Source organism: Arthrobacter sp. Y81, assembly GCF_002929335.1.
Taxonomy (GTDB): domain Bacteria; phylum Actinomycetota; class Actinomycetes; order Actinomycetales; family Micrococcaceae; genus Arthrobacter.
Map to the genome: position 1 here is coordinate 1 of NZ_PJIL01000005.1, position 111,095 is coordinate 111,095.

Genomic DNA, 111,095 nt, shown 5'->3' on the forward strand with positions numbered 1-111,095 from the left:
CGGCCACTGGCCCCCACCGGCAATATCAATGGCCCCGAAAGGCAATATCGGGTGGCTTCCAAACCTTCAAATACTCAGTCAGCCGGCCCAGCTCGGGCGGCTGCCCAGACTCCGGCGTCCGGCTCAGGCGGCCGCTTCAACCGTCGCCTTTTCCGTGGCCGTCATCTCCGGCGGTGCCGCCTTGAAACCGCGGGTGATCAGGGCCAGGACCACGATGCCGAGCACCAGCCAGGACACTCCCAGCGTAATCGCGTTGCTGTCCAGCTGGGAGAGCAGGTAGGCGCAGATAATGGCTCCGACTACGGGGACCACCACGTAGGACACAGGGTTCAGCTGGTGCCCGGCACGGCGCTGGCGCACGTAGTGGAACACCACCGAGGCGTTGACCAGGGTGAAGGCGGTGAAAGCGCCGAAGTTGATGAACGAGGTGGAGGTGGCCACGTCCAGGAAGACCGCGATCAGTCCCACCATGCCGGTGACGATCAGGTTCACCACCGGGGTGTGGAACTTCGCGCTGAGCCGGCCGAACACCGCCTTGGGCAGGACCGAGTCCCGGCCCATCGCGTACAGCAGGCGGGAGGCGCTGGCCTGCGCGGCGAGGCCGGAGGCGAACTGCGCCACCACCAGGCCGGCCAGGAACACGGCGCCGAAGAACTGCCCGCCGATCTGGAGTGCGATGGAGCTGGCCGCGGAGGCCGAGTCCTCGAACACCCCGCCGGGGTGGACCAGCTGGGTCACGTAGGAAACAGTCACGAAGATACCGCCGCCGATCAGGGCGATGAGCATGATGGCGCGGGGCATGTTCTTCCGCGGTTCTATGGTCTCCTCGGTGAGGGTGGTGACGGCGTCGAACCCGAGGAACGAGTATGCGGCGATGGCGGCGCCGGCGGAGATGGTGGCGATGCTGGAGGTGTCGTTGAAGAACGGCTGGGTGCTGGCCAGGCCGCCGCCGCCGGAGGTGGACACCACGTTGCCGATGGACAGCGCCACAAAGAACACGATGACCAGCAGCTGGAACGCCATCAGCACGTAGTTGGCCTTGTCCGCCACCTTGATGCCCAGGATGTTCAGCACAGTGGTGATGAGGATGAAGCCCACGATCCAGACTCCAATGGGGATCCCGGGGAACTGCGCGGTCAAGTAGGAGCCGCCGATGAGCCAGATGACCATGGGCAGGAAGAGGTAGTCCAGCAGGATGGCCCAGCCCACCAGGAACCCCACCCTGGGATCGATGGACCGGCGGACGTAGGTGTAGGCGGAGCCGGCCACGGGATACGCGATGGCCATCCGGCCGTAGCTGTGCGCCGTGAACAGCATGGCGACCATGGCCACCAGGTAGGCGGCCGGTGATGCGCCGCCGGTGGTTTCGGCGATGATGCCGAAGATCCCCAGGACGATCAGCGGGGTCAGGTACGCCAGTCCGAACAGGACCAGGCTGGGCAGTTTCAGCGTGCGGGTGAGCGTGGGTGAAATTGTCACGGGTTGTTCCTTAGGCGTTGAAGGTCTGGGGAGCCCAGGTGGCCGGGCTGATCCGGCCCTGGTAGACGGGCAGTTCGACGGCGTCCTCGCCGTCGCGGAACTGGGACCACGGGCGGTTGAGGTTCTCGGTGCCGTGCGTTCGGACGTGTTCCACGGCGGCAAGGTCCAGTTCCGCCGTGAGCAGCACGGGCGCGTCGTCGGGGGCCTCGGCCAGGGTGTTGCCCTCCGGGTCGACAATGATGCTCAGGCCCTTGCCGGTGGGACCGGCGCAGTTGACGCTGACCACAAAGACCTGGTTCACGATGGCGTTTGCCTTGGCGAGCACCAGCTCCTGCCGGCGGTCCGGCGTCGTGGTTTTCACGACATTGAGGATCACCTCGGCGCCCATCCAGGCGAGCTGGCGGGAGACCTCCGGGAACCATGCGTCGTAGCAGATGTTCAGGCCCACCCTGCCGATGCCGGCCAGGTCCACGGTGGTGAACCGGTCGCCGGGGTCGTAGGGCTCGAACGGGCGCCAGGGGAAGACCTTCCGGTAGTAGCCGGCGAGCTCTCCCTCCGGGGACAGGACCAGCTGGGTGTTGAACAGCTGTCCCTCCGGGCCGCGCTCGCACACGCTGCCCGGCACGAGCCAGATGCCAAGGTCCGCGGCGAGCTGCCGGAGCTCCTTGACCCGGGGACCGTCCAGAGGTTCCGCGGAAGCCTGCAGCATTTCGGTGCGCTGCTGGTCGGGTTCCGAGTCCGCGAACAGGTGCAGTTCCGGGAAGACGATGAGCTTGCTGTGCGGCTGGACGGCGAGGGCGGCTTTGACCTCGTCCGCGAAGGCCGAGACGGGTTCGCCGATGAGCCGGGGCCGGGCCTGGGCGGCGATGAGGGGAAGAGTGCGTTGCATGGTGTTCTCCGCGTTGGGGATGTGATCTGGACTATATTAGATCAGAATGATCTATTTATGGGAAGAGGGGCAGATGGGCCGTAAAGTAGCGGATATGACCCGTCAGCTGGAGGACAACGCCGACACCTCGCCCATCGGCGCCGGCAGGCTGGCCGGCATCGACCGGCGCAGCGCCATCGACGCCGTGCGGTTGCGGATCGGTATGGCGATTTCGCTGGGGCTGCTGAAACCGGGCGAGCGACTTCCCGATCAGGAGGACGTGGCCCTGGGCCTGTCGGTCAGCCCGATCACCGCGCGACGCGCACTGGCGAGCCTGGCGGAACAGGGTGTGGTGGTCCGCCGCCGCGGCCGGGCCGGCGGAACCTTCGTGGCGGATGAGCCTCCGCAGAGCGTGCTGGCCGAGCTCTCGGCTTCACCGGCCGAGTCCCAGGCTGTGAACCGGATGGTGGACCGAAGGCTGCTGTTCGAATGCGCGGTGACGCATTACGCGACGCTCAACGCCACGGCGGAGCAGCTCGATGAGCTCGACCGGCTGATCCGCGAGATGGCTGAGTCGTCGGACTGGTCGGACTACCACCAGGCTGACGAGCAGTTCCACCAACTGGTGGGCACGGCGTCAGGGCTGGGGACCGCCGTCGAGGCTTATCACGAGGCCCTGGCCGAGCTCTATGAGTACTTCATCCCGTACCCCATCGAACTGCTGCACAAATCGAACTGCGACCATGTGGCCTTGGTGGCGGCCCTGCGCGCCGGCGATGTCCAGGGGGCGGTGGAGGTCTCGCGCAAGCACGTCGACATCCTGCACCGGACGATGTTTATGGGGCTGGCGCCGGGCGGAGCCAAAGTCGACTTGTCTCACTGACTAACGTGTTGACTCCCGATGCTTGGCTCCTACCGTAGATCTACTGGCGGCGGTCGTATGGCCGATCACCTGATAGTGAGTTTGCTTTTCGCGTGAAGTGTGCTTATCCCGGCAGCCACCACACCTTTCACACACTGTGTGCGAAATGTGCTCATGTATCTGGAATATAGTCTTCGCTATGGACTGGAGAGCACTTTTGGGTGAGGTAGACAAATTTGGGAAGGATTACCCCGGTCTAGTTGCCGTGGCGGCCCTCGCGGCCTCCGTCGTCGTTCCCATCGGCTGGGACTTGCTTAAAGGGCAGATCGCCAAGGCGCAGAGTCGCCCTAGGCCAAAGACTGGCCGATTAGCAGGAGTTATTTATGCGATCGGTCGTTGGTTCAGGATGATGGGGAAACGTCTCATAACCGATTCCGAATCGCTGGCCGCAGACAATCTCGAACTCAGCAATCAGAACACGTCCCTGTCCAGCGGCCTTCGAGCTGTCCAAAAGGAACTCACCCAAGTAAGGGCGCAGGCGGTGGCACGTAAACAGAGCAACAATGCTTTGACAGACGATCTGGCAGCTGAAAAAGCGGAAACCGAGAGGCTAGGGAAAGAAATTCTTCGGGCTCGGGGAACCGATCATAAGGCGAATCAAGAGTCGTTTGCACTGCTCCGTCCAGTACCTGTTCCACAACCAGTGTGGCTTATCAAGAAGGCCATACGCGATGGCTACTTGGATTTTCAAAACGTTGGCGGCGGAAAAGCTACCGCAGTCAGCGTGGACACGAATTACCCCATAGACGCCACCCTTGTCGACGCTTACTTCGACGCCGTTGGTACCAAATTCACGAGTACCTTTGCTATCGAGCCTCCCAGGGTGCGAGAAGAGCCCGACCTCGAGTACACCGTGTCGTGGGTGGACGAATCCGGCAAGCACCAGACCACAACAAAGAAAGCAGCCGAACGCTGAGTTGAAGCGGGAGCTATCGGCTCTCGTCCGTACCATTGCCGGCTCGGCAAGGTGCAGGAAGACCCAACGAAGATGGACGAATGGCGGCAGCCAACGGGCTTCCGTACAACAATCCCGCGTGGGTACAGGAAGCGCTGACAACCTCCTGAAAAACAATTAGCCCGTATCCGAAAGGGGGAGCTAAGCAAAACAGGGAAACCTGTTCAATCGCTCCAGGGTAAACTCCCCGCCCTCTGTTGATGTCCTCGAGGAGCACTGGCGTGCCCCTAGATGGATCCTCCGCCGGACGTTTGGGTTGCGGCCGAGTCTTCAGTGATTAAGACGTCCCTGCCTGGTGCCACCTCGTCGTCGCAGGAGTCAGGCTGGAGGGGTCCAGTTGTGCCTCGCGTCATCCCACACTGTCACCGATTTCGGCTTGGCCTCCGGGGGCGAGACCGGTGAGCTTTGGAAGAAAGCTGTCACAGCCTGATTAAGTGACCCAATAGCGTGTTGTGCCACCGTTTCATCGTTCGTCGTAACGACGGCAGTGAGCGAACGATCACCGTCAACTATCGACATGTTGATAACAGTAGGTGCTTCTACGTTCCCACCGATGGGTGTTCTGCGCTGACTGAACAGCTTCTTTATGCCATCCCAAACAACGTTTGGCGCCATTGACTGCAGAAAGGGATACACGATCTCGATGAAGATCTGAGGGTCAGGCATAAAGCCGAACTGATAGGCACGCTCAACTTGAATCAGGTCCCGACCAACGCCTTGCATGATCAGTTGCTCCTCCGCCTCAATGAGAGCATCATCGGCGAACCAGGCATGGTCAGCGCTGAGCCGCATCATGGCACCATCGTTGGGCGTCCCGTTCTGGTCACGCGCGAGCGGAGTTGCGAGTGTTGTCGACATCCCGGGACGCGACTCAAGCCACTGAACGTCTTCCTCATGAAGCTCGGCACGAAACCTCAGTTCGTCAATGCCGTCACGGCGGCTCTCCACAAACGCTTCGAAACTTCGTATTCGGATCGGTTTGGACAGGTCGTGATCCATGTGCCAGGGAATCCCACCGGTATTTATTTGCTGCGCCAAGGACCTCAACATTTCGGTCGGGATAGAAACACCACTGTAAGCGTCGATTGGCTCGCTAGTCATGAGCGTCCCGTAGATTGTTTGCCATTCTGAATCTGTCATGGGCAAATCATCTCATTTGGGCCCCACGACGGAATTAGCTCCGTGACATCGCACAACTCCACGGCCCGTGCCGTTCATCAGCTAGAGGCAACGTGTAACTTGTCTCGCTTGAGCGTCTCGCAGGTGGCTGTGAATTTGGGTGTAGCAGGAGAACCGTACCGTGCCCGCCAAGGTGACTGGACTGGACGAATGCGAAGGGCGCGCCCGGCCAGACCGGACCGCGCCCTTCGTGTGCCGTGAACCCGAGGAGGGGTCGAAGCGGCTGGTTCAGTCGATAAGAACCGGCTGCTTGGCACTATCCGAAGACTCGACAACCGGTGCAACGTTCCCCGACCGGTGGTGGAGCCAGTTCGCCACCGCCAGAAGCGCCACGAGTGCGAACGTGCTCAGGAGCTGGGGACGGGAGTCCTCGCCGACGAAGCCCACCGTGAAGATCGCGGCGAGGATGACCAGACCAAACACCGTGAGCCACGGGAAGCCGGGCATCCGCAGGGGAAGCTCCGCCCCCTCGCGGTCGGCGCGGAGGCGCAGCGCGAGCTGGGCGAGGAGCCCGGACGTCCACACCAGCAGGCACGTCGAACCCACGATATTGAGCAGGACGGGAAGGACCTTCTCCGGGAAAGCCAACTCCAGCACAACCGTGACAACGCCGAAAGCGACGCTGGCCAGGACTGCGACAACCGGGACACGCGCCTTGGACACCGAGGCAAGCAGGCGTGGTGCTTCTCCCCGCTCCGCGAGGGAGTACGCCATCCGTGACGCACCGTAGAGGTTGGCGTTGAGGGCGGAGAGCAGCGCTGCGACGGCCACCAGGGTGATGGCGGTGGCTGCGCCGGGCATGCCGGCGGCCTCCAACACCGCGGCGAACGGGCTCTTCAGCCCCGCCGAACCTACGGGAACAACAGCCGCGATAACGAAGATTGCACCGATGTAGAAGACCAGGATGCGCCACAGCACCGTGCGGACCGCTTTCTTCACGCTGCGGGCAGGCTCGGCGGTCTCAGCTGCCGCCACGGAAACGATCTCGGTGCCGCCGAACGCGAAAGCCACCACGAAGAGTGCCGTGGCGATCCCGGCGAAACCGTCGGGCGCGAATCCGTCGCCGGTGAAGTTGGCCAGGCCCGGCGACTGCACGCCCGGCAGCCAGCCGAAGAGCAGGGCAGCACCCACCAGGAGGAACCCGACGATTGCCGCCACCTTGAGCAGGGCGAACCAGAACTCGAACTCACCGAAGTTCTTCACACTGGTGAGGTTCACAGCGGTGAGCACAACAATGAACACGAAGGCCATCAGCCACACCGGCAGGGCCGGGAAGATGGTGGCCAGCAGTCCTGCAGCACCGAGCGCTTCGGCCGCGATGACCACCACGAGCTGCAGCCACCAGAGCCAGCCCACCGTGGCACCGGCCACCGGCCCGTAGGCCTTGGCGGTATAGACGGAGAAGGCACCGCTGTCCGGGTTGGCGGCAGCCATCTCGCCGAGGGCCCACATCACCAGGATGATGAGGGTGCCAGCCACGAGGTAGGAGATCAGAACGGCCGGGCCGGCAGCCTGGATGCCGGCGCCGGAGCCGATGAAGAGGCCCGCGCCGATGGCGCTTCCGAGCCCCATCATGGTGAGCTGGCGGGGTTTGAGTGCGGCGCCCAGTGCGCGGCCAGACGTCATTGTCTGTTGTTCCATGGGGAGTCCTCTGGTTGTAGGTGGAACGGATTGAATTTCAGGTCAGTCGGTTTGTCAGGCTGGGTGGGCTTCCAGAAGCCGGAGCACGCGATCGTTCGAAGCGGGGGCGGCAACGGTGATCCGCACGCCGTCGCCCTGGTAGGCCCGGACCAGGATGCCGGCGCGGTCAAACGCGTCCACTAGCCTCGCCAGGAGGCGGTCATCCGCACGGATCCACAGGAAGTTGCCCTGGCTCGCCTGCAGTTTCCAGCCCTGGGCTTCCAGCTGCGCGGCCATCCGGGTGCGCTCCTGCCTGACGGCGGCGACGCGCGCTTCCATCTCCTCCCCGGCGTCCAGCGACGCGATGGCCGCCTTCTGGGCCAGCGCGCTCACCGAGAAGGGCAGAGCGGTCCGGCGCAGCCCCTCGGCGATGTCCGGCGCTGCCACGGCGTATCCCACGCGCAGGCCGGCGAGTCCGTAGGCCTTCGAGAAGGTGCGCAGGATGCAGACGTTCGGGTACTGGCGGTACAGCGCCAGGGAATCGGGACCGCTGCCCGCTTCGGCGTATTCCACGTAGGCCTCGTCGATCACCACGAGGATGTCGGAGCGGACGGATTGCAGGAAGGCCTCGATGCGTTCGTGGCTGATCGGCACGCCGGTCGGGTTGTTGGGGGTGCAGAGCAGGATGACCTTGGTGCGGGCAGTGACGGCCGCAGCCATGGCATCGAGGTCGTGGCCCTCAGCGCCGTCCAGCGGGATGCGGACCGGCCGGGCGCCTGCCAGCTCAACCAGGATGGGGTAGGCCTCAAACGAGCGCCACGCGAAGATCACTTCATCTCCGGCGTCGCAAAGTCCGGTGATGATCTGTTGGAGGACGCCCACGCTGCCGGGTCCCACCGCCACCTCTCCGGCCGTGACGCCGAGGTGGCGGGCAAGCCGTTCGCGGAGTTCGACGGCGGCACTGTCCGGGTAGCGGTTCATCGTACCGGCCGCTGCGGCCACCGCAGCGGCGGCAGCTGGCAGTGGCTCGTAGTGGCTTTCGTTGCTGGCGAGGGCTGCAATGTCCAGGCCGGCGCTGCGCCGGCCCGGGACGTAGGGCGGAAGTCCGGCCACGGCGCCACGAAGAGTGGGGAGCGCGGTGTCCGGTGCGGTCAGGAGCTGATCACGGGTCATGAGCACCGATCATGATTGTGACCCGTCCCACAATGCAAGATACCCTCAACCCATTGGGACTTCTGCTCAACTTCTACTGTCTGTGGTGAAAATATGACCATCCCGAACCCTCGCACCCTGGATTCCCTCGACGGCAGGATCATCCTGGCCCTCGACAACGATCCCGAAGCCAGCGCCCTGGCACTCTCGCGGACGCTCGGCGTCGCACGGAACACGGTCCACGCCCGGCTGTCACGGCTCGAGCGCAGCGGCGCCCTCCGCTCCTTCAGCCGGAGGCTGGATCCCGCCGCGCTTGGTTATGACCTGATGGCCTTCCTCTCGCTGTCCATCAGCCAGACGCGGACAGGTGCGGTGGAAGACGGGCTCGCCGCGATCCCGGAGGTCATCGAGGTGCACGCCACCACCGGGGACGCGGACCTCATGGCCAAGGTGGTGGCACGCAGCACGGCCGACCTCTACCGCATCACCAACCAGATCCTGGAAATCGAGGGGATCCAGCGGACCAGCACGGCCATTTCCGTACTGGAACTCATGCCGCCCCGCTACGACGGCCTCCTGAGCCGGCTCTCCGAGCAGGAAAACCGCCCTTCCAACTAAACGCGGGTGATGCACACCACAAGTGCGCATATTTTCAGTTGTGACAGACACATCCTGCCAAATATCCCAATCAAACTCGACTCTCTTGCCTATCTGTGAACCAGCCCACATGATTCCTGCATGACTTCACTTACCGTCTCCGGCCGCGTGGCGCAGGTTCTCAGCAGCTATCTCAGCGATGTATTCGGCGTGATGGGCAACGGCAACGTCTACTTCCTGGACGCCGCGGAAAAGCTGGGTCTCCGCTTCTCCCCCGTCCGCCATGAAGGCGCCGCCATCGCCGCGGCCGACGCCTACTACCGGACATCAGGACGTCTCGCAGCGGGCACCACTACCTACGGCCCCGGCTACACCAATGCACTCACCGCCCTCGCCGAGGCGGTCCAGGCCCAGATCCCCGTGGTGCTGGTGACCGGGGACGCGCCGAGCAGCGGCGCCCGGCCCCAGGACGTGGACCAGGCGGCAATCGCCGCGGGCCTCGGCGCGGCGACCTTCACCGTCACCCGCGAGGCCGCGGGCTCCATCACGCAGCAGGCGGTGGAGTACGCGCTCACCAAGCGGACCGCCGTCGTTATTGCCATTCCCTACGACCTCGCGGCGCTCGAAACTGCTGAAGAGGAACTTCCGGCGCCGCTGGCAGCGGCGGTGACTGACGACGTCGTCGGCGGCCTCGTGCAGGTAGCCCGGCTGCTCGCCGGGGCGAAGCGGCCGCTGATCCTCGCCGGCCGCGGTGCGCATCTCGCCGGCGCCGGCCCGGAGCTCCGGGAGTTCGCCGACCGCCTGGGCGCACTGACCGCCGGAACCGCCCTGGCGCTCAACCTCCTCCAGGGCGAGGGGTATCTCGGCGTCGCGGGCGGCTTCGGCACGGACACCGCGACCGGGCTTATGGGTGAGGCTGATGTGGTGCTCGTGGCCGGGGCGAGCCTGAGCCCCTTCACCATGCGGTTCGGGCACCTGCTCGGCCCGGACAGCACCGTCATCCAGATCGACGCCGCCCTGCAGCCGACGCACCCTCGCGTGGATACGTTCGTCAGCGCGGACGTGAAGTCTGCCGCGGGACGCCTACTCCGGATCCTGGATGGCACGGCCTCACCGGACGCAGGCCGCGCAGATGCCTGGCGCGCGGAAGCCCGCAAACGCCTGGCCGAAGGACCGGCCCATCACCCAGGCTCCGACGAGACCCCGGACGGCCGGCTGGACCCGCGCTCCCTTGCCGCGGCACTGGACGCGGTGCTGCCGGAGCGCCGCACGGTGGTCCAGGACGGCGGGCACTTCGTCGGCTGGGCACCCATGTACTGGCGCATCCCGCGGCCGCAGGACCTGGTGATGGTGGGGACCGCCTACCAGGCCATCGGTCTGGGCCTTGCCAGCGCCGTCGGGGCAGCCCGCGCGGTGGAGGACGGCCGCACCCTGGTGCTGGCCTCCGGCGACGGCGGTTTCCTCATGGGCCTGTCCGACCTCGAATCCCTCATTGGGGCGGCACGCAGCGCCGTCGTCGTGATCTACAACGATGCCGCCTACGGAGCCGAAATCCACCAGTACGGCTCCCAGGGCCTGACCGAAAAGCCCATGCTGATCCCCGAAGTGGACTTCAGCGGCATCGCCCGCGCGCTCGGTGCCGAGTCGGCAATCATCCGCTCACTTGCGGACCTTTCCGCGCTCCAGGACTGGATCGACGCCGGCGCCAAGGGAACCTTCGTGGCCGACTGCCGGATCACGTCGAGCGTGCGGGCCCCGTGGCTGAGCGAATGGATGCAGGCCAAGCAGGAGGCGAAAGCGGCGGTGGCGGGGTAGCTGGAATTCACAGGTCGACGACCTAACATGTCCCACATGAAGGCTGCCCGGGACGCCCGTTCTCCAACGAATCCTTCTCCGGCTGGACCAAAACCTTCACCGACCCGCGCCTCTGCGCCGCTATCGTCGACAGGCTCACCTTCAACGGCAACATCATTGAAACAGGTACGGACTCCTACCGTCTCGCCCATAGCCTCAGAACGTCATGACCAACGACCTTTGGCAGGGCCCTCGTTTCTTGGGGTAACCGATAAGTGGGGGGCGTTGGTCCTGGTGAAGATTTTCCCACTACCCCTTTTTGCTTCCGTTGATCGCGTCCCCGAGCCAATTCATGCCGCCTCTGATTTATGTGACCAGCGGTGAGCGAATGACTTCCGGTACCTTTAGGCCGGCAGGATTCCGGAACGGCTCAGCAGCGCCCGGGTCTTCGGGTGCTGCGGGGCAGTGAAGATCTGGCTTGGTGGGCCCTCCTCGACGATGATTCCCTGGTCCATGACAACAATTCGGTCGGCAATTTCCCGGGCGAACTGCATTTCGTGGGTGACGATGACCATGGTGGTTCCCTGCTGGGCGATTTTCTTGATGACGGAGAGGACTTCGCCCACCAGTTCCGGGTCCAGTGCCGATGTGGGTTCGTCGAAGAGCATGACGCTGGGTTCCATGGCGAGGGCACGGGCGATAGCAACGCGCTGCTTTTGGCCGCCGGAGAGCTTGCTGGGGTAGTTCTCCATCTTGTCGCCTAGTCCCACCATTTCGAGGTTGGGGACGGCTATATTGCGGGCCTCTGAGGCGGAGAGCTTTTTCACGTCCCGCAACGGTGCCATGACGTTGCCCAGGGCCGTCTTGTTGAGGAACAGGTTGAAGTGTTGAAAGACGAACCCGATGTCGGTGCGCTTTTGGGCGGTAATCGAGGCTTTTTCGGCGATCAGTCCGCCGTCGCGTTCTTCGTAGCCGATCAGGTGCCCGTTGACGTAGATCCGCCCGGCTTCGATGGTTTCCAGTTTGTTGATACAGCGCAGCAGGGTGCTCTTACCGGATCCGCTGGACCCCAGGATCGCGATGGTTTCGCCGCGGTGGACCACCAGGTCCACGCCCTTGAGCACTTCCACCCGTTTTTCCACGTGGGGGCGGCCCGTCAGTCGGCTCCATAGCGTCCGCTTTGTTTCCGAGACGAAAGTTTTGTGGACGTCGCGGACCTCGATGATGGTGTCGTCAGCCATTGGCCCGGGCCTTTCGTTCAAGCACTACCACGATGCGCGAAAGCGGCAGGCTGATAATCAGATAGAGAATGGCCGCGGCGGTATAGATGGCCGTGGTCTGGAAGGTCTGGCTGTTGAGGATGTTGGCTGTCTTCAGGATCTCGGTCACGGCGATCACCGAGGTCAGCGCGGTGTCCTTGACCATCGCGATGAAGTAGTTGCCGATTGGCCCCATGGAAACAACGAATGACTGCGGAATGACCACTTTCCAAAGGGTTTTGGTAGGTGTGTATCCGAGCGAGAGGGCGGCCTCGGTTTGGCCGTGTTCCACGGACAGGATGGCGGAGCGGAAAACTTCTGAGAGATAGGCGGCGTAGTTCAGGCCCAGGCCCAGGATGCCGGCCGGAACCGGTTCGATGGACACCCCGATGCTGGGAAGCACGAAGAAGATGTAGACCAACTGCACCAGCAGCGGGGTTCCACGGATCACTTCGAGGTAGAAGGTGGCTATTCCGCGGAGGATTTTGATGTTGGAGATCCGCGCCAAGGCAATCAGGAGGCCGAGGACTAGCGCCAGCGCCATGGCGCCGAGGGCAAGTTGGACGACAACGGGCACGGCAAAAAGGAGGGCAGGGAACACGGCGAGCGTGTTGGTGATGAAGTCCATGAAGGAATCCCTAAGTCAAGGGTCGGGCAGGGCCGGCGGAGCCGCGGCACTAGCGAATGCCCGCCGGCCCTGCGTGAGTTGAAATCTACTTGACCATGTTGGCTTCACCGAGGCCGTACTTCTTGAGGATCTCAAGGTACTTGGGCGAATTCTTGAGCTCAGTCAGTCCCGAGTTCAGGTCCTGCAGCAGCTGCGTATCGTCCTTGCGCACTCCGGCTCCGATGATGCCCGGGTAGAACGGCTCATAGGGGTCGACGAGCTTGAGCTTGGGGTTCGGTTTCTGGACGAGGCTGTAACCGATGACGGCGCTGTCCGTGAACACGGCGTCGACCTGTTTGTTTTCCACTGCTGCGAGCAGGGCCGCCTGCGAGTCGAAGAGCTTGACCTGGCTTCCGCCGAGGCTGTCCACGAGGTCCTTGAATACCGTGCCGGTCTGAGCGCCGAGCACCTTGCCCTTGACGTCGTCGCGCGAGGCCAAAGTGGAATCCGCGGGAACCACCATGGCCTCACCCTCGGTGTACCAGGGCTCGGTGAAGTTGATCTCCTTCTTGCGATCGTCGGTGATGTACATCGCATCCACGATGACGTCGGCCTTCTTCGCGTTCAGCGCCGCAATCAGCGTGGCGAACTCCGAGGTGAAGACTTTGACCTTCCATCCCTTCGCCGCGGCGATGGCGTTGATCATTTCCCCGTCGATGCCTTTGAGTTCACCGGTTGCCTGGTCGGTGTAGGAGAAGGGGGCGTCGTTGGAGGTGGCGATGGTAATGGTCTTCTGTTCGGCCCCGCCGGTGCTGGACCCGCCGCCGCTTCCTGAGCCGCAAGCGGTCATGGCCAGGGCGACAGCTACGCCCATAGGCACCAATGCAGCAAACCGCTTGCGGAGCATATTTTTGTTCATCGTGAAGTGCCTTCGTTAGTGATGGTTTTTATCGGTTGAAGCGGTCGAGCCGCAGGGTAGCAGTGGCCTTGTGAGCCTCCATGCCTTCGAATCCGGAGATCGTTGCCACGTAGTTAGCCAGGCGCGGAGTGGCGTCTTTTTCAACCCGCTGAAACGTCAGCGGTTTCAGGAAGCGGGACACCGAGAGCCCTGCCGAGTACCGGGCGCCGCCACCAGTGGGCAGGACATGGTTGGTGCCTGAGGTGCCCTTGTCTGAGTAGGCAACCGTGGACCACGGACCCAGGAAGATGGAGCCGTAGTTTTGCAGGTTCGCATGGTAGTAGGAATCGTCGGACGTTTGAATCTCGAGGTGTTCCGGCGCCAGCAGGTCCATGATCTGCACCGCCGTCGCGCGGTCCTCGGCGACGTAAACGGTGCCGTAGTCCCGCCACGCCGGGCCGGCGATGTCCCGGGTGTCCAGCGTCCGCAGCTGCTTGCTGATATGCCGCATGACCTCCTCGCCGAACTCCTGGGATGTGGTCACCAGGGATGCCGGTGATTGCGGTCCGTGTTCGGCTTGGCCGAGAAGGTCCGCAGCCACAAGCTCCGCATCCGCCGTTTCGTCAGCGATCACGGCGACTTCGGAGGGGCCCGCAAGGAGATCAATGCCGACGCGCCCGAACAGCTGGCGTTTGGCCTCAGTTACGTAGGCGTTGCCTGCGCCCACCAGAATATCCGCGGGCTGCTCACCCAGCAGGCCGAAGGCCATCGCCGCCATCGCCTGTACGCCGCCCACGGTAAACGCCCGGTCAACGCCAGCGAGGTAGGCGGCGTAGAGTACAGCCGGGTGCCCGCCGGGTCCCGTGGGCGGGGTACAGGCGACGACGCTGGGAACGCCGGCGGCTTTGGCAACCCCCACGGTCATGAAGGCACTGGCGAGGATGGGGAACCTGCCCGCCGGCAGGTAGGCCCCCACTCTGGCAACAGGAACGTTCTTTTGTCCTGTGAAAACCCCGGGGAGGAGTTCGGTTTCGAAATCCGTCAGGTGTTCGCGCTGCTCGACGGCGAACAGCCGGGTCCGCTCGGCACTGGCCATGAGGGCCTCACGCAACTCGGCGGACAGTGAGTCCCCGGTCTTGGCCAGGTCTTCCGGGCTGACCTCGAGGCTTTGACCGGACCAGGCGTCGAGTTGCCGTGAGTATTTGACGACGGCGTCGATCCCGTTTCTCTCTATGTCGCCGAGCATGACCGAAACGGTTTCAATGACTTCCGGCAGTCGCTGGGCGGGGACGCCCCCTACAGCTGGGCTCTTCAGCGTGGTGAAGTTTCCCCGAATGTATGCCCTGTCACGTTCAGCTAGTTGCATGGGTCACAACGTACGCGCCCCGGAGGCATAGCACAATGGGGCCTTTGCGTATGCCAGTCATAGGGTCGCCCTATAGGCTGGGGGCATGACACTGGCGCAGCTTCGGGCCTTTCTGGCCGCCTATGAGCTTGGTTCCTTTACCGCGGCAGCACGAAAGTTGGAAACAAGCCAAGCTTCCGTCTCAGAGCTCATCAACAGGCTCGAACAGGAGCTGGCCCACAGCCTTTTTACCCGCGGAGGGCGCCGTCTCATCCCCACTACGGCTGCCGTGGAATTGCAGCAGCACGCACAGCGATCTGTGACGTCGTTTGACAACGGGGTGGAAGCCTTGAAATCCATGTCCTCCCTGGAAGGAGGCGTATGCACCTTCGGAGTGCTGCGGTACGGAGCGCACTACGATCTCGCGGACCTCGTCCAGCGATTCCACCGGCGGTATCCCAAGGTAAAAGTGCGCCTGGTGGGCCTGAACTCGGTCGCTGTGGCTGAATCCGTGGCGTCCGGTGAGATCGAGGCAGGGCTCATCGTTCTTCCTGTGGTCGAAACGGGACTGCAGGTAAGGTCGCTCTTCCGGGACCAGGTTTTTTACGTCTCGGCCACGCGCGATCCGTCACAGGGTCCCATGACCATGCAGGAGCTCGCGGCGTCAAAGCTGGTGCTCTACGACGCATTTGCCGGTTGGCGGGACCCCACGCGCCGGCAGATTTTGGAGCGCGCCAGGCTCAAGGGCCTCAAAATCGATCCCGCAATTGAAGTGGAGCACGTCGATACCGCCCTTGGGCTCGTGGCCGCCGGAGCCGCGGACACCTTCGTTCCCCAAGCGATCGTCAATGGAGCCGGATTCCCGAAAAACATCAAAGCAGTTCCTTTTGCCGAACCCCTGTACGACACCATTGCCCTCATCCAGCGTGAAGCATCGTATCTCTCGCCAGCGACACGAAAAATGGCGCAGATGGCCGAGCGCACCCTGCTGGCCAAGGTTGACCCGGAACAGAACGTCCGCCGGCAGATTCGGAATTGACAAAGGGCGGCGATTTGGTCCGAAGAATGGGGAGGAACAAAGAGCGTCAGCCTCAACGACTCGATCACTCGCTGGCGCTGGTCAGCGAAGTCGTGGGTGGTCATGCATCGGGTCGTCACACCGGCTTTGAATCAAGTTGACCTACTCAGGTGGGCCCCGATCAGACTGCACTTTCACCCCAAGGCGGGCTCAAGTCAGATTGACATTCTCTGTCCGGCCGCGGACGCGAGGTAGAACGAGGTGATCACCCAGGTGACGGTGGCGACGTCGAGCGCGAAATCCTCCCGCAGGACCACCAGCGCGACGGCGATCATCGACGAGTTCAACGGGTTCAGGGAGGTGCCGAGGCTGAGCGCAGCGATCGCGAGGCCGGGACGGGGTTTGTTCGTCACGCACCTAAGTCTGGTGCATGGTTGCCATGCCTGCTCGGGTCCACCCCCCACTCGAGGCCTCGCCAACCAGAAACCCGTTCAGAAACCGGCTGTTCAGAAGACGGCATCTCCCGCTCCCTGACAGGACCAGATCCATAGCCTACTTCTGTCCGGTGGCTGGCGCGCGCTGCGGGGAAGTTTATGATTACCGGCGAACAAGCCGCCACAGCGACGTGACCTCGGCCGAGCGCGCCTCGAACAGGGGATCGTCGCGGTCCGATGCCTTCGGATGCGTTGGCTTGGTGTCCAGCCGTTCCACCACCTTCAGCCCGGCCGCCGTGATGGCGGTCAGCAGATCGTCACGCGTCCGCAGGCCAAGGTGCTCGGCCAGGTCGGAGAGGACAAGCCAGGCCTCACCGCCCGGTTCCAGATGGTCGGAGAGTCCGTTCAGGAAGCGGAACAGCATCCTGCTCCCGGGGTCGTAGACGGCGTTATCCAGGGTGGAATGCGGCGTGGCCGGAATCCAGGGCGGGTTGCACACGATGAGGGGTGCCCGCCCGGGCGGGAACATGTCGGTCAGGACGGCCTCAGCGCGGTCCTGGACACCGAGGTTCCGGAAATTTTCAGCGGCGCAGGCGATTGCACGCGGTTCATTGTCCGTCGCCACCACGCGCTGGACGCCGCGGCGGGCGAGGACGGCAGCGAGCACCCCGGTGCCGGTTCCGACGTCGAACGCCAGCGTGTCAGAGGGAAGCGGCGCGGCGGCCACGAGATCCACATACTCGCTCCGGGTGGGGAAGAACGTGCCGTAGTGCGGGTGGATGCGGCCCTGCAGGGCATCGACGTGGACGCCGTTCCGTCGCCACTCGTGGGCGCCAATGGCCCCGACAAGCTCATGCAGGGACACGATGGAAGGTTCGCCGATATCGCCGTACGCTTCAGCGGCGGCCTGCCGGATGTCCGGTGCACGGCGCAGCGGTACCACCGGGCCCGGATCAAGCGGAATCAGCAGCAGGCCGAGAACGCGTGCACGATGCGAGCGGGACTGGCGGTGCCGATAGAACTTATCGGCCGGAGTTGCTGCGGTCTCTTTCTTTCCGGCGCTCATCCGCCGGTCCATGGCGTTGAGGATCTGCCGTGCGTTGTGGAAGTCACCGTGCCAGAGCATCGCGATCCCCTGTGACGCCATCCGGTTCGCATCATCGGCCGTGAGAGAGTCGGAGACCACTTCGACGCGCGTCGGCGCCGGTCTGCCGTTCGCCGAACGCCATCGCGCGGTCATGCTCTCACCAGCCTCGGCCCAGGTCACGACGGCGGGATCATCCACCGCAACTCCGCGTGAGGGCTTGAGGACCGGCGTCGGGATTCCCACGGGAGCTGGCGTGTCGGTACTGATAAGGATCCATTCCAAGAGTCCGGGGGGCCGATCGCAGACTGACGATTGCGGCGGTGATTCGACAACGTGGATGGCTACGGCCCTGGATTCCGGACCGTCATCCGGCCGCGAACCGAGCTTGGTTAATGGCCGCTGTAGCCATTCAACCTGCATTGTCAGGATACAGGTGTCCTAGATCCTACCCAGTCCCCTGCGGGAATTCACAGGTCCACCGCCTACCATGATCCGAATGAAGTCTGCCCGAGACGCCCGCTCTGCCGCCGTTGTGATCAACGCCGGATCACGCCGAGGGGCGGCACACGAACTTGCCGTGGACGCGATGCGCAAGGCAGGCGTGCCGATCTCCTCCGTGCACCACGTCCTGTCCGGGGGCGACCTGGCCGCGACGCTTGACCGGGTGGTTGCGGACGGGCACGACATGATTGTTGTCGGTGGCGGCGACGGGACAATGACCTGCGCCGCTGGTCGCGTTGCAGGCACCGACGTTATGTTAGGCGTTCTTCCCCTGGGCACCGCCAACGACTTCGCCCGCACGCTGGAGATACCAAATATTCTTGCCGAGGCGTGCGCCACCGTCGCAGAAGGGAAGGTGGTGGACATCGACCTCGGCCGGGCTAACGGTGAGCCATTCCTCAATGTCGCGTCCGTGGGCCTGTCGGTGGCTGTGACGGAGGCTCTGAGCCCCCGCTTGAAGCGGTACATCGGGCCATTGGCGTACAGCATCGCCACGCTTCGGGCTTATGCCCGGCACAAGCCGTTCCGGGCCCGCCTCGAGTTCCCCGAGGGCGACCACGAGCCGATGGAACTGGAAAACCTGCTGCAGGTGGCCGTCGGCAATGGCCGGCATTACGGCGGCGGCAACACGGTCTCTCCCACTGCAGGGATCGACGATCACACCCTCGACATCTACGCCATCCTGGCCGGCCCGCTCCGGGAGCACGTGAGTATCGCACGGCTGCTCAAGGACGGCAGCTTCATCGAACACGACCGGGTGTACCACCTGACCAGCCGGCGTGTCCGGCTGGTCACTGAGCCGCCGCTGCCGGTAAACCTCGACGGCGAGATCGCGACCACCACGCCCACCGACTTCACCGTCCAGCGCAACGCCGTCCACGTCGTGGTACCCCAGAGCAGCACCAGCGCGTTGTTCGACGGACCGGGCGCCGCGAACTGGCCGTCCAGTTGAAAGCAGCACGCGAACGACAGCCACGCGCCGCCGTCGTAATTCTCGACAGGGATATACGCTCTCGGACCGCTGTCTCTTCACCGTGAGGACTGCGGGCCGCCATCTGGCGCGGATGCTTTAGCTGGAAATGCAGCAAGCCCCTCTGACTCAAAGCGCGCCAAGTCGATCCAGTACCGCCGAAAATAGCGCCCGTTCCCGCCCATCCTCACGTCCTCGAGGAGGCCTCCACAACGCTCGATAGCCCTGGCTGACGCTGCATTCGCATCATCGCAGGTCAGGAGAACACGGTCAGGCTCCCCCTGCGCCGCCAGCCGAGCACACATTTCCTGCAGGGCCCACGATGCCGCCCCTCGCCCGCGATCGGAAGGCCGCACGCCGTATCCAATATGCCCGCCCGAGTGCAGCAGCGCCGGAGTGAGGTGGTGGCGGAAGGCAATCGCTCCCACATACCGCGAGCCCTCTGTGATCCAGCGATAGGTGCAAGGAACAATGCCGCCAGACTCGACGACGTGCGCCGCACCCAACAGCCTTCGGACCCAGGCATCGAACCCTTCCGGGCTGATGATGTTGTCGTCTGGCGAGAGCCCAGCACCGTCTTGATGGGCGCCGTCCCACTCGCGGTGGGACTCGGCAAACGATGGGTAGAAGGACGCATCCGGGACAACCAGTTCGAACATGCACACGACTCTATACCGCGTCCAACCAACTTTTGTAACACGAATCAGCGTTCAAAGAATTTTTGTCAACAAGCTTGTCAAGTGCATGACAGGTGCTATAGATTCAATCCGTCCAACGAATTGATAAACCAAAAGGAGTGATTCAAAGTGCTTAAGCTCAAGCGACTGGCCAAGCGCCGTTCCAAGCTGAACTTCGTGTTCAACTGAACAAAGACGAAATAGTGGGGACCACGCACAGCGTGGTCCCCACTCCTAATTGGAGGCAAAATTGGTAGCCACGACCTACTCCCTTAAGCAGTCGCTCCCCGTTGTAACAACAGATACGGCCGTACAAATCGGCCTGGCGCCCCCCAATGCCATCGAAATTGAAGACGCGCCCCCCGGGCTGGCAGAACTACTCGGATTCGCTTCACAACCACGAACACTCGATGAACTGGGCAACGAGGCCCAACTACTGCTTGGTGAAAGCTACGACGAGCAAATCATCGAGGAGCTCATCGAAGCCGAAATTCTGGTGCCCTACAGGATCGACCTTTCAGGCCAATACAGCCGGCATGATCTGTACTTCGCGCTTGCTCACGGCACAGGTCCGGGAGCAAGCGACTTGTTCCGCGCCCGAACGGTTGCCCTCATCGGCATCGGCGGCATCGGGACCAACGTGGCCATGCAGCTCGCGACCGCCGGGGTCGGTTCCATCGTGCTCGTGGACGGAGATACCGTCGAGAAAAGCAACCTCACCCGGCAGTATCTCTTCACCGCCCAGGACATCGGCAAATCGAAGATCAAAGCGGCTGCAGAGAATCTTTCGCTTCGAGCTCCCGAAGTCAACGCCATTGAAATCACGTCAATGATCTCCGGCGTGGAAGACCTCCTGCCAATCTTTCACGACTCAGACTTCGTGGTTGTTTCCGCCGATACTCCGCAGGAAGTGCTCGAGTGGTCCAACGAAGCATCCATTATCTCCGGAACCCCCTTTACCTGCGCCGGCTACCAAGACACACGAGGAGTGGTGGGGCCGGTCGTCAGGCCGGGCGATACCCCATGCCTGCTGTGCGCGGCAACAGACAACGACGGGCGGACGAACTCCAAAGCCTCCCTCACTACGACAAATCTCAACTCGGCCTACCAGGCACCCAGCTTTGGACCCCTCAACTCCATCGTGGCGTCCATTGCTGCCATGGAAGTGTTCCGCTATCTACTCACCGGCTCGACGCAACTGGATGGGCGAAGGCTGGTCTTTGACTCGCTGGAACTGTCTTCAGAATTTGAAGATTTCGCCAGGAATATTCACTGTGCTGCGTGCGCCTGACGTAACCAGCAGCAAGGCACTCGTCGTACTGGCCGGCGCCTTCACTGTCGCCTCGCTCGCTTCGACCGTTGCCAACAGAAACTTCTGGCCCATCGCATCAAACAACATGTTCAATGCGAAGTTCGACGACCGCCTCTCGCGTTTCGCTGTTGAATTCCACTTGTCAGACGGAACGGTCGTAGCGTGCGGGCCCGCGAACTGCATTCCGATCCAGTTCTTCCGGGCCGGGGCGGTTTTCGCGCACATTTTCATGGCTGATGATGACCAGCCGAAACAGGTCCTGTGCCAGAGGATACTCCGGCGGCTGCGCAGCGATCGGTGGAGGCCATTTGACGAGGTCCGAGCCCCTGCAAACCTACCCAACGTTCCACTGTCCAAAATGGAAATCTGGGTGGAGACGACGGTGAGGGGAAAGCCTCAGGAAAGGGAAGTCGTGTACGCCTATGTTCCAGCCAATGCGCTTTAAGCAAGTCAGTCCTCGCCAGGTCCGGGCTGCGGGAGTGTGGATCGTCGCCGCCCTGACTCTTACGCTGAGGCCCGGCCCGGCTGCCGTCCAGGACTTCAGAGCTGCCCTCGAGCCGGCGCCGTTGAGTTCGGATCACAATCCCGATTCCTGCACAGCGTGGAAGACGCAACGCATGGCAACCGGTCTGCTGCTGGGAGCAGCCGCTGTCAGCGAACTGTGCAAGGGCTCTAATGCAAAGCGATTTTCCTGGCTACGGCGGGGAGCGCTGGGAGTATTTCTTGGAACCCGTGCCGTGGCGGCCCAGTCGCTTCCAGGCAGGTGGCCCTACGACACGTTTATCGAAGCAGTCCTGGCTACAAGTCAGTGGCCCCGCTCAGGAACGACCGACACCGGGCTCGCCGACCTGCCGATTGCGGTGTCGCGGGTAGCTCTGTACTTGCCCTATACGCAGGCTGGCCTGTCCAAGCTTATCCACGGCTCAGACGCCTGGGTCCGGCGCGGCGATGCCAACCACATCTATCACTCGCATATGAGGGCATCCGATAGCCATCCGTTTGCACAAGAGAGGTTTGTCCGGCCGGTTCGAGTTCTAACCCGCGCCATTCCTTTCCTCGAGCTGATCGCGCTGCCCCTCGCACTTGTTCTTCCCGGAAAGTGGCGAGTCTTGATTCCCTGCTGTACGAGTCTCTTCCACATGGCCATTGCCCGCACATGGGACATCAGCTTTTGGCAGGCTCCCACCATGCAGTGGCTCCTGATCTCAGTCGAAAAACAGAGCGACCTTGCAACCATTCTCCGCGCAGCCCAAGGAAGATAAATTGTCTCCAGCAAAGCCATGGCAGCGACGCCTGCACCTGACAGGAATGTGGGTCAATTCGCTTGGCGGGGGTGCTTACAACATCGCCCTACCGCTCATCGTGCTTCAAACGAGCGGCAGCCTGGCCCAGATGTCCATCGTGGCCGTCGCGTCACAACTGCCAAAAGCCTTCCCCGGAGTGCTGATTGGTGGACTGGCCGATCGTATGTCGCCGCGTGCCATGACCCACATTGGATATTGGGGTCAAGCGCTGGTTGTGGCAGCCATGGCGGTGCTGATCGGCCCCTGGCATACTCCCTTTTGGGTTCTGGTGCTCGGCGCCTTCCTTCGTGGCAGCCTTGACATGTTCGCGCGAACTGCAACCTTCGTTGCCATCCCGAAAATGTACGGCGAGGGCACAGCCAAGTTCAATGCATCCGTCTCCACGGCATGGACTTCGGCTTCCATCGTGGGGCCAGCTATCGGTGGAGCTTTAAGTGCTGTCTGGGGCCCCTGGTGGTTGTTGGCCGTGGACGCTGTTTCATTCACCGTGATTGCGTTGATAATGAACTTCCTGCCGTGGCCGGACCGTCCAAGTAGTCCGCCCGACCGACCAGGCTTTATTCGCGAACTTTCTGCGGGGTACGGGAGACTCTCACAACTCAACGGTTGGTGGCGCTTTGCTGGGACAGTTGTTCTGATTGGCTTCCTGTCTGCGCCTCTGTCGACGCTGGCCATTTTCCAGGCGTCAGTCAATCTGGGTGGTTCAACTACCGAAGTGGGAATTGTCGGCGCGGCCGCGGCAGCAGGTCTGTTTTGCGGATCAATCCTGTCCGGCCTGTTTTCCAGTTGGCGTCCAAACATCCTCATGCAACGTTCCTCGTGGCTGATGGCCGGGGGGTCCCTGCTCTTCTTCGTCCCGTCCTGGATCGCTGTTGCCAGTGCCCTCTTTATCGTGTGCACCGGAGGCATTGCCTGGACTGTCGGACGCACGTCACTTATCCACCAACAGATTCCCTCCTCAGACCTGGGCAAGACCATGACGGCCGTCCAGTTTCTTGAAACAGTCTCCAGCCCCCTCAGCCTTACGGTTGCCACGTACCTCATGGGTGTTTCATCATCTATGGCATTTGCGTCAATCTTGTTCGCAGCACTACTTTCAGGACTGCTTGCCCTGGGTTCTGATTCGATACTGAGTCCCAAAGAACGCGAACCAGAGCCACGGCCACGGGAGACAGTGCACTAGCTTCACTATTCCGGCGTGCCCCTAGGTCCGTACAAACAAAGATGCCGTGAAGACCTTGCGAAAGGTCTCCACGGCATCTTTGCGACTAGTTCTCGCAGGCAACGCCGTCGCGATCTCGGTCAAGGCTGGTGCTGTAGCCAGGCTGCCCGGCGTACAGCGGCGCTGCTCCTGCGGCCTTTACTGCGGCACAGTTGGCGTAGGAGGCGGCGGGAGCAACCGGCGCCGGGGCAGCCTGTTGCACTGGAGTCTGCGGGACGGCCTGCTGCGCCGCCGCTTGTTCGGCGGCCGCCTTCGCGGCAGCAGCAGCCGCATCCGCTGCAGCCTTGTCCGAAGCAGCTTTATCTGCCGCCGCTTTGTCAGCCGCAGCCTTGTCCGCAGCAGCTTTTTCAGCCGCAGCTTTGTCCGCGGCGGCCTTTTCCGCCGCGATCTTGTCAAGGCTCTTGACGCCGAGTTTCACGGTGGAACCCTTTGCCACTCGGGCACCTTCGGCGGAGTCCTGGGACGTCACCTGCCAGTTCTTCTTCACCATGATCGACTTACCGTCCACGGTGTCCTCAGCCTCGACCTCAAGCCCGAGATCTTTCAGTTGATCCTCGGCTTTATCCAGCGTCAGGCTCATCACACCTGGAACCGTGACGGTATCAGTAACCTCTGCAACAGCCGTCGTTGATGCTGTCGGCGCGGCCTCCTGCTTGCCGCCACATCCGGTCAGCATGAGGCCGGCCAGCACAACTAATGTCAGAGTCTTTTTCATTTTTCCCCCTTGGAAAGTTTTTGAAAGTGTTGAGTGATGGAATCGGTCTAGCTTTCGCAGGCAACGCCGTCGTGGTCGCGGTCAAGCGCGGCACGGTAACCTGCTGACCCCGCGTATAGCGGCGCGGCACCTGCGGCCTTCGCCGCCGTGCAGTTGGCGTAGTAAGCAGCTGCCGGTGCCGGCGCAACGGGAACCTGCACTGCAGGTGCGGGAGCAACAGGGGCCGGCGCAACGACAGCCGGAGCGGGTGCTGCCGGGGCGGGCGCGGCCACCACAGGTGCGGGCTGAACGGCAGCGGGAGCTGGCGCCGGTGCCGCAGCGGCGGGCGCCTGCTCGTTTGTCGGTGCGAGCTGGCCGGAGCAGTCGGCCAGGATCCTGGCCATGGCGTCGTGCTCCGCCTGGATGACCCACAGGCTGTACGTCGCCTTCACCGAAATCTGCCGGGCGACATATTCGCACCGGAAGCCCTTGTTCGGCGGCAGCCAGGTGGCGGCGTCGCCGTCGCCCTTTTTCATGTTGGTCGGGCCGTCTGTCGACTGGAGGTTCAGGGGGTCATTGGCGAAGGCTGTCCGCTGTTCCGTGGTCAGCTGCTGCGCGCCCTTCTGCCAGGCGTCGCTGAGGGCAACCACATGGTCGATCTGGACGGCGCTGCTGGTCGCAGTCCCCCGCAGGAAGTTGATGCTAGTGCCCGTGTAGGGGTCAGCCAGCGTGCCGGACTGCACCTTGCAGGGCACACTGTTGGTGTATTTGATAGCCGCAAGGTCGCGTTTGAGGATGTCATTCCGGGTGTCGCAACCGTTACGGTCAACGTCCGCCCACGCCTGCCCGAACAGCGCGCGGTCATATCCCGTCTTCGGTGCCCGGCCCTTGATGGGAAGGGTGGCCAGCAGGTCCACGGCCTTGGTGGCGAAGGCCGGCTGCGTCTTCGGAGCCGTAGCACTGGCCCCCTGCGCCAAGAGGTAGGGGCTGTCCGGATCCAGCGGGGCGCCCGTCTCCTGCGCGGTTGGGGCGGACGACGGCGTCGGCGTGGCATTGGCAGTCGCGCTCGCTTGAGCGGAGGCAGGCGAAGTGCCCTCCGACGAGGCGGGTTCCAGATCCGCCGTCGCAGTGCGCGGTATCGTCAGGCCGCCCGCGATAAGCAGGGCAAAGGAGACGGCAAGGGCGACGGCGCCCGCCTTCCGCTTGGCCGGAAGCCAGGCCCACGAGCGGCGTCCGGTCGCCAGGACATAGACGCCGGTGAGGCCGGCCGAGATGACCAGGAAGACCAGCGCACCCCCAAGACCGCCACTCAACGCCCCCAGGATCACGAACAGCGCGGTTATGCCCCCGACAATGAAGGTGGAAGCGCGTGGCTTCTTAGGCGGCCTCTGGCCCGGTCCCGCGCCCGCGGGCTGTGACCCCCAAAGGGTCTCGTAGTTCGACATTCTTTCCCCCATTAAAAAAGACCCGGCAAATAGCCGGGCCTTTTGCTTAAGCCGAAATCTCGCTAATGAGAAGCGTATTTCTCCGGCGCTGGGGGAAACGCAAACTGCGTTGAACCTTGCACAACGTTGATTGAGTCTTGAGCCAGTCTTGAGGGTGCCTGTCACACAGTGAATTCAATGCATACCTGCCACGCATCGTGTGCGTAAGACGGACGCACCGGTGGCTCGTTTCGATCCCTCGACACTGGTGAGATCCGTGGGCCGGCTTCAGCAGCCTTCGCCAGTAACTGCCGCGGAATGCCCGGAAGCGACTGGGATAGGCTCGCTTGGGACCGGAATAAGCATTGACGCAAACTTTCAGGGCGGGGAATTCATTGGATCTACTGGGCGGCATGAGCCGCGACGAACTCCGCATCTTTTCTTGGGTTGCCGCCGCCGCCTTCGCGCTGGTGGCCGGCGTCTGGCGTCCGCGCCGGCTTCATTGGACTGCCCTTGGTTCCGTCCTGCTCTTCGCGGCCCTCAACGCGGGTGCCGGAATCTACGTCCTGAACCATTTCAATGACTCGCGCTGGTCCACCGGGGAAGAACCGCCGCTGAGCGTTCCGTCGTTTTCCGGGACGCCTGTTGTGGGGCAATTTCTGGAGCCCCTAGACTCCGCTCTGAACGGAGTGGTCGGCGGGGTGAACGAGTTCCTGGCATTCAAGCAGGCACTTCCCGTCGCGCTGGATTTCCTTGCCGCGTCCGGCTGGGCCCTGCTGGTGGCGTTCCCGATCGCCATTCTTGCCGCCAGCATCAGTTACGCCGCGGCTAGGCGCCGAACGGCGGACTTCGAAAAATACCGGGCCACCGTTGACCTGCTCCAAGATGAGCTTGAGCAGGTCAAGCGGCAGATCTCGTCAGGATGATTCCGGTGGGTGCTTGGCCAGCTTCAAACCAGCAGCTTGGCCACCAGCTCACCCCGGCTGCCCACGCCCACTTTTCCGTAAAGCGCCTTCAGATGGTCGTGCACCGTATGCGGGGAAATGAACAGCTTCCGGGCGATGTCCGCCGTCGGATTCCCGGACAGGACCTCCAGACAGACATCCCGCTCCCGGGCGGAGACCCCGTAGGCGGCAAGCAGGAGGCTGACCATGTCGTGCGACGTGGCAGGCTCCACGGTGACCACCATCTGCTCGGGGTCGTCGCCCGTAATAAGGCGGCTGGCCTGCAGCACCACCCAGTTGCCGCCGGCGTCGCGCATTCTGGCTCGGGCAGTGCCTGAAACAGAGGCGTGGGCCTGCGCCACCACGGAGTGCAGCGTCATGGTGAAACCGCCCGGCGCCGCATACTCCAACTCGGCCAACCACAGGACTGCGGCGGGGGTGGCTGCCCGCAGTTCACTGTGGATCCCGGCGATAACGATCACCGGGCCACCGGCAGCCGGGCGTGGCCCGCGCTGCACCCGCACTGCGATCCGGGTGGCAGCTGCCAGCGTGGCGGTGACGGCGTCCAGGAATTCCACCTCACGGTCCGAGAAGTCCTGGCCGCCCTCCCGGAAGATACTGCCCACACCCCAGCACGCCTCGTCCACCCGGAACGCCGCGCGCAGCTCATGATGCAACCCAAGGGGAACCAGCAGGTCGTTAATCCGGACGCTGTGGACCACGTCCCGGTGCGGGGCGTCAGAAATCCGCGCCACGGGCCGCGGCCGCCGCAGCAGCTCCCTGAACGTGTTGGGTTCGGCACCGGTGTACTCGGACTCGGCGAAGCGGGCGGCATATTCGTCCGTCACCGGCCACGGCCTCCAGTTGGTCACGGACGTCATCCCCAGCGTGTCCGGGTCCACCCCTGCCCAGCAGCCCTGATCGAACGGGACCGCATGCCGCACCACGGCCAGCGCCGCAGCATAGAGCTCAGCCAGGTCCAGGCCGCCCGCGGCAAGGTCGGCAATCTCGCGCCGGGCACGCTCAGCGCGCTCCTCCCACATACCTCCAGTATCCGGCCGGACGGCCGGACCGCAATCCCCCAAACCGGGGATTGAGTGGGTTTCCAGAAACCCCCGGTGAGGGGATCGCAGGGGCGCGCGCCGCCGTCGTACTCTTCCCTCATGAACGCCGTATCGCAGCTCTTCGCGGTGCTTGCCGCACTGATCTACATCGTGGTGTTCCCGCTGGAAAGCTTCTTCCTGCGGCACCCGGCAGCGCAGAAATTCCTCAGCACACCCGCGCAGAACGTTCCCGCCGTGATGATGTGGGCCATCCCCACCGGGTTCCGCAACCTCCTGATCGGGCTGGGGAACATCGCCGGGGTGGTGGCGGTGAACACGGGCTACGTGGTTGTGGGCTACACCCTGGTGGTCTACTGCTGCGCCAATATGGTGCTCAGCGGCGCCACCATGGGACTCGCGGACTGGCTGGGCCACTACCCACGGAAGGGCGACAGCATTCCCGGCACCCTCGGCGCGACCGTCCCTCCCCTGATTGCGCTGGTGGCGCTGCCTTTCTGAGCAAGCAGGCGCCGAGCAACCTGGCGTCGGCAGCCTGTCCCGTGATGTCCGTCGCCGGTTCCAACCAGTGCCGCCCGTAAGATGAGGCATGGACTTCGAGGACACGCTCTGGACGGTTTTGGGGGCCGGGCTGGTTCTGCTGATGCTTGTTGACGTCTTCCGTACGCTCCTATATCCGCACGGTTCCGGTCCTGTGGGCCGGGCCATCATGCGCGGATTCTGGCTGGTGTCGAGAAAACTGCGGGGCCGGGGCTCCTTCATCGCGGCACCGTTGGCCATGGCCGCCGTCATTGGCGCCTGGGCAGGATTGGCGGCCATCGGCTGGGCCCTGCTCTATCTGCCCCACCTGCCGGACGGTTTTGTTCACGGGCCCGGGATCCCGCAGCGGAGCGACTTCGCCGAAGCGCTCTACATCTCCCTTGTCACTCTTTCCACGGTGGGGTTCGGCGAAATCGTGCCGGCGCATCCGCTGCTCAGGCTGGTGGTGGCCCTCCAGGCCGTCACCGGTTTCGGCCTGCTGACAGCTACGGTCACCTGGATCCTGCAGACCTACCCGGCCCTGAACCGCCGCCGGGCCCTTGCCCACCAGCTGAACCTCTTCAGGGAGGCTGCCGGACCGGCGGGTGTCTTGTCCCTGGATCCCAGGCATGCTGCCGGGCTGCTGGAGTCAATGGCCGGAAACGTGGCTTCGGTGAGCATCGACCTGCTTGCGTTCCATGAAACGTATTACTTCCGTGAAGTCGAGCAGCGCGGCTCCTTGCCGGCCACGGTGGCCTACGCCCAGGAGCTGGCGTCCGAGGCCCAGCGCAGCGAGAGCCCTGAACTCCAGTTCGCCGGACGGATGCTCCACGCGGCGCTGGACGGACTCGCGGAAGTCCTTCGCGGCAAATTCGGCCACTCCGGAACAACCTCTTCCGATGTGTTCGACAGCTACGAGCTGCACCACAGACACCGGCGGCCGGGGCAACCGGACGCAAAGTAGCGTCACGGCTACTGTGTGCCATGAGGTCCGGAAGAATTACTGGCCCGACGGCGGCGGGCTGCGCCGCCGTCCCACGGGACCGCGATCCGGGCAGCCGCTGCGGCGTACCCTGAGGCTATGGAATCCGAAGTCCGGGACGTCAGGCTCCGCACCGGGATCACGGTGCCGTGCCTAGTCCAGGGCGACGCCAGTGCGAAGCCGGTATTGCTGCTGCATGCATGGGGTGAATCCCGCGGGAGCTTTGACCGCCTCCTCCCTCTGCTGACCGGCTACAGGATCTACGCCCCGGACCTTCGCGGGCAGGGTGAGGCAGACAAACCGGAGGACGGCTATTCGCTGCCGGAACAGGCCGAGGATGCCGCTGCGATCCTGGACACCCTCAACGTGCCGAACGTTTTTGTTGTTGGCTCCTCAAGTGGTGGCTACGTCGCCCAGCAGCTGGCCGTTTCCCACCCCGGGCGGGTTGCGGCGATGGTGCTGGTGGGCTCGCCCCTGAGCCTGCAGGGCCGGCCCGCCTTCGCCGACGAAGTGGACGGCCTGACCGACCCGCTCGACGCGGACTGGGTACGGGAGTCCCTGACCTGGTTTCCCATGCTGCACGAGGTTCCCGGATGGTTCATCGAGGACCGCGTGCGCGACGGCCTCAGGATGCCTGCCTACGCGTGGAAAGCCATCCTCAACGGCCTGATCACGGCTACGCCGCCCACGGAATCGGGAACCATCCACGCGCCCACGCTGATCCTCTGGGGCGCCCAAGACAACCTGCTGACACGCAGCGACCAGGAAACCCTGGCCGCCCGGATCCCCGGTGCAGTGCTGAAGGTGTACCCCGACGTGGCGCACGTGGTCCTGTGGGAGTGCCCGGAGCGGGTCGCCGAGGACTCGGTGGCGTTCCTCCGCTCTCTCGGATGAAACTCAGCTTCAGTCCACGGCAGCGAGGATTGAGTTCAGAGCGTCCAATATCCGCTTCATCAGGGGGATCTCATCGCTGCCGCCTGACCAGCCCATGACTCCGAGAGTGGCAGCCGGCGCCGAGAGGTCGCCAATGACTACCATGTACGCGCACATTCTGGCCGTCGGCGCCGTGGCCGTGGCTGCTCCCTTCGGGGGCTGCACTCGAGGTAGGCCAGAGAATTTCGCGAGATAGGTCTCCCCGGCTTCGCAGAATTGTGCGGACGGCAATCCGGTTGTTAGTACCCTCCGCGGGAGTTCGGAGGAGGGCTTGCTGTAGCCGAGGCCGACATGGATGTTCCTGTCGAGGGCACGGGAGCTGTTGATAGTGCCGCGAGGGCCGCGGTAAGGACCGTGGCAAAAGATAGCTGCATGCCGTCCCCCATTGGTCTGAGATGGTTCACAGTAACAGCCTCGGGTCGGGAGGCCGGCGTCGCCATTAACTCCGGCCGCAGCGATGGCCGTGACGGAGGGCAAAGCTGCTGACCCTCGCGAAGTAGGGCGCTGGCGTTCGGACGGACCGGCCCCGCTTCGCTTCTGGATGGCGCGGGTCCTAGGCTGGAAAGGTGCGGTTTACTCGGTCTGCGCTTGATTCGTTCCGCGGCGGGAGCCTGCCGGACCTGCTCGCGGACCACACGCGGCTTCTGTTCGTAGGCATTAATCCCGGCCCGCGCGCCGTTGCAGTGCAGGCACATTTCGGCGGCGGCGGGAGCAACCGCTTCTATCCTGCGCTCTACCGGGCGGGCATCGTCGATCGGCGGATAGATGCTTCCGCGGGCTTCCATCCCGAAGACCTCGAACATCTGCGTGAGCGTGGCCTCGGCATCACCTCACTCGCTGCCGGAGCGTCGGCACGCGCGGACGAACTCACCGCAGAACAACTTATCGCTGGAGCCGATGCCCTGTCAGAGCGCGTCGGACGCATCGCGCCGGCAGTGGTGGCAGTACTGGGAATCACCGCCTACCGGACTGCCTTCGCCCGGCCGCTGGCGAGGGTCGGGCGTCAGCCGGATCTTCTCGGCGGCGCCCCCGTCTGGGTGGTCCCCAACCCGAGCGGGTTGAACAAGCACGCGAACCTCGCTGACCTGGCAAACGCCTACCGAGAAGTCGCCATCGCAGCCGGCATCGACGTCTTCACAGCATCCGACTGACCGGCGCGCGCCTGCTCACGTCGGATCGTGGATTCTTTCCGACGTCACAATCCGTCGACGATGCCGCCGACGACGGCGCCGAACCTCTCCGCCGGCCCACCTCGCCAGCGCCCTGTTCTTCATGATCGCGGTCAGCTCCATGCCCCGCACCTGCGAGCGCATGGTCAGCGGATGAGGCGCCCGCCGACGCAGCCGTGTTCGCGTGAAAGTATTCATTCATGACTATCGACGGCGACACCGCCAAACTCCTGGCCTTCATGGATTCCCACGGCATCGACGCCTCGGCTCAGGTCAGCCGTGGTTGGGCTTCCATCGGAGCGATTATTGTCGATGCTTCCTTGCAGCGACGGCAGAATTACGCGGCCACCGTGAAGCCGCGCGTTGACGCTCTGGTTGTCGCATGGCCGGACGCGAAAACCACCAGTGGGTTCCGGAAACGTCTTGCGACGGGAACCCTCTCGGAGGTCATCGACTGGCCATCGCCGGGCCGTCTTGCCCAGATAGACGACTTAACATGTGTGTTTGAGGATCAGGGCATCGAAACCGTAGAGGAACTCCGGGCCACACTCACTGACCCGGCAACGAGGCCGGTTTTTCGTGAGGCCCTCGCTGGAGTACGTCACGTGAGCCCCAAGACACTGGACTACATCGACAGTCTCAGTGGACTCGCTACGGGGGATGCTATTGATGTGCGGATACGGAGAGTGGCGGAGGCCGCCGGTATCGAGGGCACCTCTTACGCCAACATGTCGGCCGTGATCCGCGCTGCTGCAGACTCACGAGGGTGGCGCGCCGGGGACCTGGACGCTGCACTGTGGCACTTCCGTGTTGAGGGCGCCCCGGAATCATCGACGTAAGGCCGAGGCGCCCGCAGCGGCGAGCGCCGGCGTCGTCCTACGCGCGCTGGGAGATGTTGAGGATGTTCCCTTCGCTGTCCAGGAACCAGGCGGCCTTCCCCCATTCGCTCGTGGCAATGCCGTTCTCCGTCTTCAGCCCGGGCATGTCGTACTCTTCAAAAACGACGCCGCGGCCCCGCAGCTCCTCCACTTCGCGTTCGAGGTCATCCGTGGCCCAGCCCATCTGGGTGTTCTTCGCCGTCCCTGCATTCTCCGTCTGATAAACGAGGAAGGTCGTTCCGTGGCCGCCCCGGTAGATCAGGCTGTCCTCCTCCGCGGACTCGGAAGGTTCCAGCCCCAGCTTGTCCCGGTAGAAATCCTTCGCCCTCTTGATGTCCTTCGCGGGAAGGACGGCCATGATGTCTGAATCCGTGAGCATGATGAGTTCCTTTGTGCCTTGGTCTCGCGTTGATGGCGGTGGTCTCCCCCGGTTGTGGCGGCTCCGAAACTGTCCCGTAGCCGCGTGGCCGCCCGTTCCGCCAAGCAACGGGGCCGCCAACTGGGACCCAGCCACGCCCAGCCAGCCATCACCGGCGCGAGGGTCCCCAAGCTTATGGGGACATTATGGAACCGATTCACGGCTACGGAAATAGTGCTGACGCCTCGGGTGCCGCTCAAAAACCGCAAGCGCGTATGCTGAACCCCTCGGCTGATGACACCCGGCCACCGGATCGCACCACCACGGAGCTGCCACATGACCGAGGCACCAGCCCCCGCAGTCCCCACGGATGCCGCCAGTACCCAGGACCCCGACGCCGGCCTCCGCCAGCTCGCGGCGGAAACGTTCGGACTACCCCAGCTTCGCGCCGGCCAGCTCGCCGGGATGCGCGCCCTCGTCGCCGGCCGGGATGTCCTTGCCGTGATGCCCACCGGCTACGGCAAGTCGGCCATCTACCAGATGGCCGCGCTGCACCTTCACCGAAACCAGGACCAAGCCGCCCCGGACTCCAGCGGGCCGGGCAGCGCAAGGCGCGGTCCCGCCGTCGTGGTCTCCCCGCTGATCGCTCTGCAGGAGGACCAGCTGGACGGCCTGCTGGAGACGCTCGGCGGGGAGGCCGCCGTCGCCATCAACTCCGGCCGCAGCGATTCCGAAGTGAACGGTGCTTGGGAAGCCGCCGAGCGAGGCGACGCCGTCTTCGTGTTCCTGGCCCCCGAGCAGCTGGCCAGGACCGAGACCGTGGAACGGCTCGCGGCCCTGGACGTCTCGCTGTTCGTGGTGGACGAGGCACACTGCGTCTCCTCCTGGGGCCACGACTTCCGGCCCGACTACCTGCGCCTCGGCGAGGTCCGCGCACAGCTGGGCAACCCGCCTGTCGTCGGACTTACCGCCACCGCCTCTCCCCCGGTGCGCGACGAAATCCAGCAGCGCCTGAACATGTTGGACCCGCTGGTCTTGGTGCACGGCTTCGACCGGCCCAACATCCGGCTGGAGGTGGTCCGCCACCACAAAGACAAGGACAAACGCCGCACCGTGACCAAGCAGGTGGCCGCATTCAGGGGTCCCGGGCTGCTGTACGCCGCCACCCGCAAGGACACCGAGGCCTACGCCGCCGAGCTCACCGCCCTGGGCCTGCGCGCCGAGGCGTACCACGCCGGCCGGAAGCAGGGCGAGCGGGACCGCGTCCACCAGCAGTTCCTCGACGACCACCTCGACGTGGTGGTGGCCACCACCGCCTTCGGCATGGGCATCAACAAACCCAACGTCCGCTTCGTCATCCACGCCGACATCCCCGATTCGCTGGACAGCTACTACCAGGAGATCGGCCGCTCCGGGCGCGACGGCGAACCTGCCGCCGCCGTCCTCCACTACCGGTCCGAGGACCTCGGGCTGCGCAAGTTCTTCGGCACCCACACCCCGGACGAGGAATCGCTCCTGGCCGTCCTCCAGGTGCTGCGCGCCGCCGTCGGGCCGGTCAAGCAGAAGGCGCTCGCCGAGCAGACCGGCTTCTCCCCGCGCAGGCTCACCGGACTGCTGAACCAGCTGCAGGAAACCCGAGCCGTCAAGGCCGGAAAGCGCGGCATCCGGCTCGAAGCGGGAGCCAAGCTGCCCGCGGTGGTGGAACGCGCCGTCGAACACGCAGAAGCACGCCAGCGGGTGGACCGCTCCCGCATCGAGATGATGCGCGGCTACGCCGAGACCGACGCCTGCCGGCGCCAGTTCCTGCTCGGCTACTTCGGCGAGGACCTCCCCGAGCCCTGCGGCAACTGCGATACCTGCACCGACGGCTCCGCCTACGAGGAGGATTACGACGACGACGCCGCGGCCGCCGCCGGCGGTGACCCTTTTCCGCTCCAGGCCGCCGTTACCCACAAGGAATGGGGGCCGGGCCTGGTGATGCGGCATGAGGAGGACACGATCACGGTGCTGTTCGAACAGGAAGGCTACAAAACGCTGTCCCGCCGGGCCGTGACGGATGGGAAACTGCTGACGCTCGCGACGTGACGGGTGCGATCCAGTTAATGGCGCCGATTCGGTAGTGTCAGGTCATGGACAGCGGCACGTTGGTCAACTTCGCTTTGGTTCTCTTCTTCGTGCTGCTGGGAGGCGTCTTTGGCGGCACCGAAATGGCGCTGGTGTCCCTCCGGGAAAGCCAGGTGCGCCGGATTGAAAAGGCGGGGAAACGCGGGGCCAGGGCTGCAGCCTTGGCCCGGAATCCCAACCGCTTCCTCTCCACCGTCCAGATCGGTGTGACACTGTCCGGCTTCTTCTCAGCCGCCTATGGCGCGTCCACCATATCCCCCGACATCGAACCCATCCTGGAAGGCATGGGGTTCGGTCCCGCGGCTCAACCGGTGGCGTTTATCGGCATGACGCTGCTGGTGGCCTACCTTTCCCTGGTGCTCGGTGAGCTGGTGCCCAAGAGGCTGGCCATGCAGAGCGCTGTGGGCTTCACGAAGGTCCTGGCCCCGCCGCTGGTCGTCCTCTCCGAAATCATGCGGCCCGTCATCTGGCTGCTGTCCGTTTCCACCGACGCCGTGGTCAAGCTCTTTGGCCGTGATCCGCACGCCAAACGGGAGGGCATCAGCTCCGAGGAACTCTGGGACATGGTGGCGGAAAGCGACCTCCTGGAAGAAAGCAGCCGGCGCATCCTGACCGACGTGTTTGGCGCCGGGGACCGCACCCTGCAGGAGGTCATGCGCCCGCGCACCGAGGTGACATTCATCGACGGCATCATGAGTATCGCCGACGCACGCGGCATGGTCCGGGACGGCCCGTATTCGCGTTTTCCCGTGATTGGCAGGACCCCGGACGACGTCCTGGGATTCGTCCATATCCGCGACCTGATGCCCCGGGATGAACATCAGGACCAGGGAATGGTGAAGGACATTGTCCGTGAGATCCTCCCGCTGCCGGGGACGAACAGGGTGCTGCCCTCGCTGTCCCGGATGCGCAGGCTGGGCCACCACATAGCGCTGGTGGTGGACGAATACGGCGGCACGGACGGCATCGTCACGCTGGAAGACCTCGTGGAGGAACTCGTCGGCGAAATTTACGACGAATACGACACCGGGGCCGACCACGAGGACCGCGTCACCGTGGCCAACGGATCCATCGACGTGGACGGCGGCCTGATCCTGCAGGAATTCGCGGCAGCCTCCGGCATCACGCTGCCGGAGGGCCGCTACGAGACAGTGGCCGGCTTCGTCATCTCCCGTCTGGGCCGCCTGCCCGTCATCGGTGACCGGGTGGAGGTGGGCGGCCATGTGCTGACGGTCCTCGCGATGGACCGGCTCCGCATTGCCCGGATCCGGGTGACGCCGGTGGCCGGGCAGCCGACGGCACTCTGAGCAGGCGTCAGAGGACCTTGGAAAGGAATGCCTTGGTCCGTTCGTGCTGCGGATCGCTGAGGACCTGCCGGGGAGGCCCGGCCTCCACCACCACGCCTTCATCCATGAAAACCAGGGTGTCCGCCACCTCACGTGCGAACCCCATCTCGTGGGTCACCACGATCATGGTCATGCCGCTCTTGGCCAGTTCCTTCATGACATCGAGCACCTCGCCCACGAGTTCCGGGTCCAGCGCGCTGGTGGGCTCGTCGAAGAGCATCAGCTTCGGGTCCATGGCCAGGGCGCGGGCGATGGCCACGCGCTGCTGCTGCCCGCCGGACAGGTGCGCCGGGTAGGCATCTCCCTTGTCCCCCAGGCCCACGCGCTCCAGCAGTTCCCTGGCCCGGGCGGTGGCTTTGGCCTTGGAAATTCCCTTCACCCGCATGGGGGCCAGGATGATGTTCTCCACCGCGGTCAGGTGCGGAAACAGGTTGAACCGCTGGAACACCATCCCGATTTCCTGGCGTTGGAACGCTGCTTCCTTCAGCTTCAGTTCGTAGAGCTTGTCCCCTTTTTGGCGGTAGCCAACCAGCTGGCCGTCCACCGAGAGCCGGCCGCCGTCAACCCGTTCCAGGTGGTTGATGCAGCGCAGGAACGTGGATTTGCCCGAACCACTGGGCCCCACCATGCAGAGAACCTCCCCAGGGTTGACCTTGAGGTTAATTCCGCGAAGGACCTTGTTGGTACCGAAATTCTTGGAGACCCGCTCCGCGAGCACCATCGGCGCGTCCGTCATCCTTTTCCTCCAAACTCATTGCCGAGCGGCCCACCGGGAACGCCCGGCCCACCGGGAACACCGGGGCCGCCGGAAACCGCCGTCGGTTCCGCCGTCGTGCCTTCCTTGCCTGCCTTGGCCCGTCCGGTCCCGCGCGAGAACCGCTTTTCAATGAAGTGCTGGCCCACCATCAGCACGGAGGTGAAGAGCAGGTACCAGAGGGACGCCACTATCAGCAGCGGCACCGGCGTGAACGTCACCGCGGAAATACCACGGGACACCCCGTAGAGGTCAACGCTCAACGGGATCGCCGCCACCAGCGAGGTGGTTTTGAGCATCGAGATCACCTCATTGCCGGTAGGCGGAATGATAATCTTCATCGCCTGCGGAACCACCACGTAACGCATGGTCTGCCCCCAGGACATCGCCAGCGCCGTCGACGCCTCCGCTTGCCCCTCGTCCACTGACAGCAGCCCGGCCCGAACGATCTCGGACATGTAGGCGGCCTCGTTGAGGGCCAACCCGATCACCGCGGTGATGAAGAGGTTGGTGAAGACCTCATTCGGGATTGTGACCCACGGGTCCATGAACGGGATGCCCAGCGTAAACACGGGATAGATGAGCGCCACGATGCCCCAGAAAACCAGCTGCACGTAGACCGGGGTTCCCCGGAAAATCCAGATATACAGCCAGGCGATGCTCTTCAGCACAGGGTTGGGCGAAAGGCGCATGATGGCCAGCAGCAGTCCGATCACGATCGCGCCGATCATCGCGTAGATGGTCAGCCACAGCGTCACCCACGCAGCCTGGCTGATCCGGCGGTCGAAGATGTACTTGCCCACGTCCGCCCAGCCGTAGTCCGGGCGCTGGGCGGCATCCAGCACAAAGACCGCCAAGCCGATGATGAGGAGAACCGCCACCACGTTCCGCCACGGGTGGCGCAACGGGATGGCCACGATCGCTTCCGGCGGCGGGCCGTCCGTGTCCGGACCTTGCCCGGCCCGCGGCCTCCTGCTGGGACCCGGTTTCCTGCCGGGTTCCGCCTCAATCATCCGGCCGGATTCCGGCTCGCTCATGGTGTATCACCCCTTGGCTGCGACGTTGAGGTCCGCCGTCTTCACTCCGCCGGCTTCCACTCCCCACTTGGACAGGATCTTGGTGTAGGTACCGTCGTCGATCAGCGACTGGAGGGCTTTCTGGAGGACCGGCGTAAATTCGCTGCCCTGGGCCACGGGGATCCCGTACGGCGCCACTTCGAAGGCGTCGCCGGCGGTCTGCAGCTTGTCCTTCGTCTTGGAGATCGCATAGAGGGTCACGGGCGAATCGGCGCTCATGGCGTCCACCTGGCCCACAACGAGGGCGTTGGTGGCCTGGTCCTGGGCGTCGTACTTGAAGATGGTGATGGCCGGCTTGCCGGCGTCGGTGCAGGCCTTCGACTTGGCGGGCACTTCGTGGGTGTCCTCATACGTGGTTGCCTGGACGGCCACCTTGAGCCCGCAGGCGTTGTTGGGGTCCACGGTCTTGCCCTTGGGGGCGGCCCACTGGATCCCGGCGGAGTAGTAGTTCACGAAGTCCACCTGCTTTTCGCGTTCCAGCGTGTCCGTGAAGGAGGACATGCCCATGTCATCCTTCCCCGCGCGCACGGCGGGAAGGATGTTGTCGAAAGTGCCGATGTCGAAATTGACCTTCAAGCCCATGACCTTGCCCAGGGCGTTGGTGAGGTCCACTGACCAGCCTGCGGGCGCACCGTTGTCGTCCTTGAACTCGTTGGGCGGGTAGTTGTTGGCCATGCCGACGTTGAGCACGCCGGAGTTCTTCATCTTCTCCGGAAGCATCGCGGCAATGGAGTCATTCTTTTTCACGTCGACGGCGTCTGCGGTGCCGGATGCGCCGCCGGTGGCTGCCGGTTGGCTGTTGTCGACGCAGCCGGAGAGCGCGAGCGCCGTGGCTATGGTGAGGACGGGAAGTAGGTATCGGGTGCGCATGGTTTCCTTAGCTGTTCAGAGATTCACAGGTTCCCGCAAGTCTGCGGGAGGAGGGCACTGTGTGCCTGCATGTTCAGAACTCGTTAGTGCGTGTTGCCTGACGCCGTTGTTTCGATGATTTCTCCGGAACGGCGGATGTCCCGGAGAATTTCCCCGCCTCGAGCCTTCAATTCGGAAATGCTGGAAACGCCTACTAACGTCATGGTACGCCGCAGTTCGTCCCCGAAGATCTCGATAATGCGCCCGACACCCGGTGACCCGGCAGCCACCAATCCGTACAGGTAGGCCCTGCCGATGGAGCAGGCGTCGGCACCCAGCGCCAGCGCCTTGAGGATGTCGCTGCCCCGCCGGATTCCCGAGTCCACATAGATCTCCATCGAATCGCCCACCCGCTCGCGGGATTCCTGCAGCACGTCCATCGGACTCAGCATGTGGTCCAGTTGGCGGCCGCCGTGGTTGCTGAGCTGGACGGCATCCAGGCCGATCCGGGCGGCCTTTTCGACGTCGGCCGGGTTGACGCAGCCCTTGAGCACGATCTTGCCCTGCCACGCCTGCCGCAAGGCTTCCAGTTCCTTCCATCCGCTGGTCGCATCCGAGTGGCCAAGGATGTGCTGCCACATCGACGGGGTGACCACGGAGGTGGCCGCCGCACTGTGCGGATCCAGGTTCGGAAAACTGATTCCGTCCGACTTCAGGAAGTTGATCCACCAGGAAGGCCGCCGGGCAATGTCCGCCATGGTGGAAAGCGTCAGCGCGGGAGGCGCGGTGAAGCCGTTGTGCAGGTCCCGTTCCCTGGCGCCGAGCGCCCGCGTATCGACGCCGACAATCAGTGTGCTGAATCCGGCGGCTTCGCAGCGCTCCAGTTTGTCCTTCAGCGCCTGGGCGTCGGAGGTGAGCCCGATGTTGAACCAGCGGTCAAGTGCCGGGTGGCCTTCCGCAATGGTTTCCATGGCCACGGTGCTCAGCCCGGCCAGCCCGTACGGGATGCGGGCCCGGTCGGCGGCGGCCGCGACGGCCAACTCGCCCTCGGGATGGAACAGGCGGGTTGCCCCGGTTGGCGTCAACGTCAGGGGCAGGGCACTGTCTTTTCCGAGCAACGTCGTGCGGGTGTCGGGTCCGGAGACCGGGCCCCAGCTGGGCATGAGCGCCCAGGAATCGAAGACGGCGCGGTTGCGGCGCAGCGTCACTTCGTCTTCAGAGCCGCCGTCGAGATAGTCAAAAATCCCGGCCGGCAGGACTCTCTGCGCCGACTTTCGGTATTCCTCCACATTGAAAGCGTTGGCCAGCACACGGCGCCGTCGGGATAGTACGGGGGCTTTGACCTGGATGAGCTGCCTGGCTTCGCTGATTTTCAATTGCGGCCTTCCAGTTCGTGCGTGCGTTACCGTTCAGCGTAGGAACGGGAAGCCCATGCCACTATGGAGATAACGACAAATTTAGGGGCATTCCATTAGGACCACCTACCAAACCGTGCAGGCGGCGGCACCGTGAGTCTCCCCGCGGCGGAGAATCACGGTCTGCCCACTCTGGCGGATGTCGCGCGCTCGGCGGGATCGGAAATTGTCAGCCTCGTCGAAATGCCGGCCGATGACCAGAAGCTTGTGGCGGGTTCCGTGCTGTACGACTCGACGGCCCGGCCCGCCACGTTCCCCGGCGCTGTTGCCCTGGCCATCGGCCTGTCGCTGTCCGGAAAGCGTCTACGCGTGAAGGTCCAGGAGCTCCACGACGCCGGCTACGTGGCAATAGTTTACAAGTCCAACGGCAACCCGGATGCCGCCCTCCGCGCAGCCGCCAGGGAGACGGGGATGGCCCTCTTCCGTGCCTCCGACTCGGTTCCGTGGAACCAGCTGGCGGAGATCATGGACGCGGCGGTGGTCCCGCACCGGCAGTCAGGCCGCACCCTGGTGGACATCCGCCCCGGGGACCTGTTCGACCTGGCCAACATCGTCGCGGCCCAGGCCGGGGGCGCCATTGCGATCGCCGATCCGGACCAGACGATCCTGGCTTATTCGACCCTCCCGGACCAGCCCATTGACGAGACGCGGCGGAGCTCGATCCTGCGTCTGCACGTGCCGCATTCCGTTCAGACCGACAAGGACTACCGGCGCGTCCATGCCGCCAGCGATGCGCTGAATGTGGCGACGGAGGACCCCCGGCTCCGTCGCACGGCCATCGCCATCCGGGCCGGCGGCGCCGTGCTGGGAACGCTCTGGCTGCTCGAACGCGCCGAACACCACAACGAGGACGCGCACCGGATCCTGCGTGAAGCTGCCAACGTTGCCGCGCTCCATATCCTGCACAAGCGCACAACGTACGTCTCGAATCTCACCCGCCAGATGGACCTGGTCCGGCCGCTGCTGTTCGAACCGGAGCGCGCCGAGCTGGCCGCCATGCGGCTGGGAATATCGGCATCTTCGATCCGTGTGGCCGCCCTCAGCGTCTGGCCGGCGGACGCCATAGCCGCCGAAACACTGCAATCACGCCTCAGGCTCTTCGACACCATCCGGACCGCCTGCGCCATCCGGCTGCCCTCCGCCGTCTGTGGGCTCTCGGACGGCATCGTGTACATCGTCCTGCCGCAGAGCACAGAAGCGTCCGTGCAGTTTCAGCGCGGCGCCATTCTCAAAATTGTCCAGAACGCGCGGCGGCTTCTTTCACGCCCGGTCCTGGCCGCCCTGGGCGTGGCGGCCGCGATCGACCGGCTTGCAGAGTCCCGGGTCAACGCGGAACTGGTCCTGTCCGAACTGGTTCGCAACGTCGTCGAGGGCCGCATACCCGCCGACTCCGATGACGTGGTGGCCGACGACGACTCCCTCGGCTCACGGCTGCAGCTGCGCCAGATCGTCTCGTCGCTGACGGCGTCCGGTCAACTGCCGGGAACCCACGCCCTCAGGATCGCCGAGTACGACGAACACCATAAGAAATCCTTTGAAGAGACCATCCACGCCTACCTGAGCTGCGGCGGCAACGCGATCGAGGCCGCCAAGTCCCTCGACGTGCACGTCAACACGGTCCGCTACCGCTTATCCCGGGTGGAGGCCCTCTTCGGCATCGACCTGGACGATCCCGAAACGCGCCTGCTCGTGTGGCTGCAGTTGTGGGCGAGACACAACCAGTAGGGCCGCTTCCGTCAACTGCCCGGCGTCGTCCCCGCGTGTCCCACGTGCGCCGCCCTCGCGGTTTCGTAGCTGCTGTCGAACGGCAGCGTGTCCATGTCCAGCAGCGGGTTCTCGTCCTGCGTCGCCACCAGTTCGCGGGCCGCTTCGTCCGAGTCCACGCTGGGCATCGACCCGGGCAGGTGCCGCCGGGCGGATTCGGGCAGGAAGTAAATGGTGACCGCGGCGATCGCCGAGGTGGCCATCAGGTAGTACGCGGGCATCATGTCGTTGCCTGTCGCCTGGATGAGGGAGGCAATGATGAAGGGGGTGGTGCCGCCGAAGATCGCCACGGCGAAGTTGTAGGCGATGCCCATGGCCCCGTAGCGGTGGGCCGTGGGGAACAGCGCCGGCAGCGCCGAGGCGAGATTCGCCACGTAGAACGTCACCGGGAAGGCGACCAGGGCAAGGCCCGTGAGGGTGGCCGGGACGGTTCCGACCGAGATCAGCAGGAAGGCGGGGATCGACAGCACTACGGTACTGACGGCACCGATCCAGAGCACGGGGCGCCGCCCGATCCGGTCCGAGAGATGACCGGTGAGCGGGATGCACAGTGACATGACCACCAGGACCGGGATGGTCAGCAGCGTCCCGTGGATCTCGTCGTATCCTTTGTTGCTGGTCAGGTATGTGGGCATGTAGGACGTGAGCGCGTAGCCCACCGTGTTGGCCGCCGCCACGAGGATCATGGCCAGAACGATCCTGCGCCAATAGGTCCTGAAGATCCCTGCCGGGCCGATGGCTCCGAGCAGCTCGCCGGTCTCGGGGTGCCGGGCTGATTCCTCTTCCGCTTCCAGGGTTGCCTGGAACACCGGTGATTCCTCGATCTTCATCCGGAAGTAGATGGCGATGATGCCTAACGGACCGGCAACCAGGAACGGGATGCGCCAGCCCCACGCCTCCATCTGCTCCTGGCCCAGGGTCAGCTGAAGCACGGAGACCAGGCCCGCGCCGATGGCAAATCCCAGGTAGCTGCCCATGTCGAGGAAGCTGGCGAAGAAGCCGCGGCGCCTGTCCGGCGAATGCTCGCAAACGAAGGTGGTTGCACCCGCGTACTCGCCGCCGGTGGAAAAGCCCTGGACCAGCTTGGTGACCACCAGCAGCACCGCGGCCCAGATGCCCAGCACGGAATAGCCCGGGAGCAGCCCGACGGCGAAGGTGGCCGCCGCCATGAGCATCAGGGTCATGGCCAGCACTTTCTGGCGGCCAATCTTGTCCCCCAGCCAGCCGAAGAAGATGCCACCCAAGGGGCGGGCGATAAACGTGGCGCCGAAGGTTCCCAGCAGGAACAGGTTCTGCACCGCTTTGTCGGCTTCGGGCAGGAACACCGGACCCATGGTGGTGATCAGATAACCGAACACACCGACGTCGTACCACTCCATGGTGTTGCCGACGATGGTGCCGCCCAGCGCTTTCCTCAGCGTGGGATGGTGGACGACATTGACGTCCGAGAAACGGAGGCGGCGCTTTTTCGGAGGCTGAACGGTCATGGCCGCGGCCCTCCCGCGTCGACGTTGATCTGGCCCCGGCACTGGCTCTGAAGCATTTTCATTCCTCCACGGGAGGTCACGCGTCATCCCCAAATGGCGCCATCTTGGGCGTTGGACTCACGGTGCTCCGATCATTTTCGCACTGCCGCCCCGGCACATCAATGAAATACCGTGCTTCTCCGGTTGACGGTGGAACTCAGCCGCCGGTTACGGCCAAGAAAACCCTCGACATGTGACCAATTGGTCACCTATTCTGGAGCTGTGGACGCCGTATTCAAGGCCCTCGCCGACCCCACCCGCCGTGACCTCCTTGATGAACTGTTCAGGGAAGACGGGCAGACCCTCCACGCGCTCGAGGCACGCTTCGACATGACCCGCTACGGCGTTATGAAGCACCTCAAGCTGCTGGAGGAAGCCGGCCTGGTGGTCACCCGCCGTCGGGGCCGCGAGAAACTCCACTTCCTGAATCCGGTGCCCATCCGGCTGGTCCACGACCGCTGGGTCAGCAAATATGCCGAACCATGGGCCGCTGCCCTCAGCGACCTCAAAACCCGATTGGAAAGTCCCATGGAAAAGATCTTCGAAATCTATATCAAGACCACCCCGGAACGGCTCTGGGAAGCCATCACGGGCAGCGAGATCCGCAGCAAGTACCAGTTCGGGATGAACATCAGCTCGGACTGGACGCCCGGATCCCGGTTCGAGATGGCACCCAACGGCGGGGACCCCCTGGGCGAAGGCGAAAACATCGAAGTGGACCCGCCCCGGAAGCTCGTCCAGACCATGCGGGCGCTGTGGGGCGAGGACGTCAAGGCCGAAGGCACGTCACGCATCACGTGGGAGATCGAGCCGGTGGGCGACGATTCCTGCCACCTCACCGTCACGCACGACCAGCTCCGCGAAGGCGCCAACGACCAGCTCTACGGCGGCTGGCCGATGATCCTCTCCGGCCTGAAGACCTGGCTGGAAACCGGCGAGCTCCTCACCACGCCCGGCTCCCTGATGTACACCTGAGGCGGCTGTACACCTGAGGCGGGCGGCGGGCGCAACCCGGGCGCCGCCGTCGTACTCCCCCGCCCGGCGGAACCACCGGGTGCCGGAGAGCCGTTGATACCGGTTGCTTCGTGTGGCAACCTCGAAGTGATCCGCCGCCGCGGCGACGACGGGCTGCAGAGAAGGAGCACGGCATGGGACTCATCCATATCGACCTGTTCACCACTCTCGACGGCGTCGCGCAGGCGCCCGGCGGGCCGGAGGAGGACGCCGAGGGCGGTTTCGCGTTTGGCGGCTGGCAGGCGCCTCTCATCGACGAAGTGGTGGGCGACCAGATTGACTCCGGGGTGGCGGGGATGGACGCGCTGCTGCTCGGGCGCCGGACCTACGACATTTTCGCCTCGTACTGGCCGCACGCGAACGGGGACATCGCGCGGCTGTTCAACCGCCTCCCGAAATACGTGGCCTCGCGCCAGACGCCGAACCTCGAGTGGGCCGGCTCCACACTGCTCGGTCCTGATGTCCCCGCCTCCGTGCGCGAACTGCGCGACAGGCACGAGAACATCCACGTCATCGGCAGCCTCGACTTCGTGCAGACCCTGTTCGCCGAGAAGCTCTTCGACCGGCTCACGCTCTGGGTGTATCCGATCCTCCTCGGCGGCGGCAAAAAGGTCTTCGCCAGTGGGGTGGTTCCGACGAACCTCACACTCATCGAGCCGGTGGTCGCCTCACCGAAGGGTGCGGTGCTGCAGCGCTACGCGCTCGCCGACGGCACGCCCGGCGTCGGAGACATGTCAGCCGTCGACCAGGAGGGCTAGCCGCGGCGGTTCAGGCCCTTGGCGTACGCGGCCTGCCCCACGTGCTGGAGGCAGTCGGCAATCGTGCTGAAGGCTGCGCGGCTTCAGCCGTGCGGCCGTGACGGGTGGTTGCGGTATTGCTGTGCAAAACCTGTTCCAGTCCTGCGCCAATACTGCATAAATCGGCACGGCCGCTGAGGCATGCTGTAACCCGGGCGGCTACACCGTAGACGCACTTCTGGGGGGAAGCGAACGTCACATGAGCATGCCATAGCGCGCCAAGCCATCCTTCCGCACCGCCCGAGAGCGAATCACCGGCGAACCCCGTCCAGCTGACGGCATATCTCGCATCCATCACGCACTCCGGGCGCCCCGGCACCAGGGCGCCCTTTGAAAGGAACCCAATGAGCTCAAAAGACCCCTACGGCGCACCGCAGCAGCCGCAGCCGCGGCAGGCCCCCTACGGCCAGGGGCCCTCTTACGGGCAAGCCCCCACTTATGGGCAGACCCCCGCCTTCGGGCAAGCACCCGTGGCCACACAGCCTTACCCAGGCGCCCCTGGCCAATACCCGGGAGCCCCGGCACCCTATCCCGGCGGCCCAATGCTGGGTGGCTACGGAGTGAGCAACAAGTCCTTCCTTGTGACCTGGCTGCTCTCCCTGCTCGTCGGAGTATTCGGCGTCGACCGTTTTTACCTGGGCAAGGTCGGTACCGGACTGCTCAAGCTGTTCACCTTCGGAGGCATGGGTATCTGGGCCCTTGTTGACCTCATTCTCGTTCTGACGAACAAGCAGCGCGACAAGCAGGGCCTCCCACTGGAGGGCTATGACCAGCACAAGAAGGTCGCCTTCATCGTGACCGGAGTGGTCGTTCTCCTCAGCATCATCTTCAATTCCACCCGAGGTCCTTCAGCTCCTGTTTCCGCACCTGCGGCTAACCAGGCAGCTGAAGCCCCCGCTGCGGCGCCTGCAGCTCCGGCTGCTGAAGCTCCGGCTGCGTCATCGGAAAAGAAGGTCGGCGAGGCATTCACTGCTGACATGGGCAACGGGAACACCGCCAAGATCACCATCCTTTCCGCCACCTACGGCCCCTCGATCACGACCGGTCCGTTCGACAGCCCGGCGAAGAACGGCGGCTACCTGACCCTCGATGTGCTTTGGGAGACGGAGAAGGGCGAGACCACCAGCAACCCGCTGTACTTCAAGGCCAAGGACGCTGACGGCCGCTCCGCCAGCGTTGAACTCATCATGGATGACCAGCTGGGTTCCGGCGAGATCCCGGCCGGTGACAAGGCACGAGGCAAGGTTGCCTTTGACATCAAGTCGGGCACGTCTACCGTCATCATTACAAACCCGATCCTGCAGGAAGTCGCACGCATCAGTGTGACCCCGTAACGACTGACATTCCCCGAGGGAGCCTCCGTTTGGGGGCTCCCTCATTCATGGGGTCCCGGGGTGTTGTCCGGCCGTCAACGGCGGATCTCACACCAAGAGGGCAGCCGTGTAAGTCAGGGTTTCAGGCCCTTGGCGTACGCGGCCTGCCCCACATGCTGGAGGCAGTCGGCAATCGTGCTGACCAGCCGCACGCCGAGGGTGACGGGCGGGTCCCAGCGGGTGTCGACGATGCGGTCCAGATCGTCGTCGCCGAGGGTCTGCAGAAAGCCCACGGTCTGCCGGTGAACGGCGTCGTAGTATTCGAGCAGCAGCGCCGGCGGGGCCTTCACCGAATCGACCTGCACGCTCGAATGGCCGTAGCCGGTGTCACGCTTCTGCAGCGGCAGGTCGAAGCGGCCCACAAACCCCTGCGAGGTCCAGACCTGTTCCAGGCCAGCGGCGGAGGCGACCTGAGCATCCTCCACCCGGCCCAAGTGCCAGATCAGCCACGCCATCGAGTTTCCGGTGCCCGCCGGCCGCCGGACCAGGCCCCCGCCGTCGACTCCTTCAAGAGTGGCTTCCACGGTCTCCCGGATCCGGCCGAAAGCGTCCAGCAACAGTTCGTTGGATTTCATCAGGTCCCCTTTATCTGCGTTTCCGTGTGCTTGCGCGTTCACTTACTTCTGGATCTCCGCGCGGCGCAGGCGCACTATTTCCTCCAGCACATCGTCCGGGACGGGATGATCCGAGGTAAAGCGGATGGTCCCCTTGGACAACGAATATCCCCCTAGCCGGTTGGCGACGGCGTCAATCACCGCCGGGGAGAACGGGAAAATGGAGAGGTGCTTCGCCGCTGCCACGACGCCAAGGAGGGGCTTCCCCTCAACCTTCAAGGCGGGCATCCCGTAGCTCACCCCTTCAACGGCCTCGGGCACGACGGCCCTGGCAATGTCTATGACCCGTTGAAGACACCCGCGCTGGGGTTCGGGTAAAGCGGCCAAGGAATCGTCAACGGTGCCCATGGCGCTCAGTCTATTCCGCGTTCCACGCCCGTGGCCTGCGACGGCGACGAGTGGCGGGGTGGGGAGAGGCCGGATACTTCTCCCCATCCCCAAGCGAGCAGCAGGCGGCTAGAGTCAGGCTCGGCTGTCAGACGAAATCAGGGGGACAACGGATGCAACGACCGCAGGGCTACGGCCCACCGCCAATGCCTGCCCAGCAGCCTCAGGGACATCCGTACCCGCCATACGGACCACCTCAGCAGCGATTTCAGCCTTCGCCGAAGAAGAGCAAACTCGGCTGGATTCTGGGTGCGGTTGGCGTGGCAACCGTCCTGTTTGTTCTCCTCCTCTTCGCCGCCTGCACCACCATGGTCAATGGCATCAACGAAGGAGGTGACCATCAGGAAAAGGCCCGCACGATGATGGCCATGGCGGACCACCTGCCGGAAGAGGATTGGCAGCTCATTGTACGAGTCGATCCAAAAGTGGAGCAGGGCTGCCTCTCGATCGACATCGAGTGCGTACGACTGAACGCCTCATGGTCGGTGCCCCATGAGGTGACTAAGGAAGACGCTGCCTCCCGCCTGGGACTGGATTGCAGTGATTCCGCAAGGACCTACAAGGGCTGCCCCCGGAAAAACTCGACAGACGGCATCACTGCAGACCTTCGTATCTATCCGGCCAAGAATGCGCCAGGCACGTGGCAGGTCGCCATTGACCTGAGGGCAAGATAGGAATGGAAGATATGCAACCACCGCAGGGCCACGCCGCACAGCCGGAACCCTCGCAGCAGCCTCAGGTTCCGCAAAGGACGAACAAGCTCGGATGGGTGCTCGGTGGCGCTGGCGCTGCAACCGCACTGATCGTGGTCCTCCTCTTCGCCGGTTGCGCCGCCTTGACTGACGCCGTCAAGAACGGCGGCAGTAACGAGGAGAAGGCACAGGCGATGATCGCGAAGGCGGACAACTTGCCCGAAAGCGACTGGCAACTCGTGGAACGTTCTGATCCGGACACCGGCTGCCTTTCGACAGATACCGACTGCGTCCGGCTGAACGCAACGTGGTCGGTGAACCACAAAGTTGGCCTGGCAGACACCGCCGGCCGGCTGGGCGTGGACATGAGCGGGCCGCCGATGGGGCTGTTCTCCGGTTGCCTCAAGTCCGAAATGGAGGACGGAGGCATGGCAAGGGTCTGCATCGACCCCGCCCCGGACCTGGACGACAGCTGGCTTGTCCGCATTGAGCTCACCGCAAAGTAGCGGCTCCTGTGCCAGGCTGGTCGTTGCCCCGGCCTGCCGCCCTTGCGATACTTCAGCCATGCCTCCCCTCCCCGCCACGTTCGCCGAAGACGTCCTCCATCAGCCTGCCCGCGTCCAGTTCGAGGCCTTCCTCAATGAACACCGCAGCATGCTCAACTCCTGCCTGGACGGGCTAACCGAAGAACAGGCCCGCCGGTCCCTGGTGCCTTCACGGACCACGCTGCTCGGCCTGGTAAAGCATGCCACCTTCGTGGAAAAGGTGTGGTTCGACGAAGCGATCACGTGCCGGTCGCGCGCCGAGATCGGCATCCCGGCCACACCGGACGAGTCGTTCATCCTCGACGAAGCGGACACCATCGCCACCGTCCGGCAAGCCCACCTCGACGCCTGCGAGGCCTCCCGCCGCGCCACGTCAGTCCTGGAGCTCGACGACGTGCTCCTCGGCAACCGCCGCGGACCGCTGCCGCTCCGCTGGGTGTACCTGCACATGCTCCGGGAGCTCGCCCAGCACTGCGGTCACGCCGACATCCTCCGCGAGCAGATCACCCCCGGCTAGGGCGTGTCTCCGGGACTTCGCCGTTTCCCCATCGGCCTCCGCAGCTCGGATGAAACCGGGGCGCGTAAAATGGAGCGATGGTGAAATCAGCTCCGCGATTCGCAGGATGAAGAGCCCCGGTGGCCGTCTGCTGGCCGGACTCGAGCTCGACCGCGCCGAGCCTCAGCCCCTGCACCGGCAGCTGTACGCGCAACTGCGCACACAAATCCTGACGGGTTCGCTGCCGAGTGGAACCCGCCTACCCTCGACCCGCACGCTGGTCACCGACCTGGGGGTATCGCGGATCACCGTCGTATCGGCTTTCGAGCAGCTCACCGCCGAGGGCTTCTTGCGCTCACGCGCTGGAGACGGCACATACGTCGACACGCTGTGGAGCGATGCCGCCCCGCCGCGGCCGACGTCCCGGCCGCCGCTGTCCGAGCGCGGGGCCGCCACCTCTGCGCGGGGCACCGACCTGTTCAGCGAGGCACCGCACATGTGGGCGCCGGCCGAGACGGAATCGTTCGTCGCCAGCCAGGTTGCGTCCTCGGCTTTCCCCGCGGTGACCTGGAAGCGCCTTCTGGGGCGCCATGCCGCGCGCACCGATCAGCTTGCGATCGGGTACGGCGATCCGCACGGCCATCGCCCGCTGCGGGAAGCGATCGCTGACTACGTCAACGACGTAAGGGGCCTGGGGTGCACCGCGGACCAGGTCGTCATCACTTCCGGTGCCCAGCATGCCTTCAACGTGCTGGCGGTTCTCCTGCTCGACGCCGGCGACCCCGTCCTCGTCGAGGACCCCGGGCACATCTCCGGACGGCTCGCCTTCCAGTCCCAGGGCTGCCCGGTCCGGGGCGCCCCCGTTGACGACGAAGGAGCGGTCCTCCCGGACGAGCACGATGGCGCGCCTCCGGCTCGTCTGGCCTGCCTGACTCCCGCGCGGCAGCACCCGCTCGGCATCGCGATGAGTCCGGCGCGGCGGGCGGAATGGATCGCGTGGGCGCAGCGAAACGGGAGCTGGATCGTTGAGGACGACTGCGACAGCGAGTTGCGCTACCGCGGGAAACTCCTCCCGACGCTGTTCGGGCTAGATCTGAGCAGGCATGTGATCACCGTAGGCTCTTTCAGCAAGGTGCTCGCGCCTTCGATACGCCTTGGATATTGCGTGCTGCCGGAGGACTTGGTGGAGCCGTTCGCGTCCGCATCATCGGTCATCGGCCGCCCGCCCGCGATGTTGCTCCAGGCGGCTCTCGCGGACTTCCTGTCAGAAGGACATATGCACGCCCATCTGCGCCGGACCCGGCGTCTGTACGCGGCACGCCAGGACGCACTGCTCGACGCGATCGATCATCAGTTGAGCCACAGGATCGAAGCCTCCCAGGTTGACGCGGGCCTGCACGTAATGGGCTGGCTCCGTGAAGCGGTCGACGATATCGAGGTGGCGCGGGGACTTGCCGCGGGTGGGGTGTACACCTACCCTCTCGGCGAGTACCGGATCACCCGACGGCGTTCCCCGGCGCTGCTGATCGGGTTCGCCGGCACCGCGGAGGAGCGCATGCCGCAGGCGGTCGGCAGGATGGCCGCCGCGTGGGACCGATGGGCGCGCAGCAGCGCAAACTCCTGAATGGACTTAACGGCTCGGTGCTTAATGGATATTTTCAGACGTCCATTACTGGCATACAAATGTTGAGTGACAACTGTCACCTACCCCCGACATTCCTTCCGAGGAGCTACACATGTCCCCTGCCGACGCCCTATTCCAGGCGCTCCTGAGACCTCGCCTCAACGAAGAGGAGATTGAATCCCTGCCCCGACTGACCGACGAGCTGGCCCGGACCCTGATCGACCGAATCGACGGTGCGCGCCTGTTCGCCCATGCCTACGCACTCCTGGGCAACCTCACGTATGGCGGGTACGGGCCCGACGACGTGCTCGACTTCGCGCATCGGCACGGCCTGGCCGGCGCCTGCATCCATCTCCTCGACGGCGAGGAGCGGAGCCTGGGCCGGATGAGCGACGACCAGCTGCGCGGGTTCGCAGACCGCGCACGCCGCCTGGGTCTCAGCATCCACCTCGAGATCAGCACAACCCTGCGCGCGGACGTGGACGTGGTGGTCCGCATCGCGGGAGTCCTCGGCGTCGAGCACATCCGCGTCTACTCGCGTTTCGAGGGCACGCTCTCCCAGGTCATGACCCTGATCGAGCAGGACCTGCACCGGCTCGCCGCGATCGCCGATGAGCACGATCTGCACTTCTCCTTCGAGCAGCACGAAGAGCTGCGCTCAACCGAGATCGCAGAGCTGTTGCGCCGGCTCTCCCATCCGCGACTGCACGCCATGTTCGACTTCGGAAACATGATCAATGCCTGTGAGCGTCCGATGGACGCCTTCTCAGCGCTCGCGCCGCATATCCTGCAGGCGCACCTGAAGGGGGTGCATGTTCTCCCTGAGGGGGACGGGTTCGGTCACCGCGGTGTGCTGCAGGGAAGTCCGGACGACGACCTGCCCGGTGCTCGGATGCTCTTCGAGCTCCTGATGCTCGGTGACAACGAGCCCCAGGTGATCGCCCTGGCACTTGAGCAGGAGAACCTTTACTACGCTCCAGCCTTCCGCCACGCCGGCGAGGGCGAGGACCCGTTCATCCCATACCGTGATCTGAGCACTACGGGCATCCCGGCGGGTTGGACCCGGGATGAGCTGCTGGCCGCAGAACCGGGCTGGGCCGACCATCAGGTGGCCTATGCGAAGGATCTGCTCACTTCGCTGCGCGACATCGCCGTCTTGCAGCTCGACACCACGAACTCCCTGGCAGGTGCACGATGACCACGATGGCAAACACTCCCGAGAAGACCACAGACCGCACCGACTGGAGCAAATGGATCCGCTTCGCGCTGCTGGTCATGGCGGGCGGCACGATCTACAAGCTCGCCAACCTCAAGGACGCGTTCTACGTCCCCATGCAGGAGGCCATGGGCCTCAGCCACACAGAGATCGGGACGCTGCTGAGCGTCAACTCGATGGTTGCAACGGCGCTCTTCATCGTGGGCGGCTACCTCGCAGACCGCTTCTCCACACGGATCCTCATCCCGCTCGGTCTCGTCGGCACCGGTGCGCTGGGTCTTTTCCTGAGCACCTTCCCGGGCTTCGGCACGCTCCTCCTCCTGTTCGCGCTGCTGGCCGTCTGCTCGGACTGCCTGGTCTGGCCCGCGCTGCTCAAGAGCATCCGCCAGCTCGGCGGCTCGAAGGAACAAGGACGGCTCTTTGGCCTGCTCGAAGGCGGCCGCGGCGTCGTGGACACGGCCGTGGCATTCTCCGCACTGGGAATCTTCGTCCTCCTCGGTTCAGGCACCGGCGGGTTCCGCGCGGCCATCGCCTTCTACGCCATCATCGACATCGCCGTCGGCGTGCTGCTGTTCTTGCTGCTTCGCAATCAGACAAGCGAGCAGATCAGTAAGCAGCCCGCAGAGAAGAAGCAGAAGGCCGGCCTCGGCGAGATCTGGCGTGCGGCGAAGATGCCGCAGCTGTGGTGGGTGAGCTTCACCGTGTTCATGGTGTACGTGGTGTATTGCGGCCTCACCTACTTCATTCCCTACCTGACCTACGTCTACGGGCTGCCGGTCGCGCTGGTCGGCGCCTACGGCATCATCAACCAGTACGGCCTGAAGATCCTCGGCGGCCCGATCGGCGGAGTTCTCGCGGACAAGGTGTTCAAGGGGGCGAGCCGGTACATCCGGCTGGCGTTCCTGTGCCTGATCCCGGTGGTGGCGGTGCTGCTGGTCCTGCCGGCCGATCCGGGCAGCCAGATCCCGGCCATGATGGTGACCCTGCTGTTCTCGCTCATCGTCTTCACCATGCGCGGTGTGTTCTGGGCGCCGATGGACGAAGTGGGGATCCCGGAGAAGTCCAGCGGCACCGCCTTCGGCATCGCCTGCCTGGTGGGCTACGCACCCGGGATGTTCGCCTTCATGGTCTACGGGGCCATCCTCGATGCGAATCCGGGAGCCGGTGGCTACCACATCGTATTCATCGTGCTCGCGACGCTCGCTCTGGTGGGAGCGCTGGTGTCCAGCGGCCTCGTGCGGGCCGCCCGGGCCCGACGGGCAGCAGTCGAGGTCTGACGCTTTTCCGGACGCGAACGACGACGGAACCCCTGGGAAACCCAGGGGTTCCGTCGTCAGATGATTTGAAACCGTCTGGAAGAGACACGCCTAAGGCCGCAGCCCGCACTTGCCGCCAGCACCCCGTCGGAGCATAATGGTTAGCAGAGCTAATTAGCATTGCTAAGTAAATTCGCAGGAGGCGCAACGCACAGTGACGGCAACGGACCGGGAGCCCCAGGACAGCATCAAGCCGGATATTCTGGCCATCGACCTTCGGACGGCGGTGATGCGCACTTCCCGCAGGCTCCGCGTGGAGGCAACCGGTGACGTCATCACGCCGGGCCAGTACACGGTCCTGGCCCAACTGAACGGCGGCGGCCCGCAGACCCTCCGCGAACTGGCAGAACGCGAGCACGTGCAGGCGCCCTCTATGACCCGGATCGTGAATGCCCTCACAGAGCTGGGCTTTGTCACCCGGACAGCCCATCCGCTGGACGGACGCCAGGTCCAGGTGGGAATCACCCCGGCCGGCGAGGCCATCCTGGCCGAGGCGCGTGAACAACGGACCGCCTGGCTGGCCCACCGTGTCGCCGGACTGAACGACGAAGACCGCCGGATCCTGAGCCGCGCGGCCCGCATCATGCAGCAGCTGAGTGCAAAATGAGCGCCATGTTCCAGGCGTTGGAGAACCGCAATTACCGCGTGTGGGCGGGCGGGGCGCTCGTCTCCAATATCGGCACGTGGATGCAGCGCGTGGCCCAGGACTGGCTGGTACTGACCGTGCTCACCGACCATTCCGGCACGGCCGTTGGCATCACCACCGGTCTGCAGTTCCTGCCGATGCTGCTGCTTGGCCCCTACGGCGGCGTGCTCGCGGACCGGCACCGCAAACGTATGATCCTGCTCTGGACGCAGCTGGCGATGGGCCTGTGCGGGCTGGCCATCGGACTCCTGGTGGTGACGGGCACCGCCCAGCTGTGGCACGCCTACCTCGCTGCCCTGTGCCTTGGGCTCGCCAGCGCCATTGACGCCCCGGCCCGCCAGTCCTTCGTCTCCGAACTTGTGGGGCAGGACAAGGTGTCCAACGCAGTGGCCCTGAACTCCGCTTCCTTCAACACGGCAAGGCTCACCGGCCCTGCCATCGCCGGTGTGCTGATTGCCTGGGTGGGCACCGGGCCGGTCTTCCTGCTCAACGCGGCCAGCTTCGCCGCAGTCATCATCTCGCTGTTCCGGATCCGCACCTCGGAACTGGCCCCGTCCACGCTGGCAGTCCGCGGCAAGCACCAGGTGGCCGAGGGCCTGCGGTACGTGCGGGGCCGGCCCGACCTGGTGCTCATCCTGGTCATGGTGGGGATCCTTGGCGCCTTCGGGATGAATTTCCCCATCACCAACGCGCTGATGTCCACCGCGGAGTTCGGGGTGGGACCGGGTGAATTCGGGCTGCTGGGCTCCATCATGGCGGTCGGGACCCTGGCCGGTGCCCTGCTCGCGGCCCGCCGGTCCGGCCCCCGGCTGCGTTTCCTGCTTGGCGGGGCGCTCGGACTCGGGTTCTTCACGCTGGTAGGCAGCGTGTCGCCGTCGTTCTGGCTCTATGCCGCGGTGCTGATACCGGTGGGCCTGGCCTCCATCACCTTCCTGAACAGCTGCAACACCAGCATCCAGCTCTCCGTGGAGCCGCAGTTCCGGGGCCGGGTGCTGGCCCTCTACCTGGCCGTCCTCCAGGGCGGCACCGCCGTCGGAGCGCCGCTCATGGGATGGATCGGCACGGAATTCGGCGCGCGCTGGTCAGTGGCCGCCGGCGGACTCATCGTGTTGCTGACAGGCCTGCTCTCCGTCATCGCGGTCAGCCGGCGCAGCCCGCTGACCTTCCGGGGACAGCTGCGAACCGCGTTCCCCGGAAAACGCGCCGTTCCTGACGCTTAGGCGTCAGCCTCCACCAGCACCCGCACGTCCCAGGCGCCCAGCTCCAGCACGTCGCCGTAGCCGAGGGACTCGCCGCTGATGACGTCCGTCACCGCACCTGGCAGCTTGAAGCTGCCGGGCGTCCAGGACCAGTTGTGCACGAACCGGAGACGGCGGCCGTCCCGGGCCGAGGCGCCGGTGACGGTCTGCGACGCCGTCTGCGGACGCCAGTCGCCCTGGTCCCGGGCAGCCCACTGCAGGATGTCCCGGGCCAGCGCCTCGTTCGGAACGGTGCCCACGTACGTGATGCGGCCCTTCCCGTGCGCGTTGGTGGTCAGCGCCGGCCACCGGCCGAAGTGCACGTGGTCGTAGGAGGCCAGCACCTGCGCCCCCTGGGGCTGGACGCCGTCGATCCAGCGCGTACCGGCGGCAGCCGGGCTGGGGCTGAAGCCGGCGCCCTTGAAGCCCGCAGCCACCAGAACGGGCTGCGCGCTGGCGTACGCTGCCGGGTCCTGCGCAATCATCTGGCCGGGGTGCAGCAGGCGGGACTGCAGGCCGGCGTCGAACGCGCCCCGGTAGAAGGCGTCGAAAATGGCCTGGTACGAACGCGGGTCCGGCTCGCTATCGTGCTGACCAGCCAGCGAGAGCTGCGGCGCCTCCTGGAACGCCCACTTCGTGTCGTTTGAGTACACCAGGGCGATGTCGGCGTCGGGCGTCAGGCCGGTGACCAGGTAACCGGCCGCGGCGAAGTCCGCCCCCAGCTCCTTGATCTGCCGGTAGGTCCGGCCGGGCTCCAGGCTGTGCGGCAGCACCCCGCCCCAGAACGTCTCGGCGCCGAAGTGCAGGGTGTGCCAGTGCCAGTACTCGATCATGCTGGCGCCGCGGGACACCAGGGCCCACGCCGTTCCGGCGGCCCCCGCGTTTACGAAACGTACAGCAATCCCGTATGCCTCCGTTTAGTGTTGGTGCAGCAGATCACGAAACCGATTACGTAAACCGTTTGCGTAAGACGGTTCCAGCAACACCCGCGAGGAGAAACAGTGGTAACCATCAGGGACGTCGCCAAGCACGCCGGCGTATCTCCCGCCACCGTTTCGCGGGTGGTCAACGGGCTGGTGGGGTACTCCACCGAGACCCGCGAGCGCGTGGAGGACGCGGTCCGGAGCCTCAGCTACGAAACGGACTACCTTGCCCGCGGCCTGAAAACCCGGCAGACCTCCGTGATCGGGCTTCTGGCCCCTATGGTCTCGGATGCCCTCGCCTCGCAGGTCATGCTGGGGGTTGAGCAGGAAGCCCAGGAGCGCGGCTACGCCGTGATGCTTGGCCGCACCGGCGCCAAGTCGGCGTTCATCGCCGGCTACCTCCGGACGCTCCGCACTTACCGGGCGGCCGGCGTCATCCTCATCTCCGCCGTCATTACCCCCGAAACACGGCAACTGCTGGGGCCGAACATCCCCATCATCTCCGTGGCCATCAGCGACAAGTCAGGCTCACCCAGCGTGGCCATCGACGACGAACAGGCAGCCTACGACGCAACCCGTCACCTGCTGAAGCTCGGCCACCGCCGGATCGGCCTGCTCGCCGGAGACCCCGCCTCCATCTACGTGGCCCAGCCACGCCAACGCGGTTACCTCCGCGCCATGGCCGAGGCCAAATGCACCCCCGCCACCGCCGCGGGCAGCTTCTTCTACGAAAGCGGCGCCCCCGGCCTGGACGAACTCCTCCATCAGGAACCGGAACTCACCGCCATCTTCGCCATGAGCGACGAGATGGGGGCCGCCGTGGTGAACGAACTGCAGAAACGGGGCCGCCGGGTCCCGGAGGACGTCTCCGTGCTCGGGTTCGACAACACCTCCACCGCCCTGCACGTCCACCCGCCCCTGAGCACCATGGCCCAGCCGCTCGAGGAAATGGGACGGATGGCGGTCAAGAAACTCCTCCGCTCCCGCGACCTGGGACCGAAGATCATGCCGCACCGGCTGATCGAACGCGGCTCCACCGCGCCACCCACCAGCTAGCGCCACCCACCAGCTAGCGCCCCAAGACCTAACGCCCCAACCCAGCCACACCGCACCCAACCCAAAACCCCACGGCAACAGCCGGCACTGACTTGTGCCGCCGTCGTCGCACTCCCCTGCGCCCTAAAACCAAGCGCCCTAAAACCAAGCGCCCTAAACCAAGTGCCAGAAACCAAACAGAACCCCCTGAAGGAGCAACACATGAGGCAGCGCCGCCGGACCTGGCAGACTCTTCTCACCACCACCGCATTCGTGACGGCCGCCGCCGTCTCGCTCACGGCCTGCGGCGGATCCGCGCAGGAACCCAAGGCCGCCGCCAACGCCGCCGCGGCGTTCGAAGGCAAGGGCCCCATCAACTACGTCTCCTCCCGCGACGCCTCGGGCGCCGCGCAGAAGAGCATCGACGAATGGAACGCCGCCCACCCGGACCAGAAGGTCACCTTCATCGAGCTCCCGGACTCCGCGGACCAGCAGCGCCAGCAGCTCATCCAGAACGCGCAGATCAAGTCGGACACGTTCAGCGTGCTCAACCTGGACGTGGTCTGGAACTCCGAATTCGCCGCCAACAAGTGGGTCCTCCCGCTCCCCGAGGACGCCATCCCCACGGCGGACATGATCCCCGCCACCGTCAACGCCGCGAAGTACCGGGACACCCTCTACGGCGCCCCGTACTACACCGACGGCGCGCTCTTCTACTACCGCACCGACCTGCTCAGGGCCGCCGGCGTGGCCGCCCCGCCCAAGACCTGGGACGAGATGAAGGCCGCCTGCGAAAAGGTCCTGGCACTGCCAGAGGCCAAGGGCATGTCCTGCTACGCCGGCCAGTTCGACAAGAACGAGGGCCTCACGGTCAACTTCTCCGAAGCCGTGGCCTCAGCCGGCGGCAGCATCGTGGACGCCGAGGGCAAACCCACCGTCAACACCGCCGAAGCCAGGCAGGGCCTCTCCCAGCTGGTGGACGGCTTCAAGGATGGCCTCTTCCCCAGCGACGCCATCACCTACCTCGAGGAACAGGGCCGCCGCGCGTTCCAGGACGGCAAAGTGGTGTTCCTGCGCAACTGGCCGTTCCTCTACTCGTCGCTGAGCGCCACGGACGGCTCCAGCTCCGTGGCCGGCAAGTTCAACATCACCTCCATCCCCGGCACCAAGGGCCCCGGCGTCTCCACCCTGGGCGGCCGCAACCTGGCCGTCTCCCCCTTCACGCAGAACAAGGCAACGGCCCTGGAGTTCATCAGGTTCTTCACCAGCCAGGAACAGGCCCAGAAGCGGCTGGCGCTCAGCTCCCGTGCGCCGGCCTACGCCGCGCTCTACGAGGATCCCGCCGTCGTGGCCAAGCGCCCGTTCTTCCCCACCCTGCTCGAATCCCTGACCAACGCCCAGCCCCGCCCCAAGGTGGTCCAGTACGGCGCCACCACCAAGGCCATCCAGGAAGAGGCCTACGCCGCCCTCACCGGCGCCAAGGACACGGACACCGCCCTGAAGGACATGCAGGCCAAGCTCGAAGAGATCACCGCGAAATGACAACCACAGTTACTTCGCCGGCACCTTCGGCACCGCAGGACCTAAAGAACCCAAACCGCGGCCTCAAGACCCGTACTCCCGGCGAAGGCCGCATGGCCGCCATGCTGCTCTCCCCCACGCTCCTGGTCCTGGCCCTGGTGATCGTGTACCCGCTCATCTCGGCCATCCACCAGTCGCTCTTCAGCGCCGAGTCCGGCCTGGACGCGGACGGCTTCGTCACCGAGGGCGAGGCCTTCGTGGGCCTGGCCAACTACGCGGACCTCTTCGTGGGCGAATCCGGCCGGCGCTTCCTTAACGCCTTCGGCAACACCACATTCTTCACCGTCACCACCGTGCTGCTGGAAACCGTCCTGGGCCTGTGCCTGGCGCTGGCCATGAACCGGGCGTTCCGCGGCCGGGCCTTCCTCCGCGCCAGCATCCTGGTCCCGTGGGCCGTGCCCACCGCCGTCTCCGGCCTGCTGTGGCGCTGGATCTTCCAGTCGGACGGCATCGCCAACAGCCTGCTCGGCAGCGAGATCCTCTGGACCGCCGAAGGCACCGCCTCCAAGCTGGCCGTGATCATTGCGGAGGTGTGGAAGACCGCCCCGTTCATCGGCCTGCTGGTCCTGGCCGGCATGCAGATCATCCCGGAGGAAGTGTACGAGGCCGCCAAGATCGACGGCGCCGGCTGGTGGCGCCAGCTGGGCTCCATCACGCTCCCCCTGGTCAAGCCCACGCTCCTGGTGGCCGTGCTGTTCCGCATGCTCGACGCCCTGCGGATGTTCGACCTCCCGTTCGTCCTCATCGGGCCCGGCAAGGAGTCCGTGGAAACTCTCTCCATGCTCGCCTGGGACGAGTCCAACCAGCTCCGCTACGGCTCCGCCTCCGCTTTCGCCGTCGTACTGTTCCTGTACGTCGCCGTAGTGGCCGTGGTGTTCGTGAAGGTGCTGGGCGCGGACGTCACCGGCGCCAAAAAGCTGGGCTCCAAGAAGCGCAAGGCAACCCGTTCACAGAAGGCCGAGGCCACCCGATGACCATCACCGAACTCCGCAGCCTCGCCACTGACGGTAAGCGGCGCGCCCGCCAGCAGAACGCCGACGCTCCTGTCCCTGCGAAGAAGAAGCGCACCTGGCGCTCGTACTCCGTGTACGCCGGACTGGTGCTGATCTTCGCCTACTGCCTGGCGCCGTTCTACTGGATGATCGTCTCCAGCCTCCGCCGCACCGCGGACATCTTCGACAACACCTTCCTGCCCGCGCCGTTCTCCCTCGAGAACTACGTGAAGGTGTTCGACGGCTCCACCATGTTCGGCCAGGCCCTGCTCAACAGCCTGATCGTGGCCGGCACCACCACGGTGTTCGCCCTGGTGCTGGGAGTCTTCGCCGCGTACGCCATTTCCCGGCTGGAGTTCCGGTTCAAGTCCGTGATCCTCGGCGTTATTATTGCGACGTCGATGTTCCCCGGCATCTCGGTGGTGGTCCCGCTGCTGAGGTTCTTCACGGACCTCGGCTGGATCAACACCTACCAGGCGATGATCATCCCCAACCTGTCCTTCGCCATCCCGCTCGCCGTCTGGAACCTGACCACGTTCATGAAACAGCTGCCGTTCGACCTCGAAGAAGCGGCGATGATCGACGGCTGCACCAAGTGGCAGGCGTTCCGGAAGGTGCTGCTTCCGTTGGCCGCGCCCGGCGTGTTCACCACCGCCATCCTGACGTTCATCCACAGCTGGAACGAGTTCATCATCGCCCTCTCGATGATCAACGACCCCAAAATCCAGACCGCCACCGTGGCCATCTCCAAGTTCACCGGCGCCACCGAATTCCAGGCACCGTTCGGCGAACAGATGGCCGCCGGCGTGATCGTCACTGTCCCGCTGGTGATCATGGTGCTGATCTTCCAGCGCCGGATCGTGGAAGGCCTCACCGCCGGGGCCGGCAAATGAGCGCTGTTTCTGTTTCACGAGAAGCGCACGACGCCGGCTGGTGGGAGTCCGCCGTCATCTACCAGGTGTATCCTCGCTCCTTCGCGGACGGGAACGGCGACGGCGTGGGGGACCTCGCCGGACTCACCGCCCGCCTCCCGTACATCGCCTCGCTGGGCGTGGACGGCATCTGGATGACGCCGTTCCAGCCCTCCCCGCAGGTGGACCAGGGCTACGACGTCAGCGACTACTGCGGCGTGGACCCGCTCTTCGGCACCATGGACGAGTTCGACCGGCTGCTGGAGCTCGCCCACTCCCTGGGCCTGCGCATCCTGCTCGACGTCGTCCCCAACCATTGCTCCTCGGCCCACCCGCTGTTCCAGCAGGCCCTCGCGGCCGGGCCGGGCTCGCCGGAGCGGGACATGTTCCACTTCGTCGAGGGCCGCAGTTCCGGCCCGGACTCCCCCAGCGACCTGCCGCCCAACAACTGGCAGAGCGTGTTCGGCGGGCAGGCCTGGAGCCGCGCCACTCCCGACTCGGAGACGGACACCGAGTGGTACCTGCACCTCTTCTCGGCCGGCCAGCCCGACTGGAACTGGCGGAACCCCGCGGTGGGCGATTACTTCGAAGGCGTGCTCCGCTTCTGGTTCGACAAGGGCGTGGATGGCCTCCGGATCGACGTCGCGCACGCCCTCTTCAAAGCGGACGGCCTGCCGGACGCAGCATCCGCCACGGCCGTCGTGGACGGGCTGCGGTCCAACCCGCTGGTCTCCGACCAGGAGGAAGTCCACGAGGTGTACCGCCGCTGGCGAACCCTCGCCGAGAAGTACCAGCCGCACCGCCTGCTGGTGGGCGAGGTCAACCTGGAACCCGCCCGCGCCGCCCGCTACACCCGCGCCGATGAGATGCACCAGGCGTTCGCCTTCGCCTTCGTGAAGCTCGGCTGGGATCCCGCGGCCTGGGCTTCTGTGGGATCGGAACTGGAGGCCGCCCGGCAGCTCCATGGCGCCGCGCCAAGCTGGGCGCTGGAGAACCACGACATCGTCCGCTCCGTGACCCGCTTCGGCGGTAGCGGAATGGGCAGTGGCGAGCTGGGTGTCCGCCGGGCCCGGGCCGCCCTGCTGGCACTGCTCGGACTCCCCGGTGCGGCCTACATTTACCAGGGCCAGGAACTCGGCCTGCCCGAGGCGGACGTTCCGGTGGGGGCCCGGGTGGACCCGATGTGGGCCCGCGGCGGCATCACCCGCGACGGCGCCCGCGTCCCGCTGCCCTGGACCGAGGACGCGGCGCTGAACCACGGGTTCTCGCTGGGTCCCGCTGGTGAGCCTGCGGCGAATCAGGCATCGGCGCCGTGGCTGCCGCAGCCCGAGGGCTGGGGCAGCCACGCGATCGAAACCCAGCAGCAGGATCCCGGATCCACGCTCGCACTGGTGACTGCCGCCGTCGGACTCCGACGCAAGCTGTGGGAGCAGGGCGTGTTCACCGCGGACGACGGCGGCAGCTGGCGTGTGGAGGACGGGAACCTGCTGATCTGCGAGCGCAGCCCGAAGTTCCTGGTGGCCGTCGCGATGGGATCCGGGCCGGTGCGGCTGCCTGCGGGGACCGTGCTCGCCAGCGCGGTCCCGCTGGAAACCGACGGCTACCTGCAGCCGGACAACGCCGCGTGGGTGCTGCGGGACTGAGTTTTTCGGAAGTAGGTGCTGCGTGGGTTCAGCCTTGCTTGGCGGCCCAGTCGGCGACGCGCTGCGTGCTTTCCTCTTCGGAGAGGTCTTCGACGCGGGTCATGATGGACCAGCGCACACCGTACGGGTCCCGGATGCTGGCGAACCGGTCTCCTGAGACAAAGGTGGACAGCGGCTCCCGAAGGGTGGCCCCTGCACGCTCGGCGCGCGCCACGAGGGCGTCCGCATCGGCGCAGTAGAAGCCGACGGAGTAGCAGTCATCATCGCCGTTCGGCGCGGGGACCAGGTGGTAGTCGGGGTTGGGCTCGCCAATTTGGAGCCGCCCCTGACCGAAGTCCAGTTCGGCGTGGACCACGATTCCGCCGATCTCGGTGGCATTCACGGTGCGCGCCCCAAACACGTCCTGGTAGAAGGTGATGGCCTCCTTGGCCGAGGGGATCGCCAGGAACGGAGTGAGGCTCGTGAAGCCGTGCGGGATACCGGATGTTGTGTGCTTGCCGTCGGCGGCCGCGGTCAGTTCAGTGCTTGTAGTATCAGTCATAAATCTCACGGTACGCAGCGGTCCGCCCAGCGGCTTGGAGAATTGCGACAGCCTGGACAAGGAGTGGCCTCCGATGGTGGATTCGTTCAAGGGAATCCTCTACCCGGCCCGGCTTCCCACGTTTCACCGCGTGCCCGCACCTGAGGCCGTCACGGACCTGGTGCAGTGGTTTTGGATCCCCGAATGGGACATCGAACCGGGGCACACGTCACGCCAGCACGTCATCGCGTTCCCGGCGTCCAACCTGGTGGTCCAGAAGGATCTCGTTGAGTTGGCCGGCCCAACAACCCGCCGGTCACACCGCGACCTCACGGGCCGGGGCTGGGCGGTGGGGGCCCTGCTGCGTCCCGCGCTCGTGCCGCGTTTCACGGATGATCCGGGGAGCCTGCGGGATGCCCAGCTGCCGCTACTGCTCGCGGATCTGCAGGCCTCCGTGTCGGCGGCGATGAGCGGAACCGATCCACTGGAACGCCGGGAACGCGCGGTGGAGGCTTTCACCGACTGGCTGGTCTTGGAGAGCCCAGAGGTGTCCGAGGAAGGCCTTCTTGCCAACGCGATGATGGATCTCGTCGGAACATGCACCGACGTGACCCGCCTTGAAGACGTCGCGGCGCGTCTGTTCGTTTCGCCGAGGACCCTTCAACGGGTGGCGAAGAAGTACATCGGCCTCAGCCCGTCCGCGCTCATCCGAAGGCGCCGGCTGCAGGAGGCCGCTGACCGGTCCCGGACCGACCCGGCAGCAGACCTCGCGGCGATAGCTGCCGAGCTCGGCTACACCGATCACGCCCACCTGACGAACGACTTCCAAAAGACCCTCGGCTTCACGCCGAGCTCGTACCGGCGGTCCGTCGTCCAGGACCGGGCCGGTGGCACGTCGCCGCGTTAGCATGGTCCCGACACGTCCCTACCAGGAGGCCACATGCCGTACACCGTTGACTTCGAGAACGTTTCCACTGTCGGCCTGGAATCGTCTCCGGCCGCCGAAACCCTCGCCGGGTTGCGCGCCAACGAGGCCCGCTATTACCGGAACAAGTACCACCACGTCTTCTCAGTGAGTCCTGCAAGCGAGGTTCCGGAGGTGGTGGACCGGGTGAGCCGGATCCTCCGGGACGAGCGTGACATCGTCATCGGATCCCGCCCGCTGGAAGCCACCGCCTTCGAAGTCGACGGCTTGCGGATGGCCTACGTTTTCTACGAGTCGGGGCTGTCGGTCAACGTCATGTACAGCATCGACGACGGCGGGAAGCGGGCGGTCGGGTTCAGACTCGCCGACGGCATGGAAATTCCGGAGGAACTGGCGCCGCGATTCAAGTTCGCCCGTCAAAAATCGAAGCTTGCGGGCGTTATTCGCGGCTCCTACTTCGTGATCAAGGGCGAGTACTGACCAGGCACCGGTCGGGTTATCCAGGGCTGGAATGCTGCGCAGTCCGGACGAAGTCCAGGGCTTCACGGGCCAGGGCCAGCCATGACTCCTCGTCGTCGGCCGTGACGGTGAGCCACTCCTTCATCGCACGGCCCTTGCCGGCGTCGAACGGTGCACCGGCCCCGGACCCGATCAGCGCGGTGACACGATCATGTGGCAGCTTCACAACAAGCCTGCCTCCGGCGAGCATCGCAAAAATCGAGCCGTTGACCTTCAATGCGGACGATCCGAACCCGCGGCGTCCCGGTTCACCCGGAACCGCGACCCCTGGACTGGCCCGGAATTCGTCGACCAGCGCGTTGAAACGCTCCTCAGGAAGCATGGAATCATCGTCCCGCCCCGGACTTCGGCGAACAACCCCCTGACCGGGCCCGCCGTGTCGGGGCAATGGCGACGGGCATGAGCCGGACGCCGTGCGAGGATACCGGAATGGAAATGACCTCCGAAGTATTGCGTTATGCCGCCTTCACCACCACCCCCGAGGGGGGAAACCCGGCGGGAGTAGTCCTGGACGCAACCCGGCTCGACGACGCCCGGATGCAGGCCATCGCAGCCGACATCGGATATGCGGAAACGGTCTTCGTCACCGAAGCGAGGGTTGACGGCGACTTCCGCCGAAACCGCGTCCGGTACTTCTCCCCGATTGCCGAGGTGCCGTTTTGCGGCCATGCCACGATTGCTTTGGCCGTCGCACTGTCAGGGCGTGATGGTACAGGGACCTTTGTCTTCGACACGGCCGTGGGACCTGTCGCGATCGAGACTGCAGGCCAGGGTGCAGCGGCGACGGCGTGCTTCACAAGCGTTGAGCCGCGGGTGGCCGAGTTCCCCGACGGTGTTCTGGCCACCCTGCTCGGGTTGCTCGGCGCGGACCGGGGCGACCTGCACCCTGAGTACCCTCCGATGATCGCTTTTGCCGGAAACTGGCATCCCATTCTCGTCTTCGCGGAACGAAGGACCTTTGACTCATTCGTTTTCGACCCGGACTCCATGCGCACGCTGATGGATGCCCAGAACTGGGCCGGCACCGTCACGACGCTCTGCGAGATTGGACCGGGCGTGTACGACTCGCGCAACCTCTTCCCGGTTGGCACCATCACTGAAGATCCGGCGACCGGTTCGGCAGCCGCTGCCTTCGGCGGATACCTCCGCTTGCTTTCACTCGTGGAGCCGCCGAGCCGCGTAGTTGTCCACCAAGGCAGCCATGTGGGCCGCCCGAGCGTGCTCACAGTCGATACTCCTCCGTCCGGCGGGATTGCGGTAAGCGGTGAAGCAGTCGCGATCTCATGACGGAACTTGAGGACCACGGGCTGCCGTTGACCGCCCTTGCCGTGGCAGCGGGCCGTGCCGTCGAGACATCCCGGTCCGCCCCGCTAATCGCGGATCCGTTCGCCGCCGCCCTGGTGGAGGCCGCCCGATCCCACGTGGACCTGCCCACGGCATAGCCCGCCAACCCGGAAGACGCCCCTCCGTTTCAGCAGCCGCTCCTGCTCGCGTCGATCTACCTCGGGATGCGGACCCGGTTCATCGACGACTTCCTGGCGTCGGACCCGCAGACCGCCCAGACCGTGATCCTCGGCGCAGGGCTGGACACCCGCGCCTACCGGCTCCCGTGGCCGGACGGGGCCACGGTCATCGAAATCGACCACGCCAACGTCCTGGAGTTCAAGGCGTCCGTAATGACGGGCCTGTCCGTCGAGCCGGCATGCGAACTGATCACTGTGGCCACGGACCTGTCCCGGCCGTGGCGCGAGCCGCTCCTGGCGGCCGGCTTTGATCCGAAGCAGCCCACCACGTGGGTCCTCGAAGGCCTGCTGCCGTACCTCGATGCCGCCGCCCAGTTGGCGGTGCTGGCGGAGGTGGCGGCATTGTCGGCGTCGGGATCCCGGGTGGTGATTGAGCGGGCGGTGGCCTTGCCCAAGACTGACAACCTGGAGGCAAAGCTGCACGACTTCAGCCTCCAGACGGGGCTTTCCATGAGCGAACTGCTGGCGCGGGCCGATCCGCCTGACCCGGTGGAGCTGCTCGAATCGGACTGCTGGCGCTGCAGCGAACACAGCGTCCCCGAGCTGTGTTCGCTGTATGGCCGCAACCTGTCGCTGACTGAATCCACCGAGGCTGACGTCGCGGAAACCGCCGCGCCCGGACCGGAGCAGACGGGCGATTCCGGCACGTCCGGCCGGTCGCGCGGCGGCTTCGTCACCGCTTGGAGGGCGTGAGACGGTAGCGTCAGGGCGAGTCCGTGAAGGTGGGTCTGACAGACCCTGCCTCGGGCCAAATAAATCAGGTAATTTGAGTGAAGGACACCGGCAACCGGCGCCGCGCTCCTTCCCCACTCCCTGAAAAGGACTCCTCACCCGTGTCTCCCGCGACCTCCGTTTCCGCACGCGACCGTATGCCCTTCGGCGCGCTGCTGGTGCTGTCGATGATCGGCTTCACCGCCATCACCACCGAACTGTTGCCCTCCGGCCTGCTCCCCCAGATCAGCGCCGGCCTCAACGTGTCCGAGCCCGTGGCCGGCTACCTCACCGCCGGGTACGCAGCCGTCATCGTGGCCACGGTGATCCCGGCCGCCATGCTGCTGTCCCGCATCCCCCGGCACATCCTCCTGGTGTCGCTGGTCCTGACCTTCGCCATCAGCAACGCCCTGGTGGGCCTGGTGTCCGACTTCGGCGCCGCCCTCGCCGCCAGGCTGGTGGGGGGCATCGCCCACGGCCTGCTCTGGACCGCCATGGCCCCCTTCGTGGCGCGCATTGTTCCGGCCCACAAGGTGGGCAAGGCGATGGCCATCGTGTTCAGCGGCAACAGCCTTGGCCTGGCCATCGGCGCCCCGCTGGGAACCGCCCTGGGCGCGGCGGTCGGCTGGCGGGCGTCCTTCCTCCTGCTGGCGGGCGCCGGCGTCGTGCTCGCGGCGCTGGCCATGTGGCTGCTTCCCGCCGTGCGGAGGATCCCGGACGCCCCGCGGCCGTCGCTGCGCAAGGCGATCGGCCAGCCCGGAGTGAAGCCCGTGGCCATCGCCTGGCCGCTGATGCTGATGGCGCACTTCGCGCTGTTCACCTTCATCGCCCCGTTCCTCCGTGAGGCCGGCCTGCCCGACTACAGCATCACTCTTTCGCTCACCGTCCTGGGATTCTCCGGGCTGGTGGGCATCTGGATCGCCGGCATCACCGTGGACATGCGGCCGCGCCGTTCACTGCTGATCACGACGGCGGTAATCGCAGCCGCGTTCCTCCTCCTGCCGCTGGGCGGCACAACCGTCCCTGGCGCCCTGGTGCTGATGGCGGTCTGGGGAGCGGCCTTCGGCGCGATCGGCATCTACAACCAGTCCGCCATCCTCCGCGCCGGCAAGGAGTACCGGGAAGCCGCCAACGGCCTCACCGTCCTGACCATCCAGCTGGGGATTACCATCGGCGCGCTATACGGCGCGGCCGCCCTCACCACGGCAGGCCCGCTGCTGGTGCCGGTCGCCGCTGCGGTACCTGTCGTCGTCGCCCTCGTGATTATGGTGACCGGGCGCAAGCACGCCTATCCACCGGGGCCGAAAGAGGCGGGCTATGTGGCAGCGGAACAGAAAACAGCGGAGCCGCAAAGGGCTGACACACCCGCAGCCGACGTGGCTGCGGCCGACGTGTCCGCCCCCGCGTAGGGCATAGAGGTGCGGCACCGCCACGGGACGGTGCCGCACGCTGCGCCTCCCGCCGTCGGCTAGGAGCGGCGGCGGGAGACTCTGTTTACCGGATGCCCCTAGGAAGGAATGGCGCCAATCTGCTGCATGAGCCTCATGTTGTCCGTCGTGCCCCAGTGCTCCGCGACCTTGCCATCTACGACGCGGATGATGTCAGTGCCGCCGAATTCAACGGTGTTCCCCGTTGCCGCAATGCCGCCCATCTCGCCGCGATGGGTGCCCGTGAGGATTACGTGGCACGCCTCCATGTCGCCGTCAGCCAGCGACGCCTCGAAGGTCTTGACCTTGATGTCCGGGAACGCAGCCCTGACCGCATTCACGAAGTACCGCACGCCGTCCTTGCCGGGCGGTTGCCCGGGAAGAGCTTCCTCGTGGTCGACGTAGTCGTCGGTCGCCAATTCATCAATGAGGGCGAGATTTCCGCCCTCGATAATCTCTTCGTAAAACCTCTTGATGAGTCCAGCCCCTTCAGCCATTGTCGGCTCCTTTGTTGGATGAGACCTGTCAGAATTCCCCCGTTTCCACGGCCGCCGCGCGTTTGTGCAGGGCGGCCGGTTACATCCCCATGCCGCCCGTCGCCGCGGGTATGAGGGCCACACCGAGTGCAATCACGGCGAGCGCCACCGCAACGGAGCGGTTGGCCAGCCGTTTCCAGGGCAGCATCTTCTCCCCCGCAATGAAGGCCCCGATCAGCGCCATCCAGCCGAGGCTCATCACCCCAAGCGCAAACAGGGCCACCATCAGCGCCCAACAGCAAGCGACGCACCAGGCACCGTGTTCCACGCCCATCACCAGTGCGCCCCGGTACCCGGGCCGCATGCGGTGCAGGATGAAGTCCATGGGCGTCCGGCATTTCATCAGGCTGACGTTCTTGACGGGCGTCAGCTGATAGACGGCAGCCAGCGTGATCACTCCGGCCGCCAGGTATCGTCCGCCCTGATCCGAGGCGAAGAACCCCGGTGCCAGCGACGCGACCGACATGTACAGCGAATAGGCCACCAGCCCGAACGCCGTCCAGGAAATCAGGTAGCCGGCGACGAACACGGCAGTGGATCCGCCGGGCGCATACCGCCCCGTCGTGCGCCGGTGGTGCTGGATCTTGTCATAGGCCACCACCATGGGGGCCACGGAGGGGAACATCATGGCCGCCAGCATCACCACCCACGTGGTGACGAAGAATCCCAGCGGACCCGGGTCCGTCCAGCGGCCCATGTCCATCCCGCTCAGCTGGGTGGACGTGAAGATCCAGCTCATCGCCGCCAGCAGGAGCAGGACAGCGATCAGGCTGGCTTCCCGCGGGTCAATGCGGGGGGCGCTGTGCGCTCTTGCCTGTCCCTGCGCAGCGAGCCCGGAGACGGCAGCACCCGAAATGGCGGCGCGCGCAAAGACGCGCCCGCGGCCCCTCTTAAAAAGCCTCCTGTGATACATCGGCCGGCCGCGCTTAGCCGCGGCCCTTCGGGGCACCCTCGGCCATCTCACTGGCGAAGGTGAAGTCGGACGTCTCGCCGTAGACGCCGTCGAATTCCAGGCCAAACAGGTCCGAGTGGCCCGGTCCCTTTCCGATCCGGAACTCCGGGGCAAAGCCGAACATGGCGTTCTTAACCGTGGTCACGCCGCCGTCGGGCCCTGGCAGCGGCTCGAACGTGACGTCCACGCGGCCGGCCACCGAGCCGGACGGGGTCTCCCCGCCGGAGAAGGTGACGCTGGCCCGCTCCAGTCCCAGCCATTCGCCGTACAGCGCCGCAAGATCGCCAAACGGCCCGCCGGCCTCGCCGCGAAGGATGCTTCCCAGCGCCCCGACCTGCGCCTCCGAAGCCCCGTCGTCGACGACGGCCCCCACCTTCCAGCCGCCTGCGGTCAGATTCGAAGGGAACCAGTTGCAGAACGCGAAGTCGACGCCTGCCAGGTCCGTGTCGTCCATCTTCCCGCTCGCGATGTGGAAGACATTCACGCCGCGGCACTCACCGTTCGGCCCGGTGGGCACGCCGTCCACGGGGCACGGACAGATCAACGAGCACGTGCAGCTGCCAACATATGTTCCCGAAATTTCCCAAGACACAGGACCCTCCTCGCTGGCGCCGTCGCCAAGCAGAAGCGGCCCAGATTCAGCGCCGAGAATACTTAGGAACAGAGCAGAGTGCCCTGTTAAGGCGCACGCTATTCCTGCTCAAATCGCCTGTCAAGATGCCGTTGGTCCCGGCTGCCCGCCGCCGCCACAGGCATGCTCCGCCACGCACCGGACGCGTCATTTCCGCTCCCGCCACAGCAGCGTCACGCCGAACGCGACGCCGCCCAGCACCAGCATGGCGATCACCATCAGGCCCCAGTTGGCCTGGTTCACGCCGCTCCCGTAGAAGATGCCGATCATCACCGTGGCCGTGATGGCGCCCAGGTAGCGGCAGGTTTGGAAGATGCCCGCGGCCACCCCGCGCTCGTGCGGCTGGGTGGAGACGTACATGCCCTGGCTGGAGGCGATGCTCACCACGCTCCACGGAATGCCCATCAGCGCGGTGAGCACCAGCACCAGCGGGAAGGCGAACGAGGCGGTCAGCAGCCACATGGTTCCCGCGGCGGCCACCAGGAACAGCACCCCGGCAATCAGCACCCGCCGCACACCGAAGCGTTCGATCGCGCGGACCGCGAACGGCGTCGCGACCACGGACATCGCTGCCAGCGGCAGCATCAGGAGACCCACGACGCCGGGATCGTAGCCGGCCGCTTCCTGCAGCAGCTGCGGCAGGCCGAAGAATGCGAAGTAATAGATGCCGTTGAACACGGCGAAGCCGAGGTAGACCAGCAGCAGCGGCCGGTTCCTGCCGAGCAGCCGCAGGTCCAGGAACGGCGGGCGGAACTTCAGCTCGCGCCAGACGAACAGGGCCGCCAGCACCGTCCCGCCGGCGAGCAGCCACCAGCGCACGTCCGGCAGCACGTTCAGCAGGGCCATCATGGTGAGCATCAGCGATCCGACGAAGCCCAGGATGCCGGGGATGTCCGAGTCGCGCAGCAGCTCCGCGGCACTCCCGCGCTCGCGTTCCTCGTCCACTGGGGCAAACTTCCAGACGACGAGCAGTGCCGCGAGGGACAGCGGCACATTGATCAGGAACAGCGCCTGCCAGCCCACAAAGCTCACCAGCAGCCCGCCCACCACGGGGCCGACCGCCGCCGCGGACGTGTTGGCCATCTGGATCCGGCCGAGCGGACGGGTGGACTTCACGTTGGCGGTCCGGGCTAGCGCGCCGACGATGACGACGGCGCTCGGGTACGCGGTGGCCGTGCCGAGCGCCATGAATGCCCTGGCGACGCAGAGCAGGGCGAAGTTTGGGGCGAACGGTGCCACCGCGCAGGTTGCCGCCACCAGCACCATCCCGAAGGTGAACAGGCGCCGCGGACCGAAGCGGTCCGCCAGCCGGCCCATCAGCGGCTGACCCGCTGCTGAAGTGAGGTAGAAGGCGGTGATCACCCAGGTGACCGTGGCGACGTCGAGCCCGAAATCCGCGCGCAGCACCACGAGGGCGACGGCGATCATGGACGAGTTCAGCGGGTTCAGCGAAGTGCCCAGGCTGAGGCCGGCCACGGCGAGGGCTGTCCGGGGTTTGTTGCTCACGGAAACAGTCTGTCCCACATCTGCGCGGGAGGCCGAACTTGGTTACGGCCGTGCCTGAGTGGCACCGGCCGCGTCACCACCAGCGGTGGTGGCCACCGGATTCGAAGCGGTCAGCCCGCGGCCTGACCCTCGCGGGCAACCTCCTCCAGAATCCTGGCTGCAGGCGACGCCGTCATCAGTTGCCCTATCACCTCCGGTTTATCCCACACGTCGCTGCGGAGCCGTTCCAGAAAGGCGGTCGCAGCGTCCTTGGTGTCGAAGTCAAGGAGCACGGCCACGCTGTTCTGGTCCTCTGTGTCCCGGAACAGGCGGACAGACCTGGCGCCCGAGGCGGCGCGGCCAGCGGGATCGCTGTCGAATACTTTCTTGAAAGCCTCATAGTCCCGGACCGGATAGCTGATCTGCAGGGTGAACATCCTAGTTCCTTTCCCTCGTGCTGTGTCAGGTCAAAGATAGGCCTTCCTGCGTCATCCCGGTAGGGCTCGACGCTGGCCGTGATCCGCAGCTGTGTCGGGAAGCCCGCCCCCGCAGGGTGAGCGCAGAAAGTTCTCCGTGAACGCTCCCAGCGTTCCATGAAAAAGCACCACAGGGAACTTCACCCCCAGGCGAAGCGGCACCGACGACCAGCGGTGCTGGCGGCGTCGCTCCTTACGGTGCTGGCGCTGCCCGCCGGAATGGCGCCGGCCACTGCGGAGAACCCGGCTGCAGCGGGCGACGGCACCATCATCAACGCCAGCTTCGCTAGTGGGCTGACCGGCTGGAAAGTCACCGGGAAGCCGGCCTCCACAACAACAGAGGCGGACGCCGGAAATGCCCAACTCAGCCAGCGCCTCGACGCCGACGGCACCGTCACCGCACGCCAGAAAACCGGAAGCCTGGCCGAGGACTGGTGGACGGTTTCCGCCCGCGTAAAGGCCGAAGGAACCCTCGGTGCCTCACGGATCGGCCTCAAGAACTGTGGCGTCGACGGCGAAACCGTCCTGCAGTCCACCGCGCAGGACGGCGCCTGGCTGCAGATCTCGGCCGACGCCTACGTCACGAAGAGCGCCTGCGAGATCGTGATCGAAACCCGTGGCACAGCCGGTGACTGGGCCATCGTCGACGACGTCACGCTCACGCCGGGCTCGGTCCAGCGGGCCGTCCGCGGCGCCGACCTTTCCAACCTGGCCAAGAATGAGGACAAGGGCGCTGTCTACTTCGACGCCCGGGGCAAGCCGGTGGATGCCGTCGAAGCCTTCGCCGACGCCGGCGCCAACCTGGTGCGGCTCAAGGTGTGGGTCAACCCGGCTGATGGCTACAACACCACCAACGAAGTGGCGGCCACGGCCAAGCGCGCCAAGGCCGCCGGCATGAAGGTCCTTGTTGACTTCCACTACAGCGACCGCTGGACCGACCCCGGCGCCCAGGGAATACCGGCAGCCTGGGCCGGCCTGAGCCCGCAGGAAACGGCGGATGCCGAGTATACCCATACCTCCGAGGTGCTGACCGCGCTGAAGGACGCCGGCGCGACGGCGGACTCCGTCCAGGTGGGCAACGAGATCAACCCGGGCATGCTGTGGCCCCTTGGCCAGACCTGGGACGTGAACCCCGCGGATGACGTCACGGGAGCGCAGTGGGACAACCTCGCACTGTTTCTCTCCGCCGGCTCGCGTGCTGCGAAGGACGTCAGCGCCGGGACAGATGTCATCCTGCACCTGACCAACATCAACAACGGCATCGGCGGCCTCACCTGGTGGTTCGACGAGGTGACAAAGCGGGACGTCCGGTTCGACACCATCGGCCTGTCCTACTACGGCTACTGGCACGGTTCCATGGCAGATCTGCAAAATGCCATCACCGCGCTGTCAGCCCGCTACGACCGCGACGTAGTCGTCGTCGAAAACTCCTACCCGTTCACCCTCGACGACGACACGGTTGACCCCTGGGAAAACGTGATTAGAAGCCAGAGCCAGCTGGTTCCCGGCTACCCGGCAACCCCGGAAGGACAGGCTGCCAACTTCCGGGCCGTGCAGGACGTGGTGGCCTCCGCACCCGGCGGCCGGGGCATCGGCGTGGTCTCCTGGGAGCCCGCCTGGACGGCGGTTCCGGGCAATGGCTGGGATCCCGCCGATCCCACCACGGGCAACGCGTGGGAGAACCAGGCCATGTTCGACTTCGACGGCCGGGCGCTTCCTGTTCTGCAGGAATTCGCACCCGACCCGGACGTCAGGCGGTAGTCCGGTATTTCGCCGGAGCCGCATCTGCCTGGGCAACAGGCAGGTGCGGTTCTACTTCGCAGCCTTTGCCACGGTGAACAGGAACGTCGAGTCCTCTTCCGCTTCCAGGCTGTGCAGTCCCTCCGGAACGATCAGCAGGTCACCGGGCTTGCCGTCCCAGGAGTCTTCGCCGGCCCGCAGCCGGAGACTCCCTTGAAGGACAAAGACTGTGGCGTCACCAGGATTCTGGTGCTCGCTCAACTGCGTGCCGGCCTTGAGCGCCATGACCGTCTGGCGAAGCACCTTCTCATGCCCGCCATAGACGGTGTCGGCAGCCCGCCCGTTGCTCGCTGCAAGGGCCGCGGCAAGCTGCTGCCGGGCCAGGGCGTCGATCGAAATTTTCTGCATGAGGCCACGGTACTCAAACGGGGCTTCGGGCGATATAGGCCGGTGGACCTGCCAAGCAGAAGCGCGCGAAAAACGTATGTCCCGTCGGTTGCGGCCGGGCCAGCACAACCTCTGGACAGCACGTCCCGCCGTCAGTAAATTCGAAGGATAGATCCCACTGGATGTACGACGGGAAAGAGCCGGTCATGGCCACTTATGATTACGCCTCCGGAACTGCGGCGCCTACCGACTACGCCCAGGTGGTGCCGAAGCGCAAGGGACGCATCGTCGTCAATTGGATCACCACAACGGACCATAAAACGATCGGCTATCTGTACCTGATCGCGTCCTTCGTGTTCTTCTGCTTCGGCGGCGTCATGGCGCTGCTGATCCGCGCCGAGCTCTTCGAACCGGGCATGCAGATCCTGCAGACCAAGGAGCAGTACAACCAGCTGTTCACCATGCACGGCACGGTGATGCTGCTGATGTTTGCCACCCCGCTGTTCGCGGGCTTTGCCAACGTCATCATGCCGCTGCAGATCGGCGCCCCCGACGTCGCCTTCCCGCGACTGAACGCGCTGGCCTTCTGGTTCTTCCTGTTCGGCTCCACGATCGCCGTCTCCGGCTTCATCACCCCGCAGGGTGCCGCCGCTTTCGGGTGGTTTGCGTATGCGCCGCTGAATAACACGACGTTCACGCCCGGCGTGGGCGGTGACCTGTGGGTCTTCGGCCTTGCGCTGTCCGGCTTCGGCACCATCCTCGGTGCCGTTAACTTCATCACCACCATCATCTGCATGCGCGCCCCGGGCATGACCATGTGGCGCATGCCGATCTTCACCTGGAACACGCTGGTTACCGCCATCCTGGTGATCATGGCCTTCCCGCCGCTGGCAGCAGCGCTGTTCGCCCTCGGTGCCGACCGCAAGTTTGGTGCGCACATCTACGATCCTGAGAACGGCGGCGCCGTCCTCTGGCAGCACCTCTTCTGGTTCTTCGGCCACCCCGAGGTGTACATCATCGCGCTGCCGTTCTTCGGCATCGTCTCGGAGATCTTCCCGGTCTTCAGCCGCAAGCCGATCTTCGGCTACAAGGGCCTCGTCTACGCGACCATCTCAATCGCCGCGCTGTCCGTGACCGTGTGGGCGCACCACATGTACGTGACCGGCTCGGTCATGCTGCCGTTCTTCGCCTTTATGACGATGCTGATAGCGGTCCCGACCGGTGTGAAGTTCTTCAACTGGATCGGCACCATGTGGGGCGGCTCGCTCACCTTTGAGACACCCATGCTGTGGAGCATCGGCTTCCTCGCAACGTTCCTCTTCGGCGGCCTGACCGGCATCATCCTGTCCTCCCCGCCGCTGGACTTCCACGTCTCGGACTCCTACTTCGTGGTGGCCCACTTCCACTACGTGGTGTTTGGCACCGTGGTGTTCGCCATGTTCGCCGGCTTCTATTTCTGGTGGCCGAAGTGGACCGGCAAGATGCTCAACGAGCGCCTCGGCAAGATCCACTTCTGGATGCTGTTCCTTGGATTCCACGGAACCTTCCTGATCCAGCACTGGCTGGGTGTCGAGGGCATGCCCCGCCGGTACGCCGACTACATGCCGCAGGACAACTTCGCCTGGATGAACCAGTTCTCCACCATCAGTTCTTACCTTCTCGGCGCCTCGCTGATCCCGTTCTTCTGGAACGTCTACATCACCTGGCGCAGCCGCGAAAAGGTTGAGGTGGACGATCCCTGGGGCTTTGGTGCATCGCTGGAGTGGGCAACGTCCTGCCCGCCGCCGCGCCACAACTTCACGTCGCTGCCGCGCATCCGCTCGGAGCGCCCGGCCCTGGACCTCCACCACCCGGAGCTTCGGGTGCGTGAACACGAGACCACACATTCGCCGGCCGCAGACGTCCTCGGTGCGGCAGATATCGGCGAGAAGGACGTGCGGAATCCGAATCCGGACGAGTAAGCGCAAGACCAAACGCTTTCATCCCTAGTGCTGCCCTTCAGCGCTGCTCCGCGGCTGCGCCTTCCTGCGCTTTCCCTTGCCGCCTTTGCCACTTGTTCAACCTGTCGTTTATCGATAGAATTTCACTGATAAACGACATATAAGGAGACCTGATGGGAAAGCTGACCGTCCTCGCGCTGCGGATAGTCCTCGCGTTGGCACTCGCTGGCTCAGTGTTCGTGCAGGCGGTGATGGTGCCGTTGCTCGCCCGCGACCTGAATGAGGATTTCAGCCCGGACATCGCCGCCGTTAGCACCCCGGTCATCATGATCGTTCTGCTGGGCATCGTGACCGTCCAGGTGACGATGGTCTGCGTCTGGCGCCTGCTGACGATGGTGCGGCGCGGCACCGTGTTCTCCCACGCGGCGTTCCGCTACGTGGACGTGGTGACCGGCGCCGTCGCGGCGGCTTCCCTGCTCACTTTCGGGCTCGGCGTCGTCCTCGCTCCGGGCGAAAGCGTGGCCCCCGGCGTCGTCCTCCTCATCGGCGGGGCGGGCGTACTGGTCGCCGGCGTGGCCCTCGTCGTCGTCGTCCTGCGCAAACTGCTGGCGCAGGCAGTGGCCCGCGACGGCGAAGCCAAACACCTGCAGGACGAACTGGACGAGGTGATCTGATGCCGATCATCGTGGACATTGACGTGATGCTCGCCAAGCGCAAGATGCCCGTGGGCACGCTCGCGGACCGCGTGGGGATCACCCCCGCCAACCTGGCGGTGCTCAAGAACGGCCGGGCCAAAGCGGTGCGCTTCACCACGCTCGAGGCTCTGTGCGAGGTGCTCGGGTGCCAGCCCGGGGACCTGCTGCGGTGGGAACCCGGAGATGCGGAAGACCTGGCGTCCATGGCCGTGGACGACGGACAGAAGCCCGTTTCGCGAGATAATTGAGTTATGGCCGACCAGGATCAGGACAGGGACCTCTGGGACGAGTTCGACAGTCTCAAGCCCGGAGCCCCCGACCGCGTCGAGGGCTACCCCGGAGGTGAGCCTTTGGGCTTTGGCTTCCGAACGGGAGTCCGCAGCGCAAGGGTGGCCCTCGGCTTCGCCGTGTACACCCTGGTTCTCGGAAGCGTGCTGGTCCTTGTGGGCGCCGTCTTTTTCGTCAGCCAGGGCGAATGGCTGATGCTCGCGCTAATGGTGCTGATCGAGGCCGTTTTCCTCTACGCCTTCACCCGGCTGGTGAAGCAGGCCCGCAACCGGCGCTCCGCCCGCTAGTTCACCTACTTCGCCCACCCCACCTTCCGGAGCCAGCCTGCCAGGATGGGCAGCACCACTGCACTGTTCATCGCCCCCAGGTGGTCCAGGCCCGGAAGTACCTCGACGTCCCATCCGGCCTTGAGGAGTGCCTCCTTGTGCGCGGCGAGGGGGTCACCGATCCGCACCTGCACGCCACCCCACTTGGGTCCGTAGTCGATCCGGTCCTCGGCACCGGCGAAGGCGAGCCGCGCCAAGCCAGGCGGCAGCACGGCGGCAAAATCATCGAAGTCCTGGAGGGCTTCGTAGAGGGTCATGAATTGGCGGGTTTGCGCCTCACTGGTCTGGATGGCCGCCGAATCCCAGTCACCCGGCTCGACTACAGGCGCCGGCGTGTCAGGATCTGCAGGCCGGGCTGACGCCGCATGCGCCGCCCGGGTCACCGACAGCATGCTCTGGTACGGCCCGTCGAGGGGCGGGAATCCGCCCATGGCGAGCGCCCGGACACGGTCGGTGCGGATCGCGAGCTGCAGGCCACTCAATGCCAGCCAGGAATAGCCGTAATACGCGAAGCCGTCGGCACTAGCGGCATCAGCAATGGCCAGGAAATCGGCAGCCACATTCTCCGGCGTGAGTGTGTCCGGCGCCGGGTGGGCCATCCGGTGGCCTTCGTAGTCCGCCACGATCACCCGGTTCGAGCTTTCCAGCCCCTTCACCAGGTTGGGCCCGAGGTCCGGGTCGCCGCCCCACTGCCGCAGCGTTTCGGCTTCCGCCGGCGTGTGCACCGCGAGGCTTGCCGGCAACAGGAGCGGCGGTCCGTCTCCGTGGATCGAGACGGCGATGGTCGATCCATCGTGCAGGACGGCGTCAGCACTTTCAGCCATGGCTTCATACCTCGGTGTGAGGCAAACGTGGACGTCTCAAGCATGCCACCGAGCTGCCCCAGACTGGCGGCAGGCGTGACGGCGGCTTTTTCGGGCACACAGGGCGGAAAAGGCTTTGGAATACCAAGCATCGGAAGGGTGTGCCGCCTCAGCCGAGGGTCGATTGAACCGAAACCGGCGATAGTGAACGGTATTTCAGACAGATCAGGTGTCAGCGCCGGAACCCGCACCGCCCCTCTGGCCTGATTTTGGAATACCAAGTAACGTTTAAGTACCCGCCTTCGCCCCAAGGGCGGCTTTCCCCAAGGAGACAACGATGTGCCTTCACGACCACACTTCCGCCCCGCAGCTGCCGGCCGACGTCCCGCGCCGCGGCATCCTGGCCGGCGCCGCCGCCCTCGCCGGGATCTCCGTCGCGAGCATCGCCGCCCAGATCGGCGGGGCCCCGGCAGCACACGCCGCGGAGCGCCCGTCCGTGCCCAACTACCCGGGCAGCCCCATCGCACACCCGCCGCTGATCATCGAGGGCGGCACCATCGTGGATCCCAAGACCGGTGACGCCGTCGACGACGGCGTGCTGGTGCTCGACGGCGGCAAGGTCGCCGCCGTCGGAAGCCGGGACGCCACACGGAAGGCAGTCGCCGCCGTCGCCGGCCGCGCCCAAGTCCTCAACGCCACGGACCGCTGGGTGCTCCCCGGTCTCATCGACGTGCATGTCCACGCAAACGCGTTCGCCGATGCCCGCGCCATCCTGCAGGGCGGCGCGACCAGCGTCCGGAGCGGTTCGAGCAGCTACTACCAGGACGTCGCGCTGGCGGCACTCCCCGACTGGGCCCCCGGCGTCTCGCCCCGCATGCTTCCCGCAGGACTGTTCATCTCCCCGGAGCTGGGCGACTCCCTCCTCGCCGACCCCGACCTCGCGCCGCTGGCCACCCTCTCCGGGGGTGTCAAGGAGGCAACCGACCTCGCCTACCTGACCCGGGTCAACCTCAAGCGCGGCGCCGAAGTCATCAAGACCCGCGCCAATCCCCGCGCCGGGCTGCCTGAGCAGGATCCCCGCGAACTGGTCTACAACTACGAGCAGCTTTCCGCTGTGGTCAAGGCTGCCAAGGGCGCGGGCGTCCTGTGCCACGCCTACAGCGCCGAAGGGATCGACGGCGCCGTCCGCGCCGGGGTGCGCAGCATCGAGCACGGCGTCTTCGTCACCGAGCAGACCATCGCCGAGATGGCCCGCCGCGGGACTTACTTCACGCCCACCATGGATGCCATCATCAGTATGGCGGCGTCCGCCAACCCGATCCTCGCCGCCCGCGGCAAGGAGTACACCCCGATTCTCCAGGCGGCCGTCCGTGCCGCGCAGGACGCCGGCGTGACGATTGTGGCCGGCACCGATTCCTTCGGGACCGACGTGACGCCGATCGGCACGGAAGCGCGCCTCCTCGCCGAGGCCGGGCTCTCCCCGCTGGAGGCATTGCGGTCGGCGACGGTCCACGCCGCCCGGCTGCTGGGCTGGAGCGAAACTGCGGGCCGGCTGGTGCGCGGTTCCTTCGCCGACGCCATCGTGGTGGACGCCGATCCCCTGGCGGACGCCTCCGCCCTGGAGAAAGTCAGCGTCGTCGTTGCCCAGGGAGCCATAGTCCGCAACGGGCTCTAAGCGGACGCGTTGTCTTCCACCGGGCCAGGCCATACCGTGAAGGGACGGTAGCCGAGTTGCAGGTGCGGGCATGGGAAGTACTTCGTGGGCAGCGCGCTGGTTCCTGTCGTGCCTCGTTGCGGGCGGCGTTCTTGCCGGCATAGCCGCCGGCACTCCTGCCGGCACTCCTGCCGGCGCTCCGGGCGGGTCCAGCCCGATGGCTGTCCCGGCCCGGGCGCCGGCAGCCGCCCCTGCAGCTCCGGACCAGGCGTATGAAGCGGTGGATGCCTTCCTCCGCGAGCAGATAGACGTCCTCGGGATTCCGGGCGCAGCCCTTGCCGTCGTCAGGGACGGCGTGCAGGTGCACTCCGCGGCGTTTGGCCGGGCCGATGACTCCGGCCGCGCCATGACCGCGCAGACGCCCGTGCTGCTGGCGTCCACCAGCAAGTCGCTCACTGCCATTGCCGTGATGCAGCAGGTTGAGGCCGGCCGGCTGCAGTTGGATGAGCCGGTGCGGACCTACCTGCCGTGGTTTACCTTGAAGGACAACCGGTCGGCCTCAATCACGGTCCGTCATTTGCTCCATCAATCCAGCGGCATGGCCTCGGGGGACACCGCCTTCGAGGCTTCCGACGCAGAGGGCCCGGAGGCCATCGAGGAAGGTGTCCGCGCCCTGTCGGATTCCCCGCTGGCCGGAGAACCGGGCGAAGCTTTCCGGTACGCCAGTGCCAACTTCAATGTCCTGGGCCTCCTGGTCCAGACGGTCTCCGGCCAGCCGTTCGGGGCCTACATGGAGCAGCACGTTTTCGGGCCACTGGGCATGGCTCACAGCCATCCCACCCGGGCGGCTGCCCGTGAAGACAACATGGCGTCAGGCTATTCGCTGTGGTTCGGCGCATTCTGGCGCCAGACCGACGTTCCCGCACCTTCCACCGGCATGCCGTCCACCACCATGTACGCGTCGGCCGAGGACTTGGGCCATGAGCTGGTGGCCCTCCTGGGCGAAGGACGGTACGGCGACCGCAGCCTCCTCCAGCCGGAAAGCGTGCATGCCCTGCTCACGCCACGGGTCCGCGTGGACGGGTCCAAGGAGTATGCCATGGGGTGGTTCACCCGGCCGCTCTCGGAGTCAGCCGACGGCGACGTTGCCGTCCCGCGGGTCCTTGAGCATCAGGGGGAATGGGGAAACACTCATACGTTCAAGGCCATGGTTCCGGCTTCCGGCCTTGGCGTCGCCTTGGTGGTCAACGCCAACGACACCTCGGCTCCCTCACGGCTTAAGGCCCTGGACAGCAACGTCCTGCGGATTCTCCACGGGCAACCTCCGGCGCCGACGGTGGTCCAGGAGGACTGGCTGCAACGCCACAGCTGGGTGGTCTCGTTGGCACTGCTGCTGGCCGAACTGCTGAGCCTGGCCCTGGCTCTCACCGTCCTGTTCCGGAAACGCGCTCCGGTCCGAAAACGCGCCCCGGCGCGAAAGCGGTGGTTCCTGCTGGCCTACGCCGTCACGGCGCTGGCCCTCGACGCGTTTGCGCTGTGGCTGTGCCTCATCTACGCGCCCAGCAGGTTCGAGACCAATCTGGCTGTCATCGTCCGCCAGTTCCCCGACGTCGGAATCTCGCTGGTGCCGGTGCTCGTGCTGGCCCTCATCTGGCCGCTCCCCCGGACTGTGCTGCTGCTCGCCGGGCTGTTTACCTCTCGTCCAGCTCCCGGCAGGCGGCAGTCCACGTCGCGTGCGTAGGGTGGACGGGTCGCCGGCGCACGGCCGGGGGCCTGTCATCCAGGAGGAACCACATGCGCACAGTCCTGACCGCCGCGGCCGCCGCCGTCCTCATCGCCTCGCTGGCGAGTCCCGCCGTCGCCGCACCTGTGACGGAAGCCGCCGTGCCGCCGTCGGACGCGTTGCAGTCGGAAGCGGTGCCGTCGTCGGACACCGCGCTCAAGACCAACGAACGCAACGGCTCTTTCGACCTGCAGTCCCACCGCGGCGGCCGCGGTGAGTGGACCGAGGAATCCCTGGCGGCGTTCGGCAACTCACTCAGGCTGGGCGTAATCACGCTGGAGCTGGACACGCACCTGACCGAGGACGGCAAGGTCATCGTCTGGCATGACGACACCATCCAGGCCAGCAAGTGCCTGGACACAGCACCGGCAACGCCGGGCGACGCCGAATACCCCTACGTGGGCCGCCGCGTGGCCGAACTGACCCTGGCACAGGTCAAGACCCTCAACTGCGGTTACGCGCAGTTGCCCGGCTACCCGGAGCAGGACGTGATCGAAGGCAACCGGATCGCCGAGCTCAAGGACGTCTTCCAGCTGGCCAACGATTACGGTGCCGGGAAGGTCCGCTTCAACGTGGAGACCAAGGTGGAATCCAGCATGGTCGGCGGCGCCGGGATGGAAGCTCTCACCAAAGCCGCGGTCATCGAGATCTACAAGGCGGGCATGTCGGAGCGCACCAGCGTGCAGTCGTTCGACTGGTCCTCGCTGAACCTGACCAGGAAGATCGCCCCGCAGCTCCCCCTTGTGGCCCTGTCCAGCGGCGACGCCTGGCTCCAGGTGGGCCAGTCGGGCGCCAGCCCCAACCTTGGTGGCATCGATATTGACGACTACGACGGTTCGCTCGCCAAGGTGGCGGCAGCCCAGGGGTACGACGTCGTCTCCCCCACGTTCCGCTCCGTCACCCCCGCGATGATCGCCGAAGCCCATCAGCAGGGCCTGCCGGTCATCCCGTGGACGGTGAACACCCCTGCGGACATGGCGCAGCTCATGGATCTCGGCGTGGACGGCATCATCACCGACTACCCCACCCGCCTGCGCACGCTCATGGATCAGCGGGGACTGAAGCTGCCCAAGGCATACGCGCCTGGGGTTTAGTAGGAAGGCATTGGCAGCAAGCACGTACGACGGCGGCCGTCCCTGCAGTGCGGTCGCCGTCGGGTACCGCGTCGGCGGGCCGGGCACCGCCGCACCGCTGGCACCGCTTAAATGTCAGACCCTCGAGTCAAGCTGTGTGTATGGAAAATGCAGCAGTAAGTGACGCCTTGGACGCCGTCGCGACGTCCGTTGCTGCTCTGTATCGCGTTGTCGACAGCGAACGCCTCAGCGAAGAGTCCTGCGCGGATCCTTTTCGGCAGCTGGCCGACCACTGCTTGGATGGGCTTACCGAGCTGGCCCGTCTGGACGCCCGGAGCGCGGCCCTCAAGGTTCAGCTGGCTGACACGTATGTCCAAGCGACCAAGGCCATGGCCTCCCCGGCGGTGTCGCCCCAGGAGCAATCTGCCGCGGAGATGGGCCTGGTTGCCGAAGTTGCCTGCGTCCTGACCGTCAGCGAAAGAACCGCGGGAGCATTCCTGGAGGAGACCCGGCAGCTCACCACGGCCCTGCCACTGACCTTGGCAGCCCTGCAGGCCGGGACCATTTCATGGCAGCACGCCCGGATCATGGTCGACGAAACCACTGATGTACCCCAGGCCGCGGCTGCTGCACTGGAAGCCCATTTTCTGGACCCTGACGCCGAGAATGCTGCGCGAGGCTGTCCGGCGGGGGACCTGGTGCCTTCCCGGTTCCGGGCAAAAGCACGCAATTGGCGGGAGCGGCACCACCCCGTCAGCATCGAAAAGCGCCACGACACGAGCGTTCGGGACCGGCGACTGGAGTTCACCCCGGACCGCGACGGCATGGCCTGGCTCTCCGCTTACCTGCCCGCCGACAGTGCGGCCTCCATCTGGCAGCGCGCCACTGCGGCGGCACGGGATCTCCAAGGCCCATCCGAGCAACGGAACCTCTCCCAGCTCCGGGCCGACACCGCCGTTTCCTGGCTGCTCGCCGGCGTCGCCGAGGGTGTCCCGTCACCGAAGGCGCAGGTCCTGGTCACCGTGCCCGTGCTTTCGCTCCTGGGCGCCACCGAAGAACCCGCCGTCCTGGATGGCTACGGACCGATTCCGCCCAGTATGGCCCGCAGGCTCGTCGCAGACGGCGCCACGTCGTTCCACCGCGTACTGACCGACCCCTGGACCGGCGCACCACTGGAGATCGGACGCACCAGCTACCGCATCCCGGCGGCCATGCGCCAATGGCTGCGGCTCCGGGATGGCAAATGCCCCTTCCCCGGGTGCAGCAACCAATCCCTCGATACCGAGGCAGATCACGTCCTGGCCTGGCGCGACGGTGGCGCCACCGGGATCTCCAACCTCGGCCAGCCCTGCCGGAAGCATCACCGGCTCAAGCACACCACCGGTTGGACACCCATCGGCGCCAGCCGCGACGCACCGCCAGGCTGGGTGGCACCGTCAGGGCGCCGCTACGCCAGCGAAGGCTACGACTGGGAACCGCCCTGGATGCCCTACCCCGTGACAGGGTCTCCGGGCCTGCCTCACTCTGCCGAAGGGACGGAACACGTCACGGATGCAGACCTGCCCGTTGATCCGCTGACCGAATGGGAGACGTTGATCGCCGCCTAGCTACTCCACATGCCGTCGCTACGGGGGGCGCCTAGTCGCTACGGGGGCCCAGTTTTCAAGGCCAAGTGCGGTTGTTGGGCAGCCAGGTCCAGGCAACTTACGCCCGGGCGTGCGGAGCCAGGGCCTCGCTGAGGAACTCGAGGTGCGCCGGCTTTGGGGCGGTGGTGCTGGCGGCGTACTCCGGGTGCTTGGTGAGGAACTTCTTGATGTACGGGCACACCGGCACAATGCTGATCCCGGCTCCCACCGTCTCATCCAGGGCCACGGTGGCCAGCTGGCCAGCCAGCCCCTGGCCGCCGTATTCCTCATTAATCACGGTGTGGTAGAAAATCCGCTGCGGTGCGTCACCGGCGTCGTACGTTTTGTACACGGCCTTGCCGATCACGTTGCCGGCAACAAGCACTTCAAAGCGCTCGCGGTCCGGGTTGTGGCGGATGGTGGCTTCAGTCATCGGGATCTCCTTGATCGGGGCTTCTGCTACAGCCTAACCTCGGGGGAACTGCTGTTATTTCTGACAGCTGCTATTTCTGACTGAGGAGCAACGATGGCCGTCAACGACAACGAAGCGCAGATCCTGGACCAATGGAGCCACCGGCTGGCCCAGGCGCTTCAGCTCCTGGACCTCGACTTTGACCGGGAACTCATCCTGGACCTGGCCGGGGAATCCGCGCGCTCGGTGACCCACGCAGCCGCGCCAATCACCGCGCTGATGGTGGGCTACGCGGCCGGGCTAGCCGCCGGGACTGGCAGTGCCGGCTCCAAGGAATCGTCAGCCGCAGCGGTCGCACAGGCAGCGGGGGTGGCCTTGCAGCTGTGCGAGCACGGAGCCGACGGCGGTCCGGCCCGCAGCGGCTGGGCCGACACCGCCCAGTAACACCCGGCCGGTAGGGTAATAACACCGCACCGACAGGAAGGCACCCAGTATGCAGGTCCCCCTCTATGTATGGATTCTGACCATTGTCGGCATTTTTGGCCTGCTGGCCTTCGACTTCTTCTTCCACGTCCGCAAGGCGCACTCCCCCAAGCTCAAGGAGTCGGCCACGTGGTCCGCCATTTACGTGGGCCTTGCCCTCCTCTTCGGTATTGGCGTCCTGATATTCGGCGGCACCACCATGGGCACCGAGTACTTCGCCGGCTATGTCACCGAAAAGGCCCTGTCCGTGGACAACCTTTTCGTCTTCCTCATCATCATGTCCAGCTTCAGGGTCCCTCGGGCGGACCAGCAGAAAGTGCTCCTGTTCGGCATCGTGTTCTCGCTGATCGCCCGCACCGGCTTCATCTTCCTCGGCGCGGCCCTCATCAACAGCTTCGCCTGGGTGTTCTATATCTTCGGCCTCATCCTGCTGATCACCGCCGGCAACCTGCTCAAGCCCGATTCGCACGAGGAGGAAAGTGAGGGCTTCGTGGTCCGGCTCGCCCGGAAGTTGCTCCCGGCCTCGGAGCATTACGACGGCGACAAGCTCTTTACCGTGGAGAACGGCAAACGCGTCCTCACTCCCATGCTCCTGGTCATGGTGGCCATCGGCGGAACGGACATCCTCTTCGCGCTGGATTCCATCCCCGCCATCTTCGGCCTCACGCAGAACGTCTTCGTCGTGTTCACGGCCACGGCCTTCTCACTCATGGGCCTGCGGCAGCTGTTCTTCCTCATCGACGAACTGCTGGACCGCCTCATTTACCTGTCGTACGGCCTCGCCGCGATCCTCGGCTTCATCGGCGTCAAGCTCATCCTGCACGCGCTCCACGAGAACAACCTGCCGTTCATCAACGACGGGCAGCACGTGAATGTCCTGGAGATCAGCACCGGCCTCTCGCTGACCATCATTATCGGCGTGCTGGTGATCACGGTCCTGGCCTCGATCTACAGCCCCAAGGGCAAGGCCAAGAACATGGTCTCCGGCGCCAAGCGGCATGCCACCGAATACGTGGACCTGAATTACGAGACGGGCATCGCGGAGCGTGAGGAGATTTTCAACAAGATGGTGCGCGAGGAGGCAGAGCTCAGGAAGCTCCCCGAGAAGTACAAGCGGCTCATCCGGAACCAGACCGAGTTCATGGACCTGATCAAGCAAGCCCACGCCGAGCACGACGAAGCCCTGCACCGGGAAGGACGCGCGTAGCACCGGGTCAGCCAGCCCGACGCAACCCACCGGATCTCGACCGGCGGTGTCCCCTGTTCTACGCTTGAAGCATGCCCCGCTTGAGCGTCAACGGCATTGACCTCTACTACGAAGAGCACGGCGAAGGCGTACCCGTCCTGGGCATACACGGGACGCCCAGCTCAGCTCTCCTGTGGGAAGACGCCGCCGTGGAACTGGGCAGGATCGGCCGGTGCATCATCTACGACCGCAGGGGCTTCTACCGCAGCGGCCGCCCCGAGCCGTTCGACGCCGTTGGCCTGACAGAGCACGTGGACGATGCCGCCGCCCTCCTGGAAATCCTCCATGCTGCGCCGGCGGTGGTCATCGGACGCAGCACCGGCGGTGAAATCGCCCTCTACCTGGCCCACCGTTTTCCCGAACTCGTACAGGCACTTGTGCTGCTTGAGCCGGCGGTCTTCTGGATGGACCCCAAGGCCCTCGCGTGGGCAATGGAACTGCGGAAGTCAGTGCTCCACGCCGCCGCCAAGGATCCGTGGCGGGCCGCGGAAAGCGTCGTTCGTATTGCCCTTGGCGACCAGGCCTGGGAGGCTTTGCCGGCCACTTTCAAGGACATGTTCGCCGCCACCAGCCCGGCCGTCCTCGCGGAGATCAGGGGTGAAGGCCTGGACCTCAGCGAGAAGCAGGCAGAGCTGGGTGCCGAGGAACTCGGACAGCTGCGCCAGCCGACGCTGCTCGTTTCCGCCGAAGATTCGCCGGAGGTCCTCCGCCTGGTCAACGCGCGCCTGGCCGAGGCCCTGCCCCACTCCGAGAGCGAACTGGTCAGCGGCGGCCACTTGATCAACCCGGCGCATCCGGCAGTGCTCGAGTTCGTCCGTCGCTTCGCGGCGGCGCGCGACTAACGGCGTTCGATCAGTACACGTCCTCAGTACACGACGTCGAAGCTGCTGAACTCGCCTGTTGCCGCCGACACCGATTCATCAACGTGGTCCACGCGCCCCGGCGCGTCCCCGGACCTCAGCCAGCGGCGGAACTCCAGAACCACCGCCTGGGGACCTTCGACGACGACGGCGACCGTACCGTCGTCGTCGTTCCTCACCGTTCCGGTCAGCGAGAGTTCCTCCGCCTTCCGCACGGTCCAGTACCGGAAGCCGACCGCCTGGACGATGCCCTGCACGCGGGCCTGCAAGCGGACGTCCGTGCCAGAGTCCTGATCTGCAGCATGAGCCATGGTTCCAATGTAGTGCGGGGACCGGGGGTTTCGCTCCCTCAGGCTTCCGGGTTGATGTTGGCGGCATGCTTGGCCTTGCGGCGCTTGGAGCGCGACCAGACAAGGAGGGCACCAATGGCTCCGATGAGCACCGGGATGGTCACGCCCAGTGGCTGGGCCCAGTCCTTCACGAGCGCATTCAGCACATAGCCGAGTTCAATCTCCACCTGGATGTTTTCCCGGAACGTCTCCAGGCTCAGGTCCGGACCGTCCTCCGCCGTGGCGAACAGCTGCAGGGCCATGGTTTTCCGGCCCGACTCCTTGGGTGTGATCCACCAGCGCCACTCCGCGACGCCCTCCACGGGGACCAGCATCTCGCCACTCGGATTTCCGGCCCGCTCAATGTCCATGCCCGGGCCGGACAGGTCCGCCCGCATCTCTTCGCAGACAATGGGCGCACGCGTTTGCACCGGGTTGTTGCCGGGGATCTTCTCTTCATGGCCCGCCCCGGGATCGCCCATGGTGACGTGCAGGACGAACTCCCTCGTCTCGCCCTGGCGCATGGGCGACGGCGGCCTGAACGTCAGCTCGCCCTCCAGGCACGTGTCCAGGATTTCCTTGGCCCGCCGGGCCCGTTCGAAGGCAGTAGAGGTGGGACCCGGCGGACGACTTGCGGTCTCTTCGGGCAAGGGCCCGGTGACCGTCGCGGTGGGGCGCGTTGTAGGGAATGGTCCCGCACCGGGCTTCGTGTCGGAAGGGCCGCCGTCGCCGGGCGTGGGTCGCGTGGCTGAGGCCGACGGCGACGGTCCGGCGTTCGGCCCCGGCGTGCACGCGGCCAGGCCCGCCGCGACGCACAGGGCTACCAGGGCGGATGCAATTGCCTTCGCACCGCTCACGAGCCGCTGCTTCCCCAGTGCGTACATCAGAACTCCGACTTATCGGACTGCGTCCTAATTCGAGTCTGCGCGGGCGCATTGGGCGAGTCAAGGAGCGCTGCAGCTACCCTGCGGGCCGCAGCGAGGTGATCATCCGCCGGATATTCCGGTACTCGCCGGTGTCCGCGTACAGCTTCGCCTTTTCCAAGTACGGGAGCGCCGGATCTACGGGGGTGGCATTGTTTGCGGGGTCGTAAACCGCGCCGAACATGGCGCCGCTGGGCGGCCACCTGAACAGCAGGAAGATGGGACACTCCAGCGTCCCTACCTTCTCCGGAATCATGGTGATGCCGTAGGCCGCAATGGTTTCAGCCGTCCTGGCCGGAGCGGAGGCATCTCCCCTGGTCTCAAACATGAACCGGGGCACGTTTTCGTTCGGCACGCCCTTCTCGGCCAACACCTTCATCGGTTCAGAATCCAGCACCGTAAACGGGTACTGCTGCACGCACTCCAAACCGGTGACCACCTTGGTCTGCAGGACAGCCATCGGCTTCCCTGCGGCATTCAAAACCTCCACGAACATCCCGCCGAGCGGTGACGTTCCGGCGGGATCCTTGACGGTCCAGTCGCCCGGATAGTCGAACGTCAGGTCACGGTCCGACGTCGTGAACGTCTTCCAGCCGGACGCCGTCGGTGACGGCAACCGGCTCGGGGACGTTGCCGACGGCGCCGGTTCAGTCTGTGTTACGCCGGCCGTCGCACTTGGCGGGACAGCCGTCCCGGTGGGCGTGCCGGTTGCAGTTCCGCTGGTAGTTCCGTTCGTGGTCCCGCTTGCCGACGCGCTGGGTGGGGTGGCCGTCGCGGATCCCGTGTCAGGCGGGGCGGCAGGCGGTCCGCAGGCTGCCAGGAGCATCGCGACGCAGGCCCCGGCAGCAGTTGCGGCCCCTGAACGTGCCGGTCCAGATGATCCATAGCCGGGCTTCATTGATCGGCGCATGCAATCCTCCTCAAACAAGCTGAGGGATTAATTGTGGCCCTGCCGTCCGCGGGTGGACCGGGACGGGGTCAATTTGCCGCCAAAACGTTGCGCACCGCGGGTTGCCCCGCGGTGCGCAACGGTTCCTGCGTGGCCTGGTTCGCCTAGGAGGCGGGCCGGAGCGAGGTGATCATCTTCTTGATGTTCTTGTACTCCTGGGTGCCCATGTAGGCCTCCGGGTTGTCCACATGCATCTCGTTGCCGGGAGTGGTGTCGAAGGGGTCGTAGACGCCGCCGAACATGGCGCCGCTGGGCGGCCACGTGAAGAAGTGGAAGATGGGGCACGCTTCGGTACCGCTGGGTTCGGGGGCCGTGGTGATGCCGTACGCGAACAGGGTCATCAGCTTCGGATCCGTGGCGGTGGTGTCCGTCCGCGTCTCGAAGGTGTACCGGGGCACGGTTCCGTTCTGTTCGAGTGCCGGGACAGGTTCGGATTCATACACTCCGAACGGCTGCTTCTCGGTGCATTCGGAGCCCGTGACCATGTTCGTCCGGAGCGTCGCGAGGTCCTTGCCGTTGGCGTTGGTGATGTTCACGAACACGCCCCCGGAAGCAGGTTCACCGGCAGGATCGGTGATCTTCCACTCGGCCGGGTAGTCGAAGATCAGGCCGTCCGCGGTTGTGTAGGACTTCCAGCCGGTTTCAGGATCCGAGGACGCTGAAGTTGAGGCCGCGGCGCTCGGGGAAGTTGAGGCCGGGGTGGGGGTTGCCGAAGCGGTGGAAGTGGTGTCCGGGGAGTTCGTCGACGGTGACGATGCCGGCGGGCCGCAGGCTACGAGCAGGAAGGCGAGGCATAGGGCCCCTGAGACTGCGATGGCCGAGGGTGCTGAGCGGTGCATCTGTTCTCCTGAATCTCATGAGACCGCGAATAATTCCTCAATTGTGAACCTCCGCCAACGCCCGCTCCAGTAATAAATCCAATCGATGTCCAAATGTTATTGGCGGAGCGAACCGCACTCCGGCTGCCGGCCCCGGGAAGGAGCCGCGCCGCCGTCGTGCGTCCCTGCAGCCCTTTCCTGCCCGTAGGATCTGAACAATAATCGAACCGAGCCCAATCATCAGACCAGCCGAAAGCAACTGAGGAGACCAGGCCATGACCACGCACGCGGACCCCGCAACGGAACCACCTGTCAGAGATGAGGCGGACACCGATGACGAGGTGACCACGGATCCCGGCTGGTTCCGGAAGGCGGTGGTCTACCAGATCTATCCGCGCAGCTTCGCGGACTCAGACGGCGACGGCATAGGCGACCTGCCCGGCATCATCAGCAAGCTGGACTACCTGCAGAAACTGGGGGTCGACGTCGTCTGGCTCTCCCCCATCTACACGTCACCGCAGGACGACAACGGCTACGACATCAGCAACTACCGCGATGTGGACCCCATCTTCGGCACCCTGGCAGACCTGAAGAAGCTGACCGACGGGCTGCACTCACGTGGCATGAAGCTGGTGATGGACCTCGTGGTGAACCACACGTCGGACGAGCACCCGTGGTTCGTCGAATCCCGCTCCTCCAAGGACAATCCCAAGCGTGACTGGTACTGGTGGCGGCCGCCCAGGGAGGTTGCGGAAAACGGCGCCGAACCGGGAACCGGCGCGGAACCGAACAACTGGGGCTCCGCGTTTTCCGGCCCCGCTTGGGAGTTCGACCAGGTCACCGGCGAGTACTACCTCCATCTGTTTTCCCGGAAGCAGCCGGACCTGAACTGGGAAAACCCGGAGGTCCGCGCCGCCGTCTACGAGATGATGAACTGGTGGCTGGACCGCGGAGTGGACGGTTTCCGGATGGACGTCATCAACTTCATTTCCAAGGACACCGGACTGCCGGACGGACCGCGGGCCGACGGGATGCTGTTCGGGGACGGCAGCCCGCACTTCATGTCCGGGCCGCGGATCCACGAGTTCCTGCACGAGATGCACCTGGAAGTCTTCGCAGGGAGGGACAAGCCGCTGCTGACCGTGGGCGAGATGCCCGGTGTCACGGTGGAGGACGCCGTCCTGTTCACCGACCCCGCGCGGCGCGAAGTGGACATGGTGTTCCAGTTCGAGCACGTGGCGCTGGACCAGGAGGACGGCAACAAATGGCGGCCCAAGAAGCTGCGGCTTACGGACCTGAAGCAGTCCCTGGGCCGGTGGCAGGAGGCTCTGGCGGAGCGAGGCTGGAACAGCCTCTACTGGGGCAACCACGACCAGGCCCGGGCCGTGTCCCGCTTCGGCGATGACGGGCCGTACCGCGAGCTCTCCGCCAAGATGCTGGCCGGGATCCTGCACCTGCACCGGGGCACGCCCTACGTGTACCAGGGCGAGGAACTGGGCATGACCAACATGAGCTTCGGGACGATCAGCGACTACCGCGACATCGAGGTGCTCAACCACCACCGCGAGGCCACCACCCACCTGGGCCACACCGACGCCGATGTCCTGGCCGCGCTGGCACCCCTGAACCGGGACAATGCCCGCACGCCGGTGCAGTGGGACGCCAGCAGGCATGGCGGCTTCACCACCGGCGCTCCGTGGATCGCCGTCAACCCGAACACCAGCCACATCAACGCCGCGGAGCAGGAGGACAACCCGGACTCGGTGTTCAGCTTCTACCGCCAGGTCATCGCCCTGCGGCATGCCGAGCCGGTGGTGGCGGAGGGTGACTTCACCATGCTTCTCCCCGACGACGACCACGTGTACGCGTTCCGGCGCTCACTTGCAGCTCCGGCGTCGGGACCCGGTTCGGCAGCGGGACCAGGTTCGGCGCCGGGCGTCCAGCTGCTGGTGCTGGGCAACTTCTCCGGGCAGGACAGGACTGTCGCCCTCGACGGCGGCGGCTGGGGTGATGCCGAAGCCGGCGCAGACGAGCCGGAACTGGGCCACTACCCGGCTGAACTGATCCTGGGAAACTATCCCCTGGAGGCCACCGGGACACACGCGGAAATAGCGCTCCGTCCGTGGGAACTGAAGGTTTTTCGCCGGCAACACAACACCTGAGCGTCTCCCAACCAAGGCACCACACCAGCGAAGAAGGAGTTCACGATGACCATTCCACCGCTGCCAGAGCCGGATCCGTTCCCGCCGGAGCCCGGCCCCACCGGCCCGCCGGACCCGGACAATCCGTTTCCGCCCAGCAGGCCTGATCCCACGGAGCCGCGTCCGCCAGGGCCCGGACCCGAGCCGGCGCCTTCGCCCGGGCCGCTGCCGATTCCGGACCCCGGACCGGTCCCGCCAACGCCTCCCCCACCGCACCCGGACCCCACGCGGTTCTGATTCCGGCTCTCGTGACGGCTTTCAAAAGTCTCAGTCACCAATGCTGTGCACGAAGCGGCGGACTTCAGCGTTGAACGCCTCCGGCGTTTCAGCGGCAGTCAGGTGCCCGACGTCGGGAATCACCACGAGCTGTGAACCCGGAATCTGGCGGTGCATCTCGCGGGCGACAGCCAGCGGCGACCGCACGTCCTCTTCACCGTAGAGCAGCAGCGTGGGCACGCTGATAGTGGGCAGCACGTCGCGATAGTCGGCGTGTCCGCTCGCGCTCAGCAGCGCCCGCATGCCGGCAGGGTGGAAGTCTGCCATGATGGCGCTGATCTCTTCGACGATCCCGGGGTCTGCCCGCTCGGTGAAGAGCGTGGGCAGCCACACGGGGATGAATTGTTCGGGTGGCTGATCGAGCTCAGCCAGAATCTGCGCGTACCGCCGCTCCACCTCATCCGGGGGCAGCGAGCCGGCCCAGCCCGCATAGGCAGAGGCCAGCACCAAGGACGCCGCCATGTGCGAGTGGTTCCGGTACAGCTCCAGGGCGACGCCTGAGCCCCAGGACAGCCCGAGGACGTGGGGTCTCCGCGGCGCGACTTCCCGGAGGAAACCCGCCAGGGCATCGCCGAGGTCCCCGCCGGAGAAGTCCGGAGGGGGATCGTCGGAACGGCCGCAGCCCGGGGCATCCCAGGCTATGACGGTGAAGTCGTCGGACAGCCCCTCCAGCTGCGGACGCCAAACGCGGCTGTCCTCGTACGCGCCGTGGAGCAGGACCAGCGGAGGCCCTTGGCCCGCGCGCTGATAGCCGATGCGCAATCCTGAAATCTCAACGGTGTCCATGCCACACACCGGTCCTTTGGGGAGCTGACCCTGAATGCTCTGATTCTAGGACGATCAGGGTCAGCTGCCTACAGGAACAAAACCGCCTGCGCGGATAGACCGTTGTCGCGGATTAGACCAGGGTGATGTCCCGGGACCGGTGATCGTAGTTGAACGTGATCCGGCCGCCGGGGTGGTGCAGTTCGTGGTTGGCGCCATCGAACGCACCGAACGCACCGTAGTTCTCGTCCCAGGAACGGTTGAGCGCGATCTTGAAGGTGTAGTGGCCGGCGGGAAGGTCCGTGGTGAGCTTCCACAGCTGGTCCACTGCATCGAGCTGCATCTGGGCTTCGTCGTACTGGGGTGCCCAGTTCGCCGGGGCGCCCAGCAGCACGTTGAAGTCGCCCGCGATTGCCACGGCTTCCGGCTGGTCGATCGTCTCAACGCCGGAGGCCTTGGCGGGCTGCTCCGTGCTGGCCTTGACCGGCTTGGCGGCGGTCTTGCGCGTGCGCACGGCCTTCGTCACGGGTGCCACTGCGTCCTCGATCAGCTCGGCGGCCTTTTCGACCACCTTGGCGGCCTTGGACGGCGCCTTCTTCTTCGGAGCAGCCTTGGGAGCCTTCGCGGCAGCAACCTTCGCAGCGGCGGGCTTGGCGGGGAGCTCCGTGGGAACAGGCACGTCAGCCGGCACCGGAGTGCCTTCGGCGAGCGCGGTTGCAAACGTGTCAGCATCCGGGAACGCCACGGTGGCACGGAGGCCGTCGTCCGTGATGGTCCAGCCGCTGCGTCCCTTGACGAGCCAGCCGGCCTTGACCAGCTTGCTGGTGGCAGTGGTCAGGGCCTTGTGTCCCCGGGGGATGCCTCCGCTGAGCAGTTCACTTTCCTTCTCGTTCAGCGGGACGCGAACCGTGGCCTGGGCCAGGACGGCGCCTGCGCCGAGGGTCTCACCTGACAGGACGCTTTCCGCGAGAATGTCGAGCACTGACTTGAGTCGAACCGTGGTGGTGTCTGCAATAGCCGTGGGCATGTTTGTCCTTTCGAGCATGTGATCACTCAGCATTTTGCCAGTGAACTGTAAATAGAGACGACTATGCGCGTTAACAACGTGTGTCGTGACCGTCTATGACGCAGAATGCGACGCAAGTGATCTTAGAGTCTCAGCTTAGTGGGGGAAACATGGGACTTTTGGCCCGTTGACAGGAGCCGGGAGGACTGCCGGTGACGCCCACTGGCGTGCACGTCGGGCCGCCGGGACGCGGGCGAACCCTGCGTGGAGGTCGTGGATAATCACGGTGCCGCCCAGCAGTTGAGTCTTCGCCTCGAGCTGTTTCACCAACTCTTCGGTGACCGCTCCGAAGATTTCGATGGTCCGAAGCTGGACGAGGGGCGCAATCGGAGGGAACTGCGGGCCGGCGACCTTCAGGTGAAACTCCAGCGATGGCACGTCCGTGTGGACGTGGAGGACGCTCATGCGTGCGCCGTCGGCTGAAAAGTAGACGTCGTAGGCGATGATCCGTGGCTCATTTACTTCGACAAAGCGGGCAAGGGGCTGCCCGCGCTCACGCCAAACTCGGCTCCAACCGGACGATGACTGCCTTGGACACCGGCGTGTGGCTGCCCTCGGCGACGGTCTCCAGGGGCACCAGGACGTTCGCCTCAGGGTAGTACGCCGCAGCGCATCCCCTTGCCGTGGGGTAGGACACCACCCGGAAGTTCCTGATCACCCGTTCGGCACCGTCCCCGTATACCCCGCGGATGTCCACGTGCTGCCCGTCGGCCAGGCCGAGTTCGGCGATGTCCTCGGGGCTGACAAAAACAACGTCCCTGCCCTTCTTGATCCCACGGTACCGGTCATTGTGCCCGTAGATGGTGGTGTTGAACTGGTCGTGCGAACGCATGGTCTGCAGGATCAGGGTCCCTGCCGGCCGCTCCACATACTCCAATTCATTGACCGTGAGCATGGCCTTCCCGGTGGGCGTGCGGAACGTCCGCGAATCCCGCGGGCCGTTGGGCAGCACGAATCCGCCCCATTCCCGGATCCGCCGGTTGTAGTCCTCACAGCCGGCCACCACGTGCGAGATGTGGTCCCGGATGAGGTCGTAGTTCCGTTCGAAACCCGCCCAGTCCGCGTCGATCCGGCTGCCCACTGTGGCCCTGGCAAGCCGGCTGACAATCGCCACCTCGGACAACAGCCCGGGCGCCACCGGCTGCACCTTTCCCTCGGAGGCGTGCACGGCCGAAACGGTGTCCTCCACGGACACAAACTGCGGACCGGATTCCTGCACGTCGATTTCAGTCCGTCCCAAGGTGGGCAGGATCAACGCTTCCTTGCCGGTGACAGTGTGCGAGCGGTTGAGCTTGGTGGAGATCTGCACCGTCATCTCGGTACTCTCCACGGCAGGCTCGGCCGCGTGCGTGTCCGAGATGGCGGCCACGAAGTTGCCTCCCATCGCCACGAAAACCCGGATCCCGCCGTCGCGCATTCTGCGGATGGTTTCCACGGCGTCGGCGCCGGGTTCGCGCGGCGGTTCGAAACTGAATTCCTTGGCGAGCGAGTCCAGGAAGGCGGGAGGCATCTGCTCCCAGATGCCCATGGTGCGGTCGCCCTGCACGTTGCTGTGGCCGCGGATCGGGGACGCCCCGGCGCCGGGCTTGCCGATGTTTCCGCGCAGCAGCAGAAGGTTGATGATCTCCTTGATGGTGGGCACGGCCTTCTTATGCTGGGTGATGCCCATGGCCCAGGTGATGATCACCTTTCCCGCCCGCAGATACCGCTCGGCGAGTTCGTCGATTTCCACGCTGCTCAGCCCCGTGGCGCGCAGCACCGTCTCTTCCCGCAGCCCTGCCAGGTGGGCCTTGAGTTCGTCGAGGCCCTGGCAGTGTTCCCGGAGGAACTCATGGTCCAGGACGGTGCCCGGGCGCTTCGACTCGGCGTCGAGCACACGTTTCGACAGTGCCTGCATCAGGGCCATGTCCCCGCCGAGCCGGATCTGCAGGTACTGGTCCGCCAGCTCCGTTCCGCGCCCCAGAATCCCGTTGACCTTCTGCGGATTCTTGTACCGCATGAGACCGGCTTCCGGGAGCGGGTTGATGGCAACGATCTCGCAGCCGGCCTCCTTGGCCTCCTCCAGGGCGGTGAGCATGCGGGGATGGTTGCTGCCCGGGTTCTGTCCCATGATGATGATCAGGTCCGCCTTGGCGAAGTCGTCATAGGAGATGGTGGCCTTGCCGACTCCGATGGTCTGGCCCATGGCCCAGCCGGAGGACTCGTGGCACATGTTGGAGCAGTCCGGCAGGTTGTTGGTCCCGTACGCCCGTACGAACAGCTGGTACAGGAACGCGGCCTCGTTCGACGTCCGGCCGCTGGTGTAGAACGCGGCCTGGTCCGGGCTGTCCAGGCCCTGGAGCTTGCTCCCGACGATGGAAAACGCCTCGTCCCAGCTGACCGGCCGGTAGTGGTCCTCCCCCGCCGGTTTGTACACCGGTTCCGTGAGGCGGCCCTGCATCCCGAGCCAGTATTCGGACCTCCCCCGCAGTTCGCTGACCGGATTTTCGGCCCAGAACCCGGACGGGACGACGACGGGCGTCGCCTCCCAGGTGACCGCCTTGGCACCCTGTTCACAGAACTCGAAGGTCTTGCGGTGCCCGGGATCCGGCCAGGCGCAGCTCATGCAGTCGAAGCCGTCCTTTTGGTTCAGCCCCAGCAGCGTCTTACCGGCCCGTCCCACGCCCATGTGTTTCAGGGCCGGCTGCATGGAGTGATAGACCCCGGGAATTCCCGCGGCCCAGTCCTTCGGCTTCGCCACTTCAAGATTGTTTTCGTCGGCTTCCTCGACATGCGGGTTCTTGCGCGGCATGCTGCACCCTCCCTGGCTTGGAACGCACCGTTCGGTGCTGCCCTTTCATCAGGATTAGCAGTTATGGAGGGCCCCGGCAAGCATTTGGCCCGGCTTCCCAAGCTATCCCCCCGGGGTGTTGTTCAGGTGCCGATGGGCGGACAATAGGACGCACCCGCCCTGAATGTCCGGAGCCGTCATGCCGCGCTTCCACAACTGGCTTCAGCACCACCGCCTGGCTGCCTTCTTTGTTCTCTCGTATGTGATTTCCTGGCTCTCCTGGCCCGTGTATGCGCTGGGCATGATGCCCACGATGGAGTTCCTGCCGATCGGTCCGCTGGCAGCCGCGGTCATTGTGATCGGCCTCGCGGACGGGCGAGCCGGCTACAGGGTGTGGGGCCGCCGGATCATCCGCTGGCGGGTGGGCTGGGCCTGGTACGCCGTGGCCCTGCTCCTCCCGGCCGTGCTGGTGCTGGTCACGGGCACAGTGAATATACTGCTGGGCGCTGCCGCACCTGGACTGTCCCAGCTGACCTGGACCGGGCTGCTGGTGGTGTTCGCCGTGCGCCTGGTCAACCCCATGGACGGGCCGCTGGGTGAGGAACCGGGATTCCGCGGCTACGCCGTACCGCTACTCCAGGCCGGACGGTCGCCGCTGCAGTCAGCGGCGCTCCTTGGGGTCGTCGTGGCCCTCTGGCACCTGCCGCTGATCATCTTCGGGGGGCTCAGCCTGATCGGCCTGCCCACGACGTTCGTCATCACGTTCCTCTACATGTGGCTGTTCAACCGCACCGGCGGCAGCGTGCTGTTGACACTGCTCTTCCACAACAGCCAAGGCACCTTCACCGTGGGATCCTACGGTTTCACCGGTCCCGACGAACTGCGCGCGGAGTTGATCTATTTTGTGGTGGTTGCCGCCGCAGCCCTCGCCACCATCCTGCTGGACCGACCGGCCTGGCGCTCCGCACCCAAGGAAGCAACCGACGTCGGCCCGCTTTCCGGGCGCTTCAACCGCACCGCATCCGGGCCCCCGGCCTGACTAATCCCCAACCCAACCCCGTTAGGAGGAGTGATGTCCTCACCACTCGCTTCCGCCGCCGGACCGATCGCTTTGGTTGCAGGCCTCACCTTCGCCGCCGTCGATGTCTCGCGGCTGCTTGCGGCCGACACCAGCAAGGAACGGATTGCGATGATGCGCGAAACCCCCTTCCAAGTGACCAACGCGCTCTACTTCGTGGTCTTCATCGGGCTGCTCCTGGCATTGGTCTCCGTTTATCTGAGGCACCACGCAGACGCCGGAGCGCTGGGCGCCGTCGCCTTCTGCTTCGCCCTGGTGGGCACCATGGACATGGCCGGCAACATGTGGTTCGACGGCTTCGCCGGCCCGTGGATCGCCGACGTCGCACCGGAGGCCATCCTGGCGGGCGGCTCCGGAATGCTGGCAGTGGGCGGGCTCTCGAGCTATGTCCTCTTTGCCCTCGGCTGGATGGTCTTCGGGATCGCCGGGTGGCGGGCACGCATGTTTCCGGCCTGGCTGGGCGCGGCCTTCGTAGTGGCCGGTATCCTCGGCTACAACGCGGGCCTGCCGCCCTACGGAATACCGATCGGCCTGGCCATCGCGGCGCTGGGGTGGTGGATCACCCGCAGCGCGCGCGGCCGCGTCACAGTTGTTGAAGGTAGCGCGGTTGAGAGGTAGCGGCTCAGGAGTAGCCCAGTTCCGCGAGCAGCTCGGTTTTGCGCTCTTCCTCCGCAAACGAGGACCGGATGGAGTTGGAAGCCAGCCGCACCCGGTCGAACTCGGACAATCCCAGCACGGTCTCGAGCTGCACGAAGTTGTCGTCCACGTACCCGCCGAAGTACGCGGGATCGTCCGAATTGACGCTGACGTTCAGTCCCGCGGCGAGCATGGCCGGCAGCGGATGGTCGGCCAGCGTGTCCACGGCACGGAGCCGGACATTGGACAGCGGGCACACCGTCAGTGGCACCCGCTCTGCCACGAGGTGTTCCACCAGCTCCGGGTCCTCCATGCAGCGGATGCCGTGGTCGATCCGCTCCACGTCCAGCAGTTCCAGCGCATCGATGATGTACGACGGCGGCCCCTCCTCGCCGGCGTGCGCAATCCGGCGCAGCCCCGCCTCCTTCGCCCGGGCAAAGAGCCGTTCGAACTTGGCCGGCGGGTTGCCCACCTCGGCCGAGTCCAGGCCGATGCCGGCGATCGGCGCGCCCATTGCCAGCAGCTGCTCCAGGACTCCGAGGGCTGATTCCTCGGACAGATCCCGCAGGAACGCGGCGATGAGCAGGGTGGATATGCCGAACTCCTCCAGGGAGTTGGCCAGCACGGAGGCCACGCCGTTCACGCAGGTTTCCAGCGCCACGCCGCGCGACAGGTGGGCCTGCGGATCCAGCATGATTTCGGCGTGCCGGACGCCCGCAACAGCAGCCCTGGCGAGGTAGGCACGGGTCATGTCGGCGAAGTCCTGCTCCGTCTGCAGCACGGCCATGTTGGCGTAGTACAGATCCAGGAAGGACTGCAGGTCGGTGAACTCATAGCGTGAGCGCAGCTCGTCCAGGTCCGCATAGGGAAGCTGGATTCCGTTCCGTTCCGCCAGGGCAAAGATCAGCTCCGGTTCCAGCGTCCCCTCGATGTGGAGGTGCAGCTCCGCCACCGGCAACAGCTTGCTCGGTTCTTCGGCAACGGGTTCTTCGGCGTCCGGCTGTTCAGCATTAGAGGGTTCGGGCGCGCCGTCGTAAGTTTCCATCCGGTAAGGATATGCCCGCATCGCTCCGGCACCGATAGAGTCGAATGAATGCACACTGAACAGCATGCTTCCGATCTGCCGTTCCTGGTTCCGGACCACGCCACAGATGGTTTTGTGCGGGTCCGCGGAGCCCGGGAAAACAACCTGCGCAATGTGGACGTGGACGTGCCCCGGGATGCCATCGTCGCGTTCACCGGTGTTTCCGGTTCCGGCAAGTCATCGCTCGCCTTCGGCACCATCTATGCCGAGGCCCAGCGCCGCTACTTCGAGTCCGTGGCGCCATACGCGCGACGCCTCATCCAGCAGGGGCACAACCCCAAGGTGGAGATGATCACCGGGCTGCCTCCCGCCGTCGCGCTCCAACAGCGGCGCGGTACGCCGAGCAGCCGCTCCACCGTAGGCACGGTGACCACGCTGTCCAACTCGCTGCGCATGCTGTTCTCCCGCGCCGGCACGTACCCGGCCGGTACGGCGCAGCTGGATTCGGACGCCTTCTCGCCCAACACGGCCGCTGGCGCCTGCCCCGTCTGCCACGGCCTGGGCATTGCCCACACCGTCAGTGAATCTTCGCTGGTTCCGGACACCTCGCTGAGCATCGCCGACGGCGCCATCGCCGCGTGGCCCGGCGCATGGCAGGGCAAGAACCTTCGCGATATCCTCAGCCACCTGGGCTACGACGTCCACACTCCGTGGCGGAAGCTCCCCAAGAAGGACCGCGACTGGATCCTCTTCACCGAGGAACAGCCCGTCGTGGAAGTGACACCGAAGCGTGACCGGGTGGCCAAACCGTACAAGGGCCGCTTCTGGAGCGCCAAGAGCTACGTGCTGCACACCCTGGCCGACTCCAAGAGCGACACGATGCGCCAGCGCGTCCTCCGCTTTATGGAAACGGGACCGTGCGAACGCTGCAGCGGAAGCGGGCTGACCCCGGACGCCCTGGCGGTGACGTTCGCCGGCCGGAGCATCGCCGAGCTCAACGCCGTGCCCATGGCCGAACTGGCCGAGATCATCCGGCCCACGAGCAAACTCAAGGACGCCGGGACGGCAAGCCGTGCGGCGGCCTCGGGCGAGACCAACGAAGTTGCCGTCGCCATCACCCGCGACCTCCTGCTGCGGATCACCGTCCTGCTGGAGCTTGGCCTGGGCTACCTCGCCTTGGGCCGCGCCACCCCCACGCTCTCCCCCGGCGAAATGCAGCGGCTGCGGATCGCCACCCAGCTGCGCTCCGGCCTGTTTGGCGTGGTCTACGTGCTGGACGAGCCCTCCGCCGGGCTCCACCCCGCCGATGCCGAACCGCTCCAGGCCGTGCTCGAAGCGCTCAAATCCTCCGGGAACTCGGTATTCGTGGTGGAACACAACATGGACGTGGTCCGCCGTGCCGACTGGCTTGTTGATGTGGGTCCCCGCGCCGGTGAAGGCGGCGGCGAGATCCTGTACAGCGGCCCCGTTGCCGGGCTCGCCAAGGTCGAGTCGTCGGTCACGCGGCCCTTCCTGTTCCCGGACGGAAACGACGGGACGCACGACGGCGGTACGCGCCGCGGCGGCGCTGCGCCCGGTAAGCCTGCGGTCAGTAAACCTGCTGTCAGGGAGGCGGACGGCTGGCTGGGGCTGAAGGGCATCAGCCGCCACAACCTCAGGGATCTCGACGCGGAGTTCCCGCTGGGCATCCTGACCGCGGTCACCGGTGTTTCGGGCTCGGGCAAGTCCACGCTGGTGAGCCAGGTCCTGGCCGAGGTGGTGGGGGCACGGCTGCACCCGGAACCCGGAGCGGAGGCGGCTGCCGGACCCGGGGACCTGGGATCCGAGAACAATGAATCAAACGGGCAGCTGAATGTTGCCGAGGCTGTGGGCGAAACCAGCGGTATGGACCGGATTGACCGGCTGGTCCGGGTGGACCAGAAACCGATCGGCCGCACGCCGCGGTCCAACCTGGCCACCTACACCGGGCTTTTTGACGCCGTGCGCAAGGAGTTCGCCGCCACGGAGGAGGCCCGCGCCCGGGGTTTCGGTGCGGGACGGTTCTCCTTCAACGTTGCCGGCGGCCGCTGCGAGACCTGCCTGGGCGAAGGGTTCGTGGCCGTGGAGCTCCTGTTCCTCCCGGGCAGCTACGGCCCCTGCCCCGAATGCCAGGGCTCGCGCTACAACCCGGAAACCCTTGAAGTCACGTACAACGGCAAGAACGTGGCCGAGGTGCTGGCCATGACAGTGGACGCCGCCGCGGAATTCCTTGGCGACGTCCCGGCCGCGGCCCGCAGCCTGCAGACGCTGCGCGACGTGGGCCTGGGCTACCTCCGGCTTGGCCAGCCCGCCACCGAACTGTCCGGCGGCGAGGCACAGCGGATCAAGCTGGCCACTGAACTCCAGCGCGCCCGCCGCGGACACACCCTGTACCTGCTGGACGAGCCCACCACGGGCCTCCACCCCGCGGACGTCCAGCTGCTGATGGCCCAGCTGCACGGACTGGTGGATGCCGGCAATACGGTCATTGTGGTGGAACACGAGATGGACGTGGTGGCGGCAGCGGACTGGGTGATCGATCTCGGCCCGGCCGGTGGCGACGCCGGCGGTGAGATTGTGGCGTCCGGGACACCCGCCGCCGTCGCGCGTTCCAAGCAGAGCCGGACGGCGCCGTACCTGGCGACCGCGCTGGGCGTGTGATCCCGGGCCGCAGCCATCACGCCACGCGCGGTAACTATTTCGATTTGATAACGCGGCGGCACTGTCTTAGCGTGGAACGTGATCCCGCCGAGCGGGACATCGAATGCCCGGTGCTGCCACCACCAGTAACTGCCCGGCCGGCAGACACCGTAAATGACCTCTAGTTTGTCAGGGGCGGGCAGTGGCGCGACAACGTCCGGGGACGGACCGAGCGCAGGTGGCCCTTTCGGAGCATCCACCCCCATGAACACTTCCACTCGCATGAACAAATCCAAATTGGGAACCGTTGCGCGCCGCGGAGTCACGTTGGCTGCCGTTTCGGCCGCGGGGCTCGCACTCTCCGCGACCGCCGCCAGTGCGGCTGCCCCCACTGCCACGAGCGCCAGCACCTGGGACTCCCTTGCCCAGTGCGAAAGCGGCGGCAACTGGAGCACCAACACCGGCAACGGCTTCAGCGGCGGGCTGCAGTTCACGGCCAGCACCTGGTCCGCTTACGGCGGCACCGGATCACCGGCGGACGCCACCCGCGAGCAGCAGATCGCCGTCGCTGAAAACGTCCAGGCCAGCCAGGGCTGGGGCGCCTGGCCCGCCTGTGCAGCCCAGCTGGGACTGAGCGGCGGCGGCGGCGCACCCGCGCCGAGCGTCCCCGTCAGCCCGGCCCCCACCGAGGCTCCGTTGCAGGCCGCGCAGGCACCTGTCCAGGCGGCCTCGGCAGCAGTAGCACCTGCCCAGGCGCCCGTCCAGGCCGAACCGCGCCACGCCGCCGAAGTGCCGCTGAGCGGCGAAACCTACACGGTAGAGGCTGGCGACACCCTGAGCACCATCGCGGAAAAGCTGAACATCACCGGCGGCTGGCAAACCCTTGCCGACGCCAACGTTGACACCATCGCGGATCCCGACCTGGTGTTTGGAGGACAGGTTCTGCAGCTGCCCGCTTAAGGCTGCAACCGTCCTGAACCAGGACTCCTGATAAACCACGACGCCGGAGCCTCCCTTGGCGGGGAGCTCCGGCGTCGTTGTTTCTTAAGTCAGTTCAGATGAAGTCAGTTCAGGCTGGCATGCGGGTACGTAGCCTGCGGCAGTTCCCGGACGATCCGGACTTTCCAGGCGGAGTCGTCGCTGGTGTCCAGGACGGCCACCGTGCCGATGTGCAGGTGCAGGGCCACGCGCTTGGCTGCCAGGAGCTCCAGGTAAAGGTGCTCGTTCATGCGCGCCGGCGAATCGATCACGAACTTCACGGCGTCGCGCACCTTGCGGTAGTTGTCACTGCGTTCGCGGTGCAGGTGCAGTTCCAGCGAGTGGCGCTGGCGGACCTTCGGCTCGTGCTTGTTCAGCCACGAAACGCCTGCATGCACGCCGATCACAACGGCCAGGGATACGGCGTAGATCCACCAGCCGGTGGACAGGAGGAACAGGGGAAGGTTGGCGATGGCCACCACTGCGATGAACAGGCGGAGGGCCACGATGCGCCGAAGAGTGAGGGCGACAGAGCCGATGGCGGCGCGGAAACCGTGCTGCTCTTTGCGGGCCGCTTCCGGGTCCAGGGTGAACTCATCAAGCACCAGGATGCCGTTGGCTTCCGGGCTCAGCATTTGTCCGAACTTCGGAGTGAACGGAACTGCTTGGGTAAGTGTCATGTCGTATCTTCCGGAGGGTGGGCTGAGGGGGGAACTGCTTGGGGTCATCTTAGTGAAATTGTGACCGTGTTGTCGCCGCCGTCTCACCATACGGTCCAGTAGACTACGCCGCGCCCCTTTGCCAACCGCTGACAGCCTACCCGATGGGCGGCCAAGGTGTGGGCGAGGTGTGGGCGCCTGCGGCATTTGGTCTGGGACCCCGGCACCTCCACACTTGAAGAATGCAGACTTTCCTTCCCTATCCAGATTTCCAGCAGAGCGCCGCGGTCCTGGACCGCGTTCGGCTCGGCAAGCAGCGTGTCGAGGCGCTGCAGACCCTGCGTGCGCTGGTGATCCCGGAGTACGGCTGGCAGTCGCACCCGGCCGTCCGTATGTGGATGGGCTACGTCCCCGCCCTGACCATGTACGGCCTGGCCATGGCGGATGAATGGATCGCCCGCGGCGGCGAAGACACCACCCGCGCCAAGATCCTCGAATTCGCGCCCCAGGCAGATCACCCCGCGTACGCGGCCAAGATCGCCATGCCGCCGTGGCTCGGCGAGCCGGACCTCCACCTCAGCCACCGCTCCCGGCTGCTGCAGAAGGAACCGCGTTTCTACAGTGAGCTGTTCCCGGGAACGCCGGCGGACCTGGAGTACGTCTGGCCCGAACCGCGGCACGAGTTCCTCCCGGAAGATCCGGTAGGCGACCGGCTCTGGATCCTGCGCGCCCTGGTGGGAGACATAGACCCTGGAAAGCTGGACACCATCAGCCTGCCGGAGGTTGGCCGCGCCGCGAAGGCCGCCGCCCAGTCCGACGAATACGAGTTCGTCTACGCCGACTCCGGCTCGCGCCGCCCGCCCAAAAACCCCAAGAAGCGGCCTCCCAAGCAGCTCGTCAAGAAGCCCACCCGCAAGCGCCAGCTGCAGGAAGAGGCCTTCCGCACCCTCCCCGGCAATTCGCCGATCGCGGTGCCGTTCGACGGCGGCGCCACGTTTGCGATGGGCAAGGTCCAGGGCCGCCCCATCACGGTGGACGGCCGCTTCGCCCGGAACTTCCAGGTGACCGAGGTTGTGGAACGCTCATCGTTCGACTACCCGGCACTGCTCCAGGACCCGCGGCTGTTCTTCCCGATTCCTGCGCCGTAGGCGTGGTTAGCGGCGCCTAGCCGAGCCGTTGGGGCAGCTCTGGCAGACTGGCCCGTATGACTGTTCTTATGGCCGGCTGCGGCGATCTTGGTACCGAGGCCGGGCTGCTGTTCGCTGCCGCCGGCCACCGCGTGGTGGGCTGGCGCCGGTCGCCTGACAAGCTTCCGGCCGCCATCGAAGGTGTCGCGGCTGACCTGACCACGGCGGCGCTGCCGCCCATCCCGGCGGACACCACCGCCGTCGTCGTCGCCGTTGCGGCCGACTCCCCCACCGAGGACGCCTACCGGGCCGCCTACGTGGACGGGCTGGCGAACGTGCTCGATGCGCTGGAGCGCGCACGCGGGCACGACGGCGGGCCGTCACCTTCGCCGCTTCGGCGCGTGTTGTTCGTCTCCTCGACCGCCGTTTACGGCGATGCGGATGGTGGCTGGGTGGATGAAAGCACAACGCCGGCACCCGGCGGATTCTCCGGCCGCATCATCCGCGAGGCGGAGGAACTGTTGCACAGGCGGTTGACCGGCACCGGAATCGCCCCCGTCGTGCTCCGGCTGGGCGGCATTTACGGCCCGGGGCGGACGCGGCTCATCGACCAGGTGCGTGAAGGCACAGCTGAGGCCCCGGCGGAACCCCGCTACACGAACCGGATCCACCGCGATGACGCCGCGGCGGCCATCGTGCACCTTTGCACCATGGCCGCAGACCCCGGTCCCGTGTACCTCGGGGTGGACAACGACCCCGCCGAGCTCGGCGAGGTCCAGCGCTTCCTGGCCGCCGAGCTGGGACTCCCCCAGCCGGCGTCGGCCATTGCTGGTGAACCGTCCCGCGGCGGGAACAAGAGGTGCAGCAACGCCCTGCTCCGCAGCACCGGGTTCGAGTTCGCCTACCCCACTTTCCGTGAGGGGTACCGCGCCATCCTGGCCGGCGAAGGCATCCGGCACCCGTGATGTGCGCTTCTCCGTGTCCGAAGTTGTAGCCGAAGCTTTCTAAGGGGAACAGTGGATTTTCAGCACATCATCGAGACGGTCGGCAGGTTCATGGACTTTGCCGGCGTCGCCGTAATGGTGATCGGCGCCGTCGTCTCCATCCCCATGGCCGTGCGCGGATTCCAGCCGAAGCGCCTGCCGGAAGGCGCCGAACCGCTCTCCGTCTACCGCTCGTACCGGCAACTTCTGGGGCGCTCCATCCTGCTGGGACTTGAGCTTTTGGTGGCGGCGGACATCATCCGTACGGTCGCGGTCACACCCACGTTCGAAAGCGTGGGTGTGCTTGCGATCATTGTGCTCATCCGGACGTTCCTGAGCTTCTCGCTGGAGCTGGAAATCACCGGCCGCTGGCCCTGGCAGAAACAGCCCGCAGGCGAGGCGGCCTCGGCCGGTTCCGCGAGCTCGGCCGCCGGCTAACACCCTTCTGCGCTTTCAGGCGGCTCGGCTAGGCTCGCAGGATGACTGAGCCGGAGATGCAGGCTGCGAGCCTGCCTGACCCGTGGCCTGAGCCGCCTGAGCTGCCCGCCCCTGTCCTTATGGAGCAACGATGGACCGATGCAGTGTTCCTGCACTGGCGCATCCCCGAGGCGGAGTCGGCGGCATTCATGCCGTCCGGAGTGGTGCCGGACGTGTTCGACGGGTCCGCCTGGGTGGGGCTGATCGGGTTCCGCATGCAGAAAGCGGGCTTTGGCCTTGGGCCCCCTGTGCCGTTTTTCGGGGACTTCAACGAAATCAACGTCCGCCTGTACTCACGGGAACCGGACGGCACCCGGGGTGTAGTGTTCCTGAGCCTGGACGCCGACCGGCTGGCCGTTGTCCTGGCCGCCCGCGCGGCCGGGATCCCCTACGTGTGGTCGCACACCCGCTTCCGCCCGGCCCAACCCGGCAGCCCGGGCACCGGCTATTCCGTGCGTAGGTTCCGCCGCGGCGCGACGAGCAATTTCGCGGTTATTCCGGCGTTCGACGACGTCGCGACGGATCCCTTGTCCGTCCACCTCACGGCCAGGTTCGGGCTGCACTCCCGCTTCCGCGGCCGTACGCTCTACGTTCCGAACACCCATTCGGCGTGGCCGCTGTACCGGGCTGAACTGACGGTCCTGGACGACGGGTTGGTCAGCGCCGCCGGCCTCAACGTGACAGGGCCGCCCGACTCCGTGCTGTTCTCCCCCGGGGTCCGGACGCGGTTCGGCCGGCCGCGGGTGCTCGGGGCTGAGGCTGGGCGCGTACGGATCTAGTCGTTCGAACTCTTCACTGGATTAGAGCGTCCTGACTGTCCGCAGGCCTAAAATGTCTGACCCCTTTGGCAGAGTTATCCCATGGAAGGCATCGGGGATCTTGCAGCAGGAGGGGCGTTGCGGTGGGCCGAGCTGCCCGCTGATGCTGCTGCTGCTGTTCAGCCCTCTGTTGTGCCTCCGGCCGCACGGGTCCGTGGCCTGCGCAGTGTCCCTGCGGGACCACCGGAAACTCTAGCGTCCGACGGCGGCGGGTCGGTTGATCTGGCGCGGTGCCTTGAGCTCCTCAGGACCTTGACTTCGACGGCGGTCGACGACACCGCGCTGCTGAGCTTCCGCGAGGCCGCGGACTTCGCCGACAAGGTCGAGGAAATCTCCCGGGCCGCGGAATACCTGCAGATCGTCGCGGCCGGGGCCGTGGACCGGAGCCGTCGGGAAGCCGCAGTGGCTGCGCGCTCAGCCGCAGCCGGCTCAGGCTCCAGCACCGGCGTCGGCTGGGTCACCGGATGGGGCGCAGAAGCGGCCGCAGCGGATCATGAGGCGCCCCCGGCGCCGAACCCCGCCAATTCGGACCCGGCTGATGACGGATACCGGAACGCCACCGAGTTCCTCCGGGCACGGCTGCGGATCAGCGCCCCCGAAGCCCGACGCCGGATCAGTCTCGCGTCCGCGGCGCTGCCCCGGACAGGGTTTGCCGGCCACACGGAGCCTCCGGAGCGGCCCGAACTCGCCGCCGCCGTTGCCGCCGGGACTGTGGCGTCCCGCCCCGCGACCATCATCACTCTGGCCCTGGACCGGGTCCGGCACCACGCCACCGAGGACACCACAGCCCGGATGGAACACGCCCTGACCCGCACCGCGGCCGAATACGACATCGACTTCCTCACCCGGGTCGCCCGCCGCTGGACCGATGCGATCGACCAGGACGGTTCGGAGCCTTCCGAGGAAGAACTCCGCCGCCGCCAGGGTGTCTTCCTCCGGCAGGCCCGCCGCGGCCTGCAGCACATCGAAATCTTCGCGACCCCGGACCAATGCGAACCCCTCATGACCGTCATGAACACCGCCACCAACCCGCGGACCCAGGCCAGCGGCGCTGAGGAAAGCGACGGCACGGACAGTTACGCCGGCAACAACGCAGACAGTGCAGCGGATAGCGGCGACGGGACCGGCGGCGCACCTGATGCCGATCTGGACCGGCGGACCCGGCAGCAGCGGCTCCTGGACGGCCTGGTCGGCGCCTGCAAAGCAGCCCTCACCACCGGAGGCCTGCCGGCGGCGGGAGGACTCCGCCCCCAGGTCATGGTCACCATCGACTACCGCGACCTCCTGGACCGCCTCGAAAACACCACCGCCAAAGGCCCCCGCTACCGACCTGCGGCCACCGGCACCGGCACCGGCACTACTACGCCAGCCGGAACCTGGGACCCGGACCACACCAACGAGACCACCCTCAACCCCGGAAACACCGGCAGGCTCCCCGGCACCGGGTCGTTCACGTTCACCGGCCCGGTCGCGGCGTCCATGGTCCGGAAGATCGCCTGCGATGCCGATATCATCCCCGTCCTGCTCGGCAGCCAGGGCCGCATCCTGGACATCGGCCGCACCACCAGGATCTTCCCGCCCCACATCCGCAAAGCCATCACCGCCCGCGACCAGGGCTGCGCCTTCCCCGGCTGCACCATCCCGGCCCCCTGGTGCGAAGCGCACCACATCACCTACTGGTCACACGGCGGAAACACCAGCGCCGACAACGGAACCCTCCTCTGCAGCCATCACCACCACCTCATCCACAAGGAGCAATGGACCATCCAGGTCAAAAGCGGCATCCCGTGGTTCATCCCGCCACCCCACATCGACCCACGCCAAAAACCCCAACGCAACAGATACTTCCGATGCTGAACAACGCCCAAATCGGCCCAGCTCTGTCCACCGGGCCGGACGAGCTAGCCACACCAGGTGAAGAAGAATGCCCTCTCTGCAAGAATCAAAGGGCGGACGCTCACACCTTGGAACAAGGAGACTCGCCATGCTGAACCGCTTCTACGTGAACCCGATCCTTCCAGCGCAGGACGGGGACCGTGCCCGGAAGTTCTACCGCGATGTCCTTGGCCTCGACCTTCTCACCGGACCAACGGACGATCCCATGGTCTTCGGAGCGGCCTCCGGCTCGAGCATCGCCCTCACCGAGCTCCCGGACAGGGTTCCCCCGGCCTATCCAATGATCAGCTTCATGGTCGAAGACATCGAGAATCTCGTGAAGGAGCTAAAAGCCCGTGGCGCCAGATTCCAGCCGCCGGGCGCCGGAAGCTTCGCCGGCGTCGAAGGCCAAGCTGAGGGCGAAGTAATGGATTTCGGCGCCGTGAAGTCAGCGTTCCTCCAGGACACTGAGGGAAATGTCATTGCACTGAACGAGATGATGGGCTGGCCTCCCCACGAGTAGGATCACCCCCTAGCGACCCGCCGCGTACCCCTGCGCACCGCGCGGATTGGCGGCGGCCTGCAGCACCCCCGTCAGAGGATCGCGCACGACGGCGGACAACCGTCCCAGCGCCCAGTCACCAGCCCGCGTGATCCGGTGGCCGCGACGCTCCAAACCCGCAATGACGCCGTCGCCTAACCGGTCCTCCACCACAGCGCCGCCCGGCTCCCAGGTGCGGGGCCAGAATGACCCCGGCATCGACGTCGTATGGAACGTGGGCGCATCGACTGCCTGCTGCGGAGAGTAGCCGCCAACAATCGTCCGCAGCAGATATGGCAGCTGCCACTGATCCTGTTGGTCCCCGCCGGGCGAGCCCAGCGCAGTCACAGCCCTGCCGTTCCGAAGCACGAGCGTTGGCGTCAGGGTGGTGCGGGGGCGCTTTCCCGGGGTCAGCGTGGAGGGCGTTCCGGGTTCGAGCCAGGTCATCTGCAGCCGTGTGCCCAGGCAGAACCCCAGTTCGGGAATCGCCGGGGAGGACTGCAACCAACCGCCGGACGGAGTCGCCGAGATCATGTTTCCCCAGCGGTCCACAACGTCGATATGGCAGGTATCGCCGTGCGTCTCCCCGGTCGCCAGCACTGTCGGCTCACCCACGCCGGCACTGGAACCGCTCCCGCGAAGGCCTGGCCCGGCGTCGTCGTTCGCGAGCGCCGGCGGCACATACTCCCTCCGCAGCGAAGGGTGGAACGGCTCGCGTCCCGGAACATGGCCGGGCCGGAACTCGAACGATGCCCGCTCCGTGATCAAGGCACGGCGCGCGGCGGCGTACTCGGCGGACAACAGATAGTCGAGCGGAACATCCGTATCGCCGTAATAGGCCTCGCGGTCCGCGAGCGCCAGTTTCTGTGCCTCGAGGATGGTGTGCGCGCCAAGTTCGGTGGACGGATCAAGGTGTTCGTCGGCGAACCCGTCCAGGATCGCAAGGGTCTGCAGCAGTGCCGGGCCCTGACCCCACGGGCCTGTCTTGGCGATCGTGTGGCCACGGAATGCGATGGTGGCGGCGTCTTCGTAGCCCGCCTCGAAGGCTGCCAGGTCTCTCATTGC

Annotated in this window: 108 protein-coding genes and 3 pseudogenes (1 of these 111 running past the window's edge); 65 read left to right on the forward strand and 46 right to left on the reverse strand. The window is 65.6% G+C overall.

What is annotated here, in order from left to right; genetic code table 11:
• Positions 1–123: 123 nt before the first annotated feature.
• Positions 124–1,479, reverse strand: coding sequence for an APC family permease (locus CXQ91_RS08275; RefSeq protein WP_258073884.1), 1,356 nt, complete (start codon positions 1,477–1,479; stop codon positions 124–126).
• Positions 1,480–1,489: 10 nt separating this feature from the next.
• Entirely contained in the window at positions 1,490–2,368 is an 879-nt protein-coding gene (locus tag CXQ91_RS08280; RefSeq protein ID WP_104173453.1) for a carbon-nitrogen hydrolase family protein, read from the reverse strand.
• Between the two features lie 94 nt (positions 2,369–2,462).
• Here CXQ91_RS08280 and CXQ91_RS08285 point away from each other — a divergent pair, with 94 nt between their 5' ends.
• Positions 2,463–3,230 carry a FadR/GntR family transcriptional regulator gene (locus tag CXQ91_RS08285; RefSeq protein ID WP_258073885.1) on the forward strand — a complete coding sequence of 256 codons (768 nt, stop codon included), beginning with the start codon at positions 2,463–2,465 and terminating at the stop codon, positions 3,228–3,230.
• A 178-nt stretch (positions 3,231–3,408) separates the two neighbouring features.
• Positions 3,409–4,185, forward strand: a complete 777-nt coding sequence (locus CXQ91_RS08290) for a hypothetical protein (protein ID WP_104173454.1) — start codon at positions 3,409–3,411, stop codon at positions 4,183–4,185.
• 357 nt (positions 4,186–4,542) lie between these two features.
• Here the strand turns inward: CXQ91_RS08290 and CXQ91_RS08295 are convergent, their stop codons facing one another.
• From CXQ91_RS08295 to hisC, 3 genes are all read right to left on the reverse strand, one after another.
• Complete coding sequence (locus CXQ91_RS08295) at positions 4,543–5,364, reverse strand: hypothetical protein (RefSeq protein ID WP_104173455.1); 822 nt, start codon at positions 5,362–5,364, stop codon at positions 4,543–4,545.
• 267 nt (positions 5,365–5,631) lie between these two features.
• The gene (locus CXQ91_RS08300; protein WP_104173456.1) at positions 5,632–7,044 is read right to left on the reverse strand and encodes an amino acid permease; all 1,413 of its coding nucleotides are present in this window, start codon (positions 7,042–7,044) and stop codon (positions 5,632–5,634) included.
• 54 nt (positions 7,045–7,098) lie between these two features.
• Positions 7,099–8,196, reverse strand: a complete 1,098-nt coding sequence (hisC, locus tag CXQ91_RS08305; protein WP_104173457.1) for a histidinol-phosphate transaminase — start codon at positions 8,194–8,196, stop codon at positions 7,099–7,101.
• Between the two features lie 93 nt (positions 8,197–8,289).
• Here hisC and CXQ91_RS08310 point away from each other — a divergent pair, with 93 nt between their 5' ends.
• The 3 genes and pseudogenes from CXQ91_RS08310 to CXQ91_RS25010 all read left to right on the forward strand — a co-directional run.
• A complete protein-coding gene (locus tag CXQ91_RS08310; protein WP_104173458.1) occupies positions 8,290–8,793 on the forward strand; it encodes an Lrp/AsnC family transcriptional regulator in 504 nt (167 codons plus the stop codon).
• A 120-nt stretch (positions 8,794–8,913) separates the two neighbouring features.
• Complete coding sequence (locus tag CXQ91_RS08315; protein ID WP_104173459.1) at positions 8,914–10,587, forward strand: thiamine pyrophosphate-binding protein; 1,674 nt, start codon at positions 8,914–8,916, stop codon at positions 10,585–10,587.
• Between the two features lie 62 nt (positions 10,588–10,649).
• Positions 10,650–10,796: pseudogene (locus CXQ91_RS25010) on the forward strand (ATP-binding protein); the annotation flags it as partial.
• A gap of 174 nt (positions 10,797–10,970) precedes the next feature.
• Here the strand turns inward: CXQ91_RS25010 and CXQ91_RS08325 are convergent.
• From CXQ91_RS08325 to hisD, 4 genes are all read right to left on the reverse strand, one after another.
• Entirely contained in the window at positions 10,971–11,807 is an 837-nt protein-coding gene (locus CXQ91_RS08325; protein ID WP_104173460.1) for an amino acid ABC transporter ATP-binding protein, read from the reverse strand.
• Entirely contained in the window at positions 11,800–12,453 is a 654-nt protein-coding gene (locus tag CXQ91_RS08330; RefSeq protein ID WP_104173461.1) for an amino acid ABC transporter permease, read from the reverse strand. Before CXQ91_RS08330 ends, CXQ91_RS08325 begins: the two co-directional genes overlap by 8 nt.
• 85 nt (positions 12,454–12,538) lie before the next feature.
• Complete coding sequence (locus tag CXQ91_RS08335) at positions 12,539–13,351, reverse strand: ABC transporter substrate-binding protein (RefSeq protein WP_104173462.1); 813 nt, start codon at positions 13,349–13,351, stop codon at positions 12,539–12,541.
• A gap of 28 nt (positions 13,352–13,379) precedes the next feature.
• Complete coding sequence (gene hisD, locus CXQ91_RS08340) at positions 13,380–14,696, reverse strand: histidinol dehydrogenase (RefSeq protein ID WP_104173463.1); 1,317 nt, start codon at positions 14,694–14,696, stop codon at positions 13,380–13,382.
• 85 nt (positions 14,697–14,781) lie between these two features.
• On the opposite strand from hisD, the gene CXQ91_RS08345 reads away from it, so the two are divergent.
• Positions 14,782–15,714 carry a LysR family transcriptional regulator gene (locus CXQ91_RS08345; RefSeq protein ID WP_104173464.1) on the forward strand — a complete coding sequence of 311 codons (933 nt, stop codon included), beginning with the start codon at positions 14,782–14,784 and terminating at the stop codon, positions 15,712–15,714.
• Positions 15,715–15,923: 209 nt separating this feature from the next.
• Here CXQ91_RS08345 and CXQ91_RS08350 read toward each other — a convergent pair.
• Together CXQ91_RS08350 and CXQ91_RS08355 are read right to left on the reverse strand one after the other, a co-directional pair.
• Positions 15,924–16,106: pseudogene (locus tag CXQ91_RS08350) on the reverse strand (MFS transporter); the annotation flags it as partial.
• 184 nt (positions 16,107–16,290) lie between these two features.
• On the reverse strand, positions 16,291–17,457 hold the full coding sequence (locus CXQ91_RS08355; RefSeq protein WP_258073886.1) for a class I SAM-dependent methyltransferase: 1,167 nt from the start codon (positions 17,455–17,457) through the stop codon (positions 16,291–16,293).
• Between the two features lie 253 nt (positions 17,458–17,710).
• On the opposite strand from CXQ91_RS08355, the gene CXQ91_RS08360 reads away from it, so the two are divergent.
• A complete protein-coding gene (locus CXQ91_RS08360; RefSeq protein ID WP_104173465.1) occupies positions 17,711–18,667 on the forward strand; it encodes a lipid kinase in 957 nt (318 codons plus the stop codon).
• Positions 18,668–18,744: 77 nt separating this feature from the next.
• On the opposite strand, the gene CXQ91_RS08365 is transcribed toward CXQ91_RS08360, so the two are convergent.
• Positions 18,745–19,344, reverse strand: a complete 600-nt coding sequence (locus CXQ91_RS08365; RefSeq protein ID WP_104173466.1) for a GNAT family N-acetyltransferase — start codon at positions 19,342–19,344, stop codon at positions 18,745–18,747.
• A 268-nt stretch (positions 19,345–19,612) separates the two neighbouring features.
• Here CXQ91_RS08365 and CXQ91_RS08370 point away from each other — a divergent pair, with 268 nt between their 5' ends.
• From CXQ91_RS08370 to CXQ91_RS08385, 4 genes are all read left to right on the forward strand, one after another.
• On the forward strand, positions 19,613–20,653 hold the full coding sequence (locus CXQ91_RS08370) for a TOMM precursor leader peptide-binding protein (RefSeq protein ID WP_104173467.1): 1,041 nt from the start codon (positions 19,613–19,615) through the stop codon (positions 20,651–20,653).
• Complete coding sequence (locus CXQ91_RS08375) at positions 20,637–21,119, forward strand: hypothetical protein (RefSeq protein ID WP_104173468.1); 483 nt, start codon at positions 20,637–20,639, stop codon at positions 21,117–21,119. The genes CXQ91_RS08370 and CXQ91_RS08375 overlap by 17 nt, the downstream gene beginning before the upstream one ends.
• Before the next feature lie 172 nt (positions 21,120–21,291).
• A complete protein-coding gene (locus tag CXQ91_RS08380; protein WP_258073887.1) occupies positions 21,292–21,936 on the forward strand; it encodes a hypothetical protein in 645 nt (214 codons plus the stop codon).
• A gap of 1 nt (position 21,937) precedes the next feature.
• Positions 21,938–23,161, forward strand: coding sequence for an MFS transporter (locus tag CXQ91_RS08385; RefSeq protein WP_104173470.1), 1,224 nt, complete (start codon positions 21,938–21,940; stop codon positions 23,159–23,161).
• Positions 23,162–23,246: 85 nt separating this feature from the next.
• Here the strand turns inward: CXQ91_RS08385 and CXQ91_RS08390 are convergent, their stop codons facing one another.
• Both CXQ91_RS08390 and CXQ91_RS08395 read right to left on the reverse strand, forming a co-directional pair.
• Positions 23,247–23,915, reverse strand: coding sequence for an excalibur calcium-binding domain-containing protein (locus CXQ91_RS08390; RefSeq protein WP_104173471.1), 669 nt, complete (start codon positions 23,913–23,915; stop codon positions 23,247–23,249).
• 47 nt (positions 23,916–23,962) lie between these two features.
• Entirely contained in the window at positions 23,963–25,339 is a 1,377-nt protein-coding gene (locus tag CXQ91_RS08395; protein WP_104173472.1) for a DUF1524 domain-containing protein, read from the reverse strand.
• Positions 25,340–25,731: 392 nt separating this feature from the next.
• On the opposite strand from CXQ91_RS08395, the gene CXQ91_RS08400 reads away from it, so the two are divergent.
• On the forward strand, positions 25,732–26,244 hold the full coding sequence (locus tag CXQ91_RS08400) for a hypothetical protein (RefSeq protein WP_258073888.1): 513 nt from the start codon (positions 25,732–25,734) through the stop codon (positions 26,242–26,244).
• Positions 26,245–26,267: 23 nt separating this feature from the next.
• Here CXQ91_RS08400 and CXQ91_RS08405 read toward each other — a convergent pair whose 3' ends face one another.
• Positions 26,268–27,305 carry a helix-turn-helix transcriptional regulator gene (locus CXQ91_RS08405; protein ID WP_104173474.1) on the reverse strand — a complete coding sequence of 346 codons (1,038 nt, stop codon included), beginning with the start codon at positions 27,303–27,305 and terminating at the stop codon, positions 26,268–26,270.
• A 120-nt stretch (positions 27,306–27,425) separates the two neighbouring features.
• Here CXQ91_RS08405 and CXQ91_RS08410 point away from each other — a divergent pair, with 120 nt between their 5' ends.
• From CXQ91_RS08410 to CXQ91_RS08420, 3 genes are all read left to right on the forward strand, one after another.
• Positions 27,426–27,824 (forward strand): DUF1304 domain-containing protein, encoded by a 399-nt coding sequence (locus CXQ91_RS08410; RefSeq protein ID WP_104173668.1) that lies wholly within the window; start codon positions 27,426–27,428, stop codon positions 27,822–27,824.
• 88 nt (positions 27,825–27,912) lie between these two features.
• On the forward strand, positions 27,913–28,806 hold the full coding sequence (locus CXQ91_RS08415; protein WP_104173475.1) for a potassium channel family protein: 894 nt from the start codon (positions 27,913–27,915) through the stop codon (positions 28,804–28,806).
• Positions 28,807–28,923: 117 nt separating this feature from the next.
• Complete coding sequence (locus CXQ91_RS08420; protein WP_104173476.1) at positions 28,924–29,718, forward strand: alpha/beta fold hydrolase; 795 nt, start codon at positions 28,924–28,926, stop codon at positions 29,716–29,718.
• A gap of 9 nt (positions 29,719–29,727) precedes the next feature.
• Here the strand turns inward: CXQ91_RS08420 and CXQ91_RS25240 are convergent, their stop codons facing one another.
• Complete coding sequence (locus tag CXQ91_RS25240) at positions 29,728–29,862, reverse strand: hypothetical protein (protein ID WP_258073889.1); 135 nt, start codon at positions 29,860–29,862, stop codon at positions 29,728–29,730.
• Between the two features lie 461 nt (positions 29,863–30,323).
• Between CXQ91_RS25240 and CXQ91_RS08425 the strand changes: the two genes are divergently transcribed.
• Both CXQ91_RS08425 and CXQ91_RS08430 read left to right on the forward strand, forming a co-directional pair.
• Positions 30,324–30,908: a mismatch-specific DNA-glycosylase gene (locus tag CXQ91_RS08425; RefSeq protein ID WP_104173477.1), complete on the forward strand. Its 585-nt coding sequence runs from the start codon at positions 30,324–30,326 to the stop codon at positions 30,906–30,908.
• A gap of 218 nt (positions 30,909–31,126) precedes the next feature.
• Positions 31,127–31,765 carry a hypothetical protein gene (locus CXQ91_RS08430; protein WP_104173478.1) on the forward strand — a complete coding sequence of 213 codons (639 nt, stop codon included), beginning with the start codon at positions 31,127–31,129 and terminating at the stop codon, positions 31,763–31,765.
• A 37-nt stretch (positions 31,766–31,802) separates the two neighbouring features.
• Here CXQ91_RS08430 and CXQ91_RS08435 read toward each other — a convergent pair whose 3' ends face one another.
• On the reverse strand, positions 31,803–32,183 hold the full coding sequence (locus CXQ91_RS08435) for a VOC family protein (RefSeq protein ID WP_104173479.1): 381 nt from the start codon (positions 32,181–32,183) through the stop codon (positions 31,803–31,805).
• A 315-nt stretch (positions 32,184–32,498) separates the two neighbouring features.
• Between CXQ91_RS08435 and CXQ91_RS08440 the strand changes: the two genes are divergently transcribed.
• A complete protein-coding gene (locus tag CXQ91_RS08440; RefSeq protein WP_104173480.1) occupies positions 32,499–34,247 on the forward strand; it encodes an ATP-dependent DNA helicase RecQ in 1,749 nt (582 codons plus the stop codon).
• A 44-nt stretch (positions 34,248–34,291) separates the two neighbouring features.
• Positions 34,292–35,593, forward strand: a complete 1,302-nt coding sequence (locus CXQ91_RS08445; RefSeq protein ID WP_104173481.1) for a hemolysin family protein — start codon at positions 34,292–34,294, stop codon at positions 35,591–35,593.
• A 7-nt stretch (positions 35,594–35,600) separates the two neighbouring features.
• Here CXQ91_RS08445 and CXQ91_RS08450 read toward each other — a convergent pair whose 3' ends face one another.
• The 4 genes from CXQ91_RS08450 to CXQ91_RS08465 form a co-directional block, all read right to left on the reverse strand.
• Positions 35,601–36,368: an amino acid ABC transporter ATP-binding protein gene (locus CXQ91_RS08450; RefSeq protein ID WP_104173482.1), complete on the reverse strand. Its 768-nt coding sequence runs from the start codon at positions 36,366–36,368 to the stop codon at positions 35,601–35,603.
• Positions 36,365–37,423 (reverse strand): amino acid ABC transporter permease, encoded by a 1,059-nt coding sequence (locus tag CXQ91_RS08455; RefSeq protein WP_104173483.1) that lies wholly within the window; start codon positions 37,421–37,423, stop codon positions 36,365–36,367. Before CXQ91_RS08455 ends, CXQ91_RS08450 begins: the two co-directional genes overlap by 4 nt.
• A 6-nt stretch (positions 37,424–37,429) precedes the next feature.
• The gene (locus tag CXQ91_RS08460; RefSeq protein ID WP_104173484.1) at positions 37,430–38,332 is read right to left on the reverse strand and encodes an ABC transporter substrate-binding protein; all 903 of its coding nucleotides are present in this window, start codon (positions 38,330–38,332) and stop codon (positions 37,430–37,432) included.
• Between the two features lie 83 nt (positions 38,333–38,415).
• Positions 38,416–39,687 carry an alpha-hydroxy acid oxidase gene (locus CXQ91_RS08465; RefSeq protein WP_104173485.1) on the reverse strand — a complete coding sequence of 424 codons (1,272 nt, stop codon included), beginning with the start codon at positions 39,685–39,687 and terminating at the stop codon, positions 38,416–38,418.
• Positions 39,688–39,819: 132 nt separating this feature from the next.
• Between CXQ91_RS08465 and CXQ91_RS08470 the strand changes: the two genes are divergently transcribed.
• Positions 39,820–41,451, forward strand: a complete 1,632-nt coding sequence (locus tag CXQ91_RS08470; RefSeq protein ID WP_146072311.1) for a CdaR family transcriptional regulator — start codon at positions 39,820–39,822, stop codon at positions 41,449–41,451.
• An 11-nt stretch (positions 41,452–41,462) separates the two neighbouring features.
• Here CXQ91_RS08470 and CXQ91_RS08475 read toward each other — a convergent pair whose 3' ends face one another.
• Positions 41,463–42,977 (reverse strand): MFS transporter, encoded by a 1,515-nt coding sequence (locus tag CXQ91_RS08475; protein ID WP_181038826.1) that lies wholly within the window; start codon positions 42,975–42,977, stop codon positions 41,463–41,465.
• Between the two features lie 261 nt (positions 42,978–43,238).
• On the opposite strand from CXQ91_RS08475, the gene CXQ91_RS08480 reads away from it, so the two are divergent.
• The 3 genes from CXQ91_RS08480 (at position 43,239) to CXQ91_RS08490 (ending at position 46,161) form a co-directional block, all read left to right on the forward strand.
• Positions 43,239–43,991, forward strand: a complete 753-nt coding sequence (locus tag CXQ91_RS08480; RefSeq protein ID WP_104173488.1) for a metalloregulator ArsR/SmtB family transcription factor — start codon at positions 43,239–43,241, stop codon at positions 43,989–43,991.
• A 173-nt stretch (positions 43,992–44,164) separates the two neighbouring features.
• Complete coding sequence (locus CXQ91_RS08485; RefSeq protein WP_104173489.1) at positions 44,165–44,788, forward strand: dihydrofolate reductase family protein; 624 nt, start codon at positions 44,165–44,167, stop codon at positions 44,786–44,788.
• A 383-nt stretch (positions 44,789–45,171) separates the two neighbouring features.
• Positions 45,172–46,161, forward strand: a complete 990-nt coding sequence (locus tag CXQ91_RS08490; RefSeq protein ID WP_146072312.1) for a TM2 domain-containing protein — start codon at positions 45,172–45,174, stop codon at positions 46,159–46,161.
• 113 nt (positions 46,162–46,274) lie between these two features.
• On the opposite strand, the gene CXQ91_RS08495 is transcribed toward CXQ91_RS08490, so the two are convergent.
• Positions 46,275–46,775, reverse strand: a complete 501-nt coding sequence (locus CXQ91_RS08495; RefSeq protein ID WP_104173491.1) for a DUF664 domain-containing protein — start codon at positions 46,773–46,775, stop codon at positions 46,275–46,277.
• Positions 46,776–46,817: 42 nt separating this feature from the next.
• The gene (locus CXQ91_RS08500; protein WP_104173492.1) at positions 46,818–47,162 is read right to left on the reverse strand and encodes an iron chaperone; all 345 of its coding nucleotides are present in this window, start codon (positions 47,160–47,162) and stop codon (positions 46,818–46,820) included.
• 299 nt (positions 47,163–47,461) lie between these two features.
• Here CXQ91_RS08500 and CXQ91_RS08505 point away from each other — a divergent pair, with 299 nt between their 5' ends.
• The 8 genes from CXQ91_RS08505 (at position 47,462) to CXQ91_RS08540 (ending at position 54,956) form a co-directional block, all read left to right on the forward strand.
• Entirely contained in the window at positions 47,462–47,875 is a 414-nt protein-coding gene (locus tag CXQ91_RS08505) for a hypothetical protein (protein WP_104173493.1), read from the forward strand.
• An 11-nt stretch (positions 47,876–47,886) separates the two neighbouring features.
• Complete coding sequence (locus CXQ91_RS08510; RefSeq protein ID WP_104173494.1) at positions 47,887–48,399, forward strand: hypothetical protein; 513 nt, start codon at positions 47,887–47,889, stop codon at positions 48,397–48,399.
• Positions 48,400–48,457: 58 nt separating this feature from the next.
• Positions 48,458–48,955: a DinB family protein gene (locus CXQ91_RS08515; RefSeq protein ID WP_104173495.1), complete on the forward strand. Its 498-nt coding sequence runs from the start codon at positions 48,458–48,460 to the stop codon at positions 48,953–48,955.
• Between the two features lie 49 nt (positions 48,956–49,004).
• A complete protein-coding gene (locus CXQ91_RS08520; protein WP_219816505.1) occupies positions 49,005–50,558 on the forward strand; it encodes a PLP-dependent aminotransferase family protein in 1,554 nt (517 codons plus the stop codon).
• A 112-nt stretch (positions 50,559–50,670) separates the two neighbouring features.
• On the forward strand, positions 50,671–51,756 hold the full coding sequence (locus CXQ91_RS08525; protein ID WP_104173497.1) for a sugar phosphate isomerase/epimerase: 1,086 nt from the start codon (positions 50,671–50,673) through the stop codon (positions 51,754–51,756).
• Positions 51,753–53,051, forward strand: a complete 1,299-nt coding sequence (locus CXQ91_RS08530; RefSeq protein WP_219816506.1) for an MFS transporter — start codon at positions 51,753–51,755, stop codon at positions 53,049–53,051. Before CXQ91_RS08525 ends, CXQ91_RS08530 begins: the two co-directional genes overlap by 4 nt.
• A gap of 268 nt (positions 53,052–53,319) precedes the next feature.
• Entirely contained in the window at positions 53,320–53,697 is a 378-nt protein-coding gene (locus CXQ91_RS08535) for a MarR family transcriptional regulator (protein ID WP_104173670.1), read from the forward strand.
• Positions 53,694–54,956: an MFS transporter gene (locus tag CXQ91_RS08540; protein ID WP_104173498.1), complete on the forward strand. Its 1,263-nt coding sequence runs from the start codon at positions 53,694–53,696 to the stop codon at positions 54,954–54,956. The genes CXQ91_RS08535 and CXQ91_RS08540 overlap by 4 nt, the downstream gene beginning before the upstream one ends.
• Here the strand turns inward: CXQ91_RS08540 and CXQ91_RS08545 are convergent.
• On the reverse strand, positions 54,953–55,876 hold the full coding sequence (locus CXQ91_RS08545) for a beta-galactosidase trimerization domain-containing protein (protein WP_308471395.1): 924 nt from the start codon (positions 55,874–55,876) through the stop codon (positions 54,953–54,955). The genes CXQ91_RS08540 and CXQ91_RS08545 overlap by 4 nt on opposite strands.
• 99 nt (positions 55,877–55,975) lie before the next feature.
• Between CXQ91_RS08545 and CXQ91_RS08550 the strand changes: the two genes are divergently transcribed.
• The 5 genes from CXQ91_RS08550 to CXQ91_RS08570 all read left to right on the forward strand — a co-directional run bounded on the left by CXQ91_RS08550 (position 55,976) and on the right by CXQ91_RS08570 (position 62,059).
• Positions 55,976–56,953, forward strand: coding sequence for a LacI family DNA-binding transcriptional regulator (locus CXQ91_RS08550; RefSeq protein WP_104173499.1), 978 nt, complete (start codon positions 55,976–55,978; stop codon positions 56,951–56,953).
• 201 nt (positions 56,954–57,154) lie between these two features.
• Complete coding sequence (locus CXQ91_RS08555; protein ID WP_104173500.1) at positions 57,155–58,474, forward strand: ABC transporter substrate-binding protein; 1,320 nt, start codon at positions 57,155–57,157, stop codon at positions 58,472–58,474.
• A complete protein-coding gene (locus CXQ91_RS08560) occupies positions 58,471–59,487 on the forward strand; it encodes a carbohydrate ABC transporter permease (protein ID WP_181038827.1) in 1,017 nt (338 codons plus the stop codon). The genes CXQ91_RS08555 and CXQ91_RS08560 overlap by 4 nt, the downstream gene beginning before the upstream one ends.
• The gene (locus tag CXQ91_RS08565) at positions 59,484–60,398 is read left to right on the forward strand and encodes a carbohydrate ABC transporter permease (protein WP_104173501.1); all 915 of its coding nucleotides are present in this window, start codon (positions 59,484–59,486) and stop codon (positions 60,396–60,398) included. The genes CXQ91_RS08560 and CXQ91_RS08565 overlap by 4 nt, the downstream gene beginning before the upstream one ends.
• Positions 60,395–62,059, forward strand: coding sequence for an alpha-amylase family glycosyl hydrolase (locus tag CXQ91_RS08570; protein ID WP_104173502.1), 1,665 nt, complete (start codon positions 60,395–60,397; stop codon positions 62,057–62,059). The genes CXQ91_RS08565 and CXQ91_RS08570 overlap by 4 nt, the downstream gene beginning before the upstream one ends.
• Before the next feature lie 28 nt (positions 62,060–62,087).
• On the opposite strand, the gene CXQ91_RS08575 is transcribed toward CXQ91_RS08570, so the two are convergent.
• Complete coding sequence (locus CXQ91_RS08575; protein WP_104173503.1) at positions 62,088–62,600, reverse strand: glyoxalase/bleomycin resistance/extradiol dioxygenase family protein; 513 nt, start codon at positions 62,598–62,600, stop codon at positions 62,088–62,090.
• 73 nt (positions 62,601–62,673) lie between these two features.
• Here CXQ91_RS08575 and CXQ91_RS08580 point away from each other — a divergent pair, with 73 nt between their 5' ends.
• The gene (locus tag CXQ91_RS08580) at positions 62,674–63,486 is read left to right on the forward strand and encodes an AraC family transcriptional regulator (RefSeq protein WP_104173504.1); all 813 of its coding nucleotides are present in this window, start codon (positions 62,674–62,676) and stop codon (positions 63,484–63,486) included.
• 33 nt (positions 63,487–63,519) lie between these two features.
• Complete coding sequence (locus CXQ91_RS08585) at positions 63,520–63,984, forward strand: phage tail protein (RefSeq protein WP_104173505.1); 465 nt, start codon at positions 63,520–63,522, stop codon at positions 63,982–63,984.
• A gap of 16 nt (positions 63,985–64,000) precedes the next feature.
• Here CXQ91_RS08585 and CXQ91_RS08590 read toward each other — a convergent pair whose 3' ends face one another.
• A complete protein-coding gene (locus tag CXQ91_RS08590; RefSeq protein WP_104173506.1) occupies positions 64,001–64,345 on the reverse strand; it encodes a TfoX/Sxy family protein in 345 nt (114 codons plus the stop codon).
• Positions 64,346–64,452: 107 nt separating this feature from the next.
• On the opposite strand from CXQ91_RS08590, the gene CXQ91_RS08595 reads away from it, so the two are divergent.
• From CXQ91_RS08595 to CXQ91_RS08605, 3 genes and pseudogenes are all read left to right on the forward strand, one after another.
• Positions 64,453–65,310, forward strand: coding sequence for a PhzF family phenazine biosynthesis protein (locus CXQ91_RS08595; protein WP_104173507.1), 858 nt, complete (start codon positions 64,453–64,455; stop codon positions 65,308–65,310).
• Positions 65,307–66,239: pseudogene (locus tag CXQ91_RS08600) on the forward strand (SAM-dependent methyltransferase). The gene CXQ91_RS08595 and the pseudogene CXQ91_RS08600 overlap by 4 nt, the downstream one beginning before the upstream one ends.
• Before the next feature lie 140 nt (positions 66,240–66,379).
• Positions 66,380–67,666 carry an MFS transporter gene (locus CXQ91_RS08605; RefSeq protein ID WP_374953641.1) on the forward strand — a complete coding sequence of 429 codons (1,287 nt, stop codon included), beginning with the start codon at positions 66,380–66,382 and terminating at the stop codon, positions 67,664–67,666.
• Between the two features lie 98 nt (positions 67,667–67,764).
• On the opposite strand, the gene CXQ91_RS08610 is transcribed toward CXQ91_RS08605, so the two are convergent.
• The 5 genes from CXQ91_RS08610 to CXQ91_RS08630 all read right to left on the reverse strand — a co-directional run bounded on the left by CXQ91_RS08610 (position 67,765) and on the right by CXQ91_RS08630 (position 71,725).
• Positions 67,765–68,181, reverse strand: a complete 417-nt coding sequence (locus CXQ91_RS08610; protein ID WP_104173508.1) for an ester cyclase — start codon at positions 68,179–68,181, stop codon at positions 67,765–67,767.
• Positions 68,182–68,260: 79 nt separating this feature from the next.
• Positions 68,261–69,133, reverse strand: coding sequence for a DUF2182 domain-containing protein (locus CXQ91_RS08615; RefSeq protein WP_104173509.1), 873 nt, complete (start codon positions 69,131–69,133; stop codon positions 68,261–68,263).
• Between the two features lie 13 nt (positions 69,134–69,146).
• Complete coding sequence (locus CXQ91_RS08620; RefSeq protein ID WP_104173510.1) at positions 69,147–69,764, reverse strand: DUF1326 domain-containing protein; 618 nt, start codon at positions 69,762–69,764, stop codon at positions 69,147–69,149.
• Positions 69,765–69,950: 186 nt separating this feature from the next.
• The gene (locus CXQ91_RS08625) at positions 69,951–71,309 is read right to left on the reverse strand and encodes an MFS transporter (protein ID WP_104173673.1); all 1,359 of its coding nucleotides are present in this window, start codon (positions 71,307–71,309) and stop codon (positions 69,951–69,953) included.
• A gap of 110 nt (positions 71,310–71,419) precedes the next feature.
• Entirely contained in the window at positions 71,420–71,725 is a 306-nt protein-coding gene (locus tag CXQ91_RS08630; protein ID WP_104173511.1) for a hypothetical protein, read from the reverse strand.
• 156 nt (positions 71,726–71,881) lie between these two features.
• On the opposite strand from CXQ91_RS08630, the gene CXQ91_RS08635 reads away from it, so the two are divergent.
• A complete protein-coding gene (locus CXQ91_RS08635) occupies positions 71,882–73,525 on the forward strand; it encodes a glycosyl hydrolase 53 family protein (protein WP_104173512.1) in 1,644 nt (547 codons plus the stop codon).
• A 51-nt stretch (positions 73,526–73,576) separates the two neighbouring features.
• Here CXQ91_RS08635 and CXQ91_RS08640 read toward each other — a convergent pair whose 3' ends face one another.
• Positions 73,577–73,912 carry a cupin domain-containing protein gene (locus CXQ91_RS08640; protein WP_104173513.1) on the reverse strand — a complete coding sequence of 112 codons (336 nt, stop codon included), beginning with the start codon at positions 73,910–73,912 and terminating at the stop codon, positions 73,577–73,579.
• A gap of 185 nt (positions 73,913–74,097) precedes the next feature.
• Between CXQ91_RS08640 and ctaD the strand changes: the two genes are divergently transcribed.
• The 4 genes from ctaD (at position 74,098) to CXQ91_RS08660 (ending at position 77,101) form a co-directional block, all read left to right on the forward strand.
• The gene (gene ctaD, locus CXQ91_RS08645) at positions 74,098–75,852 is read left to right on the forward strand and encodes a cytochrome c oxidase subunit I (protein ID WP_104173674.1); all 1,755 of its coding nucleotides are present in this window, start codon (positions 74,098–74,100) and stop codon (positions 75,850–75,852) included.
• Positions 75,853–76,004: 152 nt separating this feature from the next.
• The gene (locus CXQ91_RS08650) at positions 76,005–76,505 is read left to right on the forward strand and encodes a DUF2975 domain-containing protein (protein WP_104173514.1); all 501 of its coding nucleotides are present in this window, start codon (positions 76,005–76,007) and stop codon (positions 76,503–76,505) included.
• Positions 76,505–76,774 (forward strand): helix-turn-helix transcriptional regulator, encoded by a 270-nt coding sequence (locus CXQ91_RS08655; RefSeq protein ID WP_104173515.1) that lies wholly within the window; start codon positions 76,505–76,507, stop codon positions 76,772–76,774. The genes CXQ91_RS08650 and CXQ91_RS08655 overlap by 1 nt, the downstream gene beginning before the upstream one ends.
• Positions 76,775–76,777: 3 nt before the next feature.
• Positions 76,778–77,101, forward strand: a complete 324-nt coding sequence (locus tag CXQ91_RS08660; RefSeq protein ID WP_104173516.1) for a hypothetical protein — start codon at positions 76,778–76,780, stop codon at positions 77,099–77,101.
• A gap of 5 nt (positions 77,102–77,106) precedes the next feature.
• Here the strand turns inward: CXQ91_RS08660 and CXQ91_RS08665 are convergent, their stop codons facing one another.
• The gene (locus tag CXQ91_RS08665; protein ID WP_104173517.1) at positions 77,107–77,964 is read right to left on the reverse strand and encodes an alpha/beta fold hydrolase; all 858 of its coding nucleotides are present in this window, start codon (positions 77,962–77,964) and stop codon (positions 77,107–77,109) included.
• Positions 77,965–78,280: 316 nt separating this feature from the next.
• Here CXQ91_RS08665 and CXQ91_RS08670 point away from each other — a divergent pair, with 316 nt between their 5' ends.
• The 4 genes from CXQ91_RS08670 (at position 78,281) to CXQ91_RS08685 (ending at position 84,060) form a co-directional block, all read left to right on the forward strand.
• Positions 78,281–79,618, forward strand: a complete 1,338-nt coding sequence (locus CXQ91_RS08670) for an amidohydrolase family protein (RefSeq protein WP_104173518.1) — start codon at positions 78,281–78,283, stop codon at positions 79,616–79,618.
• A gap of 70 nt (positions 79,619–79,688) precedes the next feature.
• Complete coding sequence (locus CXQ91_RS08675) at positions 79,689–81,338, forward strand: serine hydrolase (protein WP_104173519.1); 1,650 nt, start codon at positions 79,689–79,691, stop codon at positions 81,336–81,338.
• Positions 81,339–81,391: 53 nt separating this feature from the next.
• Positions 81,392–82,474, forward strand: coding sequence for a glycerophosphodiester phosphodiesterase family protein (locus CXQ91_RS08680; protein WP_104173520.1), 1,083 nt, complete (start codon positions 81,392–81,394; stop codon positions 82,472–82,474).
• Between the two features lie 140 nt (positions 82,475–82,614).
• Entirely contained in the window at positions 82,615–84,060 is a 1,446-nt protein-coding gene (locus CXQ91_RS08685) for an HNH endonuclease signature motif containing protein (protein WP_104173521.1), read from the forward strand.
• Positions 84,061–84,157: 97 nt separating this feature from the next.
• On the opposite strand, the gene CXQ91_RS08690 is transcribed toward CXQ91_RS08685, so the two are convergent.
• On the reverse strand, positions 84,158–84,511 hold the full coding sequence (locus CXQ91_RS08690; RefSeq protein ID WP_104173522.1) for a GNAT family N-acetyltransferase: 354 nt from the start codon (positions 84,509–84,511) through the stop codon (positions 84,158–84,160).
• Between the two features lie 93 nt (positions 84,512–84,604).
• On the opposite strand from CXQ91_RS08690, the gene CXQ91_RS08695 reads away from it, so the two are divergent.
• From CXQ91_RS08695 to CXQ91_RS08705, 3 genes are all read left to right on the forward strand, one after another.
• Entirely contained in the window at positions 84,605–84,934 is a 330-nt protein-coding gene (locus tag CXQ91_RS08695; RefSeq protein WP_104173523.1) for a DUF6457 domain-containing protein, read from the forward strand.
• 49 nt (positions 84,935–84,983) lie between these two features.
• Positions 84,984–86,180 (forward strand): TerC family protein, encoded by a 1,197-nt coding sequence (locus CXQ91_RS08700; protein ID WP_104173524.1) that lies wholly within the window; start codon positions 84,984–84,986, stop codon positions 86,178–86,180.
• A 71-nt stretch (positions 86,181–86,251) separates the two neighbouring features.
• The gene (locus CXQ91_RS08705) at positions 86,252–87,061 is read left to right on the forward strand and encodes an alpha/beta fold hydrolase (RefSeq protein ID WP_104173525.1); all 810 of its coding nucleotides are present in this window, start codon (positions 86,252–86,254) and stop codon (positions 87,059–87,061) included.
• A gap of 23 nt (positions 87,062–87,084) precedes the next feature.
• Here the strand turns inward: CXQ91_RS08705 and CXQ91_RS08710 are convergent, their stop codons facing one another.
• The 3 genes from CXQ91_RS08710 to CXQ91_RS08720 all read right to left on the reverse strand — a co-directional run bounded on the left by CXQ91_RS08710 (position 87,085) and on the right by CXQ91_RS08720 (position 88,947).
• Entirely contained in the window at positions 87,085–87,390 is a 306-nt protein-coding gene (locus CXQ91_RS08710) for an acylphosphatase (protein WP_104173526.1), read from the reverse strand.
• 38 nt (positions 87,391–87,428) lie between these two features.
• Positions 87,429–88,292: a hypothetical protein gene (locus tag CXQ91_RS08715; protein WP_104173527.1), complete on the reverse strand. Its 864-nt coding sequence runs from the start codon at positions 88,290–88,292 to the stop codon at positions 87,429–87,431.
• Between the two features lie 76 nt (positions 88,293–88,368).
• Positions 88,369–88,947, reverse strand: coding sequence for a hypothetical protein (locus CXQ91_RS08720; protein WP_258073894.1), 579 nt, complete (start codon positions 88,945–88,947; stop codon positions 88,369–88,371).
• Here CXQ91_RS08720 and CXQ91_RS25250 point away from each other — a divergent pair.
• Complete coding sequence (locus CXQ91_RS25250; protein WP_258073895.1) at positions 88,910–89,218, forward strand: hypothetical protein; 309 nt, start codon at positions 88,910–88,912, stop codon at positions 89,216–89,218. The two genes, CXQ91_RS08720 and CXQ91_RS25250, sit on opposite strands and share 38 nt — an antisense overlap.
• A 166-nt stretch (positions 89,219–89,384) precedes the next feature.
• Here CXQ91_RS25250 and CXQ91_RS08725 read toward each other — a convergent pair whose 3' ends face one another.
• The gene (locus CXQ91_RS08725; protein ID WP_104173529.1) at positions 89,385–90,119 is read right to left on the reverse strand and encodes a hypothetical protein; all 735 of its coding nucleotides are present in this window, start codon (positions 90,117–90,119) and stop codon (positions 89,385–89,387) included.
• 254 nt (positions 90,120–90,373) lie between these two features.
• Between CXQ91_RS08725 and CXQ91_RS08730 the strand changes: the two genes are divergently transcribed.
• The gene (locus CXQ91_RS08730) at positions 90,374–92,260 is read left to right on the forward strand and encodes an alpha-glucosidase (RefSeq protein ID WP_104173530.1); all 1,887 of its coding nucleotides are present in this window, start codon (positions 90,374–90,376) and stop codon (positions 92,258–92,260) included.
• 306 nt (positions 92,261–92,566) lie between these two features.
• Here CXQ91_RS08730 and CXQ91_RS08735 read toward each other — a convergent pair whose 3' ends face one another.
• The 4 genes from CXQ91_RS08735 to CXQ91_RS08750 all read right to left on the reverse strand — a co-directional run bounded on the left by CXQ91_RS08735 (position 92,567) and on the right by CXQ91_RS08750 (position 97,197).
• Positions 92,567–93,361 (reverse strand): alpha/beta fold hydrolase, encoded by a 795-nt coding sequence (locus tag CXQ91_RS08735; protein ID WP_104173531.1) that lies wholly within the window; start codon positions 93,359–93,361, stop codon positions 92,567–92,569.
• Positions 93,362–93,473: 112 nt separating this feature from the next.
• Positions 93,474–94,367: a glycosidase gene (locus tag CXQ91_RS08740; protein WP_104173532.1), complete on the reverse strand. Its 894-nt coding sequence runs from the start codon at positions 94,365–94,367 to the stop codon at positions 93,474–93,476.
• 135 nt (positions 94,368–94,502) lie between these two features.
• A complete protein-coding gene (locus CXQ91_RS08745; protein WP_181038828.1) occupies positions 94,503–94,811 on the reverse strand; it encodes a hypothetical protein in 309 nt (102 codons plus the stop codon).
• 88 nt (positions 94,812–94,899) lie between these two features.
• Positions 94,900–97,197, reverse strand: coding sequence for an FdhF/YdeP family oxidoreductase (locus CXQ91_RS08750; protein ID WP_104173533.1), 2,298 nt, complete (start codon positions 97,195–97,197; stop codon positions 94,900–94,902).
• Between the two features lie 163 nt (positions 97,198–97,360).
• On the opposite strand from CXQ91_RS08750, the gene CXQ91_RS08755 reads away from it, so the two are divergent.
• Both CXQ91_RS08755 and CXQ91_RS08760 read left to right on the forward strand, forming a co-directional pair.
• Positions 97,361–98,215 carry a CPBP family intramembrane glutamic endopeptidase gene (locus tag CXQ91_RS08755; protein WP_104173534.1) on the forward strand — a complete coding sequence of 285 codons (855 nt, stop codon included), beginning with the start codon at positions 97,361–97,363 and terminating at the stop codon, positions 98,213–98,215.
• A gap of 33 nt (positions 98,216–98,248) precedes the next feature.
• Entirely contained in the window at positions 98,249–98,872 is a 624-nt protein-coding gene (locus CXQ91_RS08760) for a hypothetical protein (RefSeq protein ID WP_104173535.1), read from the forward strand.
• 4 nt (positions 98,873–98,876) lie between these two features.
• Here the strand turns inward: CXQ91_RS08760 and CXQ91_RS08765 are convergent, their stop codons facing one another.
• Complete coding sequence (locus CXQ91_RS08765; RefSeq protein WP_258073896.1) at positions 98,877–99,935, reverse strand: adenosine deaminase; 1,059 nt, start codon at positions 99,933–99,935, stop codon at positions 98,877–98,879.
• A gap of 48 nt (positions 99,936–99,983) precedes the next feature.
• On the opposite strand from CXQ91_RS08765, the gene CXQ91_RS08770 reads away from it, so the two are divergent.
• Together CXQ91_RS08770 and CXQ91_RS08775 are read left to right on the forward strand one after the other, a co-directional pair.
• Positions 99,984–102,593 (forward strand): excinuclease ABC subunit UvrA, encoded by a 2,610-nt coding sequence (locus CXQ91_RS08770; RefSeq protein ID WP_104173536.1) that lies wholly within the window; start codon positions 99,984–99,986, stop codon positions 102,591–102,593.
• 243 nt (positions 102,594–102,836) lie between these two features.
• On the forward strand, positions 102,837–103,532 hold the full coding sequence (locus CXQ91_RS08775) for a LysM peptidoglycan-binding domain-containing protein (protein WP_258073897.1): 696 nt from the start codon (positions 102,837–102,839) through the stop codon (positions 103,530–103,532).
• A 104-nt stretch (positions 103,533–103,636) separates the two neighbouring features.
• On the opposite strand, the gene CXQ91_RS08780 is transcribed toward CXQ91_RS08775, so the two are convergent.
• Positions 103,637–104,230 (reverse strand): hypothetical protein, encoded by a 594-nt coding sequence (locus CXQ91_RS08780; RefSeq protein ID WP_104173538.1) that lies wholly within the window; start codon positions 104,228–104,230, stop codon positions 103,637–103,639.
• A 221-nt stretch (positions 104,231–104,451) separates the two neighbouring features.
• On the opposite strand from CXQ91_RS08780, the gene CXQ91_RS08785 reads away from it, so the two are divergent.
• From CXQ91_RS08785 to CXQ91_RS08810, 6 genes are all read left to right on the forward strand, one after another.
• The gene (locus tag CXQ91_RS08785; RefSeq protein ID WP_104173539.1) at positions 104,452–105,357 is read left to right on the forward strand and encodes an MSMEG_6728 family protein; all 906 of its coding nucleotides are present in this window, start codon (positions 104,452–104,454) and stop codon (positions 105,355–105,357) included.
• A 56-nt stretch (positions 105,358–105,413) separates the two neighbouring features.
• A complete protein-coding gene (locus tag CXQ91_RS08790) occupies positions 105,414–106,301 on the forward strand; it encodes an SDR family oxidoreductase (RefSeq protein WP_104173540.1) in 888 nt (295 codons plus the stop codon).
• Between the two features lie 51 nt (positions 106,302–106,352).
• Entirely contained in the window at positions 106,353–106,757 is a 405-nt protein-coding gene (locus CXQ91_RS08795; protein WP_104173541.1) for a DUF1622 domain-containing protein, read from the forward strand.
• 41 nt (positions 106,758–106,798) lie between these two features.
• Positions 106,799–107,575 (forward strand): YqjF family protein, encoded by a 777-nt coding sequence (locus tag CXQ91_RS08800; RefSeq protein ID WP_258073898.1) that lies wholly within the window; start codon positions 106,799–106,801, stop codon positions 107,573–107,575.
• A gap of 81 nt (positions 107,576–107,656) precedes the next feature.
• Positions 107,657–109,471, forward strand: coding sequence for an HNH endonuclease signature motif containing protein (locus tag CXQ91_RS08805; RefSeq protein ID WP_258073899.1), 1,815 nt, complete (start codon positions 107,657–107,659; stop codon positions 109,469–109,471).
• A gap of 127 nt (positions 109,472–109,598) precedes the next feature.
• On the forward strand, positions 109,599–110,012 hold the full coding sequence (locus CXQ91_RS08810; protein ID WP_181038830.1) for a VOC family protein: 414 nt from the start codon (positions 109,599–109,601) through the stop codon (positions 110,010–110,012).
• Between the two features lie 9 nt (positions 110,013–110,021).
• On the opposite strand, the gene CXQ91_RS08815 is transcribed toward CXQ91_RS08810, so the two are convergent.
• Positions 110,022–111,095, reverse strand: the 3' portion of a protein-coding gene (locus CXQ91_RS08815; RefSeq protein WP_104173543.1) for a gamma-glutamyltransferase family protein. The gene runs 762 nt beyond the window's last position; the window shows 1,074 of its 1,836 coding nt (coding positions 763–1,836); its start codon lies beyond the right edge, outside the window — the gene reads right to left on this strand; it ends in the stop codon at positions 110,022–110,024.

Excerpts from the sequence above, each read along its gene's own strand:
- CXQ91_RS08280 (WP_104173453.1), bottom strand. The coding sequence starts at position 2,368 with ATGCAACGCACTCTTCCCCTCATCGCCGCCCAGGCCCGGCCCCGGCTC.
- CXQ91_RS08285 (WP_258073885.1), top strand. The coding sequence starts at position 2,463 with ATGACCCGTCAGCTGGAGGACAACGCCGACACCTCGCCCATCGGCGCC.
- CXQ91_RS08290 (WP_104173454.1), top strand. The coding sequence starts at position 3,409 with ATGGACTGGAGAGCACTTTTGGGTGAGGTAGACAAATTTGGGAAGGAT.
- CXQ91_RS08295 (WP_104173455.1), bottom strand. The coding sequence starts at position 5,364 with ATGACAGATTCAGAATGGCAAACAATCTACGGGACGCTCATGACTAGC.
- CXQ91_RS08300 (WP_104173456.1), bottom strand. The coding sequence starts at position 7,044 with ATGGAACAACAGACAATGACGTCTGGCCGCGCACTGGGCGCCGCACTC.
- hisC (WP_104173457.1), bottom strand. The coding sequence starts at position 8,196 with ATGACCCGTGATCAGCTCCTGACCGCACCGGACACCGCGCTCCCCACT.
- CXQ91_RS08310 (WP_104173458.1), top strand. The coding sequence starts at position 8,290 with ATGACCATCCCGAACCCTCGCACCCTGGATTCCCTCGACGGCAGGATC.
- CXQ91_RS08315 (WP_104173459.1), top strand. The coding sequence starts at position 8,914 with ATGACTTCACTTACCGTCTCCGGCCGCGTGGCGCAGGTTCTCAGCAGC.
- CXQ91_RS08325 (WP_104173460.1), bottom strand. The coding sequence starts at position 11,807 with ATGGCTGACGACACCATCATCGAGGTCCGCGACGTCCACAAAACTTTC.
- CXQ91_RS08330 (WP_104173461.1), bottom strand. The coding sequence starts at position 12,453 with ATGGACTTCATCACCAACACGCTCGCCGTGTTCCCTGCCCTCCTTTTT.
- CXQ91_RS08335 (WP_104173462.1), bottom strand. The coding sequence starts at position 13,351 with ATGAACAAAAATATGCTCCGCAAGCGGTTTGCTGCATTGGTGCCTATG.
- hisD (WP_104173463.1), bottom strand. The coding sequence starts at position 14,696 with ATGCAACTAGCTGAACGTGACAGGGCATACATTCGGGGAAACTTCACC.
- CXQ91_RS08345 (WP_104173464.1), top strand. The coding sequence starts at position 14,782 with ATGACACTGGCGCAGCTTCGGGCCTTTCTGGCCGCCTATGAGCTTGGT.
- CXQ91_RS08360 (WP_104173465.1), top strand. The coding sequence starts at position 17,711 with ATGAAGTCTGCCCGAGACGCCCGCTCTGCCGCCGTTGTGATCAACGCC.
- CXQ91_RS08365 (WP_104173466.1), bottom strand. The coding sequence starts at position 19,344 with ATGTTCGAACTGGTTGTCCCGGATGCGTCCTTCTACCCATCGTTTGCC.
- CXQ91_RS08380 (WP_258073887.1), top strand. The coding sequence starts at position 21,292 with ATGGCAACCGGTCTGCTGCTGGGAGCAGCCGCTGTCAGCGAACTGTGC.
- CXQ91_RS08390 (WP_104173471.1), bottom strand. The coding sequence starts at position 23,915 with ATGAAAAAGACTCTGACATTAGTTGTGCTGGCCGGCCTCATGCTGACC.
- CXQ91_RS08395 (WP_104173472.1), bottom strand. The coding sequence starts at position 25,339 with ATGTCGAACTACGAGACCCTTTGGGGGTCACAGCCCGCGGGCGCGGGA.
- CXQ91_RS08400 (WP_258073888.1), top strand. The coding sequence starts at position 25,732 with ATGAGCCGCGACGAACTCCGCATCTTTTCTTGGGTTGCCGCCGCCGCC.
- CXQ91_RS08405 (WP_104173474.1), bottom strand. The coding sequence starts at position 27,305 with ATGTGGGAGGAGCGCGCTGAGCGTGCCCGGCGCGAGATTGCCGACCTT.
- CXQ91_RS08410 (WP_104173668.1), top strand. The coding sequence starts at position 27,426 with ATGAACGCCGTATCGCAGCTCTTCGCGGTGCTTGCCGCACTGATCTAC.
- CXQ91_RS08415 (WP_104173475.1), top strand. The coding sequence starts at position 27,913 with ATGGACTTCGAGGACACGCTCTGGACGGTTTTGGGGGCCGGGCTGGTT.
- CXQ91_RS08420 (WP_104173476.1), top strand. The coding sequence starts at position 28,924 with ATGGAATCCGAAGTCCGGGACGTCAGGCTCCGCACCGGGATCACGGTG.
- CXQ91_RS25240 (WP_258073889.1), bottom strand. The coding sequence starts at position 29,862 with ATGGTAGTCATTGGCGACCTCTCGGCGCCGGCTGCCACTCTCGGAGTC.
- CXQ91_RS08430 (WP_104173478.1), top strand. The coding sequence starts at position 31,127 with ATGACTATCGACGGCGACACCGCCAAACTCCTGGCCTTCATGGATTCC.
- CXQ91_RS08435 (WP_104173479.1), bottom strand. The coding sequence starts at position 32,183 with ATGCTCACGGATTCAGACATCATGGCCGTCCTTCCCGCGAAGGACATC.
- CXQ91_RS08440 (WP_104173480.1), top strand. The coding sequence starts at position 32,499 with ATGACCGAGGCACCAGCCCCCGCAGTCCCCACGGATGCCGCCAGTACC.
- CXQ91_RS08445 (WP_104173481.1), top strand. The coding sequence starts at position 34,292 with ATGGACAGCGGCACGTTGGTCAACTTCGCTTTGGTTCTCTTCTTCGTG.
- CXQ91_RS08450 (WP_104173482.1), bottom strand. The coding sequence starts at position 36,368 with ATGACGGACGCGCCGATGGTGCTCGCGGAGCGGGTCTCCAAGAATTTC.
- CXQ91_RS08455 (WP_104173483.1), bottom strand. The coding sequence starts at position 37,423 with ATGAGCGAGCCGGAATCCGGCCGGATGATTGAGGCGGAACCCGGCAGG.
- CXQ91_RS08460 (WP_104173484.1), bottom strand. The coding sequence starts at position 38,332 with ATGCGCACCCGATACCTACTTCCCGTCCTCACCATAGCCACGGCGCTC.
- CXQ91_RS08475 (WP_181038826.1), bottom strand. The coding sequence starts at position 42,977 with ATGACCGTTCAGCCTCCGAAAAAGCGCCGCCTCCGTTTCTCGGACGTC.
- CXQ91_RS08485 (WP_104173489.1), top strand. The coding sequence starts at position 44,165 with ATGGGACTCATCCATATCGACCTGTTCACCACTCTCGACGGCGTCGCG.
- CXQ91_RS08490 (WP_146072312.1), top strand. The coding sequence starts at position 45,172 with ATGAGCTCAAAAGACCCCTACGGCGCACCGCAGCAGCCGCAGCCGCGG.
- CXQ91_RS08495 (WP_104173491.1), bottom strand. The coding sequence starts at position 46,775 with ATGAAATCCAACGAACTGTTGCTGGACGCTTTCGGCCGGATCCGGGAG.
- CXQ91_RS08500 (WP_104173492.1), bottom strand. The coding sequence starts at position 47,162 with ATGGGCACCGTTGACGATTCCTTGGCCGCTTTACCCGAACCCCAGCGC.
- CXQ91_RS08510 (WP_104173494.1), top strand. The coding sequence starts at position 47,887 with ATGCAACCACCGCAGGGCCACGCCGCACAGCCGGAACCCTCGCAGCAG.
- CXQ91_RS08515 (WP_104173495.1), top strand. The coding sequence starts at position 48,458 with ATGCCTCCCCTCCCCGCCACGTTCGCCGAAGACGTCCTCCATCAGCCT.
- CXQ91_RS08520 (WP_219816505.1), top strand. The coding sequence starts at position 49,005 with ATGAAACCGGGGCGCGTAAAATGGAGCGATGGTGAAATCAGCTCCGCG.
- CXQ91_RS08525 (WP_104173497.1), top strand. The coding sequence starts at position 50,671 with ATGTCCCCTGCCGACGCCCTATTCCAGGCGCTCCTGAGACCTCGCCTC.
- CXQ91_RS08530 (WP_219816506.1), top strand. The coding sequence starts at position 51,753 with ATGACCACGATGGCAAACACTCCCGAGAAGACCACAGACCGCACCGAC.
- CXQ91_RS08535 (WP_104173670.1), top strand. The coding sequence starts at position 53,320 with ATGCGCACTTCCCGCAGGCTCCGCGTGGAGGCAACCGGTGACGTCATC.
- CXQ91_RS08540 (WP_104173498.1), top strand. The coding sequence starts at position 53,694 with ATGAGCGCCATGTTCCAGGCGTTGGAGAACCGCAATTACCGCGTGTGG.
- CXQ91_RS08555 (WP_104173500.1), top strand. The coding sequence starts at position 57,155 with ATGAGGCAGCGCCGCCGGACCTGGCAGACTCTTCTCACCACCACCGCA.
- CXQ91_RS08560 (WP_181038827.1), top strand. The coding sequence starts at position 58,471 with ATGACAACCACAGTTACTTCGCCGGCACCTTCGGCACCGCAGGACCTA.
- CXQ91_RS08565 (WP_104173501.1), top strand. The coding sequence starts at position 59,484 with ATGACCATCACCGAACTCCGCAGCCTCGCCACTGACGGTAAGCGGCGC.
- CXQ91_RS08570 (WP_104173502.1), top strand. The coding sequence starts at position 60,395 with ATGAGCGCTGTTTCTGTTTCACGAGAAGCGCACGACGCCGGCTGGTGG.
- CXQ91_RS08575 (WP_104173503.1), bottom strand. The coding sequence starts at position 62,600 with ATGACTGATACTACAAGCACTGAACTGACCGCGGCCGCCGACGGCAAG.
- CXQ91_RS08580 (WP_104173504.1), top strand. The coding sequence starts at position 62,674 with ATGGTGGATTCGTTCAAGGGAATCCTCTACCCGGCCCGGCTTCCCACG.
- CXQ91_RS08585 (WP_104173505.1), top strand. The coding sequence starts at position 63,520 with ATGCCGTACACCGTTGACTTCGAGAACGTTTCCACTGTCGGCCTGGAA.
- CXQ91_RS08590 (WP_104173506.1), bottom strand. The coding sequence starts at position 64,345 with ATGCTTCCTGAGGAGCGTTTCAACGCGCTGGTCGACGAATTCCGGGCC.
- CXQ91_RS08595 (WP_104173507.1), top strand. The coding sequence starts at position 64,453 with ATGGAAATGACCTCCGAAGTATTGCGTTATGCCGCCTTCACCACCACC.
- CXQ91_RS08610 (WP_104173508.1), bottom strand. The coding sequence starts at position 68,181 with ATGGCTGAAGGGGCTGGACTCATCAAGAGGTTTTACGAAGAGATTATC.
- CXQ91_RS08615 (WP_104173509.1), bottom strand. The coding sequence starts at position 69,133 with ATGTATCACAGGAGGCTTTTTAAGAGGGGCCGCGGGCGCGTCTTTGCG.
- CXQ91_RS08630 (WP_104173511.1), bottom strand. The coding sequence starts at position 71,725 with ATGTTCACCCTGCAGATCAGCTATCCGGTCCGGGACTATGAGGCTTTC.
- CXQ91_RS08635 (WP_104173512.1), top strand. The coding sequence starts at position 71,882 with ATGAAAAAGCACCACAGGGAACTTCACCCCCAGGCGAAGCGGCACCGA.
- CXQ91_RS08640 (WP_104173513.1), bottom strand. The coding sequence starts at position 73,912 with ATGCAGAAAATTTCGATCGACGCCCTGGCCCGGCAGCAGCTTGCCGCG.
- ctaD (WP_104173674.1), top strand. The coding sequence starts at position 74,098 with ATGGCCACTTATGATTACGCCTCCGGAACTGCGGCGCCTACCGACTAC.
- CXQ91_RS08650 (WP_104173514.1), top strand. The coding sequence starts at position 76,005 with ATGGGAAAGCTGACCGTCCTCGCGCTGCGGATAGTCCTCGCGTTGGCA.
- CXQ91_RS08655 (WP_104173515.1), top strand. The coding sequence starts at position 76,505 with ATGCCGATCATCGTGGACATTGACGTGATGCTCGCCAAGCGCAAGATG.
- CXQ91_RS08660 (WP_104173516.1), top strand. The coding sequence starts at position 76,778 with ATGGCCGACCAGGATCAGGACAGGGACCTCTGGGACGAGTTCGACAGT.
- CXQ91_RS08665 (WP_104173517.1), bottom strand. The coding sequence starts at position 77,964 with ATGGCTGAAAGTGCTGACGCCGTCCTGCACGATGGATCGACCATCGCC.
- CXQ91_RS08670 (WP_104173518.1), top strand. The coding sequence starts at position 78,281 with ATGTGCCTTCACGACCACACTTCCGCCCCGCAGCTGCCGGCCGACGTC.
- CXQ91_RS08675 (WP_104173519.1), top strand. The coding sequence starts at position 79,689 with ATGGGAAGTACTTCGTGGGCAGCGCGCTGGTTCCTGTCGTGCCTCGTT.
- CXQ91_RS08680 (WP_104173520.1), top strand. The coding sequence starts at position 81,392 with ATGCGCACAGTCCTGACCGCCGCGGCCGCCGCCGTCCTCATCGCCTCG.
- CXQ91_RS08685 (WP_104173521.1), top strand. The coding sequence starts at position 82,615 with ATGGAAAATGCAGCAGTAAGTGACGCCTTGGACGCCGTCGCGACGTCC.
- CXQ91_RS08690 (WP_104173522.1), bottom strand. The coding sequence starts at position 84,511 with ATGACTGAAGCCACCATCCGCCACAACCCGGACCGCGAGCGCTTTGAA.
- CXQ91_RS08695 (WP_104173523.1), top strand. The coding sequence starts at position 84,605 with ATGGCCGTCAACGACAACGAAGCGCAGATCCTGGACCAATGGAGCCAC.
- CXQ91_RS08700 (WP_104173524.1), top strand. The coding sequence starts at position 84,984 with ATGCAGGTCCCCCTCTATGTATGGATTCTGACCATTGTCGGCATTTTT.
- CXQ91_RS08705 (WP_104173525.1), top strand. The coding sequence starts at position 86,252 with ATGCCCCGCTTGAGCGTCAACGGCATTGACCTCTACTACGAAGAGCAC.
- CXQ91_RS08710 (WP_104173526.1), bottom strand. The coding sequence starts at position 87,390 with ATGGCTCATGCTGCAGATCAGGACTCTGGCACGGACGTCCGCTTGCAG.
- CXQ91_RS08715 (WP_104173527.1), bottom strand. The coding sequence starts at position 88,292 with ATGTACGCACTGGGGAAGCAGCGGCTCGTGAGCGGTGCGAAGGCAATT.
- CXQ91_RS08725 (WP_104173529.1), bottom strand. The coding sequence starts at position 90,119 with ATGCACCGCTCAGCACCCTCGGCCATCGCAGTCTCAGGGGCCCTATGC.
- CXQ91_RS08730 (WP_104173530.1), top strand. The coding sequence starts at position 90,374 with ATGACCACGCACGCGGACCCCGCAACGGAACCACCTGTCAGAGATGAG.
- CXQ91_RS08735 (WP_104173531.1), bottom strand. The coding sequence starts at position 93,361 with ATGGACACCGTTGAGATTTCAGGATTGCGCATCGGCTATCAGCGCGCG.
- CXQ91_RS08740 (WP_104173532.1), bottom strand. The coding sequence starts at position 94,367 with ATGCCCACGGCTATTGCAGACACCACCACGGTTCGACTCAAGTCAGTG.
- CXQ91_RS08745 (WP_181038828.1), bottom strand. The coding sequence starts at position 94,811 with ATGAGCGTCCTCCACGTCCACACGGACGTGCCATCGCTGGAGTTTCAC.
- CXQ91_RS08750 (WP_104173533.1), bottom strand. The coding sequence starts at position 97,197 with ATGCCGCGCAAGAACCCGCATGTCGAGGAAGCCGACGAAAACAATCTT.
- CXQ91_RS08755 (WP_104173534.1), top strand. The coding sequence starts at position 97,361 with ATGTCCGGAGCCGTCATGCCGCGCTTCCACAACTGGCTTCAGCACCAC.
- CXQ91_RS08760 (WP_104173535.1), top strand. The coding sequence starts at position 98,249 with ATGTCCTCACCACTCGCTTCCGCCGCCGGACCGATCGCTTTGGTTGCA.
- CXQ91_RS08765 (WP_258073896.1), bottom strand. The coding sequence starts at position 99,935 with ATGGAAACTTACGACGGCGCGCCCGAACCCTCTAATGCTGAACAGCCG.
- CXQ91_RS08770 (WP_104173536.1), top strand. The coding sequence starts at position 99,984 with ATGCACACTGAACAGCATGCTTCCGATCTGCCGTTCCTGGTTCCGGAC.
- CXQ91_RS08775 (WP_258073897.1), top strand. The coding sequence starts at position 102,837 with ATGAACACTTCCACTCGCATGAACAAATCCAAATTGGGAACCGTTGCG.
- CXQ91_RS08780 (WP_104173538.1), bottom strand. The coding sequence starts at position 104,230 with ATGACACTTACCCAAGCAGTTCCGTTCACTCCGAAGTTCGGACAAATG.
- CXQ91_RS08785 (WP_104173539.1), top strand. The coding sequence starts at position 104,452 with ATGCAGACTTTCCTTCCCTATCCAGATTTCCAGCAGAGCGCCGCGGTC.
- CXQ91_RS08790 (WP_104173540.1), top strand. The coding sequence starts at position 105,414 with ATGACTGTTCTTATGGCCGGCTGCGGCGATCTTGGTACCGAGGCCGGG.
- CXQ91_RS08800 (WP_258073898.1), top strand. The coding sequence starts at position 106,799 with ATGACTGAGCCGGAGATGCAGGCTGCGAGCCTGCCTGACCCGTGGCCT.
- CXQ91_RS08805 (WP_258073899.1), top strand. The coding sequence starts at position 107,657 with ATGGAAGGCATCGGGGATCTTGCAGCAGGAGGGGCGTTGCGGTGGGCC.
- CXQ91_RS08810 (WP_181038830.1), top strand. The coding sequence starts at position 109,599 with ATGCTGAACCGCTTCTACGTGAACCCGATCCTTCCAGCGCAGGACGGG.